We start from the raw sequence: 115343 nt of genomic DNA on the forward strand, positions 1-115343 counted from the left end.
AGCAAGCCAAGGCGGAATAATCGCTCCTTCGAAGCCCGGTGAAAGCCGGGCTTCTCCGTTCGGGGCGGCATCATGGCAGCGGGCGGCACTGATCGCCCGCGGAAGTGCCAGACTAGACAGGCGGGCCGGGAGCGGCCCGTTCCAGAATCTGAAACGAGATGGAGTGAGTTATGGCTGGTCATTCCAAATGGGCCAACATCAAGCACCGCAAGGGTCGTCAGGACGCCAAGCGTGGCAAGATCTTCACCAAGATCATTCGCGAGCTGACCGTGGCCGCCAAGAGCGGTGCGGTGCCGGCCGACAACCCGCGCCTGCGCCTGGCGGTGGACAAGGCGCTGACCAACAACATGTCGCGCGACGTGATCGACCGCGCCATTGCGCGGGGCGCCGGCAACAACGAGGCCGACAACGTTGTCGAGCTCAGCTACGAAGGTTACGCGCCGAGCGGCGTGGCGATCATCGTCGAGGCGATGACCGACAACCGCAACCGTACTGCGGCCGAAGTGCGCCATGCCTTCAGCAAGTGTGGCGGCAACCTGGGCACCGACGGCTCGGTGGCTTACATGTTCGACCGCAAGGGGCAGATCAGCTACGCACCCGGTGTCAACGAGGATGCGCTGATGGAAGCGGCCCTGGAGGCGGGTGCTGATGACGTGGAAATGGGTGATGACGGTTCCGCGCTGGTGTCCACCAGCTTCGCCGATTTCCATGCGGTGAACGAAGCGCTGGCCGCTGCCGGCTTCAAGGCGGATGAGGCGGAAATCGCCATGATCCCGTCGATCAGCGCGCCGATCGCCGATCTGGAAACCGCCCAGAAGGTGATGAAGCTGATCGACATGCTGGAGGACCTGGACGACGTGCAGAACGTCTACCACAACGCCGAGATCCCCGACGAGATCATGGAGCAGCTGGGCTGATTGCCTGGTGTTGGCGACCTAGAAGGCAGCGCTCGGCGCTGCCTTTTTTGTGCTGCAAAGCATCGCGACGCTGAAGCCGTCCCCGCGAAAGGCCGGCATTGAACGGGCCCCGTAGGAGCGACCTCGGTCGCGGGCTGGCGGTGGTCCGCATTCGGCTGGGTGACGCCATCGGCGTCGGCCCGTATACTTCCGTGCTGGATAAATAGACAGTGATGGCGGTGGCATGACGCTGATCCTTGGAATCGACCCGGGCTCGCGGATTACCGGCTTTGGTGTGGTGCGCGATACCGGGCGGGGCTGCGAGTACATCGCCTCCGGCTGCATCCGCACCGGCACCGGGTCGTTGCCGGAACGCCTGCAGACGGTCTATCGCGGCGTGAGCGAGGTAATTCGCCAGTACGGGCCGATCACCATGGGTATCGAGCAGGTATTCATGGCGCGCAACGCCGATTCGGCGCTCAAGCTCGGTCAGGCGCGCGGCGCGGCGATCGTCGCTGGGGCCGAGTCGGGCCTGGAGATTGCCGAGTACACCGCCACCCAGGTCAAACAGGCCATCGCCGGCACCGGCGGTGCCGACAAGCAGCAGGTGCAGATGATGGTCATGCACCTGCTCAAGCTGCTGCAAAAGCCTCAGATTGATGCTTCCGATGCCCTGGCCATTGCGCTCTGCCATGCCCACCATCGGCAAAGCCTGATTCCCCACGGCCTGACCCAGGCCAAGCGACGCAGTGGCCGGCTGCGTCTGTGAGGTGTGTGCGCGACGTTGCTGGCCCCAATTGATGTGAGAGGAATGGACGCGTGATTGGTCGATTGCATGGCACCCTGGCGGACAAGCAGCCGCCTTTTTTGCTGCTGGATGTGAATGGCGTCGGTTACGAGCTGGAAGTGCCGATGACGACCCTTTATCGTTTGCCCCCGGTTGGCGATTCCTTGACGCTTTACACCCATCTGGTGGTCAGAGAGGACGCGCAGCTGCTCTATGGCTTTGCGGAAAAGCGCGAGCGAGAGCTGTTCCGCGAGCTGATCCGGCTGAATGGCGTGGGTCCCAAGCTGGCGCTGGCGCTGATGTCCGGAATGGAGGTGGATGAGTTGGTACGTTGCGTGCAGGCGCAAGACACCTCCACCCTGGTGAAGATTCCCGGCGTGGGCAAGAAAACCGCCGAGCGCCTGCTGGTGGAGCTGAAGGATCGCTTCAAGGCCTGGGAAGCGATTCCAGGCATCGCGCCGCTGACGTTGGAACCTTCCACTCAGGCAGTGGTCTCATCGGCCGAAAATGACGCCGTGAGCGCGTTGATCGCCCTGGGCTTCAAGCCCCAGGAGGCCAGCCGGGCTGTCGCCGCGGTGCAGGAGAACGGTTTGAGTAGTGAAGAATTGATTCGGCGCGCGCTGAAGGGAATGGGTTAAGTGATCGAAGCCGATCGATTGGTGACCGCCTCCGCCCGGGATCGCGACGAGCAACTGGACCGCGCCATGCGTCCGGCCCGTTTGGCCGACTACATCGGCCAGCCGCTGGTGCGCGAGCAGATGCAGCTGTTCATCCAGGCCGCACGCGGTCGCGCCGAAGCCCTGGATCACACGCTGATCTTCGGACCACCCGGGCTGGGCAAGACCACCTTGGCGAACATCATCGCCCAGGAAATGGGGGTCTCCCTGAAAAGCACGTCCGGTCCGGTGCTGGAGCGTCCCGGCGATCTCGCCGCGCTGCTGACCAATCTGGAGCCCGGGGATGTGCTGTTCGTCGATGAGATCCATCGCCTCTCGCCGGTGGTCGAGGAGGTGCTGTATCCGGCCATGGAGGACTTCCAGCTCGACATCATGATCGGCGAGGGCCCGGCCGCGCGTTCCATCAAGCTGGACCTGCCGCCCTTCACCCTGGTGGGTGCGACCACGCGGGCCGGCATGCTCACCAATCCACTGCGCGACCGCTTCGGCATCGTGCAGCGCCTGGAGTTCTATTCAGCCGAGGACCTCACCACCATCGTCAGCCGTTCGGCCGGCATTCTCGGTCTGCCGATCGAGCCGGAAGGGGCCTTCGAAGTGGCCCGCCGCGCGCGCGGTACGCCGCGTATTGCCAATCGCCTGCTGCGTCGCGTGCGCGATTTCGCCGAGGTGCGTGGCAAGGGCGAGATCACCCGCCAGGTGGCCGACCTGGCGCTGAACATGCTGGATGTCGACGAGCGCGGCTTCGATCACCAGGACCGCCGCCTGCTGCTGACCATGATGGAGAAGTTCGATGGCGGTCCGGTGGGCATCGACAGCCTGGCCGCAGCCATCGGCGAGGAGCGTCACACCATCGAGGATGTGCTGGAGCCCTTCCTGATCCAGCAGGGCTACATCATGCGCACGCCGCGCGGGCGCGTGGTCACCCGGCATGCCTACCTGCACTTTGGTCTGCAGTTGCCCGGGCGCCTGAGCAATCCGTCCGGCACCGATGACGCATGAAGCGGAACTTTTTCTGAAATGAGCACTCTTACGCAGCCGTTCGCGCTTCCCTGCCGGGTCTACTACGAAGACACCGACGCCGGTGGAATCGTCTACTACGTCAATTACCTGAAATTCATGGAGCGTGCGCGCACCGAGCGTCTGCGTCGCCTGGGTTTCGCCCAATCGCAACTGGCCGGCGATAACCTGCTGTTCGTGGTCCACTCGTGCGAAGCGCGCTATCACGCGCCGGCGCGGCTGGATGACGAGTTGAGCGTCTCGGCCGAGGTGGTCGAGTTGAACCGTGTCAGCCTGCGTTTTCGTCAACAGGTGCGCCGCGTCAACGATGGACAGCTGCTCTGCGAGGGCAGCGTCCTGGTGGCCTGCGTGCGTGCCGATACCCTGAAACCCCGGTCCATCCCCGAAGCGCTGCGTGACGCCTTCGTGGGGGACCTGGCCAGTACCCGTCCAGGAGAGTAAGCGTGGAACCCAACGCCGTCGATCACATGTCCCTGTGGAGTCTGATCAGCAATGCCAGTCTGCTGGTGCAACTGGTGATGCTGATTCTTGTGGCTGCCTCGGTCATTTCCTGGGTGCTGATCTTCCAGCGCGGCAGCTTGCTGCGCGGCACCAAGCATGCCCTGGAGGAATTCGAGGAACGCTTCTGGTCCGGCATCGACCTGTCGAAGCTGTATCGCCAGTCCGGCAATGCCACCGATTCGCACAGTGGCGTGGAGCAGATCTTCCGCGCCGGTTTCCGCGAGTTTTCGCGACTGCGCCAGCAGCCGGGCGTCGGTCCGGATGCGGTGATGGACGGGGTCAGCCGGGCCATGCGGGTGGCGATCTCCCGCGAGGAAGAGAAGCTGGAGCAGGCGCTGCCGTTCCTGGCTACCGTCGGCTCCACCAGCCCCTACATCGGTTTGTTCGGCACCGTGTGGGGGATCATGAACTCCTTCCGTGGCCTGGCCCAGGTGCAGCAGGCCACACTGGCCACCGTGGCGCCGGGCATCGCGGAGGCGCTGATCGCCACCGCCATCGGCCTGTTCGCGGCGATTCCCGCCGTCATCGCCTACAACCGCTTCTCCGCCCGGGGCGAGCAGCTGATTGCCCGCTACTACACCTTCGCGGACGAGTTCCAGGCGATCCTGCACCGCAAGGTGCACACCTCCGAAGAATGAGGCGCGGCTGATGGCCAGAATTCGTAACAGACGCAAGCCGGTCGCCGAGATGAACGTGGTGCCCTACATCGACGTGATGCTGGTGCTGCTGGTCATCTTCATGGTGACTGCGCCGATGCTCAACCAGGGGGTCAAGGTCGACCTGCCCAAGGTGAGCACCGAGGTGCTGCCGCAGGACAACAATGCCCGCGTGCTGACGGTGTCCATCAAGGCTGACCGCACCTACTACTGGAACATGGGCGAAGAGGTGCAGACCGAGCAGACCCGCAACAGCGAGGCGGCGGTTTCCCTCGACAAGCTGGTGGGCGCCGTGCGCGGCATCCTGGCCGAGAACAGTCGCCAGGGGAAAAAGGTCCAGGTGTATGTGCGCGGCGACAAGGCAGTGGACTACGGCGCGGTGATGGCCGTGATGGGCGGCCTGCAGCAGGCCGGTGTCGGCAACGTCGGTCTGATTACCGAGGCCCCCTGATGCGTCCCGCGGAACAGGCGTCCTCTTCACCGTGGTTCTGGCCGGTCCTCGGCGCCGTGGGTCTGCACGCGGTGCTGTTCGGTCTGCTGTTCGTGAGCTTCGCCAGCACGCCTGACCTGCCACCGGCGCGCCCGGTGGTGCAGGCCACCCTGTATGAAATGAAATCCAAGAGCCAGGCCGAAAGCCAGACTCGCCAGAAGATTGCCGGCGAGGCCAAGAAGACCGCTGCCCGGGAATTCGAGATGGAGCAGCTACAGCAGCGCAAGGCCGAGGAGCAGCGCATCGCCGCCGCCAAGGCTGAGGAACAAAAGCGCGCCGAAGCGGCTCGAAAGGCCGAGGCCGAGAAAAAGGCCGCCGAGCAGAAGCGCCAGGCGGAGGTCGCCCGCAAGAAGGCTGAGGACGAGGCGAAGAAGAAGGCTGCCGAGGCGGAGGCCCGGAAAAAGGCCGAAGAGGAAAAGGCCCGCAAGGCCGCCGAGGCGCTGGCCAAGAAGAAGGCCGCCGAGGAAGAGGCTGCCCGCAAGGCGCAGGAAGAACTCCGCGCCCAGGCACTGGCTGAGCTGCTCAAGGAGGATACCGAACGCCAGGCCGCGCTGGCCGATGAGGTCAGCGAAGAGGCGATGGGCAACATCGACGATCTGCTGCGTCTGCGCGCGGCCCAGGGCTGGAGCCGTCCGCCCTCCGCTCGTCCCAACATGACGGTACGGCTGCGCGTGACCATGCTGCCCGACGGGACCATTACCGGCGTCAACGTAGCGAATTCCAGTGGCGATATCCCCTTCGACAACTCGGCGGTCGCCGCGGTGCGCAACATCGGGCGTGTCAGCGAGGTGCAGAGCCTCAAGCCCAAAGAGTTCGAGCGGTATCGCTCCTTTACCATGACCTTCACGCCAGAGGATCTCGCGCTGTGAATACTGTCTTTCGAATGCTCCTGCTCGGCTTGTGCTGCCTGGCCGGTGCGGCGGTGGCACAGGAAGCCGACATTCGGGTCACCAGCGGCGTCGATCGGGCCATCCCGGTCGCCGTGGTGCCCTTTGGTTGGCAGGGCGCCACCGTGCTGCCCGAGGACCTCGCCTCCATCGTCGGCAACGACCTGCGCAATTCCGGCATTTTTGAACCCATTCCGCGGCAGAACATGATCAGCCTGCCGACCCAGGCGTCGGAGTTGATCTACCGCGACTGGCAGGCCCTGGGCGCCCAGTACGTGCTGCTGGGCAGCATGGAGCTGAACGCCGGGCGCTACCAGGCGCAGTTCGCCCTGTTCAACGTGGCCACCCAGCAGCAGTTGCTGACCGGCACGGTAGGCGGCAGCGCTACCCAACTGCGCGATATGGCCCACCATATCGCCGACCTGGTGTTCGAGAAGATCACCGGCACCAAGGGTGCTTTCTCCACCAAGCTGCTGTACGTGACGGCCGAGCGCCTGGGAACCCGCAATACCCGCTACACCCTGCAGCGCTCGGACTACGACGGCGCGCGGGCGGTGACCCTGCTGCAGTCGCGTGAGCCGATTCTTTCGCCACGCTTCTCGCCGGATGGCAAGCGCATCGCCTATGTGTCCTTCGAGCAGGGGCGCCGGCCACGCATCTTCATCCAGCATGTGGACACCGGGCAGCGTGAGCAGATCACCGCATTCGAAGGTCTGAACGGCGCCCCGGCGTTCTCGCCGGACGGCAGTCGGCTGGCGTTCGTGCTGTCCCGCGACGGCAACCCCGAAATCTATGTGATGGAACTGGCGAGCCGGCGGATGCAGCGGGTGACCAACCATTATGCGATCGATACCGAGCCGTTCTGGGGGCGGGACGGGCAGACCCTGTACTTCACCTCGGACCGCGCAGGCCGCCCGCAGATCTACCGCCAGCGTATTGGCGGCCCGGCGGCGGAGCGCATCACCTTTGTCGGCAACTACAACGCCGCGCCGAAACTGTCGGCGGACGAAAAGACCCTGGTGATGGTGCATCGCCAGGAGGGCTACACCAATTTCAAGGTGGCGGCACAGGACTTGCAGCGTGGGAATCTCCGCTTGTTGTCGGACACCACACTTGATGAGTCGCCCACTGTTTCGCCTAATGGCACGATGCTAATCTACGCCACTCGTCACCAGGGGCGTGAAGTGTTAATGCTCGTCTCCATCAACGGACGAGTCCGGATCGCGTTACCCACCGCACAAGGTGAAGTTCGCGAGCCTTCCTGGTCCCCCTACCTGAACTAGGCAGCGGGGGCGCCACAAGTGTTCCTATCATCCCTGACTGTTGGAGTTGTTATATGGAAATGCTGAAGTTCGGTAAGCTCTCCGCCCTGGCCCTGGCCCTGGCTGTTGCCGCTGGTTGTGCCTCTACCGGCGGCGATACCGCTGGCGAAACCACCTACGAAGCCGACACTGCAGGTACTGCACCGGCTCAGGTAGAGTCCACCGTCGACACCAGCGCAAGCGATGCCGAAGCTGCTCTGCGCGCCATCACCACCTTCTACTTCGAGTACGACAGCGCTGATCTGAAGCCCGAAGCCATGCGCGCCCTGGACGCCCATGCCAAGGTGCTGAAGGCTACTGGTGTTCGCGTGGTCCTGGAAGGTCATGCCGATGAGCGTGGCACCCGCGAATACAACATGGCCCTGGGCGAGCGCCGTGCCGGTTCCGTGCAGCGCTACCTGAGCATGCAGGGTGTTTCCCCGGCTCAGCTGGAGCTGGTTTCCTACGGCGAAGAGCGTCCGGTTGCCATGGGCAGCAGCGAAGAGTCCTGGGCGCAGAACCGTCGCGTAGAACTGCGTCAGAACTGATTGCGATGATCAAGTACCGCCAGATTCTGATCGCCTGGCTGGCCAGCCTGCCGCTGGTCGCCATGGCCCAGGTTCCGGTCAGCGAAGGCGGGGGACGCCTGCGTCCCCTGCCTACGGTGAGTGGTTCCGGCGGTGCCCAGGTTGGGGGCGGGACGATGGTCCCGCCTTCGGCCCAGGGCGAACTCTTCATCCAGCTGCAGCAGATGCAGGAAGAACTGGCCCGCCTGCGTGGCATGGTCGAAGAGCAGCAGTACGAAATCCAGCGCCTGAAACAGGAGTCGCTGGAGCGCTATCAGCAACTGGACAATCGCCTCAACGGGGCAGGGCCTGTGTCACAGGCGCCGGCACCCGCACCCTCGCCGGCACCCGCAGACAGCGAACCCGCGGACCCTGCGAAGGAAAAGCTTTACTACGATGCCGCCTTCGATCTGATCAAGGCCAAGGATTTCGACAAAGCCAGCCAGGCGTTCGGCGCCTTCCTGCGCCGCTATCCCAACAGCCGCTACGCGGCCAATGCCCAGTACTGGCTGGGTGAGGTCAGCCTGGTGAAGGGCGATCTGCAGGCCGCCGGTCAGGCTTTCGCCCGCGTCACCCTGGATTATCCGAACCACAGCAAGGTGCCGGATGCGCTCTACAAGCTGGCGGATGTCGAGCGCCGTCTGGGACGCACCGACAAGGCCCGGGCCGCGCTGCAGCAGGTGATCGACAAGTACCCAGGCAGCTCCGCCGCCAAGCTGGCCGAGCGCGATCTGAAGAACCTGCGCTGACCCCCGAAAATCCCGCCGCCTGGCGGGATTTTTTCAGGCCATGACCCGGCTGCGCTGCAGGCGCTCACTGAAGCGGTCGGCCGGTTCCGGTTTGCCGAACAGGTAGCCTTGCAGGTAGTCACAGGCATGGTTGGCGAGGAACGCCTGCTGAAGGGGAGTTTCCACCCCTTCGGCGACCACCCGCAGCCCTAGGCTGTGGGCCAGGCCGATGACCGCCGAGGCGATCTTGGCATCGTTGGCGCCTTCCTGAATGTCATTCACGAAGCTGCGATCGATTTTCAGCGTGTGCACCTGGAACTGGCGCAGGTAGGCCAGTGACGAGTAGCCGGTGCCGAAGTCGTCGATGGCCAGGCTGACGCCCAGCGCGCAGAGCTCGCCGAGGATGACCAGGGTGCGCTCGATGTCGCGCATCAGGATGGTTTCGGTCAGCTCCAGTTCCAGCAGCTGGGGTGGCAGGCGATATTCCTGCAGGGCGTCGCGTACCAACTGCACGATGTTCTGGTGGGCGAACTGCTGTCCGGACAGGTTGACTGCCACGCGCACCGGCTGACGGCCCGCATTCAGCCAACTGCGGACCTGCCGGCAGGCTTCACGGATCACCCATTCGCCGATTGGCACGATCAGGCCGGATTCCTCCGCGGCCGGCAGGAAGCGATCGGGTGTCAGCAGGCCTTCCTCGGCATGTCGCCAACGCAACAGTGCCTCGCAGCTGCGCAGCGTCCCGTCCCGTGCATCCACCTTGGGCTGATAGAACAGGCACAGTTCCTGGCGTTCCAGGGCGCCCCTTAGCTGGTGTTCAAGCAGCAGCTCGCCCAGGCGGGCGGTGTTCATGTCCGTCGAATAGAACTGGAAGCCGTTGCGGCCTTCGGACTTGGCCCGGTACATGGCGGCATCGGCGTTGCGCAGCAGCAGGGAGTCGGTGGTGCCGTCGCCGGGAAAGACGGCAATGCCGATGCTGCAGGTGACGCTGAGTTCATGGTTGCCCAGCATGCACGGCTGGGTGATCGCCGCCAGCAGCTTGCGCGCCACCAGGCCGGCGTCCTGGGCTTGCTGCAAGCCGGGCAGGATGGCCACGAACTCATCGCCGCCCAGGCGTGCCAGGGTGTCGGACTCGCGCAGCACATCCAGGCAGCGCCGGGTAATGGTGCGCAGCAGGTGGTCGCCGGCGTCGTGGCCCAGGGTATCGTTGATCCACTTGAAGCGGTCCAGGTCCATGAACAGGATGCCCACCTGGCTGCCCTTGCGCCGGGCTTCACGGATCGCCTGCCCCAGCCGGTCCTGGAGCAGCAGCCGGTTGGGCAGGCCGGTCAGGGCATCGTGGTGGGCCAGGTGATGAATGCGCGCCTCGGCCTCCTTGCGTTCGGTGACGTCGGAGAAAATGCCGATGTAGTGGGTCGTCTCGCCTTCGCTGTCGCGCACTGCGGCGATGGAGAGCCACTCGGGATAGATGTCGCCGCTACGGCGGCGGTTCCAGATCTCGCCTTGCCACTGGCCGCGCTCCTTCAGGGCGGACCACATCTTCTGGTAGTAGTGCTCATCCTGCCGTCCGGACGAGAGGACCGCCGGCGTGGCGCCGGCGATCTGCTCCAGCGGATAGCCAGTGATCTCGGTGAAGGCCGGGTTGACCGCGATGATCTGAGCGCTGGCGTCGGTAATGACCATGCCCTCCCGGGCGTTGGTGAACACCGTGGCGTAGCGCTTGAGTTCGGCCTGGGCCTGGTGCAGCGCTTCCAGGCGCTCGTGCAGTTCGCGATTGGCGTCCGCCAGTTGCGCGGCCAGGCGCCGCCGGCGCGCCACGGCCATCACCAGATAGATACCCAGCCCCAGCGCGACCACGAACAGCAGCACCCGATAACGCCGGGCTTTCTGCAACGCCTGGTTATAGGCCTGGGCGTAGCTCTGGCTCAGGGTGTCGCCCAGGGCATGGGTCGGCAGTTCAAGGATGTCGTGGGTGATGGCATCCAGCGTGGGCTTGTGGGTCAGGATCAGAGCGGCATGGCTGAGCAGGATGCGCAGCGTCTCCGCCGTGGCGGGAGGTAGCCGTTGGGCCACCCCGGCCAGACGATCATGTTCCTGGCGCAACCGCTCGCCACGCCCAGGATCGTCACTGAGCAGAAAGGTCATCACCGAGCGGCCGAAGATGCCCACCTCGCGTGACAGCGCCGGCTGCAGCACGCCATCGCGGATCAGGCTGTCGGTGATCAGTGGGAAATAGCTCTGGGAATTGCGCAGGATTGCCGTCTCGCGCTTGAAACGGTCTACCGCGTCCGCCTTGTCGAGGCTCGCCTGGCGCAGTCGAGCGACCTGCTCCTCCAGCGGCTGGCGATCTCGCAGGGGCAGATAATCGGGCAGCTGCGTCAGTGTACGGGTGATGGCCAGGAGGTCCTTCACGCCCTGGCTGCTCCGGTCGAAATTGCGGTAGAGGTCGTAGCGGCTGGCCAGGACCGAAGCATTCAGCTCGGCGTCGAGCTGCTGCAGGCGCAGCAGCTGTCGCGAGTAGTCCTGGTGCTGCTCAATGGAAATGCTGTCGGCGCGTGAGAACAGCCAGGCCAGCGACAGGCCGATCAACAGCACCATGAGCAGGGCGCGGGCAACGCGTTGCCAGTCAGGGAGAGACAGGAAGGACATCTTCATGCAGATAGGCCGTGGTGGGCAGGGAGGGCAGCTCCCCGGTCAGGGTGTCGAGGAAGGCAATAATCACTCGGGTCTCTTCGTGGGAGAGCCGCCGGCCTAGCTGGTAGCGGCCCATGATGCGTACGGCGTCCTCCAGGCGCGCCACCGAGCCATCGTGGAAATAAGGCCCGGTGACGGCGACATTGCGCAGGCTGGGAACCTTGAAGACGTGGCGGTCCTCGACGCGCCCCGTGATGCGCTCCCGACCGGTGTCGGCGGCATTGTCCGGATGGTCGGCGAAGTAGTCGGCGATGATGCCGAAGCGCTGGAACAGGTTGCCGCCCACGCCGACGCCCTGGTGGCAGCTGGCGCAGCCGAGCGATTTGAACAGCGCGTAGCCTTGCCGGGCTTCGGCGTCAATGGCGGCGGGATCGCCCCGCAGGTAGCGGTCGAACGGAGCCGGTGTGGGCAGTGTTTCCAGGTAGCTGACCAGGGCATCGCTGATGCTGTGCCGGTCGACCAGTCCGCCGTAGACGTGACCAAAGGCCTGCGCATAGTCGCCGTCGGCGCGTACCAGGGCCTCGATGCGGGACCAGCTGGAAGCCATTTCCTGCGGATCGAGCAGCGGGCCGATGACCTGCTCGGCCAGCGTGGCGGCGCGGCCATCCCAGTACTGGGCGAAGTTGAGCGAGGCGTTCAGCACGCTGGGCGCGTTGCGCTCGCTGAGTTGGCCGCCCACACCGATCGAACGCGCCCGGCCATCGGTGCCGTAGGGCAGCGGGTGACAACTGGCGCAGCTGACCGAGCCGTCGCTGGACAGGCGGGCGTCGTGGTACAGGCGGGCTCCCAGTGCCACGCGCTCGGAGGCCGGTGCGCCCGCCGGGATGGGCAGCGGGGCGAGGGGCTCCAGGCTGCGCACCGACCGGTGGGTATGCTCGGAAGCGGGCGCGCGGGGTGGTTCGCTCCAGGTCAGCAGGATGAGCAGCGCGGCCAGGGCGATCAGCATGGGAAGCAGTAGCAGCTGGGACAGGCTTGATTTCATCGGCGCATCTTAGAAATTCGCCTGGGTGCGCCTGTTGAGGCCGGTCAAAGGAAACGCAGGTAAGCCATTCACCGTTTTTTTTCGGTCAGCATAAAAAAACCGTTGATTTCCTGAATTAAATCAGTATGATGCACAGCCATCGGGTCGTTAGCTCAGTTGGTAGAGCAGTTGACTCTTAATCAATTGGTCGTAGGTTCGAGCCCTACACGACCCACCAGTTGAAACGAGTAGAAGCCGGAAATCAGTTGAAAGATTGATTTCCGGCTTTTTCGTATGCGCTCGCCATGCCGCAGGCAGCCGCCGGTGGCTGGGTCGGGTGTATACTCGCCTTCCGCTTCAGTCGAGTTTGCAGGTCCTGCCGTCATGTCTCAGATCCCCGAGCGCATCCTGGTCCAAGCCCACCTCGCCGCCAAGCAGCCCAAGCCGCTGACGCCCGAGCAGGAGGCCAGCCTTCGCGCTGAAATCGCCGCCGAGCTGAAGAAGCAGGATGCCGTGCTGGTTGCCCACTACTACTGCGATCCCGTGCTGCAGGCACTGGCCGAGGAAACCGGTGGTTGCGTCGCCGATTCCCTGGAGATGGCCCGCTTCGGCAGTCAGCACCCGGCCAGCACTCTGCTGGTGGCTGGGGTGAAGTTCATGGGTGAGACCGCCAAGATCCTCAACCCGGAAAAGCGCGTGCTGATGCCCACCCTCGAGGCCACCTGTTCCCTCGACCTCGGTTGTCCGGTGGAGGAATTCGCCGCCTTCTGCGACCAGCATCCCGAGCGCACCGTGGTGGTGTATGCCAACACCTCGGCAGCGGTCAAGGCGCGTGCCGACTGGGTGGTGACCTCCAGCTGCGCGCTGGAGATCGTCGAGAGCCTGATGGACAATGGCGAGAAGCTGATCTGGGCACCCGACCAGCACCTGGGTCGCTACATCCAGCGTGAAACCGGCGCGGACATGCTGCTGTGGGATGGCGCCTGCATCGTTCACGAGGAGTTCAAGGCCAAGCAACTGGCCGACATGAAGGTCCTGTACCCCGAAGCGGCTGTGCTGGTGCACCCGGAATCCCCCGAAGCGGTCATCGAGCTGGCCGACGCGGTAGGCTCCACCAGCCAGTTGATCAAGGCGGCGCAGACCCTGCCCAATCCGACCTTCATCGTCGCCACCGACCGCGGCATCTTCTACAAGATGCAGCAGCTCTGCCCGGACAAGGAGTTCATCGAGGCGCCCACCGCCGGCAGCGGTGCCACCTGTCGCAGCTGCGCACACTGCCCGTGGATGGCCATGAACACCCTGGAGCGGACTCTGCATACCCTGCGCGAGGGCAGCAACGAGATCCTCGTGGACTCGGCACTGGTGCCGCGCGCCGTCAAGCCGCTCAAGCGCATGCTGGATTTCACCCAGGCCGCGCGCCTGCGCCTGGCTGGCAACGCCTGACGGAACTTTCCGCCTTTGCCGGCCTCAAAGCCCCGGTTTTTCAATCGGTTACCGGGGCTGTATCGGATGGACATGAATGCACTGCTGGCCGCGCTGGCTTCCTACAACGTCACCCTGGGGCCGCGCCGGCCCGATGGCGGTCGTGTCATCACCCTGCATGACGAAAAGGGAGAGCCACTGATCAGTCGGGTGGTCGGCCGTGCGCTGCTGGGTCACCCCGCCGGCCTGGCCGAAGTGCTGGACAGCGTGCGCCGCGACCTGCTGGTCGCCGGTGGCAGCACCGACGAAACGGTGCTCGCCGCATTGCGCGGCAGCGACCGGGTGCGTACCTACGCCTGATGCCGGCGGGCGCCCGGGTGGCGCTTCAGGTAGAATTGCCGCCTTTTCTCCGGACGAGCCCGCCATGGCCCTGCAAGCCACGCCCTACAAAGTCGAACTCAATCTCACCGATCTGGATCGCGGGATCTACGAGAACCTGCGCTTCACCGTCGCCCGCCACCCCTCGGAAACCGAGGAGCGCCTGGCGGTGCGGCTGATCGCCTATGCCCTGTGGTACGACCCGCAGCTGGCCTTCGGTCGCGGCCTGTCGGATGTCGATGAGCCGGCGCTCTGGGAGAAGAGCCTGGACGACCGGGTGCTGCACTGGATCGAGGTGGGTCAGCCGGATGCCGATCGCATGACCTGGTGCTCGCGCCGCGCCGAGCGCTTCAGTCTGGTGGCCTATGGCAGCCTGCGGGTCTGGCAGACCCGGGTGCTCGACAGCGTGCGCAACCTGAAGAACCTCAGCGTGGTGGCGGTCGACCAGCCCGCGCTGGAGAATCTGGCCCGAGACCTGCCGCGCTCGCTGAGCTGGAGCGTGATGATCAGCGATGGCGAACTGTTCGTCACCGATGAGCGTGGCCAGCACGAGATTCCCCTGGAGTGGCTGGCCGGCGAGCGCTGAAGCCCGCGCCCACCGCTTGGTGGATCAATAAAAGTGCGATCCACCCCACGACTGCCCTGCGATCCGAGTTGTCCATGCGTATCGAACCCCGCCCGTTGCCCGACTCCCTGCCCGATCTGGGCGACCTGCCGCCGCTGCTGACCCGCCTGTATGCCGCCCGTGGCGTGCGTAGCGCCGTCGAGTTGGAGAAGGGGCTGGCGCGGCTGCTCCCCTACCAGCAACTGGCCGGCATCGACGCGGCGGTGGCGCTTTTGGTCGAGGCGCTGGAGCAGCATCGGCGGGTGCTGATCGTCGGTGACTTCGATGCCGACGGTGCCACCGCCAGCTGTGTCGGTGTGCTGGGCCTGCGCATGCTTGGTGTGGCGCATGTCGACTACCTGGTGCCCAACCGTTTCGAGTACGGCTACGGCCTGACGCCGGAAATCGTCGCGGTGGCGCTGCAGCGACGGCCGGAGCTGTTGATCACCGTGGACAACGGCATCTCCAGCGTGGATGGCGTGGCGGCGGCCAAGGCGGCCGGACTCAAGGTACTGGTCACCGATCACCACCTGCCGGGCCCCGAATTGCCCGCAGCCGATGCCATCGTCAACCCCAACCAGCCGGGCTGCGACTTTCCCAGCAAGGCGATGGCCGGGGTCGGCGTGATCTTCTATGTGCTGCTGGCGCTGCGTGCGCGGCTGCGCGAAATCGGCTGGTTCGCCCGCGCCGGCCTGGCTGAGCCAAACCTCGGCGAGCTGCTGGATCTGGTGGCGCTGGGCAGTGTTGCCGACGTGGTGCCGCTGGACGCCAACAACCGCATCCTCGTGCATCAGGGGCTGGCGCGCATCCGCGCCGGCCGGGCGCGGCCCGGCCTCAAGGCGATCCTTGAAGTAGCCGGCAAGCAGGCCGCGCGCATCACCTCCACTGATCTCGGCTTCATCCTCGGCCCGCGCCTGAACGCCGCCGGCCGCCTGGACGACATGAGTCTGGGCATCGAATGCCTGCTCTGCGAGGACGAGGTCCTGGCCCGCGACATGGCAGTGCAGCTCGACCAGCTCAACCAGGATCGCAAGGCCATCGAGCAGGGCATGCAGCGCGAGGCGCTGGCCCAGTTGAAGGACCTGCCGGTCGAGCAACTGCCGTTCGGCCTGTGCCTGTTCGAGCCGGAATGGCACCAGGGTGTGATCGGCATCCTCGCCTCGCGTCTGAAGGAGCGCTACCACCGCCCGACCATCGCCTTCGCCGATGCCGGCGACGGCCTGCTCAAGGGATCGGCGCGCTCGGTGCCGGGCTTCCATATTCGCGATGCGCTGGACGCCGTGGCGGCCCGCCATCCGGGGCTGATCAGCAAGTTCGGCGGGCACGCCATGGCCGCCGGCCTGTCGTTGCCGGTAGCGAACTTCGGCGCCTTCGCCGCCGCCTTCGATGCCGAGGTGCGCCGCCAGCTCAGCGACGAGGATCTCACTGGCCGGCTACTGTCCGACGGCCAGTTGGGCGCCGAGGAGTTCCACCTGGAGCTGGCCCGCGCCCTGCGCCACGCCGGGCCCTGGGGTCAGCATTTTCCCGAGCCGCTGTTCCATGGCATGTTCCAGCTGGTGCAGCAGCGCCTGGTAGGCGAGCGGCACCTGAAGCTGGTGGTGAAGACCGAATGTGGCAGCCGCACGCTGGATGGTATCGCCTTCAACATCGACCGCGAACAATGGCCCAACCCGACGGTGCGCTGGGTCGAGCTGGCCTACAAGCTGGACGTCAACGAGTACCGCGGGCAGGAAAGCGTCCAGCTGCTGGTCAGCCACCTGGCGCCGCGCTGACGGCCCTCGCCCCGCCGTATTGCGGTCAGCGCTTTCCCGGCCGCCACAGGCACGCGGTAGCGCACGTTCACACCTGGAAGCGCCCCACCAGCCGCGCCAGCTGGCCGGACAGCTCCGACAGGCCGCGGCTGGCCTGGGTGCTTTGCTCCGACATCTGCGTCGCCTGGTTGGACAGGGTACGGATCTCGTCGATGTTGCGCGCGATCTCCTCGGTCACGCTGCTCTGCTCCTCGCAGGCGGTGGCGATCTGCGCGGCCATGTCGTTGATGCGCTGGATCGCGCCGCGCGTGCCGTCGAGCACCTGCTCCACATCCGCCACGCGCTGCACGCTGTCGGTGGCCTTGCCGCCGCCGCTTTCCATGGCGCGCACCGCTTGCTGCACGCCGCTCTGCAGACGCTCGATGCGCGCCTGGATGTCCACCGTGGATTCCTGGGTGCGCGCCGCCAGGGCGCGTACCTCGTCGGCTACCACCGCGAAGCCGCGACCCTGGTCGCCGGCGCGGGCCGCCTCGATGGCGGCGTTGAGGGCCAGCAGGTTGGTCTGTTCGGCAATCGTGCGAATCACCTCCAGCACTGCGCCAATGCTGGCGGTTTCCTCCTCCAGGGCCCTGATGGTCTTCGCGGCGTTGCCCACGTCGCTGGCCAGGGCGCGGATCACCGTGATGCTCGCGCCGACCACCTGCGCGCCATGGCGCGACTGCTCATCGGCTTCGCGCGCCGTGTCGGCGGCCTGCTGCGCGCTGCGCGCCACCTCGTGCACGGCAGCGCTCATCTCCGTGGCGGCGGTGCTGACCTGGTCGACTGCGGCGAACTCGTTGCTGATCAGCTCGTCGTTGCGCGCCGCCAGGCCCGCCTGGTCGCGGGCCGAGGTGGACACCGATCCGGCCAGGGAGCCGATCTCGGCGATCATCGGCTGCAGCTTGTCGAGGAACCGGTTGAAGGCGCGCCCGAGCTGACCCAGCTCGTCCCGGGAGCTGGCTTCCACGCGTCCACGCAGGTCGCCGTCACCGTCTGCGATCTGCTCGAGCCGCTCCAGCAGGCGCTGCAGCGGCCGGGTAACCAGCATCGGAAAGGCGAAGGCGAGCAGCGTGCAGATCAGCAGGCCGATCATCACCAGCGTGCCCTGTTGCACCCGGTTGGCGATGCCCTGGTCAATAGCCGACTGGCCCAGTGCCTCGGCGGTGGCGTCTTCCAGCTCGCCGAGCTTATCGATGGCGTCGCGGGCCGCCTCGAACAGCTTCTCGCTTTCGCCGAAGCTCAGCGCGGTCGCGCCGGCCGGGTATTCACGGGTCATCGCCAGCACCCGTTCCGAAGTGGCCTTCCAGCGTTCGAAGCCCCGATTGAACTCTTCCACCAGGCGGCGCGCCTCGGGGGAGGGCTGCAGCGTCGCGTAGCGATTGACCCGTTCGTGGGCCTGGCTCAGATTCTCGCGGTGACTGTCACGCAGCGCCTGGGCATGCTCTTCGGTGAAGTCGCCGAGCAGGCTGCGTTCGGCGATGAACGCCTGGTACAGGTCGCGGTCGGCATTGAGCAGCAGGCTCACCGCCGGCAGCGAACGGTTGGTCAGTTGTGTGGAGGCCTGCACCAGATGTTCGATGCTGCGCATCGCGAGCAGGCCCATGAGCATCAGCAGCACGGCCAGGACAAGGATGGGGAGGGCGATTTTCCAGCGGAACTTGAGATCGGCGAACAGGCGAAGCATGGGGCACCTTCCCTTGCATTTCGTTGTTGTTGTAGTGGGTCGGAGGATCCACCGCCCGCGCACCCGGCGGCCGGGTTTTCCTTGCTGACCATACGGGTTATCGGCCAGCCGGGTGGTCGGCTTTATAGCGGGTCGACTGCTTCAGGCTGTCGCAGGAGGTCTTTACTGGTGGGTGAAAATCGTTCGGGAGATTCGTCATGTCGCTGCTTTTCCAGCCGCTGAACCTGCGTCAGCTGACCTTGCCCAACCGCATCGCGGTGTCGCCCATGTGCCAGTACTCGGCGGGCGAGGACGGTCTGGCCACCGACTGGCACCTGGTGCACCTGGGCAGTCGCGCCGTCGGCGGTGCCGGCCTGGTGATCTTCGAAGCCACCGCCGTGCTGCCCGAGGGCCGGATCAGTGCCCATGACCTGGGCATCTGGAGCGAGGCGCACGTGGAGCCGTTGCGGCGCATCACCGCGTTCATCGAGTCCCAGGGCGCCGTGGCCGGCATCCAGCTGGCGCATGCCGGACGCAAGGCCGGCACCTGGCAGCCCTGGCGTGGCAAACGCGGCAGCGTGCCGTTGAACGAGGGCGGCTGGGTGCCGGTCGGCCCGTCGCCGCTGGCCTTCGATCCCGAGCACGCGGTGCCCGCCGAGCTGGACGCCGAGGGCATCGCCGGGATCGTGCGCGCCTTCGTCGAGGCCGCCGAGCGGGCGCGGATCGCCGGTTTCAAAGTCGCCGAAGTGCATGCTGCACACGGCTACCTGCTGCACCAGTTCCTCTCGCCGCTCTCCAACCGCCGTGGGGATGACTACGGCGGCTCCTTCGAGAATCGCATCCGCCTGCTGCTGCAGGTGACCGAGGCGGTGCGTCAGGTCTGGCCGGCTGACCTGCCGCTGCTGGTGCGCCTTTCCGCCACCGACTGGGTGGAAGATGGCTGGAATCCAGACGAGACGGTGGAGCTGGCCTGCCGGCTCAAGGCACTGGGCGTGGATCTGATCGATGTGTCCTCGGGCGGTACCTCGGCCAACGCGGAAATCCCCATCGGCCCTGGCTATCAGACCCAGTTCGCCGAACGCATCCGCCGCGAGGCGGGGATCGCCACCGGCGCGGTGGGGCTGATCACCGAAGCGGTGCAGGCCGAGCACGTGCTGCGTACCGGCCAGGCCGACCTGATCCTGCTGGCCCGCGAGCTGCTGCGCGATCCCTACTGGCCGCTGCACGCCGCCGGCTACCTGGGCGATGCCTCGGTGCCGTGGCCGGCGCAGTACGTGCGGGCGGCGCATCGGGATACGCCGATCCGCTAGTTCCCTTCAGTGCCTGATCATGACGTGGCGTACCGCCGTGTAGTCCTCCAGGCCATACATGGACAGGTCCTTGCCATAGCCGGAGCGCTTCATGCCGCCGTGCGGCATCTCGCTGACCAGGGTGAAGTGGGTGTTCACCCAGGTGCAGCCGTACTGCAGACGCGCCGCCAGGCGATGGGCGCGGCCGATGTCGCGGGTCCACACGGAGGAGGCCAGGCCGTAGCTGGAGTCGTTGGCAAAGGCCAGCGCCTGGGCCTCGTCTTCGAACGGCGTTACCGACACCACCGGGCCGAACACCTCGTGGCGGACGATTTCGTCCTCCTGGCGAGCGCCGGCCAGCACGGTCGGCAGGAAGAAGAAGCCGGCATCCCCCGGCGCCTTGCCGCCGGTCACCACCTCGACGTGAGGCAGGGCGCTGGCGCGCTCGACGAAGCCGGCGACCCGCTGGCGCTGGACCTCGCTGATCAGCGGCCCCAGTTCGGTGGCCGCATCGTCCTGCAGGCCCTGGCGCAGGCTGGCCACGGCTTCGCCCAGGCGCGCAACGAACCGTTCATAGATGCCTTTCTGCGCATAGATGCGGCAGGCGGCGGTGCAGTCCTGGCCGGCGTTGTAGAAACCGAAGGTGCGGATGCCCTCGACCACGGCCTCCAGGTCGGCGTCGTCGAAGACGATCACCGGCGCCTTGCCGCCCAGTTCCATGTGCAGGCGCTTGACGCTGGCGGCGCTGCCGGCGATGAGGTTCGCGCCGGTGGCGATGGAGCCGGTCAGCGACAGCATGCGCACCTGGTCGTGGCCGGCCAGGGCCGAGCCCACGCTGGCGCCGCGCCCGAACAGGATGTTGGCTACGCCGGCAGGAAAGATCTCGGCGATCAGCTCGCCCAGGCGCAGCGCGGTCAGCGGCGTCTGCTCGGAGGGCTTGAGTACCACGCAGTTGCCGGCGGCCAGCGCTGGCGCCAGCTTCCAGGCCGCCATCATCAGCGGGTAGTTCCAGGGCGCGATGGAGGCGACCACGCCGATGGGATCGCGGCGGATCAGCGAGGTGTGCCCGGGCAGGTATTCGCCGGCGGCCGAGCCCTGCAGGCAGCGGCTGGCGCCGGCGAAGAAGCGGAACACGTCGGAGATCGCCGGCAGCTCGTCGTTCAGGGCGGTGGTATAGGGCTTGCCGCAGTTCTGCGACTCCAGCCGGGCCAGCTCCTCGGCGTGGGTGTCGATGGCGTCGGCCAGGGCCAGCAGGCAGGCGGCGCGGTCCTTGGGCGGGGTCTGTGACCAGCCGTCGAAGGCGGCATCGGCCGAACGCACCGCCGCATCGATCTGCTCCGGACCGGCTTCGGCAATCCGCAGCAGCTCGCTGCCCAGGGACGGATTGAGGACCGGCTGGGCCGGTCCCTGGCCAGCGACCAGCTCGCCGTTGATCAGCAGTTTGGTTTGCATCTTGGGCTCCCTAGATGAACGAGATGGAACGGTTGGGTGGCTCGGTGTCATTTGTCGCCGCCCGCCACCTCGTCACCGCCCCGGGTCAGGTAATAGGCGGCGAGGATCGGCAGCATGGTCACCAGCATCACCAGCAGGGCCACCACGTTGGTGATGGGCACATCGCGCGGGCGGGACAGCTGGTTGAGCAGCCACAGCGGCAGGGTGCGTTCGTGGCCGGCGGTGAATGTGGTGACGATGATCTCGTCGAAGGACAGGGCGAAGGCCAGCATACCGCCGGCCAGCAGCGCCGAACCCAGGTTGGGCAGGACGATGTAGCGGAACGTCTGCCAGCCATCGGCGCCCAGGTCCATGCTGGCCTCGATCAGGCTGTACTGGGTGCGGCGGAAGCGGGCGATGACGTTGTTGTAGACGATCACCACGCAGAAGGTGGCGTGGCCGATGACGATGGTCAGGATGCCCGGCTCGATGCCGAACCGCTTGAAGGCGGACAGCAGCGCCAGGCCGGTGACGATGCCGGGCAGCGCGATGGGCAGGATCAACAGCAGCGACACGCTTTCCTTGCCGAAGAAGTCGCGCCGCCACAGCGCCGCGGCCGCCAGGGTGCCGAGCAGCAGGGCGATCAGCGTGGCCAGGGCCGCCACCTGCAGCGAGAGGCTGATGGCCTGGAGCACATCGTGACGGGCGAAGGCCACGCCGAACCAGTGCAGAGTGAAGCCCTTGGGCGGAAAGCTGAAGCCGGCGGTCTCGGTGTTGAAGGCATACAGGCCGATGATCAGGATCGGAAAATGCAGGAACAGCAGGCCGCCCCAGGCGGCCAGCCGGAGCCCCAGGGACGGCCGGTCAGAGCGCATCGAACGCCCCCAGTCGCTTGACGACGGACAGGTAGAGCGCCACCAGCACGATGGGCACCAGGGTGAAGGCGGCGGCCATGGGCAGGTTGCCGATTGAGCCCTGCTGGGCATACACCATGTTGCCAATGAAGAAGCCCGGCGGGCCGACCAGCAGCGGCACGATGAAATCCCCCAGGGTCAGGCAGAAGGTGAAGATCGATCCGGCGGCGATGCCGGGAATGGCCAGCGGCAGGATGACCAGGCGCAAGGTCTGCGCCGGGCGTGCGCCCAGGTCCGCCGAGGCCTGCAGCAGGGAGCGCGGCAGGCGTTCCAGCGCGGCCTGGATCGGCAGGATCATGAAGGGCAGCCAGATGTAGACGAACACCAGAAAGCGGCCCAGGTGCGAGGTCGACAGGGTGCTGCCGCCCACCCCGGGAATGGCCAGCAGCGACTCCAGCAAGAAGCGCAGTCCGAGCTGGTCGATGAACCACTGGGCCACGCCGCCCTGGGCCAGCAGCAGCGTCCAGGCGTAGGCCTTGACGATATAGCTGGCCCACATCGGCAGCATCACCGCGATGTAGAAGAACGCCTTGGTGCGCCCTGAGGTGTGCAATGCCATGTAGAAGGCGATCGGAAAGGCCAGCAGGGCGCTGGCCACGGAAACCGCCACGGCCATGCTCAGGGTGCGCAGGATGATGTCGAAGTTGGCCGGCTGGAACAGCGCGCGCAGATTGTCCAGGGTCAGCGTGGGCGTGACCGTCATGCTGAAATCGTCGAAGGTGTAGAAGCTCTGCCAGAGCAGGCCCAGCAGCGAGCCCAGGTAGATGACGCCGAACCACAGCAGCGGCGGGATCAGCAGCAGCGACAGATACAGGGTCGGCTTGCGGTACAGCAGGTCGGCGAACCGGCGCACCGGGCCCGCCTGCTCCCGCGGTTGTGCAGTGACCGGGGTGGCCATCAGGGCGCCTCGCGCAGCGGCACCATGGCCGCTCGCGGCCAGCGGGCGCTGACCCGCTGGCCGGGCAGCACCGGCGGGGCGTCGAGGCTCCAGTGCGTGTTCGGCTGGCTGACGGTGAAGTTCTGGCCGTTGTCCAGGCGCAGCTCGAAACGGGTGGCGGCGCCCAGATACTGAATGTCCTGCAACTGGCCACTGATCTGCAGCTCCTCGGCGGACGCCGGCTTGCTATCGGCCAGGCGGGCGTGCTCCGGGCGAATCGAGAAGGGTTGCGGCGAGCCGCATAGCTGCCGCGCCAGCTCGCCGCGGATCACGTTGCTGGTGCCGACGAACTCGGCGACGAAGGGTGTGGCCGGTTGCAGGTACAGATTGCGCGGCGTGTCCAGCTGTTCGAGGCGCCCCTGCCGGAATACCGCCACCCGGTCGGACATGGACAGGGCCTCGCCCTGATCATGGGTGACGAACACGAAGGTGATACCGAGTTGGCGCTGCAGCTTCTTCAGTTCGCCCTGCATCTGCTCGCGCAGCTTGAGGTCCAAGGCGCCCAGGGGCTCGTCGAGCAGCAGCACGCGCGGACGGTTGACCAGCGCCCGGGCCAGGGCCACGCGCTGGCGCTGGCCGCCGGACAGCTGGGACGGCCTGCGTTCCGCGAAACCGTCGAGCGCCACCAGACTCAGCGCCTCCCGGGCCCGCGCCAGGCGTTCGGCCTTGGCCACGCCCTTGACCTTCAGGCCATAGGCCACGTTGTCCAGCACCTTCATGTGCGGGAACAACGCGTAGTCCTGAAACACCGTGTTGACGTCGCGGCGGTAGGGCGGCAGGCCGGCGGCCTCGACGCCCTGGATGCGGATGGAGCCCGAGCTGGGCTGCTCGAAGCCGGCGATCAGGCGCAGGCAGGTGGTCTTGCCCGAGCCCGATGGGCCCAGCAGGGAAAAGAACTCGCCGTCGCGGATATCCAGGGTCAGCTGGTCGACGGCGCGAACCTGCCCATACAGGCGGGACACCTCGGTGAATTGCACGGCAACGCTCATGGTGTGCTCCCCGCGCCGTCACCTGCCGCCCATGATCGAGATGTAGTCCTGGGTCCAGCGGCTGTAGGGCACGTACTTGCCGCCCTCCGCCTGTGGCGTCTTCCAGAAGGCGATCTTCTCGAAGTTGTCGAAGCCGTTGGTCTTGCAGCCCTCGGCGCCCAGCAGTGCGTTGCCCGTGCAGGCCGCCGGCACTGCCGGCACCGAGCCGAACCAGGCGGCCAGGTCGCCCTGGACCTTGGGTTGCAGCGACCAGTCCATCCACTTGTAGGCGCACACCGGATGCCGGGCGTTGGCATGCAGCATGGTGGTGTCGGCCCAGCCGGTGGCGCCTTCCTTCGGCACCACCGAGGCGATCGGCTGGCCCTCGGCCTTGAGGGCGTTGACCTGGTACGGCCAGGCGCTGGACGCCACCACGCCCTCGTTCTTGAAGTCGTTCATCTGCACCGTCACGTCGTGCCAGTAGCGATGGATCAGGCTGTGCTGCTGGCGCAGCAGGGCCAGCGCGGCGGCGTACTGCTTCTGGTCAAGCAAGTAGGGATCGGCGATACCCAGCTCCGGCTTGGCCGACTTCAGGTACAGCGCGGCATCGGCGATGTAGATGGGGCCGTCGTAGGCCTGGACGCGGCCCTTGTTGGGTTTGCCATCGGGCAGGTTCTGCGCTTCGAACACCGTGGCCCAACTGGTCGGGGCGCTCGGGAAGATCTTGGTGTTGTACATCAGCACGTTGGGTCCCCACTGGTAGGGGGTGCCGTAGTGCACGCCGTCGACCGTGTGCCAGGGCGCATTCTTCAGGCGGTCATCGACGCTGTTCCAGCTCGGGATCAGGGTGATGTTGACCGGCTGCACGTGCTTGCCGGCCACCAGGCGCAGCGAGGCGTCACCCGAGGCGGTGACCAGGTCGTAACCGCCCTTGGACATCAGGCTGACCATCTCGTCGGAGGTACCGGCGGTCTTCACGTTGACCTGGCAACCGGTGCTCTTTTCGAACGCGGTCACCCAGTCGTATTGCGGGTCGGTATCGCCGCGCTCGATGTAGCCGGGCCAGGCGATGATATCCAGCCGCCCCTCGGGCTGGCCCAGGGTCTTGAGGGGTTCGGCCGCCTGCGCGGCGGTTGCCGCCAGGGCGGCGCCGAGCAGGCTGATCACTGCGGTGTGCGACGCGGACATGGTATTCCCTCTTGTGGGCTCGGTTGGCGGGGTCGTCGAAATGTCGGGCGAGTCGCGTCAGTCTAGTAGCTGGCGACCCGCTTGATCCGGCGCCGGTGGCCACCGTGGTGCGGACGAATCCCGTCGCCCGGCGTGCTGTCAGCCGCAGTTCGCTGGGGTATACTCGCCGGCTTTTCCGAAGCTTCATCTGCGAGTGCCGCCTGCCATGGAAATCAATCCGATCCTGAACAGCATCAAGGACCTGTCCGAACGGACCCAGACCATTCGGGGGTATCTTTGACTACGATCAGAAAGCTGATCGCCTGGTCGAAGTAAACCGCGAACTCGAAGACCCGAACGTCTGGAGCAATCCTGAATATGCCCAGAATCTGGGCCGCGAGCGCTCCACGCTGGCGCAGATCGTCGAGACCCTGGACGAACTGAGCAGTGGCCTGGCCGACTCCCGCGAACTGCTGGACATGGCCGTCGAGGAAAACGACGAAGGCGCGGTGAATGATGTGGTCGCCGAGCTGGCACGCCTGCGCGAATCCCTGGAAAAGCTGGAATTCCGCCGCATGTTCAGCGGCGAGATGGACGCCAGCAACGCCTTCCTCGATATCGTGGCAGGCTCCGGCGGCACCGAGGCCCAGGACTGGGCCAACATGCTGCTGCGCATGTACCTGCGCTGGGCTGCCAAGCATGGCTTCGATGCGGAAATCGTCGAACTCACCGAGGGCGAAGTCGCCGGCATCAAGAGTGCCACCGTGCACATCCGTGGTGAGTACGCCTTCGGCTGGTTGCGCACTGAGATCGGCGTGCACCGCCTGGTGCGCAAGAGCCCGTTCGACTCCGGCAACCGCCGCCACACCTCGTTCACCGCGGTGTTCGCCTCGCCGGAAATCGACGACAACATCGAGATCGAGATCAACCCGGCGGACCTGCGCATCGACACCTACCGCTCCTCGGGCGCCGGTGGCCAGCACGTGAACACCACCGACTCTGCGGTGCGTATCACCCACCTGCCGACCAACACCGTGGTGAGCTGCCAGAACGAACGCTCACAGCACGCCAACAAGGACCGCGCGTTCAAGATGTTGCGCGCCAAGTTGTACGAGCTGGAAATGCAGAAGCGTCGCGAGGCCTCCCAGGCCCTGGAAGACACCAAGTCGGACATCGGCTGGGGTCACCAGATCCGCTCCTACGTGCTCGACCAGTCGCGCATCAAGGACCTGCGCACCGGCATCGAGGAGAGCAACTGCGACGCGGTGCTCGACGGCGATCTGGACGAGTTCATCGAGGCCAGCCTGAAGCAGGGCCTGTAAGCACATCCCGGGGCATGCGCGTGGCATGCCCCGATTCGAATGCCTGCCTTCGTGCAGACGAAACAACCCGGTGCGCCCCGCGCACCCAGCGATGACGCGGCACCGGCCGCGCCCTGACGGGAAACACAGACACCATGAGCGAACAACCGCTGAACCCGCACGCCCTGCATGAGGAAGAAAACCGCCTGATCGCCCAGCGCAAGGAAAAACTTGCCGCCGAGCGCGCCAAGGGCAATGTCTTCCCCAACGACTTCCGCCGCGACTGCCTGGCTGGCGACATCCTGCAGAACTACGCGGACAAGACCCGGGAAGAGTTGGAAGCGGAGCGCATCCCGGTCAAGGTGGCGGGGCGCATCATGCTCAACCGTGGCGCCTTCATGGTCATCCAGGACACCAGCGCGCGCATCCAGGTGTATGTGGATCGCAAGACCCTGCCGGAAGAGACCCTGGCCGAGATCAAGACCTGGGACCTGGGCGACATCATCGGCGCCGAGGGCACCGTGCAGCGCTCCAACAAGGGCGACCTGTTCGTGCACATGGAGAAGGTACGCCTGCTGACCAAGTCGCTGCGCCCGCTGCCGGACAAGCACCACGGCCTGACCGACACCGAGCAGCGCTATCGTCAGCGCTACGTCGACCTGATCGTCAACGAGGAAACCCGCCAGACCTTCCGCGTGCGTTCCCAGGTCATCGCCCACATCCGCAAGTTCCTCGCCGAGCGCGGCTTCCTCGAAGTGGAAACCCCGATGCTGCAGGTGATCCCGGGCGGCGCGGCGGCCAAGCCGTTCGAGACCCACCACAACGCGCTGGACCTGCCGATGTACCTGCGCATCGCGCCGGAGCTGTACCTCAAGCGCCTGGTGGTCGGGGGCTTCGAGAAGGTCTTCGAAATCAACCGCAACTTCCGCAACGAGGGCGTGTCCACGCGGCACAACCCCGAGTTCACCATGCTCGAGTTCTACCACGCGTACGCGGACTACGAGGACAACATGGACCTCACCGAGGAGCTGTTCCGCGAGCTGGCCCTCGCGGTGCTCGGCAGCACCGACGTGCCCTACGGCGACAAGGTGTTCCATTTCGGCGAGCCGTTCGCACGCCTGTCGGTGTTCGACTCGATCCTCAAGTTCAACCCGGAAATCTCTGCGGACGACCTGCAGGACGTCGAGAAGTGCCGCGCCATCGCCAAGAAGGCGGGCGCCGACGTGAAGGGCTTCGAGGGCCTGGGCAAGCTGCAGACGATGATTTTCGAGGAGCTGGTGGAGCACAAGCTGGAGCAGCCTACCTTCATCACCCGCTACCCGTTCGAAGTCTCGCCGCTGGCGCGTCGCTCCGACGACGATCCCAGCGTCACCGACCGCTTCGAGCTGTTCATCGGCGGCCGCGAGATCGCCAACGCCTACTCGGAGCTCAACGACGCCGAAGACCAGGCCGACCGCTTCATGCAGCAGGTCAAGGACAAGGACGCCGGCGACGACGAGGCCATGCACTTCGATGCCGACTTCGTGCGCGCCCTGGAATACGGCATGCCGCCGACCGCCGGTGAGGGCATCGGCATCGACCGCCTGGTGATGCTGCTGACCAACTCGCCGTCGATCCGCGATGTGATCCTGTTCCCGCACATGCGCCCGCAGAACTGATCGCTCCTACGAGAAACCGCCTTCGGGCGGTTTTTTGTGGGCGTTTGACGGCTGAGCCCGGTGGGCGGAAGATCGCTGCCGCAAGACCACCGACTACGCTTGGTTCACGTCGTTTCGACAAGGAGAGAAGAGCATGCGCATCTGGCGCGCGCTGGTGATGGCGTCGCTGCTGCTGTTGGGCGGCTGCCTGGTGACCTTCCGTGAACCGCTGCCGGCCAGCGAGGCGGCGCCCATTCCGCTGCTTGGCGTCTGGCAGGGCGAGGATGAATGGGGTGATGAGCTGTTCCTGCGCATCAGCCGGGTGGGTAACCACCAGTACCGGGCGGTGCGCACCGAGGGTGATCCGGACAACCTCGACAGCGCCGAAGAATATGGCTTCACCGTTGCCCGCCACGGTCGGCGCTGGTACCTGTCGGCCGGCCTGCCGCGCAAACTGGGCGGAAATTTCGCCATCCTCGGCTTCGAACTGACCCGCAGCGGTGAGCTGGTGCTGTTCAACCTGGACGTGGCGCGCCTGTTGCGGGAAGTCGAGGCCGGGCGGCTGGCCGGCGAAGCGGTGGAAACTGCCGAGGGCGAGGGCGTGCTGATCCGCTCGGCGCTAGCCGAGGTCTTCGGTTACCTGGACGATCCGGCCAACGCCGACGTTTTCGTTGAAGTGGCGCGCCTGCAACGCGTCGAGCAGTGAGGAAGTATGCCGCTGGACCCTTATCAGCAGACGGTGCGTGACCTCTCCGATCGCCTGGTCGAGGCGCAGGCGCCGATCCGTATCCTGGATGCGGTGAAGTGGGACGATTCGGTCCGCCGGGCGTTCCTCGCCTCGGGAGGCCAGCGGCTACCCGAGGTGGACCGCAGCTACTACCACACCCGGCCGCTGGCCTTCGATGCCGAGGCCAAGAAGCGCGAGTTCCAGGAAATCGAGCGGGACATCACCCGTCAGCTCGGCCAGTTCAGCCCGGTCGGGCAGATCATGCGGCGCATGTGCCGCGAGTACCGCATGGTCATTCGCATGTTGGAGGCGCGCGGCACCAGCGATTTCGGGCTGATCTCCCAGGAGCTGTACGGCGCGGCCTCGGACGCCTTCCACGCCGGTGATCCGACGCTGGCCGACCTGGGGCTGATGCTCTCCGACTACCTGAACAACATCGCCAGCCGGGGCGACCTGGCCGATGAGCCCAAGACCCTCAACGCCGCCCAGGCAGTGGAAATCCTCCAGTGGCGCCTGGACCGGGTGTTCGGCGAAGGCGAGGGGGAGGGCGTGGTGCGGGTCTTCGAGTCCGACGGCATCGTCGCTGACGCGGCGGCCGGCGCCGACTACATCAAGATCCGCAGCGACGCGATGTTCAACGAGCGCGACCTGCAGGCTCTGGAAGTGCATGAGGGCCTGGTGCACGTGGGCACCACGCTGAACGGTCTCAATCAGCCGATCTGCACCTTCCTGGCCAAGGGCCCGCCAACCTCCACAGTGACCCAGGAGGGCCTGGCGATTCTTATGGAAGTGATCGCCTTCGCCTCGTACCCGTCGCGCCTGCGCAAGCTGACCAACCGCACCCGGGCCATTCACATGGCCGAGGAGGGCGCCGATTTCATCGACGTCTACCGCTTCTTCCTGGCCCAGGGTTACGGCGAGGACGACAGCTACGGCAACGCCAGCCGCGTGTTCCGCGGCTCGGCGCCGGACGGCCTGCCGTTCACCAAGGACCTGTCCTACCTGAAGGGTTTCATCCTCATCTACAACTACATCCAGCTGGCGGTGCGCCAGGGCAAGCTGGAGCAGATCCCGCTGCTGTTCTGCGGCAAGGCCACCCTGGAAGACATGCGCACCCTGCGCCAGCTGGTGGAGGAGGGGTTGGTGGCGCCGCCCAAGTACCTGCCGGCGCAGTTCCGGGATCTGAACGCGTTGTCGGCCTGGATGTGCTTCTCCAACTTCCTCAACCACCTGAGCCTGGACCGGGTCGAGGCGGATTACGCGAATATCCTCTAGGGTGGGCGCGCCGGAAAAGCTCGCGGACAAGTCCGCTCCCACAGAAACACTGCGGACCTGTGGGCGGATGTGTCCGCGGGCTTCCAGGTGTGGCCTCGCGAGCCTCGCCATCAGGCTTCCCGCTCCGCCCCCGTGCCTATAAGCTTGCCTCCCTTTTCGCTGAATCCGGATACGAGCATGGCCGAGCGCAATCTCATCCCCTACATCCTCACTGCCGTGGGTTCCGTGGTGGGTACCGTCGCGGTACTCAGCTACTACGGCTACGTGCATTTCGCCAAGCCGCAGGACGCGCTGCTGCTGGCGGAGTTCACCATGCTCAAGACCGTGCCCGGGGAGGATTACCGGCTGTCCCTGAAGCCGGCGGACCAGGTTGCCCAGTGCATTGATGGCGTGCTGGTGCTGTTCGACACCAAGCAGAAAGGCCTCACTGGCGTGCTGGTCGATGACCGCAAGCAGGCGGTGCGCTGCATGGGTCAGGAAACCCCGCAGGTCATCACCGAGTAAGCGGGATCAGTGGGGCTTCTGCCCCTCGCTGAGGCGCTGCAGGTACTGCCGGGACAGCGCCAGGAAGCGTGGGGTGGGACCGATGTCCTCGTAGAGCGGATCGCCCTGTTCGTCCACCGCCACCACCTTGCTGCCCTTGACGTAGGGCAGACTGGCTTCCAGTTCCTCCAGGGCGGCTGACACCAGCTCGCCCAGCAGCACCTCCACGTTGCGCTTGGGGTACATCTCGGCCAGCGCGTTGAGGCGCGCGGCCGACTCCAGGTCCAGGTGCAGGCAATAGGTTTCCTGGGTCAACTGGCCCCTGGCGTTCTGTTCCCAGTGCCCGATCAGTTCGCGAATCTTCATGGCGTGTCCCCCACGCATCCGTTGTCTATTGCAAGGCTAGTTCAGCCCGTGGTCGGCGCGGCGGCTTGTAATTGTCTGTCGCACTGTTCAGGCTGGATGCATCGCGCCTGGAGGAGCAGCCATGACGGAGATCGACGCACGCCTGCGAGAAGAGGTTCACCTGCTGGGTGAACTGCTTGGCGAGACCATTCGTGCCCAGCTGGGCGACGCCTTCCTGGACAAGATCGAACGCATTCGCACCGGTGCCAAGGGCGGGCGGCGCGGTTCCCAGGCCGCCGCCGATCAGTTGGGCGAGACCCTGGACGGCCTGCGCGAGGATGAGTTGCTGCCGGTGGCGCGGGCCTTCAACCAGTTCCTCAACCTGGCCAATATGGCCGAACAGCACCACCAGGTGCGCCGCCAGGCACCGGGCGAGCCGGAGCCGTTCGAAAACCGTGTGCTGGACGAGCTGCTGCCGCGCCTGCTGGCCGGCGGCGCCGATCCCGCGGAGCTGGCGAGCCGGCTGGCAGGTCTGGATATCGAGCTGGTGCTCACCGCGCATCCCACCGAAGTGGCGCGCCGCAGCCTGATTCAGAAATACGATGCCATCGCCGCCGAGCTGGCTGCGAGCGATCACGACGACCTCACCGAGCGCGAGCGGGCCGCCAGCCGGCTGCGCCTGCGCCGCCTGATCGCCGAGGCCTGGCACACCGAGGAAATCCGCCGCCAGCGGCCCACGCCGCTGGACGAGGCCAAGTGGGGCTTCGCGGTTATCGAGCATTCCCTGTGGCGCGCGGTGCCGGACATGCTGCGCGATCTCGACGACGCGCTCCTGACCCACTGCGGCCAGCGCCTGCCGTTGGAGGCGGTGCCGGTGCGCTTCGCTTCCTGGATGGGTGGCGACCGCGACGGCAATCCGAACGTCACCGCCGAGGTCAGCCGCCAGGTGCTGCTGCTGGCGCGCTGGATGGCGGCCGACCTGCACCTGCGCGACATCGACCGGCTGCAGGTCGAATTGTCCATGCAGGATGCCAGCGCCGAGTTGCGAGACGCCGTAGGTGACCACGCAGAGCCCTACCGGGTACTGCTCAAGCCGTTGCGCGAGCGCCTGCGTATTACCCGTGACTGGGCCGAGGCCTGCCTGCGCCGACCGGTGCCGGAGCCCGAGGGCGTTTTGCGCGACCAGCACGAGCTGTATGCGCCGCTGGCGCTCTGTTACCGCTCGCTGTGCGCGTGCGGCATGGCGGTGATCGCCGATGGCCGCCTGCTCGACTGCCTGCGCCGGGCGGCGGTGTTCGGTCTGCACCTGGTGCGCCTGGACATCCGCCAGGAAGCCGGCCGTCACGCGGCCGCGCTGGACGAGATCACCCGCTTCCTCGGCCTGGGCCATTACTCGGAGTGGGACGAGGCGCAGCGTCTCGACTTCCTGGTGCGCGAGCTGGACAACCCGCGTCCGCTGCTGCCGGTCGACCAGCCGCTGGCACCGGAGAACGCCGAGGTGCTCGCTACCTGCCGGCTGATCGCCGCGACGCCGGCAGCGGCCCTCGGCTCCTACGTCATCTCCATGGCCGGCGCAGCCTCGGATGTGCTGGCCGTGCAGCTGCTGCTCAAGGAGGCCGGCCTGCGTCGGCCGATGCGCGTGGTGCCGCTGTTCGAAACCCTTGCCGACCTGCGCGGCGCGCGGGAGGTCATGGCGCGCCTGCTGGCCCTGCCGAGCTATCGCGCCCGGCTGGCCGGCCCGCAGGAGGTGATGGTCGGCTACTCGGATTCGGCCAAGGACGCCGGCACCCTGGCCGCCGCCTGGGCGCAGTACCGGGCCCAGGAAGAACTGGTGACGCTGTGCCGGGAGCAGGGCGTCGAGCTGCTGCTGTTCCACGGGCGCGGCGGCACGGTGGGGCGCGGCGGCGGACCGGCCCACGCCGCCATTCTGTCCCAGCCCCCGGGCTCAGTGGCCGGGCGGTTCCGCACCACCGAACAGGGCGAGATGATCCGCTTCAAGTTCGGGTTGCCGCAGATCGCCGTGCAGAACCTCAAGCTGTACCTGGCCGCCGTGCTGGAAGCGACCGTGGCGCCGCCGCCCGAGCCGGAGCCGGAATGGCGCGAGGAGATGGAGCGCCTGTCCGCCGATGCGCTGGCCGCATACCGGGGCGTGGTGCGCGAACATCCCGGCTTCCTGGAGTATTTTCGCCAGGCCACGCCCGAACAGGAGCTGGCGCGCCTGCCGCTGGGCAGCCGGCCCGCACGGCGGCGCGAGGGCGGCATCGAGAGTTTGCGGGCCATTCCCTGGATCTTCGCCTGGACCCAGACCCGGCTGATGCTGCCGGCCTGGCTGGGTTGGGAGACGGCGCTGCGCAACGCGTTGCAGCGCGGGGAAGGTGCCCTGTTGCAGGACATGCGCGCGCACTGGCCGTTCTTCCGTGCCCGGCTGGACATGCTGGAGATGGTGCTGGCCAAGGCCGATGACGAGATCGCGCGCCTTTACGACGAGCGTCTGGTGCGCGATGAGCTGCGACCCCTGGGCCAGGAATTGCGCGACCTATTGTCGCAGGCTGAGCAGGTAGTACTCGATCTGACTGGTCAGTCACGGGTGTTCGAGCACAACCCGCAGACCCTCGAGTTCATCAGTGTGCGCAACACCTATCTGGATCCGCTGCATCTGCTGCAGGCCGAGCTTCTGGCCCGTTCCCGCCAGTCCGGCACGGAGGTTCACCCGCCGGTCGAGCAGGCGCTGCTGGTCAGTGTGGCGGGTATCGCCGCCGGACTGCGCAACACGGGATAGGGAAGAGGCCACGCCGGGTAGGCGCTTGTACGCGAGATAGGCGCTGTGTATCTTGAACGGCCTTTTTCGGTCGCGCCACTGCCCAGCCCCTTATAACGGGTTGGCCCTCTGACGGGCTATTAGACTTCCTGATTACCTAAAGGAGCATAACAACGATGCGTGTGATTCTGCTGGGTGCGCCCGGTGCTGGTAAAGGCACCCAGGCCCGCTTCATCACCGAAAAGTTCGGTATCCCGCAAATCTCCACCGGCGACATGCTGCGTGCCGCCGTCAAGGCCGGTACCCCGCTGGGCCTGAAGGTCAAGGACGTGATGGCCAGCGGCGGCCTGGTTTCCGATGACATCATCATCGACCTGATCAAGGAGCGCATCACCCAGCCGGATTGCGCCAATGGCTTCCTGTTCGACGGTTTCCCGCGCACCATTCCGCAGGCCGAGGCCCTCAAGGCTGCCGGCGTAACCATCGACCACGTGCTGGAAATCGCCGTGGAAGACGAGGAAATCGTCAAGCGCATGGCGGGCCGCCGTTTCCACCAGGCCTCCGGCCGCACCTATCACGTTGAGTACAACCCGCCGAAGGTGGCTGGCAAGGACGACGTGACTGGTGAAGAACTGATCCAGCGCGAAGACGACAAGGAAGAGACCGTGCGTCATCGCCTGTCTGTCTACCATTCGCAGACCAAGCCGCTGGTGGACTTCTACCAGAAGCTGTCCGCTGCCGAAGGCACGCCCAAGTACAGCCTGGTTCCCGGTGTCGGCTCGGTGGATGAGATCACCGCCAAGGTGTTCGCCGCCCTGAGCTGATCGGCTCTCCGGCATTTCGACAACGGCCCGCTTGCGGGCCGTTGTCGTTTCCGGCGTTCGGCGATTCCGGCACACGATCGCCAGCGGACGGGCTTATAATGCCGGCCCTTTATTTCCCACCGGACGATGTGATGACCACCCTGCTGGCCCTGGATACCGCCACCGAAGCCTGCTCCGTTGCCCTGCTGCACGAGGGCCGCCTGCTCAGTCGCTACGACGTGATCCCGCGCCTGCATGCCCAGCGTCTGCTGCCGATGGTGCAGGAGCTGCTCGGCGAGGCTGGCATCGCGCTGTCCGCGGTGGACGCCATCGCCTTCGGGCGCGGCCCGGGCGCGTTCACTGGGGTGCGCATCGCCATCGGCGTGGTGCAGGGCCTGGCCTTCGCGCTGCAGCGTCCGGTGCTGCCGGTCTCCAACCTGGCGGTGCTGGCCCAGCGCGCCCATCGCGAACGTGGCGTCGAACAGGTGGCAGCGGCCATCGACGCGCGCATGGGCGAGGTGTACTGGGGTTGCTACTGCCTGGAGGCGGGCGAGATGCGCCTGGCCGGTGTCGAGGCCGTGCTACCGCCCGAACAGGTGGCCCTGCCGCGTGGCGCCGCCGGCGAGTGGTTCGGCGCCGGCACCGGCTGGGCCTTTGCCGATCGCCTGGCCGTGCGGCCGTCGTTGGGTATGGATGCCAGCCTGCTGCCGCATGCCGAGGATCTACTACGCCTGGCCGAGTTCGCCTGGGCGCGCGGCGAGGCCGTGGCGGCCGACGCGGCGCAGCCCGTCTACCTGCGTGACCAGGTCGCCACGCCAAAAGCCTAGGAATGCACGAATCGGTGAACCTGCACCGGCGACGCCGGTCTCAGCCGTCAGGATGCGCGGCGGGTCACGGGCTGCGCGTTGCATCGAGGTGGGGCGCTGCATAGAGTGGCGACACCTGTGAGGTTCAGCCATGCGCATCGACGGATTTCGACCCCTCTCCCAACACTCGCGTGCCCGGCGCCCCGGCCGTACGCATGCCGCCGACGCAGACGACATGGATCGCCTGCCCGCGCTGATCGAGGCGACGGCGCTGGTGCCCAGCGAAGCCGAGTTCGAGCGCATGGCCCGCACGCCGAACGCCCTGCGTACCCTGTCGCCGCTCGCTGCGCCCGGCGCCCAGGTGCTGGAGGCGTTGTCCAGCTACAGCCGCATTGCCGCTCTGCTCGACGAGCCGCCCGCACGGCACTACATCGATCTTTACGCCTGACCCGCCGCGTCGCCTACAATCGGCCCCGAATCCGTCCGGGGACTCCCCATGCTGCCCTACTACCTAGGCTGCCCGTCGTGGAACGAGGCGGGCTGGCGCGGCTCGCTGTATGCGCCGTCGACGCGGCCGGCCGAGTTTCTTGGCGACTACTGCCGTGTGTTCAACGCCGTCGAAGGCAACACCACCTTCTATGCCTGGCCATCCGCCGACACCGTGCGCCGCTGGAGCGAGCGCATGCCGGCGGGCTTCCGCTTCTGTGCCAAGCTGCCGCGCGACATCAGCCACGAGGGCGACCTGCGGGAGCGCCTGGGCGCCACCCGCGAGTTCCTGAACCTGTTGGAGCCGCTCGGCGAGCGGCTCAGTCCGTTGTGGCTGCAACTGTCCGCCGCCTTCGGCCCGCAGCGTTTGCCGGAGCTGGGCGACTGGCTGGACGCCCTGCAGGGGCGTCCGCTGGCGGTGGAGGTGCGGCATCGCGCCTTCTTTGCCAAGGGGGAGGAGGAGCGCCAGCTCAATAGGCTGCTGCACGAACGTGGCGTGGAGCGCATCTGCCTGGATTCCCGGGCGCTGTTCGCCTGCGCCTCGTCCGATCCCGCCGTACTGCATGCCCAGGCCAAGAAACCGCGCGTGCCGGTACGTCCGGCGGCGTTCACCACCCATCCGCAGGTCCGCTTCATTGGCGGTCCGGACCTGGATGCCAACCAGCCCTATCTGGAGCCCTGGCTCGACAAGGTAGCGGGCTGGATCGAGGAGGGTCGCCAGCCCTATGTCTTCCTGCATACCCCGGACAACCTGCTGGCCCCGCAGCAGGCGCGGCGTTTCCATGCCGGGTTGTGCCAGCGGCTGCCCGGCCTGCCGGAATTGCCGACGATTGCCGACGAACCGGCGGAGGAGCAGCTGGGTCTGTTCTAGTGCTCACTAGACCGGGGGAAAGCCATGGCGATGACGCAAGCGCAACGGGCAGAGCTGTTTCGCGACCTGCACTTCGGCACGCACCTGCTGGTGCTACCCAATCCCTGGGATGCCGGTTCGGCGCGCCTGCTGGCGGGTCTGGGCTTCGAGGCGCTGGCTACCACCAGTGCCGGGTTGGCGTTTTCCCTGGGGCATCGGGACGGTGTGGGCGAGGTCAGCCGCGAGCAGGCCCTGGCGAATGCCGCTGCCATCGTCCAGGCCAGCGGCCTGCCGGTAACCGCCGACCTGGAAAGCGGCTACGGCCCGACCCCCGAGGATTGCCGGCGCTCCATCGAGGAGGCCGCGCGGGTCGGGTTGGTGGGCGCGTCCATCGAGGATGCCAGCGGTGATCCGCTGGCACCGATCCTGCCGCTGGAACAGTCGGTCGAGCGCGTGCGCGCCGCCGCCGAGGCGGCCCGCGGCCTGGGCTTTCCCTTCATGCTCTGCGCCCGTACGGAAAACTTCATGCATGGTCGCGCCGACCTGGACGACACCCTGCGGCGCCTGAAAGCCTACGCCGAGGCCGGCGCTGACGTGCTGTACGCACCGGGCGTGACCCAGCGCGACCAGATCCTGGCTCTGGTGCGTGCCGTGGCGCCCAAGCCGGTCAACGTGCTGGTGGGTATTCCCGGCATCCAGATGTCGCTGGAAGGCCTGTTCGAGCTGGGCGTGCGGCGGGTCAGCCTCGGTTCCAGCCTGGCGCGGGTAGCCTATGGCGCCTTCTACCAGGCGGCCAGTGAACTGGCCCGCCGTGGCAGTGTGCAGGCGGTGCGCCAGGCCATGTCCTTCGAGCGTCTGAACGACCTGTTCCGGAGCTGAGGGTGCGCTGGCTGCTGCTGGCGGTGTTGGTCGCGGTGCTGGGGCTGGCGCTGGGCGTGCAGCGAGGCTGGCTGGAGTTGCCGCCGCGCTGGGATCCCCGCACCCCGCTGGAGGTGCGCGCGCCGCCCGACTGGCTGAGCGGCTGGCGGCTCTGGCGGTTGCGCCGTGATCCGGCGCTGTGCGCGCAGGTGCTGGCCAGCTCGCAGCTGGACTACGTCAGTCAGCCGGACAGCCGGCTGGACAGCGACTGCCCGCTGCGCAACGTCGTGCGGGTGCGCGCCGGCCATGCCGCTTTCAGCGCCAGCTTCCTGGCCACCTGTCCGTTGGCGGTGTCCTATGCGCTGTTCGAACACCACGACCTGCAGCCGCTGGCCCGGGAGATCCTTGGCCAGTCGGTGGTGCGCGTCGAGCACTTTGGCAGCTTCGCCTGCCGCAGGATCGGCGGGAGCCAGCGGTGGAGCCGGCACGCCAGCGCCGATGCGCTTGACGTCGGGGCCTTCCGCCTGGCGGATGGCCGCAGCGTCAATGTGGCGGGGCACTGGCGGAGCGAGGGGACCGAGGCGCGCTTCCTGCGCGCGGTGCGGGATGCGGCCTGCCAGCATTTCCAGGCGGTGCTGGGACCGGAGTACGACACCGCGCACCAGGATCATTTCCATCTGGAGGTTGGCGGGTTCGGCGTGTGCCGCTGAGCCCCCGAGCTCTGGCACAATGCCCGGCCCTTTTTCCTGCTTCGCCAATGCCATGTCCGAATCCCTGTTGTGTGTCCAGGCTCTTGAACCCCGCTTCGACCAGGCGGCCCGCCAGTGGGCGGCGCGGCTGAACCTGCCGATGAACCAGGAGGCCTTGTTCGCCCTGCAGTTGGGCGAGGCGGGACTGCAGCTGGCCGAACTCGGCCCCGGCGCGCCGGGGCCGGTGCGCGTGGATTTCGTCGAAGGCGCGGCGGCGCACCGGCGGCTGTACGGCGGCGGTAGCGGGCAGATGATCGCCAAGGCGGTCGGCGTGCAGGCCGGCATCCGCCCGCGCATCCTGGACGCCACCGCCGGACTGGGGCGCGACGCGTTCGTGCTGGCCACGCTGGGTTGCGAGGTGCAACTGATCGAGCGTCAGCCGGTGATCGCCGCGCTGCTGGAGGACGGCCTGGCGCGCGCCGCGCGGGCGCCGGATGTTGCCGACATCACCGCGCGCATGCGCCTGCTGACCGGCAACGCCATCGAGCTGATGCGCCAGTGGGCGGGCGAGCGGCCCCAGGTCATCTACCTGGACCCGATGTTTCCCCACCGCGACAAGAGCGCGCTGGTGAAGAAGGAGATGCGCCTGTTCCGCCCGCTGGTCGGCGACGATCTGGACGCGCCGGCGCTGCTGGAAGCCGCCCTGGCGCTGGCTAGCCATCGCGTGGTGGTCAAGCGCCCGCGCAAGGCGCCGATCATCGACGGGCCGAAGCCGGGCTACAGCCTGGAAGGCAAGTCCAGCCGCTACGACATCTATGCGCTGAAGAAGCTGGGGTAGGGGGCGGCGGACCTTGGGTAGGGCGGTCTACGTTGTATTTGGCCGCCGGGCGCGCGCACGGTGGACAAGGAAAAACGTTGTCCACCCTACGATTCTGGCCACCGAGGTTGGGGAGCCAGCCGCCCAACAGAATGGTCGGGGCTTAGCGTGCCGTGTACCCGCCGTCCACCACGAACTCGGCGCCGGTGATGAAAGAGGCTTCGTCCGAGGCCAGGAACACCATCACCCCGGTCAGTTCCTCCGGCGCGGCGATGCGGCCCATGGGCGTGGCCTCGGCGAGCATCTGCCGGTCGGTCTCGCCGAGGATCGGGGTGTCGACGAAGCCCGGATGCACCGAATTGACCCGCACGCCTTCCTTGGCCCAGGCCAGCGCGGTGCTCTTGGTGAGCAGACGCACCGCACCCTTGGCGGCGTGGTAGGCCGGCGAGGAGCCGAAGCCGCCGACAATGCCGAACATGGAGCTGACGTTGATCACGGCGCCGTTGCCGCTGGTCTTGAGCGCCGCGGAGGCGGCCTTGTGGCCAAGGAACACCGAGGTCTGGGTAATGGCGATGACGCGTTCGTAGGTGGCCAGGTCGGTGTCCTCGATCAGCCCTGAATCGCCGATGCCGGCGTTGTTGACCAGCACATCCAGCCGGCCGAATTCGGCCACCGTTTCGGCCACCACCCGTTGCCAGTCGTCTTCGCTGGAGACGTCCAGGTGCTTGTAGACCGCCACGCCACCCTTGGCGGTGATCGCATCGGCGGCCTGCCGGCCCAGCTCTTCCTGTACATCGGCAATCACCACCCGCGCGCCCTCGACGGCGAAACGCTCAGCCGTGGCGCGGCCGATGCCGCTCGCTGCGCCGGTGATCAGGGCGACCTTGTTGTCCAGACGTGCCATGGGAAGACTCCAGGGCTGATAGTTGGAGCAGGCTAGCCGCTCCCCGGTGACGCGACATCGATCCAGCTCAATGGAACGCGTGATAAAACCGCCTGCCGGCTAGAGCCGATGGGCACGCACGAACAGTCCGACCACTTCCTGCACATGCCGCTCGGCCTCCTCGGCAGACTGCGCCTGGGCCAGGCCGATCAGCAAGCGGAAGTTGTGCCCGCCCTTGAGCAGGGCGCAGAAGTGCTCGGCGGCGGCGCGCGGCTGGGCAATGCGCAGTTGGCCGCGGTGGTCGGCTTGGCGCAGGAACCGCTCCAGCTCGCCTAGGATTCGTCCAGGCCCGGCGTCATAGAACAGCTGCACCAGGGGCGGATTGGCATGTGCCAGGCCGAACATCAGGCGGTGCATGGCCAGGGATTCCGGGCTGTTGATCAGCGCCAGGAACGCACGTGCGATGTTCAGCAGCTGATCGTCGATGGGGCCTTGTGCGTCCCGGTGGTTGAACAGCTGCGGCAGCTGCTCTTCGCACTTGGCCTTCACCGCTTCGAGGAACAGGGTGTCCTTGTCACTGAAGTGGCTGTACACGGTGAGCTTGGAGACTCCGGCTTCGCGGGCGATGGCCTCCATGCTGCTGCCTTCGTAACCGTGACTGAGGAACTGCGCCTTGGCGGCCTCGAGAATAGCCTGGCGCTTGGCGGGGTCTTTGGGGCGCCCTGGCCCGGGGGTCGTTGAGGTCATGCGGAAGTTACTGGACTGGGAAGTTCAGTATTTCTACTATGCGCGGCACAACAAATCCAACGCCATGCGTGAAAGGATCCACCATGCTCCGTCATGTCCTGTCCCTCGCCCTGCCTTTTTCCCTGATAGCGCTGCTCGGTGCCTGCGGCAACGGCCAGGAGGTCGAAACGCCGCCGCGTCCGGCCATGGTGGTACAGCCGCAGCCGGCCGCCGCGCTGCTGGAAACCTTTCCCGGCGAGGTGCGCGCGCGCTTCGAGCCCGAGCTGGCCTTCCGCATCGGCGGCAAGGTGGCCAAGCGTCTGGTGGAAGTCGGCGAGCGCGTGAAGAAGGACCAGCCGTTGGCCGAGCTCGATCCCCAGGACGTGCGCCTGCAACTGGAAGCGGTGCGCGCGCAAATGGCCGCCGCCGAGGCCAACCTGAACCTGGCGCGCGCCGAGCGCGACCGCTACCAGACCCTGCTGGAGCGCCAACTGGTCAGCCGTTCGCACTTCGACAGCGCGGACAACACCTATCGTTCCGCCGAAGCCCAGTTCCAGCAGGTCCGCGCCCAGTACGACGTGGCGCGCAACCAGGCCACCTACGCCGTGCTGCGTGCCCCGCAGGATGGCGTGATCGCCAGCCGCCGCATCGAAGTGGGGCAGGTGGTGGCCGCCGGGCAGACGGTGTTCACCCTGGCCGCCGATGGCGAACGCGAGGTGGCCATCAGCTTGCCGGAACAGGCGCTGGAGCGTTTCCGCATCGGCCAGGAGGTCGCGGTGGAGCTCTGGTCGCAACCGGGTCGCCGCTTCACCGGCCAGATTCGCGAACTGGCCCCGGCCGCCGATCCCCAGTCGCGCACCTTCGCCGCGCGGGTGGCTTTCCAGGAGAACGGCGTGCCGGCCGAGCTCGGGCAGAGCGCCCGCGTGCTGATCAGCCATGCCGATAGCGTGCCCCTGGCGGTGCCGCTCTCGGCGCTGTCCGCCGAAGGTGGCGAGCCCTTCGTGTGGGTGGTCGACCCGGCCACACAGACCTTGCAGCGCCGACTGGTCCGCGTCGGGCCCTACGGCGAATCCCAGGTGCCGGTGCTCGAAGGGCTCAGTGCCGACGAATGGGTGGTGGCTGCCGGCGTGCAGGTGCTGCGTGAAGGCCAGAAGGTGCGCCCGGTCAATCGCGACAACCGACCGGTCCAGCTGACGCGCGCGGAGTAGGTCGCCATGAATTTCAACCTCTCCGCCTGGGCATTGCAGAACCGCTCGATCGTCCTGTACCTGATGATCCTGCTCGGCATCGTTGGTGCCGTGTCCTACACCAAGCTCGGTCAGAGCGAGGACCCGCCGTTCACCTTCAAGGCCATGGTCATCCAGACCCAGTGGCCGGGCGCCAGCGCCGAGGAAGTCTCGCGTCAGGTCACCGAACGCATCGAGAAGAAGCTGATGGAGACCGGCGCCTACGAGCGCATCGTCTCCTTCTCGCGGCCGGGCGAGTCGCAGGTGACGTTCATCGCCCGCGACTCCCTGCGCTCCAGCGAAATCCCCGATCTCTGGTACCAGGTGCGCAAGAAGATCGGCGACATCCGCCACACCCTGCCCCAGGGCGTCATCGGGCCGTTCTTCAACGACGAGTTCGGCACCACCTTCGGCAACATCTACGCGCTGACCGGCGACGGCTTCGACTATGCGGTGCTCAAGGACTATGCCGACCGCATCCAGCTGCAGCTGCAGCGGATCAAGGACGTCGGCAAGGTCGAGCTGATCGGCCTGCAGGACGAGAAGATCTGGATCGAGCTGTCCAACACCAAGCTGGCCACCCTCGGCCTGCCGCTGACGGCCGTGCAGCAGGCGCTGGAGGCGCAGAACGCGGTGGCCGCCGCCGGGTTCTTCGAGACCGCCAGCGACCGCATCCAGCTGCGGGTCAGTGGTCGCTTCGAACGCGTCGATCAGATCCGCGACTTCCCGATCCGTGTCGGCGACCGCACCTTCCATCTCGGCGACGTGGCCGAGGTGCATCGCGGTTTCAGCGATCCGCCGGCGCCGCGCATGCGTTTCATGGGCGAGGACGCCATCGGCCTGGCTGTGTCCATGCGCGATGGCGGCAACATCCTGCTGCTCGGCGAGGCGCTGGAAGGCGAGTTCGCGCGGCTGCAGGCCAACCTTCCGGCCGGCATGCAGCTGAGGAAGGTGTCCGACCAGCCGGCCGCCGTGCGCACCGGGGTCGGCGAGTTCGTCCGGGTGCTGGCCGAGGCGGTGATCATCGTGCTGCTGGTGAGTTTCTTCTCGCTGGGCCTGCGCACCGGCCTGGTGGTGGCGCTGTCCATCCCGCTGGTGCTGGCGATGACCTTCGCCTGCATGTACTACCTGGGCATCGGCCTGCACAAGATCTCCCTGGGCGCCCTGGTGCTGGCGCTGGGCCTGCTGGTGGACGACGCGATCATCGCGGTGGAGATGATGGCCATCAAGATGGAGCAGGGCTACGACCGGCTCAAGGCGGCCAGCTACGCCTGGACCAGCACGGCCTTCCCGATGCTCACCGGCACGCTGATCACCGCCGCCGGTTTCCTGCCGATCGCCACCGCGCAGTCGAGTACCGGCGAGTACACGCGCTCGATCTTCGAGGTGGTGGCCATCGCCCTGCTGGTGTCCTGGATCGCCGCCGTGATGTTCGTGCCCTGGCTGGGCCATCGCCTGCTGCCGGACCTGGCCAGGCTGCATGCCGCCAAGCATGGCAACCAGGCCCATGACCCCTATGCCACGCCGTTCTATTCGCGGGTGCGCCGGGTGGTCGGCTGGTGCGTGCGTCGCCGCAAGACGGTCATGCTGCTCACCCTGCTGGCCTTCGTTGCCTCGGTGATGCTGTTCCGTCTGGTGCCCCAGCAGTTCTTCCCGCCGTCGGCGCGCCTGGAACTGATGGTTGACATCAAGCTGGCCGAGGGCGCCTCGTTGCGCGCCACCGAGGACGAGGTGGCGCGGCTGGAGACACTGCTCGCCGAGCAGCCGGGCATCGACAACTACACCGCCTACGTAGGCAGCGGTTCGCCGCGCTTCTACCTGCCGCTGGATCAACAGCTACCGGCCACCAGCTTCGCCCAGTTCGTGGTGCTGACCGACAGCATTGAGTCACGCGAGTCGGTGCGTGCCTGGCTGATCCAGACCCTGGCCCAGCAGTTCCCGAGCCTGCGCAGCCGCGTGTCGCGCCTGGAGAACGGCCCGCCGGTGGGCTACCCGATCCAGTACCGCGTCAGCGGCGAGCACATCGACGAGGTGCGCCGCCTGGCCCGCGAAGTCGCCGCCCGGGTGCGCGCCAACCCCCACGTGGCCAACGTGCACCTGGATTGGGAGGAGCCGAGCAAGGTCATCCACCTTGACCTTGACCAGGAGCGCGCCCGCGCGCTGGGCGTGAACACCGCCGAGCTGTCGCGCTTCCTGCAGGCCTCGCTGTCGGGCACGCGGGTCAGCCAGTACCGCGAGGGCAACGAGCTGATCGAGATCCTGGTTCGCGGTGGCGAGGAAGACCGCCGCAGCCTGAGCCTGCTGCCCAGCCTGGCGGTGCCCACCGACAGCGGCCAGAGCGTGCCACTGTCCCAGGTGGCGACCCTGGAGTACGGCTTCGAGGAAGGGGTGATCTGGCACCGCAATCGCCTGCCCACGGTGACCGTGCGCGCCGACATCTACGGCGAGGAGCAGCCGGCCACGCTGATCGGCCAGATCCGTCCGGCGCTGGACGAGGTGCGCGCCAGCCTGCCCGACGGCTACCTGCTGGAAGTCGGCGGCACCGTGGAGGATTCCGCGCGCGGCCAGAAATCGGTGAACGCCGGCCTGCCGCTGTTCGTGGTGGTGGTGCTGAGCCTGCTGATGCTGCAGCTGCGCAGCTTCTCGCGCTCGCTGATGGTATTCCTCACCGCGCCGCTGGGATTGATCGGCGTCACCCTGTTCCTGCTGGTGTTCCAGCAACCGTTTGGCTTCGTCGCCATGCTTGGGACCATCGCCCTGTCCGGGATGATCATGCGCAACTCGGTGATCCTCATCGACCAGATCGAGCAGGACATCGCCGCAGGGCATGAGCGCTGGAATGCGATCATCGAGGCCACCGTGCGCCGCTTCCGGCCCATCGTGCTGACCGCCCTGGCGGCGGTGCTGGCGATGATCCCTCTGTCGCGCAGCGTGTTCTTCGGGCCGATGGCCGTGGCCATCATGGGCGGGCTGATCGTCGCCACCGTGCTGACCCTGCTGTTCCTGCCGGCGCTGTATGCGGCCTGGTTCCGGGTGCGCAAGGATGAGGGCGCGAGGGCGGGCTGAGGCTTTTCTGTGGGAGCGGGCGGGTCCGCGAGCTGGGCGGGGGTTTTCCGAAAAGCTCGCGAATGCATTCGCTTCCACAGCGGTACCATGGCTGTCCGACGAAAGGAGTCTCCCATGCCCGCGCCCCGTATCCTGCTGCTCACCCTGCTGGCCATGCTCGGCTTCGCCGGCAACTCCCTGCTCTGTCGGGTGGCGCTGAAGAGCGGCGCGCTGGATGCCGCCACCTTCACCAGTGTGCGCTTGCTCTCCGGCGCGATGATGCTCTGGCTGCTGGTCAGCGTTGGGCGGCGGCGCCCCGAGGGCAGCTGGCCTTCGGCCCTGGCGTTGTTCGTCTATGCCGCCGCCTTCTCCTTCGCCTATGTGCAACTGGATACCGCCAGCGGCGCGCTGCTGCTGTTCGGCGCCGTGCAGCTCGGCATGCTGGCGGCCGCCTGGCGGCGCGGCGAGCGTCTCGGCCGCTGGCAGGCGGCGGGGCTGGTGCTGGTGATCGGTGGTCTGTTGGTGCTGTTGTTGCCGGGCGCCAGTGCCCCCGATCCGCTCGCCGCGCTGCTGATGCTGGGTTCTGGTCTGGCCTGGGCGCTGTATTCGCTGCGCGGGCAGGGTACCAGCGATCCGCTGGCGGCCACCGCTGGCAACTTCCTGCGCGCCACGCCGCTGGCGCTGGTCTTGAGCATCGTGCTGCTGGCCGATGCGCGTTGGGATGCCATGGGACTGTTTTACGCGGTGCTGTCCGGCGCCCTGGCCTCGGGTGTCTGCTATGCCATCTGGTACAGCGCGCTGCGCGGGCTGACCGCCGTGCAGGCCGGCACCGTGCAGCTCAGCGTGCCGATCCTCGCCGCGTTGGGCGGCAGCCTGTTGCTGGCCGAACCTTTCACGCCGCGCCTGGCGCTGGTCTCCGTAGCGGTGCTGGGCGGCGTGGCGCTGGTGCTGCGTGCCCGGGCCGCCAAGCGCTGAGGCTCAACTTCGTGGCGGATGGCGGGTCGTAGGGTGGTCAACGTCACGTTGGCCACCAACCCGCCGGCACGGCGGACCAGAGCGAGAGCCCCGTAGGGTGGGGAAACTCGCGCAGCGATTTCCCGCCGAGCAGCCAATGGGAGGAGAGAGTCATGCCACCCCGATTCAAAGTCGGCGACCACGTCAGCTGGAACTCCGAGGCCGGCCGGGTAAGCGGGCGGATCACTCGCGTGCACACTCGCGACACCACGTACAAGGGCCACCCCCGCCATGCCAGCGCGGAGCACCCGCAATACGAGATCCAGAGCGACAAGACCGAGCACGTCGCCATGCACAAGGAAGACGCGCTGACCCGGCTCGACGACTGATGCCGGGCCGCGTCTGGACCATCGGCCATTCCAACCTGCCGGCGGAGCGCTTCCTGGCCCTTCTGGAACGGCACGGCATCGAGGCGTTGGCCGATGTGCGGCGCTTTCCCGGCTCGCGGCGCTGGCCGCAGTTCGGCGCCGAGGCGCTGGCGCAACGGCTGGCCGAGCGGGGCATCGAATATCAGTGGTTCGAAGAACTGGGCGGGCGGCGCCGGCCGTCGCCGGACTCGCCCAACGACGCCTGGCGCAACAGCGCGTTTCGCGGCTATGCGGATCACCTGGCCAGCGATGAATTCGCCACGGGTCTGGCACGGCTGCTGGCGCTGCTCGCGCGCAAGCGCACCGTGCTGATGTGCGCCGAGGTGCTCTGGTGGCGCTGTCACCGTTCGCTGGTGGCGGATGTGTTGCAGGTGCGGGGATTCCAGGTGCTGCACATCCTTGGCGAGCAGCCGGCCACCGAGCACCCCTACACCGCACCGGCGCGGCTGTTCGAAGGCCGCCTGAGCTACCGCGAAGGGCAGGGGCGTCTGCTCAACGAGGCTGCGCGGCAGCGCGGCGAGCAGGGGAAATTGCCGCTGTGAAGGCGGCTGAGCGCGGTTCCTGTCCCCCTCTCCCATGAAGGGAGAGGGGAGGCAGGGTTACGGCTCGACGCTGTCCGGCTGCGGACTGCGCTGGCGATCCAGGGTGACCTGGCGGATCGACAGGCGCACCTCGGCGGGCAGCACGCGCTTGGCGACGCTTTCCACCAGCTCGCCCAGCTTGGGATGGTGGCTGAGCTTGCCCTCGGCGTCGGTGCGCAGCACACCCTGCTCCAGCAGCGTGGCGATGAAGTGGCGGAACAGCGTCTTGTCGAAGAACTCCGGGGCGTTCAGCCCATGCAGGATCGACAGGCGCTGGGCCATGACCGAGCACAGGCTTTCCAGCTCCTCGGCCGTCAGCGACTGCTGCGGGTGGTCGAGGATCAGCGCGATGGTCATGTAGAAGCGCTGCAGGGTCTGCACGATCGAGCGCGACAGCAGGGTGAGCAGCACGAATTGTCCGGAACTGGGCGCCGGGCGAATGAACACATCATCCTCGCGGCGCAGCAGCTGCATGTCGACAAAGGCGTCCAGCCACCGGTCGACCGCCGCCTCCAGCTCCTCGGCCTCGAAACGGATGAACAGCTCCGCCTGCAGGTACGGGTACTGCGCGCGGGTGTAGCGCAGGATCTGCTCGCGGCTGATGCGTCCGCTGTTCTGGAAGAAGCTGGCCAGCAGGGCGGGCAGGGCGAAGATGTGCAGCACGTTGTTGCGGTAGTAGGTCATCAGCACCGCGTGCTGTTCGTTCAGGTAGATGATCTCGCCGAGCGCATCGCGCTGGCTGTCGATCAATGCCATGTCCAGCACATGCTGGATCAGCGCCTCGCCATTGCCCTGCGGCACGGTGGTGTGCGGCGAGTAGGGCACCTGGCGCAGCAGCGTCTGGTAGGCCTCCAGTATGCTGGCCAGGCCGGGACGGTCGATGGCCAGCTTGCTGGTGGAGAGCATGACCATGGCCACCAGGTTGACCGGGTTGATCGCCGCCGCCTCGTTGATGTGGCGCGCCACCTCGGTGCCCAGCTGGTTGGTCACGCCGTTCAGCCATTCGGGACGGTAGTCCGGCCCGCCGCTGTTCTGGCGCCAGTCCGGCTGCCGGCGGTCGAGGAACTCGGCCAGACGGATCGGCTCGCCGAAGTTCACCGACACCTGGCCGAAACGCTGGCGCAGCGCGCCGAGTACGCGGAACAGGTCGCCGATGGACTCCTTCTTCTTCGCCGCGCCGCGCAGCTCGCCCAGGTAGGTGCGGCCCTCCAGTACGCGCTCGTAGCCGATGTACACCGGCACGAAGGCGATCGGCAGGCGGCTGGAGCGCAGGAAGCTGCGCAGGGTGATGGCCAGCATGCCGGTCTTCGGCTGCAGGGTGCGCCCGGTGCGCGAGCGGCCGCCCTCGACGAAGTACTCCACCGGGAAGCCCCGGCTGAACAGGGTGTGCAGGTACTCGTTGAACACCGCCGTGTACAGCGGGTTGCCCTTGAAGGTGCGGCGCATGAAGAAGGCGCCGCCGCGGCGCAGCAGTCCGCCGATCACCGGCATGTTGAGGTTGATGCCGGCGGCGATGTGCGGGGTGCTCAGGCCGTTGCGGAACAGCAGGTAGGAGAGCAGCAGGTAGTCGATGTGGCTGCGGTGGCAGGGCACATAGATGATCTCGTGGCCGTGGGCGATGTGCTTCACGCCGTCCACGTTGTTGACCTGTACGCCGTCGTAGATCTTGTTCCAGAACCAGGTCAGCACCAGCTCCAGGAAGCGGATGGCGGTGTAGGCGTAGTCGGAAGCGATCTCGTTGCCATAGCGCAGGGCGCGGGCCTCGGCCTTTTCCAGGCTGATGCCGTCGCGTTCGGCTTCGGCGGCGATGGCCTCGCGTACCAGCGGCGCATGCACCAGGCCCTTGACCAGGTTGCGCCGGTGCGAGATGTCCGGGCCGATCACGGCGGCCTTCTGGTTGCGGAAATGCACGCGCAGGATGCGGTGGGCCATGCGCTGGGTGCGTTCGGCACCCTTGCCCTGGCTGACCAGTTCGCGCAACTGGATCGGCGCGGAGAACTGCACGCGGGTCTTGCGGCCGAGGAACAGGATGGTCAGCAGCTTGCGCAAGCGCCCGGTGACCGCCCAGCTGTCGGCGAACAGCAGTTTCCACGGGCTGGTTTCGCGTGACGGCGACTGACCCCAGTACACGCTGACCGGCACGATCTGCGCCTCGGCCAGCGCGTTCTGGCTGACCAGGGTGACCAGGCGGGTCAGGGTGGGTGCAATCACCGGCTTGCTGCGCCGGCCGAGCCAGCGCGACGGCGCGTCGAGGAAGAAGCAGGCTTCCGGCTCCTGGTGGCCCTCCATGGATACCTGGGCCAGCGGACGGGGCAGGGCATTCTTCCGGCATTCCTGCTCGACCACCATCAGGTCGCTCAGGGACGGACTCTGCAGCACGTAGAACACCGGCTTGCTGCGATCGAGGTCCAGTGTCAGGGCGGATTTGCCAATGGTCTCGGAGCGAACCCAGAGATACAGCAGGCGACGCAGGGTGCCGACAACCAGACGGCTAAAGGGAAGGCGGGGCATACGGGATTCAGGTCAAACGAGCAATTGCTCGGGAGGCGCTAGTGTGCCCCATGGCGGGGCGGTGGAAAAGCGTAAAACGCTGAAACGCAATGACCTTTGGCAGGCGCGCGGCCTGGTCGCTGGCGTCTTGCCAGTGCCGCCGGGCTGCTTCTATAGTCCGCCGTCATTTGCAGGCACGGGTGACGGGCCGCGCAGGCGCCTGGCACCCGCGACAACGGAGGGTTAATCAAGCCATGATCGAACTGCGCCAATTGACCAAGCGCTTCGCTCGGCACACGGCGGTCGACGCCCTGTCCCTGACCGTGCGCCCCGGCGAGGTACTGGGCTTTCTCGGACCCAACGGGGCCGGCAAGTCCACCACCATGAAGATGCTCACCGGCTTCCTGGCGCCCACCTCGGGCACCGCCCTGATTCAGGGCTTCGATATCCAGACCCAGACCCGCCAGGCCCAGCGGCTGATCGGCTACCTGCCGGAAGGCGCGCCCTGCTACGAAGACATGCGCGTCGGCGCCTTCCTCGGCTTCATTGCCGAGGTGCGCGGCTACCGGGGCGAGGAGCAGCGTCGGCGGGTCGCCCGCGTGGTCGAGCAACTTGAGCTCGATCGTGTCCTGGGTCAGACCATCGACACGCTGTCCAAGGGCTTCAAGCGCCGCGTCGGGCTGGCCCAGGCAATCCTCCATGATCCGCAGGTGCTGATCCTCGACGAACCCACCGACGGGCTGGACCCCAACCAGAAACACCAGGTGCGCGAGCTGATCCGCGGACTGGCGGCGGACAAGATTGTCATCATCTCCACCCACATCCTCGAAGAAGTCGGCGCCCTGTGCTCCCGCGCGGTGGTGATTGCCAACGGCCGGCTGGTGGCCGACGACACGCCGCTGGCCCTGGAACGTCGCTCCCGCTATCACCAGGCGGTGACCCTGGTCAGCGATGAGGCGCTGGACAGCGAGGCGCTGCGCGCGCTGCCCGGCGTGGCGGGCATCGAGCGCAACGCCCGCGAGCACAGCCTGACGCTGCTGGCCGCGCCGGGGCAGGTGATCTACCCGCAGGTCAGCGAGCTGATCCGCCAGCGCGGCTGGGCGGTGCGCGAGCTGGACGTCGAGCGCGGCCGGCTGGATGAAGTGTTCCGCAACCTGACCCGGGGAGAGGCGGCATGAGGCAGTTGTCGGTGATCTTCAAGCGTGAGCTGGCCAGCTATTTCGCCACGCCGCTGGCCTATGTGTTCCTGATGATCTTCCTGGTGCTGTCCGGGGTGTTCACCTTCTACCTGGGCGGTTTCTATGAGCGCAACCAGGCCGATCTCACCGTGTTCTTCGGTTTCCATCCCTGGCTGTACCTGTTCCTGGTCCCGGCCATCGCCATGCGCCTGTGGGCCGAGGAGCGCAAGTCCGGCACCATCGAACTGCTGATGACCCTGCCGATCAGTCGTGCCGAGGCAGTGGCCGGCAAGTTCCTCGCCGCCTGGGTGTTCTCCGGGTTGGCGCTGCTGCTGACCTTCCCCATGGTGCTGACCGTCAACTACCTGGGCGAGCCGGACAACGGCGCCATCCTCACCGGCTACCTGGGCAGCTGGCTGCTGGCCGGCAGCTACCTGGCGGTGGGCGGCTGCATGTCGGCCCTGGCGCGCAACCAGGTGATCGCCTTCATCCTCGCGGTCAGCGTGTGCTTCCTGTTCATCGTCAGCGGCTTCCCGATGGTGCTCGACCTGTTCAGCGCCTGGGCGCCGCAGGGGCTGGTCGACGCGGTGGCCTCGCTGAGCTTCCTGGTGCGTTTCGACGCCATCAGCAAGGGCGTGATCGACCTGCGCGACCTGTTGTATTTCCTCAGCTTCATTGCGGCCTGGCTGGCTGCGACAGCGGTGGTGATCGATCTGAAGAAGGCGGACTGACCCATGAAACGCATCCTGTATTCCGGACTCGGGCTGCTGCTCATCGCCGTGGCCTTCCTGCTCTTCAACGGCCTGTCCGGCGCGCTGCTGAGCGGCGCGCGACTGGATCTCACCGAGCAGAAGCTCTACACCCTGTCGCCGGGTACCCGGCAGATCCTCGCGTCGCTCGACGAGCCGCTGACCCTGCGCCTGTTCTATTCCGACCAGGCCACCGGCGAGCTGCCGGCGCTGCGCAACCAGGCGCGGCGTGTCGAGGAACTGCTACGCACATACGTGCGTGCCGCCGATGGCAAGCTGAGCCTGCAGGTGATCGATCCGCAGCCGTTCTCCGAGCAGGAGGACGAAGCGGCCCAGGCGGGCCTGCAGGCGGTGCCGCTGAATACCTCCGGCGACCAGGTCTATTTCGGTCTGGTGGCCAGCAATGCGCGCGGCGACCGGCAGGTCATTCCGTTCTTCGCGCTGGATCAGGAGGCGTTCCTCGAATACGAGATCAGCCGGCTGATCCATGGTCTTGTGCGACGTGAGCTGCCGGTGGTGGGTGTGCTGTCCGGGCTGCAGCTCAATGGCGGCTTCGACATGCTGGCCCGCCAGCCCACCGCGCCCTGGATGATCATGGAGGAGATCCGCCAGCTGTTCCGCATCGAAAGCCTGGACGCCGATCTCGACGAGATCCCCGAGCATGTCTCGGTGCTCATGCTGGTACACCCCAAGCAACTGTCGCAGCCGACGCTGTATGCCATCGACCAGTTCGTGCTGCGCGGCGGCAAGCTGCTGGCGTTCGTCGACCCCTACAGCGAGGCGGATACCGGCACTGGCTTCCCGGGCGAGGAGATCGAGCGCGCCTCCAGTCTCGACCCGCTGCTGGCCGCCTGGGGTGTGCGCCTGGCACCCGATCAGGTCCTTGCCGACGGCGGCTACGGCATGACCGTAGGGATGGGCGCGGGCCGTGCGGTGCGCCATCCGGCCTGGGTCAGCCTGCCGTCCGAGGCAGTGGATCCGGAGGATGTGGTCACCGCCGGCCTGGAGGCGGTCAACCTGGCCAGCGCCGGTCTGCTCGAACCCCTGGCGGGCGCCAGCACCCGTTTCACGCCACTGCTGCGCAGCTCGCCGCTGAGCATGCCGGTGGACGCCAAACGCCTGGGCGTGCTGGGCAATCCCGAGGAGCTGCTGCGCGACCTGCGACCGGACGGCCAGCGCAAGGTGCTGGCCGCCCGCATCGAAGGGCCGGCGCGCAGTGCCTATCTCGAAGGCATCGAAGGTCGCAAGGACGGCCTGCAGGAGGCCGGGCGCATCGACCTGATCCTGGTGGCGGATACCGACCTGCTCAGCGATCACCTGTGGGTGCAGGTGCAGCAGTTCTTCGGTCAGCGGGTGCCGCAGCCGTTTGCCGACAATGCCGGCTTCGTCGTCAACGCGCTGGACAACCTGGCCGGCTCCCCGGCCCTGATCAGCGTGCGTTCGCGCGGCCGTTACCAGCGCCCGTTCGAGGTGGTGCAGACGTTGCAGCGCCAGGCGGAGACGCGCTTCCTGGAACAGGAACAGCGCCTGCAGCAGCGCCTGGCGGAGACTGAGCGCCAACTGGCGGAGCTGCAGCGCCCGGCGGATGATGGACAGCTGCTGGAACTGAACGCTGAACAGGAAACGGCGGTCCGCCGCTTCCTCGACGAGAAGCTGCGTATCCGCAAGGAACTGCGCGAGGTGAATTACCAGCTCAACGCCGATATCGAAGCCCTGGGGCGGACGCTGAAGTTTCTCAATATCGCCCTGGTGCCGCTGCTGCTGACGCTCGGTGCGCTGGCAGTGTGGTTCTGGCGTCGGCGGCGGGCCTGATGAAGCCCTGGCTGGCGCTCGCGCTCTTGCTACCGTTTGGCGCGCTTGCCGCGCCGGCGTCGTCCTGGACGGCGCGGCTGGCGGAGCTGGATGGGCTGGAAGTGCACCGCGCAGGGTTGCCACCCGTCCGCCTGGCGCGCGAGAACGAACGCTGGGTACTGGTCGACAAGGCCGGGTACCCGGCCGACCCGACACTGGTGCGGACCTTTCTGGCCGCCCTGGCCAGCGCGCAACCCCTCGAGCACGTGGCAGCCGAGGCAGTGCCTCGCGACATCCGCATCACCTTGCGCCATGGCGAGGCCGTGGAGTCGCTCCACCTGGCGAGCGAAGCCGGCCAGGAAGGACGCCTGCTGTATCGAGGAGACGAGCTCCGGCCGTGGCGGGTGGACGGCGTGCTGCCGTTGCCACTGCAGGAGTTGCACTGGCTGGATCGCCGACTGATCACCGTTCCGCCCGCCGAGATACGTGAACTGCAGTTGCACAAGGCCAACGGATCGCAGCTGGTGTTCTTCCGGCACGGCGATGCGCCGATGCGCCTGGAGCAGTTGCCTGGCCTGCAGGTACCGGATGCGCGGGCGCTCGACGAGCTGCTGGCGGTCTTCGCCGATCTGCGTTTCAGCGAGGTGGTGCCTCAGGACCAGTTGGCCTTCAGCAAGCGCCCCCGGCTGCGCTTCACCCTGCGTACCCAGGCGGGCGCAAGAGTCGACGGTGCGGTTTATCGTCACAGAAGCTTCCACTGGCTGACCCTTTCTCCGGGCAGCAGCCTGCCGGAGGCGCAGTGGGGGGGACGGGCCGGTTGGCTGTATCGACTTGAATCCTGGCAAGTTTCCTTGCTGGAACGCGAACTGGCTGCCTACAGCGGGCAACGGCAGTCAAGGCATTGAGCCAGCAAGTTGGCCAAAAGGGGTCTTTTCAGAGCAGGCGGTTTCTTTATACTGCCCGGGCGGTCCGCTCTGCGAGCAAGCCTTTCAGTGGGGAGCTGAGTCTCGCCGGCATCATGGAACGCACTGGCCCCTCGATGGATTCCAGGGGGCCCCTACTAATAAAAATTGCTTAGTTGGAGATGTGGTAAAGATGGCTAATCGTGAATTGGGCACCGTCAAGTGGTTCAACGACGCCAAGGGCTACGGATTCATCCAGCGTGAGGGCGGCGCTGATGTGTTCGTCCACTACCGTGCCATTCGTGGCGAAGGTCACCGCACCCTGACCGAGGGACAGCAGGTGGAGTTCGCCGTCATTCAGGGCCAGAAGGGCCTGCAGGCCGAAGACGTTGCCGCACTCTGACTAAGCAAAAAGCCCGCCCTCCGGCGGGCTTTTTGCTGTAAGCGTGTCGAGCAGTGCTTCCATCAGGGTCGGGCCGTCGGATGGCGGCCGATCCTTTCGTCAGCCCGTGCGCCAGGCAATCTCTGTCACGCCCTCGTCGCTGACCCGCAGCCAGCGGTCGGCGTCTTCCTCCCCCAGCTTCTCATCCCAGCTCCCCGGCGAGCAGCGTACTTCCACGCCCAGCGCGGCATGGGCCGCCTGCGCGCAGGCGAGGTCGTCCGCCCAGGGCGTGGCGTCGCTTTCCAGGTACAGGCTGTGCCACTTGCCCACCGCCTGCGGCAGCCAGGTCACCTCGATATCGCCGCTGAGGCACTTGAAGGTCTGCCCCTTGCGTTGCCAGGGCGTGCAGGGGCCGATGGCCTGTTCCAGCCAGGCGGTCACGGCCTGCTGATCGGCGTCCTTGAGATAGATCTCGATGTCCGGTTGGCGCATGAAGGGCGATCCTGAAGAAGGGCGGAAAGTGGGCGGAGTTTATCCTGTTGCGGCGATGTCTGTACCGGGCTGTCCGCTCCCACAAACAAGCAGCGGCCTGCACGGAACCCCGAGGGAGCGAATTCATTCGCGAGCTTTGGGGCGGCCGGCTAGGTGCGGCCGGCTAGGTGCGACCGGCCAGGCGCAGCCTGCACCAAGAGCTCGCCGCCAAGTCCGCCCCCACTAAAACCAAAAACAGCCTAACCGCGCGTGATCCAGTCATAGCGAATCGACACCGTCACCTCCAGCGGCGCGTCCACCACGGCGGCGCGGCGCTCGGCGGTGGCGCGCCAGCCGTGGGGCGTCATGGCGAGCAGATCGGCGCGGGCCTGGGCGTCGCCCAGGCGTAGGCGGTATTCGAGGGTCTCGCTGTGGGCCAGCGCCATGCCGTCCGGAATCTGCGTCAGGTGCTTGGCGTCGTCGTAGGGGCGCACCTCGTCATACAGGCGCGCGCGCAGCTCCAGCAGGTGCTCCTGGGTCGGCCCCATGCGCAGCAGGCCGCCGCCTGGCGCCAGCAGGCGGCGGGCTTCCAGCCAGTCCAGCGGGCTGAACACGCTGGCCAGCAGGTCGCAGCTGGCGTCGGCGAGCGGCACGCGGGCCATGCTGGCGACCATCCAGGTCGATTGCGGCGCACGCCGGCAGGCACGCTTGACCGCCTCGCGGGAAATGTCCAGCGCGTAGCCGTCGGCCTCGGGCAGTTTTTCCGCGATCTGCCCGGTGTAGTAGCCCTCGCCGCAGCCGATATCCAGCCAGCGGCGCGGCGTGTAGCCGGCCGCCAGTTCCGCCAGGCGCCGGGCCAGCGGCGCGTAGTGGCCGCCGTCCAGGAAGCGCCGGCGTGCTTCCACCATGGCCTGGTTGTCGCCGGGGTCGCGGCTGTTCTTGTGCTGTACCGGCAGCAGGTTCAGGTAGCCCTGGCGGGCGCGATCGAAGCGGTGGCCGGCCGGGCAGGCCACGCCGTTGTCGACGTTGTGCAGCGCGCCCTGGCAGAGGGGACAGATCAGCATGGTCAGGCCGCCAGCAGTTTCACCAGGGTCTGGTAGTAGACCTCGGTGAGCAGATCCAGGTCGCTGGCCAGCACGCGCTCGTCGATCTGGTGAATGGTGGCGTTGACCGGCCCCAGCTCGACCACCTGGGTGCCCAGGGTGGCGATGAAGCGCCCGTCCGAGGTGCCGCCGCTGGTGGACGGGGTGGTGTCATGGCCGGTGATCTCGCGAATGCTCGCCGCCACGGCATCCAGCAGTTCGCCCGGCTGGGTGAGGAACGGCAGGCCGGACAGCGACCAGTCGATGCTCCAGTCCAGGCCGTGCCGGTCGAGGATCGCTGCCACGCGCTGCTTGAGGCCGTCCTCGGTGGATTCGGTGCTGAAGCGGAAGTTGAACACCACCTGCAGCTCGCCGGGGATCACGTTGGTGGCGCCGGTGCCGCCGTTGATGTTGGAGATCTGGAAGCTGGTCGGCGGGAAGAAGGCGTTGCCGTCGTCCCAGTGCTCGGCGGCCAGCTCGGCCAGCGCCGGGGCGGCCAGATGGATCGGATTGCGCGCCAGGTGCGGGTAGGCCACATGGCCCTGCTTGCCGCGCACGGTGAGTACGGCGCCCAGCGAGCCGCGCCGGCCATTCTTCACCACGTCGCCGAGGCGCTCGGTGCTCGAGGGCTCACCGACGATGCACCAGTCCAGGCGCTCGCCACGCGCGCGCAGGCGCTCCACCACCGCCTTGGTGCCATGCTCGGCCGGGCCTTCCTCGTCGCTGGTGATCAGGAAGGCGATGGCGCCCTTATGGTTCGGATGGTTGGCCACGAAGCGCTCGACGGCGATGATCATCGACGCCAGGCTGCCCTTCATGTCCGCCGCGCCACGGCCGCGGAGCATGCCGTCGGCGTCGATCTGCGCCTCGAACGGACTGAGCTGCCACTTGGCCTCCGGGCCGGTGGGCACCACGTCGGTATGGCCGGCGAAGCAAAGCACCGGGCCTTCGCCGCCGCGCCGCGCCCAGAAGTTGTCCACCTCGGCGATGCGCATCGGCTCGACGGCGAAGCCACAGGCTTCCAGGCGACGCATCATCAGCTCCTGACAGCCCTCGTCCAGCGGCGTGACCGAGGGACGGCGAATCAGCTCGCAGGCGAGTTCCAGGGTGGGGGACAGGGTGCTCATGAGGGCTCCACGGTGGGTTGGCGAATCGGGCGCGTATCTTAAAGGAAAGCCGCGCGTCGCCGTCAGCCCTCGGTGGCCAGTGTTTCCACCCGCTCGCGGGCCGGTAGCGAGGACAGCAATGCCATGATCAGCGCCGCCAGGTAGGGCAGCGACTGCACCAGCAGCACCAGCACCCAGAAGTACAGGTCGCCGCCCGGGTTGTCCTCGGTGAGCAGCAGGCCCGCCGCTGCGCACCACAGCAGCAGCATGACGAACACCTCCTCGCGCGCTTCCGCCAGCGCCTTGAACAGCCCCGAGCGGCTGGCCAGCTTGGGGGTGCGGAAGAAGGGAATGCTGCGGGTGACGAAGCCGAACAGCACCGCCTTGGCGATGGTGTAGGACAGCGCCAGCCCGGCCACCGCCGCGTACAGCGCATCGGTCAGGCTCACGCCCACGGCGCGGCGGTACAGGTAGAGCATCTTGCCGACCTTGAAGACGAACAGCGCCAGCGGCGGCAGGGCGAAGATCAGCAGCGGCGGATCGACGCGCTGCGGCACGATGATCATCGCCGCCGACCACAGCAGCGCGCCGAGGGTGAAGAAGATGTTCAGCCCGTCGGCGATCCACGGCAGCCAGCCGGCGATGAAGTGGTAGCGCTGACCGGACGTCAGCTGGCAGTCCTTGCCGAGCAGCAGGCAACGGGCGTGGTGCTTCATGATCTGGATGGCGCCGTAGGCCCAGCGAAAGCGCTGTTTCTTGTAGTCGCTGAAGGTGTCGGGCATCAGGCCACGACCGTAGCTGCGCTCCGAGTAGCCCGCCGATAAACCCTGTTCGAACACCCGCAGGCCCAGCTCGGCATCCTCGGTGATGCACCAGTCGGCCCAGCCCAGCGCGTCCAGCACGCTGCGGCGCGTCATGGTCATGGTGCCGTGCTGGATGATGGCGTCGCGTTCGTTGCGGGTGACCATGCCGATGTGGAAGAAGCCCTTGTACTCCGCGTAGCACAGGCGCTTGAAGGTGCTTGCCTCGCCGTCGCGAAAATCCTGCGGTGACTGCACCACGGCGATCTTCGGGTCGGCGAAGTGCGGCACCATGTGCCGCAGCCAGTCGGGTTCCACGCAGTAGTCGGCGTCGATCACCGCGATCACTTCGGCATCCGGCGCGGTGTGCGGCAGCACCCAGTTCAAGGCGCCGCCCTTGAAGCCTTCCAGCGGTGCGACGTGGAAGAAACGAAAGCGCGGACCAAGCCGTTCGCAGTGGGCCTGCACCGGCTGCCACACGGCCGGGTCTTTGGTGTTGTTGTCGATCACCAGCACCTCGAAATCCGGATAGTCGAGGCGGGACAGCGCATCCAGGGTGCGCTTGAGCATGTCAGGCGGCTCGTTGTAGCAGGGCACGTGCACGGACACCTTCGGCCGGTAGGCATCGTCGCGGGTCACCGGCGGAAAGGGGCGCCGGCGCCGGCTCAGCCAGACGGTTTCGGCCAGCTCGTGGGCCTCGGTGAGCAGCACGATGAACACGCCCAGGGCGCCAACGCCGAGCAGCGCGCCCACCGTCAGGGTGAACCAGGTGGCGTATTGCAGGCTGTAGTCGTAGGCCATCCACACCAGCAGTGAGCCGAAGGCGAAGGCCACCAGGGCCAGGAAAGCGCGGCCGTGGGTGCGCAGGTTGCTACCGTCGATCAGCAGCAGGGTCAGCGCCAGCACGGCCAGCACCGCCGAACCGATGGCCAGCAGGCGCCACTGCGGGATGGCGATCACCGGGCCGCTGAAGGCGAACTTGGGCTGTCGCTCCAGGTTCCAGACGCCCCAGTAGGCACCCACCGAACCTTCGTCATCCATTTTCCACGGCTGGTCGAAGGCCTCGATGATGAAGTAGTTGTAGCCGCGCAGGTTCAGCGCATTCACCAGGGTGCGCAGGTAAATGGCCTGGTCCGCCGGGCTGGCCTCGGCCGGGCCGCGCGCCCGGCCGTTGCTGGGCCAGCCCACTTCGGAAAGCAGCAGTGGCTTGCCGGGGAACTGTTTCTTCAGGTCCTGCACGCGTTCCAGCACGAAGGCAGTGGCGTGCTGGCGGGGAATGAATTCCCAGTAGGGCAGGATGTGCGCGGCAATCAGGTCCACTTCGCGGGCCAGCTGCGGGTGCTCCTGCCAGATGTGCCACTGCTCGGAGGTGGAAACCGGCACCTTGACCGCCTCGCGCACGCGGCGGATGTAGGCGATCAGCGCCTCGGGCTCGATTTCGCCCCGGTACAAAGCTTCGTTGCCGACCAGCACGCGCACCACGCTGCGCGACTGGTTGGCCAGCTCGATGGCCCGGGTGATCTCCCGTTCGTTGCGCTCGAGATCGGTGCTGATCCACACCCCCAGGGTCACGCGCAGGCCGAACTCCTCGGCCAGGCGGGGAATGTCGGCCTGGCTGCCTTCCACCGAGTAGGTACGGATGTTGTTGGTCTGGCCGCTGACCAGCTGCAGGTCGCCGCGGATGTCCTCGTCGCTGGGGTAGCGGTTGTCGCGCGGGTCCTGGCCGGGCCGGAACGGCGAGAAGGAATAGCCCGCCACTTGCTCAGGCCAATTCGGCGCGGGCATCGGGCGGTTGACCAGCGCCCAGGCGCCGATGAACAGCGCGGCGATGGCCACCACGATGACCAGGGTCAGCAGTGGTCGGGTGGGGTGGTTCATGAACGCGGCCTCCTTGGCCTCACCGCAATGAGCATTGGTCAGCAAGCGGGTGGCGGAAGTTCTCTGCCCGACAAAGCATCGCCACTGAAGCCGCTACGCGCCCGCAGGTGCACTTCATTACTCCGTTGAACGCGCGGATAATGCCGACCCGTTCGTGAGGTACGGCAATGAATAGCGAAGATCAGCGTTTCGGCGGCATCGCCCGCCTGTATGGCCGCGAGGGCCTGGACCGCCTGCAGGCGGCGCATGTGGCGGTGGTGGGGATCGGCGGGGTCGGTTCCTGGGCGGCCGAGGCCCTGGCGCGCAGCGGGGTGGGCGAGATTTCCCTGTTCGACCTGGACGATGTCTGCATCACCAACACCAACCGCCAGTTACACGCCATCGAAGGCAACGTCGGCCGCGCCAAGGTGGAGGTGATGGCCGAGCGGATTCGCGCCATCAACCCGGCCTGCCGGGTGCATGCTGTGGCGGACTTCGTGACCCGCGAGACCATGGCCGAGTACATCACCCCGCAGCTCGACTACGTGATCGACTGCATCGACAGCGTGCAGGCCAAGGCGGCGCTGATCGCCTGGTGCAAGCGCCGCAAGATCGGCATTGTCACCACCGGCGGCGCGGGCGGGCAGATCGATCCGACGCAGATCCAGATCGCCGACCTGAACAAGACCTTCAACGACCCGTTGGCCGCCAAGGTGCGTTCGCTGCTGCGCCGCGACTACGGCTTCTCGCGAACCCCGGGCCGCACCTACAGCGTGCCCTGCGTGTTCTCCAGCGAGCAGCTGCGCTATCCCAAGCCGGACGGCGGGGTGTGCCAGAGCAAGAGCTTCGTCGGCGAGGGCGTGAAGCTGGACTGCGCCGGCGGCTTCGGTGCGGTGATGATGGTCACTGCCAGCTTCGGCATGGCCGCCGCCGCCAAGGCGGTGGAGAAGCTGGTAGCCGGCGCGCGCCGGCCGGCGGAGCGGGGCGTTTCTTAGGGCGGCAGTGTAGGTGCGGCTGCCCGATGCTCTGTCCGGTGGCCAACGCGTTGCGTTGACCACCCTGCGCGGCATTCTGGCTGGGCGTTCCCGGGCCTGAAAACGTAGGGCAGTCGGCGTATTTCCCGGCCGCCGATGCGGCAGGCACCAACGCCGCGTCGCAGGACAACGTTTTCTTGTCCGCCATCGCGCCGTCCCGGCGCGCCGTGGCGGCCGGAACAACGCCGACCGCCCTACGAGCGGGTCAGCTCCCGCATGCGCTGCAAGACGGCATTCATGCCGTTGCTGCGCGACGGCGAGAGTTGGCGGGACAGGCCCAACTGGTCGAACCACTCCGCCACATCGAGCTGGGCCAGCTCTTCACCACCGAGACCATCGACCCGCGCCAGCAGCGCGGCCAGCAGGCCGCGCAGCAGGCGGGCATCGCTGTAGGCGCGAAAGTGCCAGCAGCCCTCGCGCCGTTCGGCCAGCAGCCACACGCTGCTTTCGCAGCCCTGCACCTGGTTGGCCGGCACGCGCTCCGCCTCGCCGAGCGGTTCAAGACGTTCGCCCCACTGCATCAGCAGGCGCGCGCGCTGCTCCCAGCCGGGACAGCCGGCGAAGGCGTCCAGCGCCGCCCGTGCGGCAGGTGGCAGGCTCATCGCAGGATCTCCAGCGCCTGGTCCAGGGCGGCGAAGAAACGGGTGAGGTCCTCGCCGTCGTTGTACAGCCCCAGCGACACGCGAATGGCGCCCGGCACGCCGAGGCGCTGCATCAGCGGCATGGCGCAGTGGTTGCCGCCGCGCACGGCGACACCCTGTTCGCCCAGCAGCTGGGCCAGGTCGGCGTGGTGCACGTCGTCCACCACGAAGCTGGCCAGCGCCGCCTGGGGCTCGCCGAGCAGGCGAACGCCCTCGCGTACCGACAGGCCGGCCACCAGATGCTCCAGCAGTGCCTGCTCGTGCCGGCGCACGGCCTGGGCATCCAGGCTGCACAGGTAGTCCAGGGCCGCGCTCAGGCCAATCACCCCGGCGATCGGCGGCGTGCCGGCTTCCAGGCCCATGGGCGCGACATGGAAGTCCGCGCTGTGGAAGCCCGCCCGGCGCACCATCTCGCCGCCGAACTGCCAGTGCTTGAGGCGATCCAGGCAATCGGCGCGCCCGTAGAGCACGCCGACGCCGTCCGGCCCGTAGAGCTTGTGGGCGGAGAAGGCATAAAAGTCGCAGCCCAGCGCCTGCAGATCGTGGCGGCCGTGCACGCTGGCCTGGGCGCCGTCGACCACGGTGATCGCGCCCTGCGCCCGGGCCAGTTGCAACAGTGCCTCCACGGGCTGCCAGCGGCCGAGCACGTTGGACAGCTGGCTGACCGCCAGGATGCGCGTGCGCGGGCCGATCAGGCGGGCCGCGGCGTCCAGTTCGATCTCGCCCCGGGCGTCCAGCGGCAGGATCACCAGCCGGGCCTGGGTGCGCAACGCCAGTTGCTGCCAGGGCAGCAGGTTGGCGTGGTGCTCCAGGGCGCTGATGACGATCTCATCGCCCGCCGCCAAGCGATGCTCCAGGCCGTAGGCCAGCAGGTTGAGCGCTTCCGTGGTGCCGCGGGTGAAGACGATCTGGCTCGAACTGGCGGCGTTCAGCCAGCTCGCTACCCGCTGCCGGGCGGCCTCGTACAGGCGGGTGACCCGCTCGGCCGGCGAATGCTGGGCGCGATGCACGTTGGCCACGCCGCTGGTGTAGTAGCCGGTCAGCGCGTCGATCAGCGCCTGCGGCTTCTGGGCGGTGGCGGCGCTGTCCAGATAGGTCTGGCCCTGGGCTTCGAACAGCGACAGGGCCGGAAAGTCAGCGCGCCAGGGGGAATGCAGAACCATGCGTACCACCTCAGGCGGCGGCCGCGAGTCGCGGTCGCGGCCTGTCGTGACAGGTCAGTTGTGGGCGTGCAGCGCTTCGTTGAGCTCGATGGCGCTCTTGTTGGTCTTGCATTCGACCGCGCCGGTCTGGGAATTGCGGCGGAACAGCAGGTCCGGCTGGCCGGCCAGTTCGCGGGCCTTGACTACCTTGACCAGCGCGTTCTGGTCGTCGAGGACCGCCACCTTGGTACCGGCGGTGATGTACAGGCCCGACTCCACGGTGTTGCGGTCGCCCAGCGGGATGCCGATGCCGGCATTGGCGCCGATCAGGCAGCCTTCGCCGACGCTGATGACGATGTTGCCGCCGCCCGACAGGGTGCCCATGGTGGAGCAGCCGCCGCCCAGGTCCGAGCCCTTGCCGACGAACACGCCGGCGGAAATGCGCCCTTCGACCATGCCCGGGCCGGCGGTGCCGGCGTTGAAGTTGACGAAGCCTTCGTGCATCACCGTGGTGCCTTCACCAATGTAGGCACCCAGGCGGATACGCGCGCTGTCGGCGATGCGCACGCCGCTCGGCACCACGTAGTCGGTCATCTTCGGGAACTTGTCCACCGAGAACACTTCCAGCAGGCGGCCCTTGAGGCGCGCTTCGAGCTGGCATTCGGCCAGTTCGGCAAGATCGATGGCGCCTTCGCTGGTCCAGGCCACGTTGGGTAGCAGCGGGAAGATGCCGGTCAGGTTCAGGCCGTGGGGCTTGACCAGGCGATGCGACAGCAGGTGCAGCTTCAGGTACGCCTCCGGGGTGGAGGTCAGCGCGGCGTCTTCCGCCAGCAGGGTGGCTACCAGCGGCTTCTGGCTTTCGGCCAGGCGCACCAGCAGCGCGGACTGGACCGCGTCGATGCCTTTCAGGGCGGCGGCCAGGTCGGCAGCCTTGTCCTTGTTGATGGCGATGGCCTGGTTGCCGCCGGTGTAGTCCAACAGCGGCAGCACGGCGGCTACCAGCTCGGCAGACGGCTTGAGCAGCGGCTGGGCGTAGAAGATTTCCAGCCAGGCGCCCTGACGATTCTGGGTTCCGACCCCGAAGGCCAGGCTGAAGAGAGAGGTGGTCATGGTCGGTATTCCTTCTGGGTCGTCAGGTGTAAAGGGGAATCAGCCGATGGCTTCGCGATACAGATCGGGCTTGAAGCCGACCAGCGTGCGCGCGCCCAGGTCGAGCACCGGGCGCTTGATCATCGAGGGCTGGGCCAGCATCAACTCGATGGCCCGGGCTTCGTCCAGGCCGGCCTTCTGGCTGTCGTCGAGCTTACGGAAGGTGGTGCCGGCGCGGTTCAGCACGGTCTGCCAGCCATGTTCGGCACACCAGCGCTGCAGGTGCCCGCGCGTGATGCCGGCGCTCTTGTAGTCGTGGAAGGCGTACTCGGTGCCGTGCTCGTCGAGCCAGGCGCGGGCCTTCTTCATCGTGTCGCAGGCCTTGATGCCGTAGAGGGTGTAAGCCATTGGTTTCGATTCTCTTGCGGTCGCCGGCGGGCGGTGCCGGACGGGCGGCGAATTATGCCACGCGCCGCCGTTGTGTTGTTTGCGCGTGAGGCGCGTATCCGCATGGGACGTAGGGGGGCAACGCTGCGCGTTGGCCACCAGGGCGGCCAAGGCTGCGCCTTGACCGCCCTACAGGGTTGGATGGCCCGCCGCCCTAGGCGGCCAGGAAGCGGCGGATGCGCTCGGCTGCCTCGACGCATTCCTCCAGCGACGCTACCAGCGCCATGCGCACGCGGCCCGCGCCGGGGTTGAAGCCATCCACCTCGCGGGACAGGAACGAGCCGGGCAGCACGGTGACGTGTTCGGCGGCGAACAGTTCGCGGGCGAAGGTGGCATCGTCCCCCGGGGTTTTTGCCCACAGGTAGAAGCCGCCGTCCGGGCGCTGCACGTCGAGTACCGGCGCGAGGATGTCCAGCACCGCATCGAACTTCTGCCGGTACAGGGCGCGGTTGGCGCGCACATGTGCCTCGTCCTTCCAGGCCGCTTCGCTGGCCAGCTGGACATGGCCGGGCAGGGCGCAGCCATGGTAGGTGCGGTAGAGCAGATAGCCCTTGAGGATCTCGGCGTCGCCGGCCACGAAACCGGAGCGCAGGCCCGGCAGGTTGGAGCGCTTGGACAGGCTGTGGAACACCACGCAGCGCTTGAAGTCGCTGCGCCCCAGCGCGACGCAGGCACTGAGCAGGCCGGGCGGCGGGCTGTTCTCGTCGAAGTAGAGTTCGCTGTAGCACTCGTCCGCGGCGATCACGAAGTCGTGTTCATCGGCCAGGGCAATCAGCTTCTTCAGGGTTTCCAGCGGCAGCAGGGCGCCGGTGGGGTTGCCTGGCGAGCAGATGAACAGGATCTGCGTGCGCTGCCAGATCTCGGCCGGCACGGCATCGAAATCCGGTGCGAAGCCGTTGTCGGCCAGGCATGGCAGGTAGTGCGGGGTGGCGCCGGCCAGCAGGGCCGCGCCTTCGTAGATCTGATAGAAGGGGTTGGGGCTGACCACCAGCCCGCCCTGCTCGCGGTTGAACACCGCCTGCACGAAGGAGAACAGCGCCTCGCGGGTGCCGCTGACCGGCAGCGCGTGGCGCCCGGCGTCCATCCAGCCGTCCGGTACGCCGAAGCGCTGCTGGCACCAGGCGAAGATGGCTTCGCGCAGGGCGGGCGAACCCAGGGTGGCCGGATAGACCGACAGCTGGTCCATGTGCGCGGCCAGCGTCTGGGCGACAAAAGCCGGCGCGGCATGCTTGGGCTCGCCGATGGACAGGGCGATGTGCGACCGGTCGGCCGGCGGCTGCGCACCGGCCATCAGGGCGCGCAGCTTCTCGAAGGGGTAGGGGTGGAGCAGGGACAGGGCTGAATTCATGGGAGTGTCAGATGCTGAGGTGGTTCAGGTTGATGGCGGGACTGCCTTCCACAGCAAGCTGTTCAACAATGGCCTTTTGCAGGCGTGCGCACAGCTCGGGATCGGAGAGGGGCTGGTTGTGGGCGTCGGTGATGAAGAACACGTCTTCGACGCGCTCGCCCAGGGTAGTGATCTTGGCGTTCTGCAGAGAAAGATCGAAGTCCAGGAAGATCTTGCCGATACGCGCCAGCAGGCCGGGGCGGTCCGGGGCGATCAGCTCCAGCACGGTGACCGCGCGCTGCGCATCGTTGTGGATGGTCACCTGGGGCGCGAAGGCGAAGTGCTTGAGCTGGCGCGTCACCCGACGCTGGATGATCGCCGGATAGTCGGGACTCTTCAGGGCATCGATCAGGCCGCGGCGAATCTCCTCGACGCGCTCGGGCGTGTCGATCACCCGGCCGTCCTCGGCGTCCAGCACGATGTAGGTGTCCAGGGTGAACTGGCTGGTCGAGGTGATGATCCGCGCGTCATGGATATCCAGGTTGAGCTGGTCCATGGCGGCCACGGTCACCGCGAAGAAGTCGTGCTGGTCGGGGGCGTAGATGAAGATCTGGCTGGCGCCTTCCACCTCGCGCTGGGCGGTCTGGCGGATCAGCACCAGCGGTTCGCCGCCGGGCGGATGGTCGAGGATGGCCTGGGTGTGCCAGGCGATGTCGTCGGCGCTGTGGCGCAGGAAATAGTCGTCGCCCAGTTGGCTCCACAGCTGTTCCGCCGCATCCGGGTCGATGCCGGCGGCGGCCAGCAGGTCGAGCGCGGCGCTCTGCGTCTGGCAGATCTGCTCCTCGCGATCCAGCGGGTTGGCCAGACCCCGGTTCAGGGCGCGCTTGGTCTCGTCGTAGAGCTGGCGCAGCAGGCTGGCCCGCCAGGAGTTCCACAGGGTCGGGTTGGTGGCGTTGATGTCCGCCACGGTCAGTACGTAGAGGTAATCCAGCCGCGTGCCGTCGCCGACCATCTGTGCGAAGTCGTTGATCACCTGCGGGTCTGAGAGGTCCTTGCGCTGCGCGGTGGTGGACATCGCCAGGTGGTTGTTGACCAGCCAGACGATCAGCCGGCTGTCCCACGGCGGCAACTGGTGGCGGGCGCAGAAGGCTTCGGCGAACTGCGCGCCGATCTCCGAGTGGTCGCCCCCGCGGCCCTTGCCGATGTCGTGGTAGAGGCCGGCCAGGTAGATCAGTTCCGGCTTGGGCAACTGGTCGATCAGACGGCTGGCCAGCGGGAACTTCTCCGCCAGCTCCGGCCACTTGAACTTGCGCAGGTGCTTGATCAGGTTGAGGGTGTGCGCGTCCACCGTGTAGATGTGGAACAGGTCGTGCTGCATCTGTCCGACGATCTGGCCGAACTCCGGCAGGTAGCGGCCGAGGATGCCGTAGCGGTTCATGCGCCGCAGGTTGCGGTGAATGCCCTGGCTGCTGCGGAACAGCTCGATGAACAGGCTGGTGTTGCGGATGTCGGCGCGGAACTCGTCGTCGATCAGGTAGCGGTGGTCGCGCAGCTGGCGAATGGTGTCGGCGCGCACACCCTTGATGCCCGGCTGCTGGGCCAGCAGCACGAAGATTTCCAGGATGGCGAAGGGCGTGCGCTCGAAGACCTGATCGTGGGTCACTTCCAGGTAGCCGTTGCGGATCTGGAAGCGGTTGTTCAGCGGTACCGGCGGCTCGTCGCCGTCGTGGGCGAGGATGACTTCCTCGAAGTGCTGCTTGATCAGGTCGTTGAGTTCCGCCACGCCCATGACCACGCGGTAGTACTTCTGCATGAAGCGCTCGACGGCAGTCTTGGCGTCGTTATTGCTGTAGCCGAGCAGGCCAGCGATGCGCCGCTGGTGGTCGAACAGCAGACGATCCTCGGCGCGGCCGGCCAGCATGTGCAGCGCGTAGCGCACCTTCCAGAGAAATTCCTGGGCGCTGGTGAGGATGGCGTACTCGCTTTCCAGCAGGAAACCCTGCGCCACCATGGCCTGCATGTTCAGGGTGCCGAAGTGGCGGCGGGCCATCCAGAGGATGGTCTGGATGTCACGCAGTCCACCCGGCGAACCCTTCACGTTGGGCTCCAGGTTGTATTCGGTGTCGTTGTACTTGGCGTGGCGGGCGCGCAGTTCCTTGCGCTTGGCCAGGAAGAACTCCTCGCTCGGCCACATCTGCTGCGGGCTGGTTACCGCCTGCATGCGTTCGCGCAGGTGCTCGGGGCCGGCGATGGTGCGGCTTTCCATCAGGTTGGTGATCACCGTCAGATCGGCGCGCGCCTCTTCGGCGCATTCGTCCACCGAGCGCACGCTCTGGCCGACATCCAGGCCGATGTCCCAGAGCAGGGTGAGGAAGCCCTCGATGGGCTCGCGGAACAGCTCGTGATCCTCGCCGTCCAGCAGAATCAGCAGATCGATGTCCGAATAGGGATGCAACTCGCCACGCCCGTAACCGCCCACGGCCAACAGGGCGATGGCCGCATCGTTGCTCCAGTCGAACCGTTGCCAGGCCAGTTGCAGGATCTGGTCGACGAACCAGGCGCGATCCCGGACCAGCTGGCGGATGTCGTGGCCCGCCAGGAAGCGGCGATCCAGCACCTCGCGGGCGCGGGCAATAGCCTTCTTGAAGGCCGCGATGGGGCTGGCCTTGAGGGACAGTTCCGCCTGGAACTGGCTGGGGTCGAACAATTCGGTATCGGTCTGGAGCATGACGGCGGCCTTACTGCGGGATGGGCGGCTGAGGCAAGTTTCAGGCCGATCGGTGAGCGATGGTGTCGTCCTTGCGCAGGGTCAGGATTTCGTAGCCGGTGGCGGTGACCAGCAGGGTGTGTTCCCACTGGGCGGACAGCTTGCGGTCCTTGGTGATGGCGGTCCAGCCATCGCCCAGGGTGCGGGTTTCCGGGCGACCCTGGTTGAGCATCGGCTCGATGGTGAAGGTCATGCCTTCCTTGAGTTCCAGGCCGGTGCCTGCCTTGCCGTAGTGCAGCACCTGGGGTTCCTCGTGGAAAACCGCACCAATACCGTGCCCGCAGTACTCGCGCACGATGGAGAAGCCGTGGCTCTCGGCATGCTTCTGGATCACTTCGCCGATATCGCCCAGACGGGTGCCTGGACGCACCAGTTCGATGCCCTTGTAGAGGCACTCCTGGGTGATGCGGCACAGGCGTTCGGCCCATTCCGGCACGTTGCCGACCATGAACATCTTGCTGGTATCGCCGTGGTAACCGTCCTTGATGACGGTGATGTCGATGTTGATGATGTCGCCGTTCTTCAGCGGCTTGTCATTGGGGATGCCATGGCACACCACGTGGTTGATCGACGTGCAGATCGACTTGGGAAAGCCGTGGTAGTTGAGCGGGGCGGGGATGGCCTGCTGAACGTTGACGATATAGTCGTGGCAGATGCGATCCAGCTCCTCGGTGGTGACCCCGGCCTTGACGTGGGGCTCGATCATTTCCAGCACCTCGGCGGCCAGGCGGCCGGCGACGCGCATCTTCTCGATTTCTTCCGGGGTCTTGATGGACACGGTCATGGGGGATCTCTTTCCGGCGCTCGGCGGCGCGCTCTGCAATACAAGGAAGCGGAATGATAAACCAAAGCGATTGCCGTCGGGCGGCTGGCGCGGCCGGCCGGGTCGGCAAAAAAGCCGCGCGCCAGCGCCTGCCCTTCTAGCTTCCGATTGCCCGTTATGCTATAAAACGCGCCGCTCGACGGGGTGGTCCCGTCAGGCGATCAAATCCGCACACGCGTCGACACGGTTTCCTGGGTGCCCGAAAGGGTTGGAGATCGGGATGCGTGGAGGCCTAACCCGACTTATAGAGGAACGATCATGTCCCAAGTCACCATGCGCGATATGCTGAAGGCCGGTGTGCACTTCGGCCACCAGACCCGTTACTGGAACCCGAAGATGGGCAAGTACATCTTCGGTGCGCGCAACAAGATTCACATCGTCAACCTGGAAAAGACCCTGCCGATGTTCAACGAGGCTCTGGCCTTCGTTGAGAAGCTGGCTGCCGGCAAGAACAAGATCCTGTTCGTGGGCACCAAGCGTTCCGCTGGCAAGATCGTTGCCGAAGAAGCCACCCGTTGCGGCATGCCCTATGTCGACCACCGCTGGCTGGGCGGCATGCTCACCAACTACAAGACCATCCGCGCCTCCATCAAGCGTCTGCGCGAGCTCGAAGGCCAGTCCCAGGACGGCACCTTCGACAAGCTGACCAAGAAGGAAGCCCTGATGCGCACCCGCGACCTCGAGAAGCTCGAGCGCAGCCTGGGTGGTATCAAGGACATGGGCGGTCTGCCGGACGCGCTGTTCGTGATCGACGTCGACCACGAGCGTATTGCCATCAGCGAAGCCAACAAGCTGGGCATCCCGGTCATCGGCGTTGTCGATACCAACAGCAGCCCGGAAGGCGTGGACTACATCATCCCCGGTAACGACGACGCCATCCGCGCTGTCCAGCTGTACCTGGGCGCGATGGCCGACGCTGTTCTGCGTGGCAAGCAGAACGGTGGCGCTGGCGACGAGTTCGTCGAAGAAGCTGCTTCCGAAGCCGCCGCTGGCTGATAGCTCGACACCGTTGAGCGAAGCGTCAAGCGAAAAAGGGGGCTAGGCCCCCTTTTTCGCCACTCCCGAATCGACTGGCCCGCCTGGCGGGCAAGCAAACGAATCAATCCCTTTCCTGAGGATCGCGAACATGGCAGAGATTACTGCAGCCCTCGTCAAAGAACTGCGTGAGCGCACCGGCCAAGGCATGATGGAGTGCAAGAAGGCCCTGGTTGCCGCCAATGGCGACATCGAGAAGGCCATCGACGACATGCGCGCTTCCGGCGCCATCAAGGCCGCCAAGAAGGCTGGCAACATTGCCGCCGAAGGCTCCATCGCCGCCAAGGTTTCCGATGACAACAAGACCGCTGTCATCATGGAAGTCAACTCCCAGACCGACTTCCTGGCCCTGCAGGCCGATTTCAAGACCTTCGTCGCCGAGAGCCTGGACAAGGCGTTCGCTGCGGGCTACACCGACGCCGCTCCGCTGGTCGCTGATCGCGAAGAAGCGCGCCAGGCCCTGGTTGCCAAGTGCGGTGAAAACGTCAACATCCGCCGTCTGACCCGCGTGGAAGGCGACGTGGTGGGTGCCTACCTGCACGGTCATCGTATCGGTGTCCTGGTCTGCCTGAAGGGCGGTAACCCGGAGCTGGCTCGCGACATCGCCATGCACGTGGCTGCCGCCAACCCGGCCGTTCTGAACCCCTCCGACGTTTCCGACGAGCTGATCGCCAAGGAAAAGGAAATCTTCCTGCAGCTGAACGCTGAGAAGATTGCCGGCAAGCCGGAAAACATCGTCGAGAACATGGTCAAGGGCCGTATCAGCAAGTTCCTGGCCGAAGCCAGCCTGGTCGAGCAGGCCTTCGTCAAGGATCCGGAAGTCAAGGTCGGCGAGCTGGCCAAGAAGGCCGGCGCTGAAATCGTCTCCTTCGTGCGTTACGAAGTAGGTGAAGGCATCGAGAAGGTCGAAGTAGACTTCGCTGCCGAAGTAGCTGCCCAGATGGCTTCTTCCAAGTAACAAGTCTGACGGTTTTCGAACTGTCGCCCCGAAGAGGCTGCCCGCTCACGCGTGCGGCCTTTTCGTCAAAGAGGGGGCGCAAAACCGTTTCAGCCGGACGTGTCCGGTATTTGGGTGGTCTCACGGGCACCCATTCGCAGGCCAGGCCTGCAAGAACAGCAAAACGCCGCAGGAGAGATACGCAATGGCACAGCAGGTGAGTGGTCAACCTCGCTATAAACGCATCCTACTCAAACTCAGCGGCGAAGCCCTGATGGGGTCTGAGGATTTCGGGATTGACCCCAAGGTGCTGGATCGTATGGCGCTGGAGGTCGGGCAACTGGTCGGTATCGGCGTCCAGGTCGGTCTGGTGATCGGCGGCGGCAACCTGTTCCGCGGTGCCGCGCTGTCGGCGGCGGGCATGGACCGCGTCACCGGTGACCATATGGGCATGCTGGCCACCGTGATGAACGCGCTGGCCATGCGTGACGCCCTGGAACGCTCCAACATCCCTGCGTTGGTCATGTCGGCCATTTCCATGGTCGGCGTCACCGACCACTACGACCGCCGCAAGGCCATGCGCCACCTCAAGAGCGGCGAAGTGGTGATCTTCTCCGCCGGCACCGGCAACCCGTTCTTCACCACCGACTCGGCAGCCTGCCTGCGCGCCATCGAGATCGATGCGGATGTGGTGCTCAAGGCCACCAAGGTGGACGGTGTCTACACGGCTGATCCGTTCAAGGATCCGAATGCCGAGAAGTTCGAGCGCCTGACCTATGATGGCGTACTGGACCGCAAGCTGGAGGTCATGGACCTGACGGCCATCTGCCTGGTCCGCGACCACAAGATGCCGCTGCGCGTCTTCAACATGAACAAGCCTGGCGCCCTGCTGAACATCGTTCTGGGCGGCGCCGAAGGAACCCTGATCGAGGAGTCGAACGTATGATCAACGAGATCAAGCAGGATGCGCAGAGCCGCATGGAAAAGAGCGTCGAGTCGCTCAAGACCGCTTTCGCGAAGATCCGTACCGGTCGCGCCCACCCCAGCATCCTGGATGGCGTGATGGTCTCCTACTACGGTAGCGACACCCCGCTGCGCCAGATCGCCAACGTCACCGTCGAGGACTCCCGCACCCTGGCGCTGACCGTGTTCGACAAGGGCATGATCCAGGCCGTGGAGAAGGCGATCATGACCTCTGACCTGGGTCTGAACCCGGCTACCGCTGGCACCACCATTCGCGTGCCGATGCCGCCGCTGACCGAGGAAACCCGCAAGGGCTACACCAAGCAGGCGCGTGGCGAGGCCGAGAACACCCGTGTGGCCATCCGCAACATCCGGCGCGACGCGCTGGCTCAGCTCAAGGATCTGGTCAAGGAAAAGGAAATCAGCGAAGACGACGAGCGCCGCGCCGCCGACGAGGTGCAGAAGCTCACCGACAAGTTCGTCGCCGAGGTTGAGAAGGCTCTGGAAGCCAAGGAAACCGACCTGATGGCCGTTTGAGGTCTGCAGGAACCAGCATGAGCAAGCACAACCAGGAAACCCAGCCGGCAGTACCGCGGCATGTGGCGATCATCATGGATGGGAACAATCGCTGGGCCAAGAAGCGCTTGCTGCCCGGTGTCGCCGGCCACAAGGCCGGCGTCGACGCGGTGCGGGCCGTCATCGAGGTATGCGTCGAGTCGGGCGTGGAGGTGCTGACGCTGTTCGCGTTCTCCAGCGAGAACTGGCAGCGTCCCGCTGACGAAGTCAGCGCGCTGATGGAACTGTTCCTCACGGCCCTGCGCCGCGAGGCGCGCAAGCTGAGTCAGAACGGCATTCGCCTGCGCATCATCGGCGACCGCTCGCGCTTCCACCCCGAGCTGCAGGCCGCCATGGCCGAGGCCGAGGCGCTGGCCAGTGAAGGCCGCTTCCTCCTGCAGGTGGCTGCCAACTATGGCGGCCAGTGGGATATCACCCAGGCCGCACGGCAACTGGCCGAACGGGTGCAGGCGGGCGAGTTGCGCGCCGAGCAGATCGATGCAGCGATGCTGGAGGGCTGCCTGGCCACCGCCGGTCAGCCGTTGCCCGACCTGTGCATCCGCACCGGCGGCGAGCACCGCATCAGCAACTTCCTGCTCTGGCAACTGGCCTACAGCGAGCTGTATTTCTCCGACCTCTACTGGCCGGATTTCAAACACGAGGCCATGCGCAAGGCGCTGGCCAATTTCGCCACCCGGCAGCGACGTTTCGGCAAGACCGGAGACCAGGTGGCTGGGGACTCTCGCGGATGTTGAAACAACGCATTATCACCGCCCTGATCCTGCTGCCGGTTGCGCTGGCGGGTTTCTTCCTGCTGGAAGGCCAGTGGTTCGCTCTGTTCATCGGCGCCGTCATCACCCTTGGTGCCTGGGAGTGGGCGCGGCTGGCTGGCCTGCAGGCCCAGAAGCTGCGTATCGCCTACGCGCTGGTCGTGGTGATCCTGGCGAGCTGGCTGTTCCGCTTTCCGCAGCTGGCGGTGCCGGTGCTGGTGCTGGGGATGCTCTGGTGGTTGGCCGCGATCTGGGCGGTGCTGCGCTACCCGGCCAGCGCCGAAGCCTGGCGCGCCCAGCCGGTGCAGCTGCTGATCGGCCTGCTGATCCTGCTGCCGGCGTTCCAGGGCCTGCTGCTGCTCAAGCAGTGGCCGCTGGGCAACTGGCTGATCGTGGCGGTGATGGTGCTGGTGTGGGTTGCCGATATCGGTGCCTATTTTTCCGGTCGCGCGTTCGGCAAGCGCAAGCTGGCGCCGAAAGTCAGCCCGGGCAAGAGCTGGGAAGGGGTGTTCGGTGGACTGCTGGCCAGTCTGCTGGTGACGCTGGGCGTCGGCCTCTATCGCGACTGGCTGCCCAGCGAGCTGCTGCTGGCCATGCTGGGCGCCGCTGTGGTGGTGCTGATCTCGGTGGTCGGTGATCTGACTGAAAGCATGTTCAAGCGCCAGGCCGGGGTGAAGGACAGCAGCAACCTGCTGCCCGGGCACGGCGGCGTGCTGGATCGCATCGACAGCCTGACCGCGGCCGTTCCGGTGTTCGCGGTCCTGCTCTGGGCTGCTGGTTGGGGAACCCTGTGAAACCTCAATGGATTACCGTGCTGGGTGCTACCGGCTCCATCGGCCTGAGCACCCTGGACGTCGTGGCGCGGCACCCCGAACGCTACCGCGTCTTTGCGCTGACCGGGCATTCGCGTCTCGTCGAACTGGAAACCCTGTGTCTGAAGCACAAGCCGCGCTTTGCCGTGGTGGCCGACCAGGCCGCCGCGCGGCACCTGCAGGAGCGCCTGCAGGCCGCGGGCCTGGAAACCCGGGTGCTGGCAGGCGAGGAAGGGTTGTGCGAGGTCGCCGGTCACCCTGAGGTGGATGCGGTGATGGCTGCGATCGTCGGCGCCGCCGGCCTGCGTCCGACCCTGGCGGCCGTGCAGGCCGGCAAGCGTGTGCTGCTGGCCAACAAGGAAGCGCTGGTGATGTCCGGCGCGCTCTTCATGCAGGCGGTGCGCGAGCATGGTGCGGTGCTGTTGCCCATCGACAGCGAGCACAACGCTATCTTCCAGGGCTTGCCCGGCGATTACGCCCGCGGGCTGTCCGCAGTGGGCGTGCGCCGCATCCTGCTGACCGCGTCCGGCGGCCCGTTCCGCGAAATGCCGGCCGCAACGCTGAGCGATGTCACGCCCGAGCAGGCCTGCGCCCATCCCAACTGGTCGATGGGGCGCAAGATTTCCGTGGACTCGGCGAGCATGATGAACAAGGGCCTCGAGCTGATCGAAGCCTGCTGGTTGTTCGATGCGCGTCCCGAGCAGGTGGAAGTGGTGGTTCATCCGCAAAGCGTGATCCATTCGCTGGTCGACTATGTAGACGGTTCTGTGCTGGCCCAACTGGGCAATCCGGACATGCGTACGCCGATCGGTCATGCCCTGGCCTGGCCGGAGCGCATCGACACCGGTGTGGCGCCGCTGGACCTGTTCAAGGTCGCACGTCTGGACTTCCAGGCGCCGGATGAAACGCGGTTCCCCTGTCTGCGCCTGGCCCGCGAAGCCGCCCAGATCGGCGGCAGCGCCCCGGCGATGCTGAACGCGGCCAATGAGGTGGCGGTTGCCGCCTTTCTCGAGCGGCGTATCCGCTTTACCGACATTGCACAAATCATTGAAAGCGTACTGAACGCCGAGTCCGTGGTGGCTGTCGAAGACCTTCGGGCAGTTCTGCATGCCGACCATCTGGCCCGTGTGCGGGCACAGGAATGGCTGCAGCGGCATGCTTGCTAGCCGTCCGGCAGTACCGGAAGTCGTTGAGGCAGGGACTCGCCGCGGAGGATTACGATGAGCGCTGTATACATGATCGTGGGCACCCTGATTGCGCTGGGTGTGCTGGTGACCTTCCACGAGTTCGGCCACTTCTGGGTTGCCCGCCGGTGTGGCGTTAAGGTGTTGCGATTCTCGGTGGGCTTCGGCACGCCGTTGCTGCGCTGGCACGATCGCCACGGCACCGAGTTCGTGGTGGCCGCCATTCCGCTGGGTGGCTATGTGAAGATGCTGGACGAGCGGGAAGGCGAGGTGCCGACAGAGCTGCTCGGCCAGACCTTCAACCGCAAATCCGTCCGTCAGCGCTTCGCCATCGTTTCCGCCGGACCGATTGCCAACTTCCTGCTGGCCCTGCTGTTCTTCTGGCTGATCGCCATGCTCGGCACCCAGCAGGTGCGCCCGGTGATCGGGCAGGTGCTGCCGGGAACGCCGGCCGCGGAGGCTGGACTGCAGGCCGGACAGGAAATCCTTGCGGTGGACGGCAAGGCCGTCGATGGCTGGGGTGCGGTCAATCTGCAGTTGGTTCGCCGGCTGGGCGAAACCGGCATGCTGCAGGTGCGGGTCAGCGAGCCGGACAGCTCCGTCGAGCGTGACTACCAGATCAGCCTGAATGCCTGGCAACGCGGTGTCGAAGAGCCGGACCCGATCGGCTCGCTCGGCCTGCAACCCTGGCGTCCCGCCGTTCCGGCCGTTCTCGCGCATATCGATCCGAGCGGGCCGGCGCAGGCTGCCGGCCTGCGCACGGGAGACCGTCTGCTCAGCCTGGATGGCGTCGCCCTGCGCGACTGGCAGGATCTGGTGGAGCGGGTGCGGGCGCGTGCCGATCAGCAGGTGGTGCTGCAAGTCGAGCGCGCAGGCCAGCCACTGGCAGTCCAGGTGCAGCTGGCTGGCCGTGGTGAAGGCGAGGCTCGCCAGGGCTATCTGGGCGCCGGGGTGAGCGGTGTGGACTGGCCAGCGGAAATGCTTCGCGAGATTCGTTATGGTCCGCTCGATGCGGTCTGGCAGAGCGTGCAGCGCACCTGGTCGATGAGCCAGCTGACCCTGGATTCACTGGGCAAGATGCTGTTCGGGGAGCTCTCGGTAAAAAACTTGAGCGGTCCGATCACCATTGCTAAAGTGGCCGGCACTTCGGCCCAGTCCGGGCTGGCGGATTTCCTGAATTTCCTTGCCTATTTGAGCATCAGCCTGGGCATTCTCAACCTGTTGCCGATTCCCGTGCTTGATGGCGGACACCTGCTCTTCTATCTCTACGAATGGGCAAGAGGAAAACCGCTGCCGGAAAAGGTCCAGGCCTGGGGGATGCAGATCGGCATCGCGCTGGTCATAGGGGTCATGTTGCTGGCCTTGTTCAATGATCTGGGGCGGCTGTGAGCCGCAGTTCTGACGTTCAGCAGTCACATAATCAGTTTTAAAAAAGGACTTCATGAAACGCCTGCTACCTGCGGCGATTGCCGCCCTCCTGATCGCCGAGGCCCACGCGGAGTCCTTCGTAGTCAACGACATTCGTGTCAACGGCCTGCAGCGGGTCTCTGCCGGCAGCGTCTTTGCGGCGTTGCCGTTGAACGTCGGCGAAAAGGTCGACGAGCGCCGCCTGGTGGATGCTTCGCGCGCGCTGTTCCGCACCGGCTTCTTCCAGGACATCCGCCTGGGTCGCGACGGCAATGCGCTGGTCATCGATTTGGTCGAACGTCCGTCGATTTCCAGCATTGAGATCGAAGGCAACAAAGCGATCCAGACCGAAGACCTGCTGCGCGGCCTGCAGCAGTCCGGGTTGGCCGAGGGCGAGATCTTCCAGCCGGCCACCCTCGAAGGCGTGCGCAACGAGCTGCAACGCCAGTATGTCGCCCAGGGCCGCTATTCCGCCGAGATCGTCGCCAAGGTCGAGCCGCAGCCGCGCAACCGTGTGGCGCTGAAGATCGAAGTCAACGAGGGCAGCGTCGCCAGCATTCAGCACATCAATGTGGTGGGCAACAGCGTCTTTTCCGATGAGGAAGTCACCGACCTGTTCGAGCTGAAGGCCAGCCACTGGGCCTCGTTCTTCAAGAACGACGACAAGTACGCCCGCGAAAAGCTCTCCGGCGACCTGGAACGCCTGCGCTCGTTCTACCTGGACCGCGGCTATATCAACATGGATATCGTCTCGACCCAGGTGTCCATCACGCCGGACAAGAAGAACGTCTATATCACCGTCAATATCGACGAGGGCGAGAAGTTCACCGTGCGTGACGTGCGCCTCTCGGGCGACCTCAAGGTGCCCGAGGAGGAAATTCGAGCGCTGCTGCTGGTCAAGCCTGGCCAAGTGTTCTCGCGCCGGGTGATGACCACCACCTCCGAGCTGCTGACCCGTCGGCTGGGCAACGAGGGCTATACCTTCGCCAACGTCAACGGCGTGCCCGAGACCCATGCGGATGACAATTCGGTCACCGTCACCTTCGTGGTTGATCCGGGCAAGCGCGCCTACGTCAACCGCATCAACTTCCGCGGCAACACTAAGACCGAGGACGAGGTGCTGCGCCGCGAGATGCGCCAGATGGAAGGCGGCTGGGCCTCCACCTACCTGATCGACCAGTCCAAGGCACGCCTCGAGCGCCTGGGCTTCTTCAAGGAAGTCAACGTCGAGACCCCGGCGGTTCCAGGTACCGACGACCAGATCGACGTGAACTACACGGTCGAGGAGCAGCCGTCCGGCTCGATCATGGCGAGCATCGGCTTCGCCCAGAACTCCGGCCTGATCCTCGGCGGCTCAATCAGCCAGAACAACTTCCTCGGCACCGGCAACCGCGTCAGCCTCGGCCTGACCCGCAGCGAATACCAGGAACGCTACAACTTCAGCTTCCTGGACCCGTACTGGACACCCGACGGCGTCAGCCTCGGCTACAACGCCTTCTACCGCAGCACCGACTATGACGAGCTGGACTACAGCATCTCCAGCTACTCGGTGAACAGCCTGGGCGTGGGCCTGACCTTTGGTTACCCGATCAGCGAGTACTCGCGCCTCAGCTACGGGCTCTCGGCGCAGCAGGACGAGATTCAGACCGGTCTGTATACGGTCGACGAAATCGTCCAGTTCATCGAAGGCGAGGGCGACAGCTACACCAACTTCAAGGCCAACATCGGCTGGTCGCAATCGGCGCTCAACCGGGGCGTGCTGGCCACCCGCGGCCATTCGCAGAGCCTCTACGTCGAAGCCACGCTGCCGGGCAGCGACCTGTCCTTCTACAAGATCGACTACCGCGGGCAGATCTTCGCGCCGCTGGGTGACAAGTATGCGCTGCGTTTCCATACCCAGCTGGGTTATGGCGACGGCTTCGGTGACAGCGAAGGCTTGCCGTTCTACGAGCATTACTACGCGGGCGGTTTCAACTCTGTGCGTGGCTTCGAGGACAGCAGCCTGGGCCCCCGCAGTACGCCGAGCGTGGTCCGCGATGCCAACGGGGATATCGTTTACAGCGTTCGCGACCAGTACGGCCGTGTCACCGATCCCGATCAGGACCCGCTGCCCTTCGGCGGCAACGTGCTGATCCAGGGTGGCGTCGAGCTGCTGTTCCCGCTGCCCTTCGTCAAGGACCAGCGCTCGTTGCGCACGACCCTGTTCGTCGATGTGGGCAACGTATTCGACACCAACTGCAGTGCGTCCCAGAAGAACCGTAACGATCCGAGCTGCGACATCGACATCGGCAACATGGCCAGCTCCGTCGGCGTCGGCCTGACCTGGATCACCGCGCTGGGCCCGCTGAGCTTCAGCCTGGCCAAGCCGATCAATGAGCCGGAAGACTCCGACACCCAGGTCTTCCAGTTCTCCCTTGGTCAAACCTTCTGATCCACCCAACCCTGGAGTACACCGTGCGTAAACTCACCCAGCTGGTTCTCCTGGCCTCCGCCCTGGTGGCTGCCCCGGCTTTTGCCGAAATGAAGATCGCCGTACTGAACTACCAGATGGCGCTGCTCGAGTCCGATGCCGCCAAGCGCTACGCCGTGGACGCCGAGAAGAAATACGGTCCGGATCTCAACAAGCTGAAGACCCTGGAAAGCGACGCCAAGCGTCTGCAGGATCGCCTGACCAAGGAAGGCGACAAGCTGTCCACCGCCGAGCGTGAGCGCCTGGAGCTGGAGTTCCGCCAGAAGGCTCGTGACTTCCAGGCTCAGTCCCGCGAGTTGAACGAAGCCAAGGCGCGTGGTGACCAGGAAACCCTGCAGCAGCTCAAGCCCAAGCTCGACCAGGCCGTTGCCGATGTGCTCAAGAAGGGCAACTACGACCTGGTTCTGGACCGCGCCGCCGTCATCGACGTCAAACCGCAACTCGACATCACCCGCCAGGTGATCGAACGGATGAACCAACTGCGCTGAAGTATGAAGTCTCTAGCATTCACTCTCGGCGAGCTGGCCGAGCGACTGGGCGCCACCCTGCGTGGCGCCGCCGACAAGCAGATCTCCGGACTGGCTACCCTGCAGGATGCCGGCCCCGGGCAACTGACCTTCCTGGCCAATCCCCAGTACCGCAAGTACCTGGACCAGACCCGGGCCGGCGCCGTGCTGCTCAAGGCTGCAGACGCCGAGGGGTATGCAGGCGACGCGCTGGTGGTACCGGATCCCTATCTGGCCTACGCGGGGCTCTCGCACCTGTTCGATCGCAAGCCGGTCGCCGGCGCGGGCATTCATCCCTCCGCCGTGGTGGCCGATGACGCCGAAATCGATCCTAGCGCCAGTATCGGGCCCTGTGCCGTCATCGAAAGCGGCGCCAGGATCGGCGCCCATGTGACCATCGGTGCGCACTGCGTGATCGGCGCCCGCTCCGTGGTGGGCGAGGGTGGCTGGCTGGCACCGCGGGTCACCCTTTACCACGACGTCACCATCGGCAAGCGCGTGGTGATTCAGTCTGGCGCGGTGATTGGCGGCGAGGGCTTCGGCTTCGCCAACCAGAAGGGTGTCTGGCAGAAGATCGCCCAGATCGGCGGCGTGACCATCGGCGACGATGTGGAAATCGGCGCGAATACCACTGTAGATCGCGGAGCGCTGGCCGATACCCTGATCGGTAACGGCGTCAAACTCGACAACCAGATCATGATCGCGCACAACGTGCAGATCGGCGACCACACCGCCATGGCGGGCTGCGTGGGCATTTCCGGCAGCACCAAGATCGGCCGTCATTGCATGATCGCCGGCGGCGTCGGCATGGTCGGGCACATCGAAGTCTGCGACAACGTGTTCGTCACCGGTATGACCATGGTGACCCGTTCGATCACTGAACCGGGCTCCTATTCCTCCGGTACGGCCATGCAACCGGCGGCCGAGTGGCGCAAGAGTGCGGCGCGCATCCGTCAGCTCGACGAGATGGCCCGCCGTCTGCAACAACTTGAAAAACGTCTGGCGGCCGTGACCCCGGACGGGGATGCCTCATCTGAAGCCTGAAGGTTTCAACCGCATTCTTCCTGAGTATCAAGGCTTCCTGAACATGATGGACATCAACGAAATACGTGAACTGCTGCCGCACCGCTACCCGTTCCTGCTGGTGGACCGGGTCGAGGCCATTGATCTGGAAGGCAAGACCATTCGCGCCTACAAGAACGTCACGATCAACGAGCCGTTCTTCAACGGGCATTTCCCGCAGCACCCGATCATGCCGGGCGTGCTGATCATCGAAGCCATGGCCCAGGCCGCCGGCCTCCTGGGTTTCCGCATGCTGGATGCCACGCCGGCGGACGGCACCCTCTACTACTTCGTCGGTTCCGACAACCTGCGCTTCCGTCAGCCGGTCGTGCCCGGCGACAAGCTGACCCTGCAGGCGCGCTTCCTTAGCGCCAAGCGTGGCATCTGGAAGTTCGCCTGCGAGGCGAGCGTGGACGACAAGCCGGTCTGCTCGGCGGAAATCATTTGTGCGGAACGCAAACTATGAGTTCGATTGACCCGCGCGCGATCATCGACCCGAGTGCCCGTCTGGCCGAAAACGTCAGCGTCGGCCCCTGGTCGATCATCGGCCCGGATGTGGAGATCGGTGAAGGTACCGTCATCGGCCCGCATGTGATCGTCAAGGGTCCCACCCGCATCGGTCGCAACAACCAGATCTTCCAGTTCTCTTCCATCGGCGAAGACACTCCCGACCTCAAGTACAAGGGTGAAGCCACTCGCCTGGTGATCGGTGACCACAATGTCATCCGTGAAGGCGTGACCCTGCACCGGGGCACCGTGCAGGACCGTTCGGAAACCACCATTGGCAGCCACAACCTGATCATGGCTTACGCCCATGTGGGGCATGACTGCGTGATCGGCAACCACTGCATCCTGGTGAACAACACCGCGCTGGCGGGTCACGTGGTGATGGACGACTGGGCGATCCTCTCCGGCTACACCCTGGTGCACCAGCACGTGCGTATCGGTGCCCACAGCTTCTCCGGCATGGGCACGGCCATCGGCAAGGACGTGCCGGCCTTCGTCACCGTATTCGGCAACCCGGCCGAGGCGCGCAGCATGAACTTCGAGGGCATGCGCCGGCGCGGTTTCTCCGCCGAGGCGATCCAGGCCCTGCGCCGCGCCTACAAGATCGTCTACCGCCAGGGTCTGACCATCGAGCAGGCCTTGGCCGAGCTCGAAGGCACGGCCAGCCAGTTCCCCGAAGTGGCTCTGTTCCGTGACTCCATCCGCGCCTCCACGCGCGGCATCACCCGCTGACGCCATGGCGGCTTCCTTGCGCGTCGCACTGGTTGCCGGCGAAGCGTCCGGCGACATCCTCGGCTCGGGCTTGATGCGTGCCCTCAAGGCACGCCATCCGGAGGTGGAGTTCATCGGCGTCGGCGGTCCGCGCATGGAGGCCGAGGGCCTGGTCTCCATGTTCCCCATGGAGCGCCTGGCGGTCATGGGCCTGGTCGAGGTGCTCGGCCGACTGCCCGAGCTGCTGCGCCGCCGCAAGCAGCTGATCGCCGACCTGACCGCCGCCAAGCCCGACGTGTTCATCGGTATCGACGCCCCGGATTTCAACCTCGGTGTCGAGCTCAAGTTGCGTCAGGCCGGCATCAAGACCGTTCACTATGTCAGCCCCTCGGTGTGGGCCTGGCGGCAGAAGCGCGTGTTCAAGATCCGCGATGCCTGCGATCTGATGCTGACCCTGTTCCCGTTCGAGGCACAGTTCTACACCGAGCACCAGGTGCCGGTGTGCTTCGTCGGCCACCCGCTGGCCGACGATATCCCGCTGCAGGCCGACCGCGCCCAGGCGCGCCGCGAGCTGGGTCTGGCAGAGGAGGGCGCCGTGGTGGCCCTGCTGCCAGGTAGTCGGGGCGGCGAAGTGGCCAAGCTGGGTAGTCTGTTCCTGGATGCCGCCGAGCGCCTGCGCGCCCTGCGTCCGGAGCTGCACTTCGTATTACCCTGCGCCAACGCCGAACGCCGCGCCCAGCTCGAACAGATGCTGGCCGGCCGCAACCTGGCGCTGACCCTGCTCGACGGCCAGTCGCACCAAGCGCTCGCCGCCTGTGATGCGGTGCTGATCGCCTCGGGCACCGCCACCCTGGAAGCGCTGCTGTACAAGCGGCCCATGGTGGTCGCCTACAAGGTAGCGCCACTCACCTACCGCATTCTCAAGCGGTTGGTGAAAAGCCCCTACGTATCGCTGCCCAACCTGCTGGCCCAGCGCCTGCTGGTGCCCGAGCTGATCCAGGATGCCGCCACCCCGGACGCCTTGGCGCAGACGCTGGCGCCGCTGATCGTCGATGGTCACGCGCAGACCGACGGCTTCGACCAGATCCACCGCACGCTGCGCCGCGATGCGTCGGCGCGTGCGGCCGACGCGGTGCTGGCACTGGTGGGCCGCTAAGATGCAGCTGGGCCTGGATTTCGAACTGGTCGAGGAACTGGTCGCCGGTGTCGACGAAGTTGGCCGCGGTCCGCTCTGCGGCCCGGTTGTCACCGCCGCGGTGATCCTCGATCCGGCCCGCCCGATCCGGGGCCTCAACGACTCCAAGAAACTCACCGAAGCGCGCCGCGAGGCGCTGTTCGACGAGATTCAGGAAAAAGCCCTGGCCTGGTGCATTGCCCGCGCCGAGGTGGACGAAATCGACCGCCTCAACATCCTCCACGCCACCATGCTGGCCATGCAGCGCGCTGTGGAGGGGTTGAGCGTCACCCCGAAACTCGCCCTGATCGACGGCAACCGCTGTCCCAAACTCTCTGTGCCCAGCGCCCCGGTGATCGGCGGCGACGCCGAGGTGCCCGCCATCGCCGCCGCCTCCATCCTCGCCAAGGTCAGCCGCGATCGGGAAATGCAGGCGCTGGACCTGATCTACCCCGGCTACGGCCTGGCCGGCCACAAGGGCTATCCCACGCCGGCACACCTTGAAGCGCTGCAGCGGTTGGGGGCGACGCCGATTCATCGGCGGAGTTTTGCGCCGGTGCGAATGGCACTTGAGGCGAGCGAAGTCAGTCTGGATTGCGGTACAGCGTAGCCTCGAGCGGATAACCGGCACTCTGTCCAGTCCTTGGGTCTGAAAATTCGATCCGCATCACGGATTGATGTCTTTGTGACATCATCGAGTTCTCGGCTTCGGTATATTGCGCGTCGCTCAAAGCTGTATGGGCTCGCTTGCCGAGATCTAGCGCGCGCTCGCATCGCAAGGATGCCGCATGATTTTCTCTCCCACCATGTATGCCGTTCCGGGGTTTGCCTTGCTGCTCAGCAGCGTTGCGCAAGCCGCCTCCCCGGATCTCGCCCAGCAACAGCTCCTGCTCCAGCAGGAGCGCGAGCGTGTGCAGCGCGAGCAGCTCGAATCACGCCCGGACGTCAGGCTAGAGGCGCCTGTAGCCGACGACTCGCTGCGCCTGCCTGTATCCGAAACGCCCTGTTTCCGCATCGATGAAATCCAGCTGGTGGGCGAGCACGCCGATGATTTCCAATGGACGCTGCGGGCAGCCAATCCCTCCCGTGATCCCGCGCTGGGGCGCTGTCTGGGCGCACGGGGTATCAACCTCAGCATCAAGCGCATTCAGGATGCGATCGTCGCCCGAGGCTTCATTACCACTCGTGTCCTGGCTGAATCCCAGGATCTGAACAGCGGCCGGCTCGTCCTGACTCTCATTCCCGGTGTTATTGATGCGATACGGGTCGCTCCGGGCAGCAGCCCGCTGGCCAACGTTGGGAGTGCTGTGCCGGCACAGCCCGGTGATCTGCTCAACCTGCGCGACATCGAGCAGGGACTGGAAAATCTCAAGCGCGCGCCAACAGCGGAAGCGGATATCCAGATCGAGCCCGCGCGCAGGGAAAGCGCCGGGCCCGGCGCCAGTGATCTGGTCATTCATTGGCGGCAGCGTTTCCCCGCGCGGCTCAGCCTGTCGCTCGACGACTCCGGCAGCGAATCGACGGGCAAGTATCAGGGCAGCGTCGCGGTGTCGCTGGACCATCTCTGGCATGCCAACGACCTGTTCCATGCCAGCTACGCCCATGACCTGGGGGGCGGTAATAAGGGAAGCAAGGGCACCGAGGGCCACTCGCTGCATTACTCGGTGCCGTTCGGTTACTGGAGTCTGGCCGCCACGCTCAACTCATACGACTACTACCAGTCGGTTGCGGGCGCCAACCAGACCTACCGCTACAGCGGCACCAGCGAAAACAGCCAGGTGAAGCTCACCTGGCTGGCGTACCGCGATGCCATGCGCAAGAGCCATGTCTCGTTGGCCGGCTGGGAACGCGCGTCCAGCAATTTCATCGACGACACCGAGGTGCTGGTGCAGCGCCGACGGATGGCCGGTTGGGAGGTTTCCCTGGGTCATCGCGAACACCTCGGTGCCGGCAGCCTTGACGCCGGCTTGACCTACAAGCGCGGTACGGGCGCGCGTGACTCGCTGCCGGCGCCGGAAGAGGCGTTCGGCGAAGGCACCTCCCAACCCCAATTGATTACCGCCCACGCCCAGTTGAGCCTGCCTTTTGCGCTGGGTGATTGGCGCCTGCGCTACCAGCCGAGCTGGCGCGCACAATGGAACCGAACACGCCTGATTCCCCAGGACCGTTTTTCCATCGGCGGGCGCTACACGGTGCGTGGTTTCGACGGTGAAAACATCCTCTCCGCCGAACGCGGCTGGTTGGTGCGTCAGGAACTGGCCCTGGCCCTGGGGCAAACCGGCCAGGAAGCGTTTATGGCGATCGATCACGGTCAGGTCGGCGGTCCCAGCGCCGAGAACCTGATCGGCACGCACCTCACCGGCGGTGCGCTCGGCATACGTGGCGGTTACCGGGGTTTTACGTACGAAGGCTTTATTGCGGCGCCGCTCGACAAGCCCGCGCAATTCAGCACTGCCGATGTTACTGGCGGTTTCAATTTGAACTGGTCGATCTAGGCGGCCAGGAATCCGATTGCAATGACAGGAAGTTGCCATGAATAAGCATCTGTACCGGGTGATTTTCAACAAGGCGCGCGGCCTGCTGATGGTAGTGGCCGAGAACGTGAGCTCGGACGGCAAGGCCGGAGGCTGCGTAGCCGGCTCGCCGGCGGGTCTCGGAAGTGGAGCGGTCAGCGTGACGCTCGACCCGCTGCGCTTTGCCTTCCTGCTGGTGCTCGGCCTGATCCTGCCCGGTGCCGCCACGGCCGCCATCGTGGCCGATGCCTCGGCTCCGGCCGGCCAGCAGCCGACGGTGATCACCACCGCCAACGGCGTGCTGCAGGTCGACATCCAGACGCCCAGCGCCGCCGGCGTGTCGCGCAACACCTACAGCCAGTTCGACGTGGACAACCGGGGTGCGATCCTCAACAACTCCCGGGTTGATGTGCAGAGCCAGCTGGGTGGCTGGATTACCGGCAACCAACGTCTGAACGATGGCACGGCGCGCATCATCCTCAACGAAGTGAATTCCAGCGCCGCCAGTCACTTGAACGGCTATATCGAGGTGGCCGGCGACCGCGCTCAGGTGGTCATCGCCAACCCGGCCGGTATCAGCTGTGCGGGCTGCGGCTTCATCAACGCCGACCGTGCGACCCTGACCACCGGCGCACCGATCCTGAACGAGGGGCGCCTGGACGGTTACGCCGTCAGCCGGGGCGAGGTCAGCATCCAGGGCGCGGGCCTGGACGGCCGCAGCACCGCCTACACCGACATCATCGCCCGCTCGGTGCGCATCAACGCCGGCATCTGGGCCAACGACCTGAAGGTCACCACCGGCAGTAACCAGGTCAGCGCCGATCACAGCCAAGTAGTGCCCTTCGCCAGCCTGGGCGCCAAGCCCGAGTACGCCATCGACGTCGCCCACCTGGGCGGCATGTATGCCGGCAAAATCCGTCTGGTCGGCACCGAGCACGGGGTTGGGGTACGCAACGCCGGCACCCTGGCCGCTGAAAGCGGCGATTTGGTGGTGACCCTGGACGGCCGGCTAGAAAACACCGGTCTGCTGCAGGGCAAGCAGAACATTCAACTGACCACCACAGGCGGTGTCCGCAACAGCGGCACGCTCAGCGCGCAGCGGGAGCTGCTGCTCAGCACCACGGCGGACCTGGACAACAGCGCCGGGCGCATCAACGCCGCGCGGCTCGACATCGGCGCCCAGTCACTGAAGAACCGCGACGGCGACCTGGAGCAAACCGGCACGCAGGTGCTGGCAATCGTCGCCGAGAGCCTGACCAACCGCGAGGCGGGGCGTATTGGCGTAGCGGAGACGCCGAGCAGCGGCACGGGGAGTGAGTCCGGCTCGGGCAGTATGCCAACCGTCCCGGAAACCGGCGCGACGCCGCCGAGCTCAGGTGAAAACAATGGCAGCGCACCGGAACCCGAACACATCGAACGACTGGCCGACGGCCAACTGCTGATTGGCGAGCTACTGGACAATGACGCCGGACGCATCCTGGCCGGGGGCAAGGTCACCCTCGCCACCGAGAACCTGAACAACGATCAGGGCCGGCTCGGCGTTCATCAGCTCAGCGTGAACGGTGGCGAGTTCAGCAACCGGGCGGGTGAGCTGACGGTGACTACCGACGCGGATATCACCACGACGCGCCTGCGCAACGACCAAGGCAAGTTCAGCGTCGGCGGCGCGCTGGACTTGCGGGCCGGCGAGCTTTCCAACCGCGGCGGCGAGCTGGTCCACAGCGACTCCTCGGCCACCGAGATGAGCGTCACGGGGCGCCTCGACAACAGCGCCGGCCTGCTGGCCACCAACGCGGCCAGCCTTACGCTGGACGCCGGGGTTTTGGTCAACGAGGACGGCCGACTGGAGCATGCCGGCGAACAGGGATTGACCCTGCGCCTGGGCGACCTGCACGGCGCTGGAGGGCGCATCACCACCGGCGGTGCGCTGGACTTGGACGCCGGCGACATCGACCACCGTGGCGCGACCCTGACCGCCACCCAGGTGAACCTGCGCGCGGACAATCTCGACAACCGTGCCGGCTCGTTGATCAGCTCAGGCACCGAAAACAACCGCCTCGACGTTGCCGGCCGCCTGGACAACAGCCAGGGCGGCTCCATCGCCAGTAACGGCGACCTCAGTCTGAGCGCCGCGCACCTGTCGAACGCCCGGGGCAGCATCCAGCATGCCGGTGATGGCCAACTGGCGATCCAGGCGGGCACCCTGGACGGAGTCGCTGGCACGCTGGTCAGCAACGGCACGCTGACGCTCGGTGGTGGCCAGCTCGACTTAGGCGAGGGCAGCACCAGTGCCCAGCGCATCCAGGTGGAAGCAAACAGTCTCCGCACCGCCGGTGGCCGCCTGGTTGCCACCGGCACCGAGGCGCTGGAGCTGAGAATCAAGGGTTTGCTGGACAACGCCGGCGGCACCATCGCCGGCAACGGCGCGCTGGAACTGAGCGCCGGCGAATTGGACAACCGTGCGGGCACCCTGCAGTCCTCCAGCGAACAGGCCAGTCAGATCTGGGTGGCCGGCAGCCTCGACAACAGTGCCGGCATCCTGGCGACTACCGGAGAGCTGAGTCTGACGGCTGGTGAACTGCATAATGCCGGCGGCCAGGTGCAGACCGCCGGCGACAGCGCGCTGCGCCTGACGGTCGATGGCCTGCTGGACAACAGTGCCGACGGGCGTATCGCCACTGCCGGTGAGCTGGCGATTCAGGCACAGACCCTCGATAACCGCACCGGGCGCATCGAGCACGCTGGCGAGGCCGGCCTGTCCATCGCGGTAGAAACCCTGTCGGGTGCCGGCGGCACCCTGGCCAGCAACAGCGGCCTGACGCTGAGCGGCGAACACATCGACCTGCGCGAAGGCGAAACCAGTGCAGAGCGCATCCAGGTAAAGGCAGACGCGCTGATCACCGCCGGCGGGCGGCTGGTGGCCACCGGCGAAGAAGCGCTGGAGCTGCGGGTCAGCGGCCTGCTGGACAACGCCGGCGGTACGATTGCCGGCAACGGCGCGCTGGAACTGAGCGCCAACGAATTGGACAACGGTGCGGGCATCCTGCAGTCCTCCAGCGAGCAGGCCAGCCAGATCCACGTAACCGGAAGCCTCGACAACAGCGCCGGTACCCTGGCGACCACCGGTGCGCTGAGCCTTGCGGCTGGCGAGCTGCACAACGTCGGCGGCCGTGTGCAGACGGCGGACGACAGCGCGCTACGTCTGGCGATCGACGGCCTGCTGGACAACAGCGCCGATGGACACATCGCCACCGCCGGCAAGCTGGCGATTCAGGCACAGACCCTGGACAACCGTGCCGGACGCATCGAACACGCCGGCGAGGCCGGCCTGTCCATCGCGGTAGAAACCCTGAAAGGCGCAGGCGGCACCCTGGCCAGCAACAGCGACCTGACGCTAAGCGGTGAGCACATTGACCTGAGCGAGGGCAACACCAGCGCCCAGCGTATCCAGGTGGATGCCGGTGACCTGATCAATGCTGGCGGACGGGTGATCGCTAGTGGCCTCGACGCCCTGCAATTGCGGATCCGCAACCTGCTGGACAACACCGCCGGCCTGCTGGCCGGCAACGGCGACATGACGCTAACGGCGCAGAGACTGGTCAACGAGAGCGGTGCCATTGAGCACGCCGGCGAGGGACTGTTGTCCATCGCTGTGCAGCGCCTGGACGGCGCCGGTGGCAGCCTGGTCGGCAACGGTGCCCTTGAGATCAGTGGCGAGCACATCGACCTGACGAATGCCACGACCCATGCCGAGCGCATCCAGGTTCAGGCGGGCGAGCTGATCACCGCCGGCGGGCGGCTGATCGCCACCGGCATCGAGACCCTGCACCTGCAGGTGAGCAACCTGCTGAACAACGCCGGCGGCACGCTGGCCGGCAACGGCGCGCTGGATCTGAGCGCCGGGGCGCTGGATAACCGCGGCGGTACCCTGCAGGCCGCCGGCGAGCAAGCCAGCCGGATCCAGGTGGCGGGCAGCCTCGACAACCAGGCTGGCGTACTGGCTACGCGCGGAGACACCGCGCTGCAGGCTGGCGAACTGCTCAACACGGCGGGGGCGTTGCAAACCGAAGCCTCCCTGACATTGGCCGTCGAGGGTTTGCTGAGCAATGACGCGGGTGGTGTGATCAGTGTCGGCGGTGCGGCCGATGTGCGGGCCCGGTCTCTGGACAACCGCGCCGGCACCGTCAGCGCGGGGGACGAACTGACCATCGTCACCGCCGAAGGCATCGCCAACCGTGCGGGTGTGCTGGTCGGCGGCGATGGTGTGCGGGTCTCGACCGCCGCGTTGGACAACCGCGAGGCTGGCACCGTCGCCTCGCTGCGCTCCGATCTCGATCTGATCAGTGCCGGCCGGGTGGACAACGCCGGTGGCACGTTGCAGGCCGCCGGTGCGCTGACGGTGGAGTCCTCGGGCCTCGGCAACGCGCAGGGCACCCTGCTGGGTGCCAGTCTGTCGGTTGATACGCGTCAGCAGGCACTGGACAACCGGGGTGGCACCCTGGCCACGACCGAAGCGGGGATGATCCTGCGCACCGGCGCCCTCGACAATACCGGCGGCCTGCTGCAGGCCGCCGGTGATCTCGCCGTGGACACCCATGGTGCGGCGCTGCTCAACAGCGGCACCGGCGAGTCGGGCGGCATTCTCGCCGGGGGCGACCTTGCCGTCGTCAGCGGTGACCTGGACAACCGGGGCGGCCTGATCCATGCCCAGGACGACCTGGCGGTCCATGCCGGCCGCTTCGACAACCGCAACGCTGGTTTGACCGGCAGTGGAGGGCACAGCCTGCTGCGCGTCGATACGCTGGACAACAGCGGCGGCACACTGCACGCCGGCCTCGGCCTGGACGCCTGGGTAAAAGGCATCCTCACCAACAACGGCGGCCTGATCTCCGCCGGCGAGCTACTGAAACTGTCGGCCGCCGCAGTGCTCAACCGCGACACCGGTGCCGCCAACCCGGCCACGCCGCTGGGCTTGCAGGGTGGTCAAGTGGAGATCACCACCGGCCAACTGGACAATAGCGCGGGCCTGATCGCCGCTGACGAACGCATCGCACTGACCGGCACCGCCGCCAACAGCAGCCTGAACAACAGCCAGGGCACGGTCTCCTCGGCCGGCAGCCTGCTGATCGAGACGGGCGCCATCACCAATACCGGCGGCACCCTGCTGGCGGCCACCGACAACCGCATCACGGCCAATTCGTTGACCGGCGACGGGCGCGTCCTCTCGCAGGGCGACCTCGGCCTGACCCTCAAGAGCGACTTCAACAACAGTGGCGAAGTGACTGCCAACGGCCAGGCGCGCATCGAGACCAGTGGCCAGCTGACCAACAGCGGCAGCCTGCGCGCCGGCGATCTGGATGTGCATGCCAGTGCCATCACCAACACCGCCACAGGCGAGATTTCCGGCGGCCGGACGCGCCTGACCACCCCGGGCACGCTGACCAACCGGGGACTGATCGATGGCCAGCAGACCTGGATCAACGCGGGCACCCTGAACAACATCGGCACCGGGCGCATCTATGGCGACCACATCGCCATTGCCGCAGGCAACCTCACCAACCGTGAGGAAACCGTCGGGGGTGTGATCAGCACCGCCACCATCGCAGCCCGTGAGCGCCTGGACCTGGGAGTGTCTGGAACCCTACTCAACCGGGAAGAGGCGCTGATCTTCAGCGCCGGCAGTGGCTCGCGTGCACTCAACATCGGCGGCGCACTGGACGCCAACGGCTGGGCCATAGGCCGAGCCGGCAATGTGGAAAACCGCAGCGCCACCATCGAGTCGCTGGGTGGCCTGAGCCTGTCGGCGACCACGCTGCTCAATGTCAATGACCATCTGCAGACTGCCGAGGTGCGGACCCTCGGGCCTACCGCCGTCACCTACATCCAGCCAGAGGGTGATAACAACAAATACGACATCAGCAATTTCCGCTGGAAGAGCTGGAGCCGTGCTGGTTATTACCGCTGGAAGGACGATCCCGATATCGGCGAATCCGGCGTGCTGGGCAAGTCGCCGATCGTTGGCGTACGCGAAGTCGAGTGTCTGGCTGAGGATGACGACAGCTGCACCTTCCTGCCGGGCGCGGAGTACCCGGCGGATGATCCGGCCTGGGCGTATTTCAAGGTGGCAGCACCTGATCCGGAGCCGCAGCCGCCGCGCCGGGAGGATTACCAGGTGCCCGAGCCGCAACCCGAGGTGCAACCGGGTTCCGAAGGTGCCGAGCCCGTAGCGGAAGGCGAAGTCGAGTCGCAACCGGAACCCGCGCCCTGGCCGGACCCGGTGCTGGTGGCGGAACTGGAGGCGGCCTACCAGGCGGCACTGGAGGAGTGGCAGCTCGCTCATGCCGCCTGGGAGCTGGAGACCGAGGCCCGCTATGACGCGCTTGACGCCAAGGTTCAGGCCTACAACAGCCAGTTCGATGGCCGCAAGATCAAGCGCTGGACCCAGTACGAAGTCACGCGCACGGAATACACCACCCAGGTCACCAAAACAGCGCCGGCGAAGATCATTTCCGGCGGTGCCATGTATCTGGAAGGCTTGAGTCTGACCAACCGCAACAGCGAGATCATCGCCGGCGGTGCCCTGACCGTGGTGGGCGGGGAGCTCAAGAACGAGGACGAAAAAGGCAAGCACCGCGTTCATGAAGAGGGCACTCACCGATATACGCACGAGTATTGGCGAGGTGGCTTCAAGCGATATCACAAGCGTGATTGGCACGACAAGGTCTCATACAAGCCCGCAGACCAGGTGACAACGATCAACCTGAACGTCGCACAGGTCGTCACCCACGCCAACGGCGAGGGCAGCGACTACCGGGTCGGTGCGCGTGACGCTGTTACAGTCCAGGCCAACGCCTCGGGGGCCTCGACCGGGTCGCTGCAACAGGATGCACGCACGGTAGCCGGCGGCGGGGTGCGCCTGGAGAGTGGCCAGGCACTGGGCGCCATCGGCGGGCAGAAGGCTGACCAGGTCACCGTAAGCCTGGGCAAGGCCGTTGCGGCAAGCGCGGCCGCCAGCGCTGCCAAGGCCCAGGGCAATGGTGTGGTCGGCATGGCCAGCGGCGGCTCGGCCGGCAACGTTGAGCAGACCACTCCCGACAACGTCGGCCCGGTCGGCAGCGTCTGGGACCTGCCCACCAGCAGCCTGTTCAAGGTCAGCCCCGGCAGCGGCAGTTTCCTGGTGGAAACCGACCCGCGCTTCACCAACCAGCGCACCTGGCTGAACTCCGACTACCTCCTGGGCCAGCTGTCGCTGGACGCCGCCGGCATGCAGCAGCGCATCGGCGACGGCTTCTATGAACAGTGGCTGATCCGCGAACAGGTGGCGCAACTCACCGGGCGACGCTATCTGGAAAACTACGCCGACGACGAGGCGCAGTACCGCGCGCTGATGGAAGCCGGCGCGACCCTGGCCCAGGACTGGAACCTGCGCCCGGGCGTGGCGCTCTCCGCCGAGCAACTGGCGCGGCTGACCAGCGACATCGTCTGGCTGGTGGAGGAGACCGTGCGCCTGCCGGACGGCACGCTGACCACGGCGGTGGTGCCCAAGGTCTACCTGGTGCCGCGCGAGGGCGACCTGGACGGCAACGGCACGCTGATCTCCGCCGAATCCATCGACCTGCGCCTGGAAGGCGATCTGGTCAACAGCGGCACCATCGCCGGGCGCAGCGTGGTGCAGCTGAGCGGCGACAACCTGCGCAACCTGGGCGGACGCATCAGCGGCGAAGACGTGCTCATGCAGGCGCGCACCGACCTGGAAAACCTGGGCGGGCGCATCGACGCGCAGGACAGCCTGCTGCTCAGCGCCGGGCGCGACCTGACGGTGGCCAGCACCACGCACAGCGAGCAGAACAGCGGGGAGAACTGGTCGGCCAGCCGCACCCACCTGGATCGCGTGGCCGGGCTGTACGTCAGCAACCCCGGCGGCACGCTGGTCATGGCGGCGGGCCGGGACATCACCCTGGCGGGCGCCGAGGTGGTCAACGCGGGTGCGGGCAGCCAGACGCTGATCGCCGCCGGGCGCGACCTGACCCTGGCGGCGGTGCACACCGAAAGCCAGCACACCAGCTCTGCGCGCGTGGAAACGCCCGAGCCCAAGGGTTTCGAAGGGTTGTTCCGGCGTCGCCCGGCCGACACCCACAGCGAATCTCAAACCAAGGACATCGGCACCACCCTGCGCGCCGGCGGCGACCTGACCCTGCAGGCCGGCGGCGATCTGTTCGCCCAGGCGGCGCAGGTGCGCAGCGGCGGGAATCTGCACGCCAGCGCCGGCGGCGACCTGCTGATCGTCTCGGGCAGCCAGAGCGCGAGTTACAGCCTGGCTGGCGAGGGCGTGACCGTCGAGGTGCAGGACAGCGCCCAGCGCTCCAGCAGCTTCGACGTCACGGGCGATATGCATCTCTCAGCCGGCAACGACCTGCTGCTGATGGCCAGCCAACTGAAGGCCGGTGGCGACGCCAGCCTGACGGCGGGCAACGACATCGCCCTGCTGGCCGGGCAGAACTACAGCTACTCGCTCACCGAGTATCAGCACAAGGGCAGCTTTGGGCGCCAGACCCACCAACGCGACGAGGTCACGGATCTTTCCCATGTCGGCAGCAGCGTCGCCAGCGGCGGCAACCTGACCCTGCAAAGCGGCGGCGACCAGCGCTACCAGGCGGCCAACCTGCAAAGCGACGGCGATCTGACCCTGGACAGCGGCGGGGCCATCGCCTTCGAAGGTGTCAAGGACATGCACCAGGAAAACCACGCCAGCAGCAGCAACGACTGGTCGTGGATGAAGAGTTCGGGTGAAGGCTGGACCGACGAAACCCTGCGCCAGAGCCAGCTGGTGGCCCAGGGCAACCTGGTGATCAAGGCGGTGGAAGGCATCTCGCTGGACATCAAGGAGATCGACGAGCACAGCGTCAGCCAGACCATCGACGCGATGGTGGAAGCCGACCCGCAACTGGCGTGGCTCAAGGAGATGGAACAGCGCGGCGACATCGACTGGCGGCGCGTGAAGGAAGTGCACGACTCCTACGAGTACGACCAGCAGGGCATGGGCCCGGCGACGGCGTTGGCGGTGGCGATTGCGGTGTCGGCGGTGGTAGGGCCGGCGGCGGGTGCTGTCGGCAACATGGCTACCGTGGGTACGGGGGCTCTGGCGGCGGGTACGAGTGCAGCCGCCGCGGCAGGCGTTACGGCGATTTCGGTGCAGGCGGCGACGAGCCTCATCAACAATGGCGGCGATCTGGGCGCGGTGGGCAAGGATGTCTTCTCCGAGGACAGCCTAAAGGGCTATGCCACGTCCATGCTGGCGGCGGGGTTGGTCTCGGGAGTCGTCGATTCGAATATCAAGGGTGGCCAGTCAAGCGACGTGGCCAATACCTCGAAGGATGCCGCCACGGCGGGCTCGAAGGCGGCCAACACAACCAAAGGTTTCGATCTCAGTACCTGGAGTGGCAAGGGCGGCTATGCCCTGAATGGTTTGGGCCAGGCCGGCGCGCAGGCCACTGCGCAAACAATCGTCAACGGCGGCAGTTTCCAGGACAACCTGGAAGGCGCGTTGGTGAGCCAGGCATACAGCACCATGCAGGCGTTGGCGTTCCATGCGGTGGGAGATTTCGCGAAAGAAAAGCAATGGGATGACGGCTCGCCGGAAAAGATCGCATTGCACGCGACGGTCGGTGGATTGCTTAGCAAGGCGATGGGTGGCGATTTCGCCACTGGCGCGGCTGCGGCCGGGGCCAATGAGGCGCTGACCAAGCATCTGTCCGATGGCCTGGGGCTGGATACCAATACGAAGCGGGGGAAAGAACTGGAGCAGGCTGTCTCTCAATTGATAGGTCTGGTCGGGGCAGGGGTGGTTGAGGGGAACTTACAACAAGGGTCGGACATTGCGAAGAATGCGACGGCGTTCAATAGGCAATTGCACCCGGATGAAATTGAATTTGCTTCCGATGAGGAACGCGTTAAGCGCTATGCAGCGGAAAATGGCTTATCCGAAATTGATGCTCGAAAAGAGCTTCTTCGCACCGCAGCGGCAATGGTGGATAAGGGTTGGAGTGCGGCTCTTAGTGAGCAAGATGGTAAAACGCAAAAAGCAGCGGATTTTCTGCGAGCAGAATTGACTGGAAATCAGGCAGGGCTTTTCCAGGTTACCTTGGCGGATTACAACAACGAACGCTTGGGCCTGAAAGAGCTTTTAACAGACAGAGGTAGCTTAGATACTATTCTGAAGAATGTGGCGCTGGTTGATCCGCTGGCATATAAAACAGACCCTAAGTATTTCAATGAGGTCATGAATGCTAAAGGGGTTGGTAGTCAGGAAGGATTTGGAGCTGCTATTAAGGGGGTCGTCTCCGCGCCGTCTCAAGCTGCTCTTTGGCTAATGAAGTCAGCGAACTGCCCTTCTTGCGCGCTGAATGATATTCAGGCTGCTTGGAGTGGCTTCACTTCCATTCCTGAAGAGTTAAGCTATAAAGGTTATCTTGATAATTTGCATATAATGCAAGGGTTGGGGACTGATGTTGTTAGGCAAAATTCAGCATCTTCTTCTCAGTTGGGTGTTGAAATTGGATTGGGTGCGGCAGGCGCCAAGAATCTTTCAGGACAGACTGATGGAGCAAAAACATTTGGGCTGGCCCCAATGCCTTCGAAATTGGAAGGCCCAAATGCAGGCGCGCTGGCTGGTGCCGTAGATAATGAATTTGGTGCGGCTTCTACTCAACGGCTGGCCGATTTTAAAACTTTTGGAATGGAAGTGGATCCCAAGAGTATCCCGGAGGGCGTGGCTATAATCGAAGAATACAAGCTTGCGGGGCTGAGCTCTGATAAGGCTGAAATTTATGCAAAGAGCTTAATCGAGTCTGGATCCACGGTTCCTGTTCAAAAGACCATTAATGATCCAATTTATAAGGTTGTGTCTGTAGGTGGAGAGCCTTCTCCTCTAACTCCCTATTGGGTTTCCGGTGAGGAGCTGGCTAATCTTAAGGTTGATCCGGTCAACGCTCTTGGTAAATTGGGGATTCCTCTTCAGAGTCATGGGGTTAAGTTCGATGTTTTTGAAATTAAGCCTAAGGGCGATGCTGTGGTATTTGAAAGTACAGTTGCGCCGACCCAGCAGGGCGCGTATAGGCAGTCGGGTGGGGCAGTTCAAACTCTTGTTCCCAATCGGAATCAGTTTACTGATGCACTTAAGATAGAAACGATAAGCCTTGATACGGCGGGGAGATAAGCGTGCATATTGATTTGGATGTCTTAAATGGTTCAGCTTCAATTCCCTCTGGTGTTTCGGAGATAACTATTCCTGCAGATTTGTCAAGAGAAATTTATCTGGCGAATATTTTCTTATTTCTGAAGGAAAACAAAGCCATCAAAAAGATATTTATTTGTGATGACTACCTGGATCCTCTGGATGTGAAGACGAGGTATTTTTGTAAGAAGTTGGCCGAAGATCTGCCCGGAGTCGAATTGGTTTGGATTCAAGAGCTTAAGCTAGATGGGCGGCATGGCAGATAGTGCCGAAAAAGCGTAAAAAGGGGACAGATTTATTTTCCCGTCTAGGCTGCCTTCTCCACGGATGGAGAAGAGTCATGCCCAGGATGGGACGTATCGTGTTGCCGAACTACCCGCACCATGTGGTCCAGCGCGGCCACAACAAGCGAAAAAAGGGGACGGATTTATTTTTTCCCTCGACACGCCGAACAGGAAAAATAAATCTGTCCCCTTTTTCTCTTTCTTTTTCTCGTTTTCTAAAATTCATTTTTGAGTGGAGAGTCTTGCTCCACGCAGGAGCAAAAAGACGAATTGGTAGCCAATGCTAAAGCACTAAGTGAGTTCAGGGATAAACAGTTTAACAGGTCGTGCGCTAACGACCCTGGTAGTGCCAGTTGTAGGGGTTCAATGAATTCCGCTATGGAATATGCTGCCATGCCAGATGCATGGGATTATATAAAGGATTATGTGCATAGATCCTCTGATAATGCTTTTGACAATCTTAATAATTATGAGGGTGCTGCCGATAGGTTTACTTTCTACCTTGATGGCATTGATCAGCGTGCAAATTTCTTTGGTGCAAGCCATCTATATCAGCAGAATGTTGGGGCGGGAGTTCAGTGGTTTGGTGGTGCTGAGTATGTGTCGCGTGCTCACTTGACCGGTTTGGGTGCGGATGGCTCAGCATCACAATATACCTTTGCTTTGGGTTCGTTACTTGGCGGGGTATGGCCAGTTTACGATTGGCGAGCAGCGGCGGGAGATGCGCTAATGAACGGAGGGTTTGCCACTTTTAGAAATTTATATAACTCCGGAACAAATAACCCTGTGGCCTGGGATGTAGCGCAGCTTAGGAATGAACAAAAGTTATTGCAGCCTATCCATGAAGAATATTTGAGTGGGTTTTGGTTGGGATTGTTCCGGGGCGCATCAAACATTGCAACTAATTCTGATTATCTTGGGCTTACGTCGCTAGCTGGACTTGAGCAAAAGCAAACCATGCCAGGAGGAGTCGAAATTCTAGATTATGAATCCAGAATTAATTATGGTTGTAAGTTGCTCGGGCTCCACGGTCAGAGTGCATGCTCTCCATGAACAAAATATATCCGCGCCGCAGAGTAGTGATTTTCTTTTCCTTGAGCCCATGCTTGGTTAGTCTTTCTCTTGGGCTTGCTTTGGGGCTTAAGGCTATTGCTCTGGGAGTGTCTGATCCTAAAGCTTGGCTTTTTGTTTTTATTGTGGCTTTTTTAGGTTCCATGCTTGCGCTTTTCTTATACGGTGTGCCAGCATTTATCCTAGGCTGTCTGTGTTGCTTGCTGAGATTGCATAGAACATTACCTTCTTTGATTTTAATTTCTTTTCTAGGCGGTTTCGCAGCTTACGCAGGAGAGTGGGTGGCGGTTAATTTTTACGGAGACAGAACCCCGTTGTCAGTTTTCTTAGAGCCTTGGATTATTTGGCTTCTTGGAGGGGGGGCGTCATTAATGGCAGGTTCTTTTGCTCTTCCAGGGAGAAAAAGAGGGTTGTCCGAAAAAGGGGGCTGAAAGAAAAAAAGACAGAAAAAGGGGACAGATTTGAATGGCACTTACTTAGCCCTCTTTGGAAAAAGGGACAGATTTATTTTCCCGTCTAGGCTGCCTTCTCCACGGATGGAGAAGAGTCATGCCCAGGATGGGACGTATCGTGTTGGCCAACTACCCGCATCATGTGGTTCAGCGCGGCCACAACCGGCAGGTTGTCTTCGCGGCCGACGCGGACTATCAGCGCTACCTGACGGATCTTCGCGAGCTCAAGGATGCCTTCGGGGTCAAGGTCTACGCCTACTGCCTGATGACCAACCATGTGCATCTGCTGCTGGCGCCCGGTGAATCCACGACCGGTTTGAGCCAACTGATGAAAACGCTGGCGGCTCGCGCCACGCGCTATCGCAACCGGCTGGAAGGGCGCTCCGGTACGCTTTGGGAAAGCCGCTACAAATCCAGCGTGGTGCAGACGGATACCTACCTGCTGGCTTGTTCTCGCTATATCGAACTGAACCCGGTGCGCGCCCGCATGTGTGCGGAGCCGGGCGACTACCCGTGGTCAAGCTATCGCGGGCGCATCAGCGAAGATGCCCCGGCGGACTGGCTGGATACCGATCCCTACTTCCTGGCGCTGGGTGCTGATCCAGGCGCGCGGCGAGAGCGGTACGCTGCATTCGTGAAGCAGGCGATTCCGGAAGAGGAGACGCGGCTGATCCGCGATGCGTTGCAGCGCGGGCAACTGACGGGTAGCGATCGTTTCGTCGAGGAGATCGAGCGCATCGCGGGCCTGAGAATCGAGCGGCGTGGGCAGGGGAGGCCAAGGAAGTGCAGTGAGAAATAAATTTGCTCCCTGTGGTCAGACGGCCAGCGACCTCGGCCTTGCGCTTGGGTGCTGCAATCTGTAGAAAGCTCTTCCCGGCGATGATATCAAAATGACTGCATGGTCACATTGCCATTCAAAAGGAAGAGAGAGCTTAGGATGAAGTACCTATTCAAACTGCTGCCCGTCATGCTGCTTGGCCTCGTTGTAACCGGCTGTGCCGGTATCAAGACCACCGAGTTCACCACGCAGGATTCCGTACGATTGGAAGGCAAGACCCTGGCCGTGTCCCGCTACAACGAACTGCCCAGTTTTGCGGCCCAGACGGCCGTAAACGTGCAGTTCGGCATGCTGGGCCTGGCGTCTGCCCAGTCGAGCGGCAATCAGATGATCAGGAACAATGGCATCGAAGATCCGGCCATGTCGATCGCCCGTGAGATTTCTCGGGGCCTGGCCAGCAACTACCGAGTCAAGGTTGTCGAAGCGGAACAATCCGTTCCGTTGAACAGCAAGGTAGATGCATTGGCAAAGACCTACTCGGATTATGACTTCATCCTTGACGTGAAGACGCTGGGCTGGGGTTCTATCTATTTCCCCTCCGACTGGAACAATTACCGCGTCATGTATTCGGCCCACGCAAGGCTGATCGATGTGGCAAACAAGAGTGTCCTCGCCGAAGGTCTGTGCTCCCACGTGCCCGACTATGACAATACGGACGACGCGCCCACCTACGAGCAACTCGAAAGCGGCGAAGGCCTGCGGGACTCGCTGGCAAACTCAGTTGCATTCTGTGTCGAGACCATCCAGACCGCTACGAAACTGCAGCAACCGACCGACACTGCTCTGGCCAGCGCCAAGTAAGCCGGTACTGCTTGGCAGTCGATTTAGAGGGGCCGTCTATCGGCCCCTTTTTTATGTGGTGCGCTTCGAAAAAGCGAAAAAGGGGACAGATTTATTTTCCCACTGGCCGGCCGCAACCTGGCCCTGACCCTGCTCGACGGCCAGTCGCACCAAGCGCTCGCCGCCTGTGATGCGGTGCTGATCGCCTCGGGCACCGCCACCCTGGAAGCGCTGCTGTACAAGCGGCCCATGGTGGTCGCCTACAAGGTAGCGCCACTCACCTACCGCATTCTCAAGCGGTTGGTGAAAAGCCCCTACGTGTCGCTGCCCAATCTGCTGGCCCAGCGCCTGCTGGTGCCCGAGCTGATCCAGGATGCCGCCACCCCGGACGCCCTGGCGCAGACGCTGGCGCCGCTGATCGTCGATGGTCACGCGCAGACCGACGGCTTCGACCAGATCCACCGCACGCTGCGCCGCGATGCGTCGGCGCGTGCGGCCGACGCGGTGCTGGCACTGGTGGGCCGCTGAGATGCAGCTGGGCCTGGATTTCGAACTGGTCGAGGAACTGGTCGCCGGTGTCGACGAAGTTGGCCGCGGTCCGCTCTGCGGCCCGGTGGTCACCGCCGCGGTGATCCTCGATCCGGCCCGCCCGATCCGGGGCCTCAACGACTCCAAGAAACTCACCGAAGCGCGCCGCGAGGCGCTGTTCGACGAGATTCAGGAAAAAGCGCTGGCCTGGTGCATTGCCCGCGCCGAGGTGGACGAAATCGACCGCCTCAACATCCTCCACGCCACCATGCTGGCCATGCAGCGCGCTGTGGACGGCTTGAGCGTTACACCGAAGCTGGCGCTGATCGACGGCAACCGCTGTCCCAAACTCTCTGTGCCCAGCGCCCCGGTGATCGGCGGCGACGCCGAGGTGCCCGCCATCGCCGCCGCCTCCATCCTCGCCAAGGTCAGCCGCGACCGGGAAATGCAGGCGCTGGACCTGATCTACCCCGGCTACGGCCTGGCCGGCCACAAGGGCTACCCCACGCCCGTCCACCTCGAAGCGCTGCAGCGCCTTGGCGCCACGCCTATCCACCGACGCAGCTTTGCGCCGGTGCGCAAAGCACTGGAAATGATCTTGCCCAGCAGTAGTGGACACGGATTTAGGCACTCATCCGAGCTTCAAAGGCTTCCGGGCTGATGTGCCCCAGCGTGCGCATTGTCGTAGCAGTTGCCTTTCGCGCTCATGCTGCAGCGCAACTGATGGGCTCGGATCAGCGTCTGGTAGGCCATCGAGCAGTACTGGCTGCCGCGGTCGCTGTGCACGATCACACCGGTGGGCTGCTTGCGTCGCCACAGCGCCATGCGCAGGGCATCGCAGACCAGGTCGGCCGTCATGCGTTCGCTCATGGCCCAGCCGATCACCCTCCGGGAATACAGATCAATGATCACCGCCAGATACAGCCAGCCTTCTTCCGTGTGCAGGTAGGTGATATCGCCCACCCATTTCTGATTCGGAGCCGATGCCGTGAAGTCCTGCTGGAGCAGGTTGTCCGCAACGGGGAGCGAGTGCCGGGAGTTGGTCGTGGCCTTGAACTTCCTGGCCGCTTTGGCGCGCAATCCTTGCCGTCGCATCGAGGCAGCAACCGTCTTGCGATTGCAGGGCAACCCCGCGTCCCGCAGGTCATGGCAAAGCCGTGGAGCTCCGCTGCGGCCTTTGCTTGCGCTGTAGGCCTGCGCGACCCGCTGATCCCGTTCGGCCCGTTGCTGATGGCGTGTAGAGGGGCGGCGTGAGCACCAGGCGTAGAAGCCGCTACGAGCGACGCCCAGCACACGGCACATGGCTTTCACCGAAAACTGCGAGGTGTGGGTTCTCATGAAGGCGTACTTCACTTGAGGCTCTTGGCAAAGTACGCGGCGGCCTTTTTTACGATGGCCAGCTCTTCGGCTTGCTCGGCCAGAAGCCGCTTGAGTCGGGCGTTTTCGTCGGCCAGAGATTGCTCACGCTCACTGTTGGTCTGTGATTGCTGCTGCTTGCTCCGCCAGCCATAAAGCTGGGACGCATGAAGGCCAAGCTGCTCGGCGGCTCTGCTGACGCCGACTCGCTCAGCGAGCGCCAAGGCTTCATCCTTGTAGGCTTGGGAGTGGCGGGTACGGGTTTGCTTCATCGTGCTTGCGGGTCTTGCCATGGTTCACCTCGTGCAGTGTATCGCTTAACGGGGTGTCCACTGGAGCTGGGCAAGATCAAAATTCTCTAGAGCTTTCCAGCCGATCTGCTGGTGGCTTCGATCCCGGTCAAACGCTTGCGTCATCCTTCTTGGTAACGAAAACGGGGCCTACTCTTTCGAGTGGCCCCGTCTGCCCGGCTAATGCTGCGTAATAGGTGGCGGGTTTAGTTACGCTTCCGGTTCCGCATACGCATTGGCATTGTTTCTATTGTGTTGAATGACCACACCGATGAGGCAGGCCACGGCGATCAGGATGCCAATCGGTTTGGCATAGTGGATTGGCAGGTTAAAACCAATCCCGGCCGTTGCGATATACGAAATGGTCACGGCGGTGCCGATCACGGCGGGGATGCTGACAATCCAGTGGAAGCTGCCCCGATCCAACAGATACTTGGTTGCCAGCCACAGCACGCTGGTGGAGAGCAGCATGTTGGAGAAGGCGAAGTATCGCCAGATCAGCGAGAAGTCCAGGAACGTCATCAGATACGCCACGCCCAGCAGCGGCGCCGACAAAGCCAGGCGGCGCATGGCGGACTGGGGAATGTTGAAGGCGTCGGTGATGGTCAGGCGCAGCGAGCGGAAAGCGGTGTCGCCGGAGGTGATCGGGAAGATGGCCACTGCCAGGATCGCCATCACTCCGCCAAAGATGCCCAGGTAGCTGGTAGCGATATGGTTGACCACAAAGCCCGGCCCGCCCTGGTCGAGCATAGCCTTGAGTTCGACATAGCCGCCGGGGAAGGTGGCGATGCCTGCCGTAGCCCACACGCAGGCGACTATGCCTTCGCACATCATCGCGCCGTAGAACACCGGGCGAGCATATTTTTCATTGGTGAGGCAGCGGGCGATCATCGGCGACTGGGTAGAGTGGAAACCACTGATGGCCCCGCAGGTTATGGTCAGGAACAGCAACGGCCAAATGGGCAGTCCGCTGGGGTTGGGCGTCAGGAAGTCATGCTCATGGTGGCCGTCGAAGTAGGCGAACAGATCGGTGACCTGAGGCAGATGGGGCGCTTCACGCAGCAGCGCCAGAGCAACCAGGCTGGTCATCACGATCATCAGCAAGCCAAACAGCGGATACAGTTTGGCGATGATTTTGTCGATGGGTAGCAAGGTCGCGAAGAAATAATAGGCGAGAATTAACAATACCCAAAATGTATTTCCGGCCAGGAACGTGCCTTCGAAATAGGACAGGTTGCTCAGCAGGCCTGCCGGGCTCATGATGAAAACCACGCCAACGAAGAAAAGCAGCATGCAAGTGAAGACCAGCATGAAGCCTTTGAAGATCACGTTGTAATAGTTGCCGGCAATCTCCGGCAGGCTTTTACCATCTTCCTTGAGGCTCATCACGCCGGAGAAATAGTCATGCACCGCACCGCCAATAACGTTGCCGATGACAATCCAGACCAGCGCGATCGGGCCATACAGGGCGCCCAGGATGGGGCCGAAAATAGGGCCGATACCGGCAATGTTCAAAAACTGAATCAGAAATGCCCGCATGGGGCTGATGGGGACGTAGTCGACGCCGTCATGCAGGCGCTGTTGGGGGGTTATGGCTGTAGGGTCTATGCCCGTTTGTTTTTCAACAAATGGGCTGTAGAACTTGTAGCCGAGTAAAAGTATTGCAAGGCTGGCAAAGAAAATGAGCATTTATGGACCTCGTTTTGTAGGAGTAAGCTCCGCTGGCTGCTCTGCTCTAATGGGAGCTTTTTTGAGGGTAAGCCAATGAGCGCTCTCGCTTATTGAGCATCAGCCTAAAGTCGTAGATATAGAGCGAAAGGGGGCAGATTATTTTTTCGTCTAGGCTGACTCGTGCAGGAATGAGGGAAAAGACACGGCATTTATTTATCGCCCCATTCTTTAAAGCAGAAGATCGCGGGTGACGGCTCGGTTAGCCCCCTCCGGGACCTGATTTTGCCCAGATGGACACCCCCTTGACCCGTCACGCAACACTGGAAACGTCCGCCATGCCCGCCACTCGCCTCTGGATCAAGAACCCCCTCGCCCTGTTCACCGCCAACGAGCAGCGCGCGCCGGGCGGGCTGGTGATTGAAGGCGGGGTGATCGTCGAGCTGCTGGGCGCCGGTCAGGCGCCGGCGCGGCCGGTGGACAGCACCTTCGATGCCCGCGAGCACGTGGTGTTGCCGGGGCTGGTCAATGCCCATCATCACTTCTATCAGACCCTGACCCGCGCCTGGGGGCCGGTGGCCAGTGTGTCGCTGCTCGACTGGCTGATGACGCTCTACCCGGTGTGGGCCGGGCTGACGGCCGAGCAACTGGCACTGGCCAGCCGGGTCGCGCTGGCCGAGCTGTTGCTGTCGGGTTGCACCACCACGGTGGATCAGCATTACCTGTTCCCGGACGGCCTGGAGCAAGCCATCGATATAGAGGTGGAAGCGGTGCGCGAGCTGGGTATGCGCGCCACCCTGTGCCGGGGCTCGATGAACCTGGCCAAGCCCGACGGCGGGCGGCCCTACCGGCGCCTGGAGCAGGACGCCGAGGTGATCCTCGCCGACAGCGCGCGGCTGATCGACCGCTACCACCAGCGCGGCGACGGCGCGCAGATCCAGATCGCCCTGGCGCCCTGTTCGCCGTTCTCGGTCACCCGTGAGCTGATGCGCGACACCGCCGTGCTGGCCGAGGCGCGCGATGTGCGGCTGCACACGCACCTGGGCGAGACGCCGGACGATGCGGCGTACTGCCTGCGGCGCCACAACATGCATGCCGTGGACTACCTGAAGAGCGTCGGCTGGCTGGGGCCGCGCACCTGGCTGGCCCATGGCATCCACTTCAGCCAGGTGGAGATCGACCGCCTCGGCGCCGCCGGCGTCGGTATCTGCCATTGCCCGAGCGCCAACATGCGCCTGGGCAGCGGTATCTGCCGGACCCTGCAGCTGGAGGTCGAAGGGGCGATCATTGGCCTCGGCGTCGATGGCTCGGCCGCCAACGATACCTCCAACCTGATGCTCGAGGCGCGCCAAGCGCTGTACCTGCAGCGTCTGCGCTACGGCGCGGCGGCGATCACGCCGGAGAAGGTGCTCGGCTGGGCGACCCGGGGTTCGGCGCGCCTGCTGGGCCGCACGGATATCGGCGAACTGGCTGTGGGCAAGCAGGCCGACCTGGCGCTGTTCAAGCTCGACGAGCTGCGCTTTTCCGGCAGTCACGACCCGCTGGCGGCGCTGCTGCTGTGCGGCGCCGAGCGGGCCGACCGGGTCATGGTCGGCGGCCGCTGGCGGGTGGTCGATGGGCGGATCGAAGGGCTGGACGTTGCCGCGCTGATCGCCGCGCACAACCAGGCGGCGCGGCAGCTGATTGCCGGTTAGCAGTTGTGGCGCTGCCCACCGCCCCGCCTGCGCGCTTTCCGTTACAATCCCGCCCCTTACCGTCAGCCGTGCCCAGGTCAGCCATGCCCGTTTCGTTCGTCCATCTGCGTCTGCATACCGAGTTCTCGCTGGTCGATGGCCTGGTGCGCGTCAAGCCGCTGGTCAAGGCCGTGGCGGCGGCGGGCATGCCGGCGGTGGCGGTGACCGAAATCAGCAACATGCATTCGCTGGTGCAGTTCTACAAGGCGGCCAATGGCGCGGGCATCAAGCCCATCTGCGGCGCGGACATCTGGCTGGCGAGTCTCGAGGAAGACGGCCCGCTGAGCCGCATGACCCTGCTGGTGATGGATGCCAAGGGCTATCTGAACCTCACCGAGCTGGTCTCCCGCGGCTGGACCGAAGGCCAGCGCAACGGCATGGTGGTGATCGAGCGCGACTGGGTCAAGGAAGCGTCCGAAGGGCTGATCGCCCTGTCTGGCGCCAAGGAAGGGGAGGTTGGCCAAGCGCTGCTGAATGGCGACGAGGCGCTGGCCGAGCGTCTGCTGCGTGAATGGATGGATGCCTTCCCGGAGCGTTTCTACGTCGAGCTGCAGCGCACCAACCGGGTCAACGACGAGGAATACCTGCACGCCGCCGTGCCGCTGGCCGATCGCTGCGGCGCGCCGATCGTGGCCACCAACGATGTGCGCTTCCTCAAGCAGGACGATTTCGCCGCCCACGAAACCCGCGTGTGCATCGGCGAAGGCCGCTCCCTGGACGACCCGCGCCGCCCGCGCCTGTACAGCGACCAGCAGTACCTGAAATCGCCCGAGGAAATGGCCGAGCTGTTCAGCGACCTGCCGGACGCTATCGAGAACACGGTGGAAATCGCCCGGCGCTGCAACATCGAAGTGAAGCTGGGCAAGCACTTCCTGCCGGATTTCCCCACCCCCAACGGCATGAACATCGACGACTACCTGCGCCATGCCTCCTACGAGGGGCTGGAAGAGCGTCTGGCGGTGCTTTGGCCGAAGGACACCACGCCCAACTATGAGGAAGTGCGCCAGCGCTACGTGGATCGCCTGGAGTTCGAGCTCAACACCATCATCCAGATGGGCTTCCCCGGCTACTTCCTGATCGTGATGGACTTCATCCAGTGGGCCAAGAACAACGGCGTGCCGGTGGGGCCGGGGCGGGGCTCGGGTGCGGGCTCGCTGGTCGCCTATGTGCTGAAGATCACTGACCTCGATCCGCTGGCCTACGACCTGCTGTTCGAACGCTTCCTGAACCCCGAGCGGGTGTCCATGCCCGACTTCGACGTCGACTTCTGCATGGACGGCCGCGACCGGGTGATCGAGTACGTGGCCGACAAGTACGGCCGCAACGCGGTGAGCCAGATCGTCACCTTTGGCACCATGGCCGCCAAGGCGGTGGTGCGCGACGTGGCGCGCGCCCAGGGCAAGTCCTACGGCCTGGCCGACAAGCTGTCGAAGATGATCCCCTTCGAAGTGGGCATGACCCTGGAGAAGGCCTTCGAGATGGAGGAGCCGCTGCGCGAGTTCCTCAAGAACGACGAGGAAGCCCAGGAAATCTGGGACATGTCCCTCAAGCTGGAAGGCATCACCCGCGGCACCGGCAAGCACGCCGGCGGCGTGGTAATCGCACCGACCAAGCTCACCGATTTCTCCGCCGTACTGTGCGACGAGGACGGCAACGGTCTGGTGACCCAGTTCGACAAGGACGACGTGGAGCAGGCCGGCCTGGTGAAGTTCGACTTCCTCGGCCTGCGCACGCTGACCATCATCAAGTGGGCGCTGGAGACCATCCACCGCGAGCAGCGCCGTCGCGGCGAGACCGAGCTGGTCGACATCGACCGCATTCCGCTGGATGACAAGAAAACCTACGACATGCTGCAGAAGGCCGAGACCACGGCCGTGTTCCAGTTGGAATCGCGCGGCATGAAGGAGCTGATCAAGAAGCTCAAGCCCGACTGCCTGGAAGACATGATCGCCCTGGTGGCGCTGTTCCGCCCCGGCCCGCTGCAGTCGGGCATGGTGGACGACTTCATCAACCGCAAGCACGGCCGCGCGCCGCTCTCCTACCCGCACCCCGACTACCAGTACGCGGGTCTCGAGCCGGTGCTCAAGCCCACCTACGGCATCATCCTGTACCAGGAACAGGTGATGCAGATCGCCCAGGTGATGGCCGGCTACACCCTCGGCGGCGCCGACATGCTGCGCCGCGCCATGGGCAAGAAGAAGCCCGAGGAAATGGCCAAGCAGCGCGGCGGCTTCATCGAGGGCTGCGCGAACAACGGCATCGATGCGGAGCTGGCGGGCAACATCTTCGACCTGGTGGAAAAATTCGCCGGCTACGGTTTCAACAAGTCCCACTCGGCCGCCTATGGTCTGGTTTCCTACCAGACCGCCTGGCTGAAGGCGCATTACCCGGCGCCGTTCATGGCGGCGGTGCTCTCGGCGGACATGCACAACACCGACAAGGTGGTGATCCTCATCGAAGAGTGCCGCAGCATGAAGCTGCGCCTCGATGCGCCAGACGTGAACACCTCGGAGTTCAAGTTCACCGTCAACGAGGATGGCCGCATCGTCTACGGCCTGGGCGCCATCAAGGGCGTTGGCGAGGGGCCGGTGGAGGCCATCGTCGAATGCCGCGCCGAGGGAGGGCCGTTTAAGGACCTGTTCGACTTCTGCAGCCGCGTCGACCTCAAGCGCATCAACAAGCGCACCCTGGAGGCGCTGATCCGCTCCGGCGCGCTGGATCGCCTCGGTCCCTACTATCAAGACGAGCCGAAGGCCTACCAGGCCAGCGTGGACCTCAATCGCGCGGTGCTGCTGGCCGCCATGGAGGAAGCCGTGCAGGCTGCCGAGCAGACCGCGCGCAGCGAGCAGAGCGGCCACATGGACCTGTTCGGCGGCCTGTTCGCCGAGCCGGAGGCGGACGTGTACGCCAACCACCGCAAGGTGCGCGAGCTGTCGATCAAGGAACGCCTGCGCGGCGAGAAAGAAACCCTCGGCCTGTATCTGACCGGCCACCCCATCGACGAGTACGAGAAGGAAGTGCGGCGTTTCGCCCGCCAGCGCATCGTCGATCTCAAGCCGTCGCGCGAGCTGCAGACCATCGCCGGGCTGATCGTCAACCTGCGGGTGATGAAGAACAAGAAGGGCGACAAGATGGGCTTCATCACCCTGGATGACCGCTCTGGGCGCATCGAGGCTTCGTTGTTCGCCGACGCCTTCGCCAGCAACCAGGCGCTGCTGCAGAATGACGCGCTGGTGGTGGTGGAAGGCGAGGTCAGCCACGACGATTTCTCCGGCGGCCTGCGCCTGCGCGCCAAGCGCGTGCTGAGCCTGGAAAGCGCGCGCACCGCGCTGGCCGAGAGCCTGCGCCTGAAGGTCGATCATCAGATGCTGCAGGGCGAGCGCCTGCGCTGGATGGCTGATCTGTTCAAGCGCCATCGGGGCGCCTGTCCGCTGACCCTGGACTATACCGGTAGCGAGGCACGCGCCCAGTTGCAGTTCGGGGAGGCCTGGCAGGTGGACCCGACCGACAACCTGATTCAGGCGTTGCGTGACCAGTTCGGACGCGACAACGTCTTCCTGCACTACCGCTAGCGGGAATGACCGCCAGCTCGACCACGGGAGCCCCGAATCTTCGAGGTGGGCTCCTCCCGGAACAGCCGCCCGGCCCCTGGCCGCGAAACAAGACGGATGACTATGAACCCGAACTTTCTGGATTTCGAACAGCCGATTGCCGACCTGCAGGCCAAGATCGAGGAGCTGCGCCTGGTGGGCAACGACAATTCGCTGAACATCGGCGAAGAGATCGGTCGTCTGCAGGAGAAGAGCCTGTCGCTGACCGCCAGCATCTTCAGCAACCTGACCAGCTGGCAGATCGCCCAACTGGCCCGTCATCCCAAGCGTCCCTACACCCTGGATTACATCAGCCACATCTTCAGCGAGTTTGAAGAGCTGCATGGTGACCGGCACTTTTCCGATGACGCCGCCATCGTCGGTGGTGTGGCGCGCCTGGGCGAGCGCCCGGTGATGATCATCGGCCACCAGAAGGGCCGCGACGTGCGCGAGAAGGTGCGCCGCAACTTCGGCATGCCGCGTCCGGAAGGCTACCGCAAGGCCTGCCGTCTGATGGAAATGGCCGAGCGCTTCAAGATGCCGATCCTCACCTTCATCGATACCCCCGGCGCCTATCCGGGCATCGATGCCGAGGAGCGCAACCAGAGCGAGGCCATCGCCTGGAACCTGCGCGTGATGGCGCGCCTGAAGACGCCGATCATCGCCACCGTCATCGGCGAGGGTGGTTCGGGTGGCGCGCTGGCCATCGGCGTGTGCGACCAGCTGAACATGCTGCAGTACTCCACCTACTCGGTCATCTCGCCCGAAGGCTGCGCCTCGATCCTGTGGCGCACCGCCGAGAAGGCGCCGGAAGCCGCCGAGGCCATGGGCATCACCGCCGAGCGCCTGCGCGAGCTGGGCATCGTCGACGAGATCATCAAGGAGCCGCTGGGCGGCGCCCACCGCGATCCGGGCAGCATGGCCGCCAGCCTGCGCGACAAGCTGAATGCTCAGCTGGATATGCTGCAAGGCCTGGAAACCGACGCCCTGCTGGCGCGTCGCTACGAGCGCCTGATGAGCTACGGCGTGGCCTGATCGGTCCGTCCGCGCTGCTGCACCTCGGAGCCGACGTCAGTCGGCTCCTTGCTTTTCGGGGTCTGGCCCCGCTAGCCTCCCGCCATGACCCTCCCTGATCGACTTCTCCATGCCCTCTCGCCCTGGTGCGACGCGGCTGCCTGGCGCGTGGCCTTTTCCGGTGGGCTGGATTCAACGGTACTCCTGCATCTGCTCGCCGAGCTGCGCGAGCGCGAAACCCTTCCGCCGCTTTCCGCCATCCATGTCGCCCATGGCCTGCAGGCCGCCGCCGAACCCTGGCCGGCGCATTGCCGCGCGGTGTGTGAGCGGCTGGGCATCGCACTGCAGGTTGTCCGGGTCGAGGTGGATCGCAATGCCGCCAGCCTGGAACAGGCGGCGCGCGAGGCGCGCTATGCCGCGTTCGCCGCGGCGCTGCGGCCCGGCGATGTGCTGCTCACCGCCCAGCATCGCGACGACCAGGCCGAGACGCTGCTGTTTCGCCTGTTGCGCGGCGCCGGCGTGCGTGGCTTGGGCGGCATGCCGGTGAGTCGTCCGCTGGGGGCGGGGAGCCTGGTCCGGCCGCTGTTGGCGGTGTCGCGCGCCGAGCTTGAAGGTTGGGCGAGACACCACGGTCTGCAGTGGGTGGAAGACCCTTCGAACACCGATACCCGCTTCGCCCGCAATTTTCTGCGCCAGCAGGTCATGCCGCTGCTGGCGGGCTACTGGCCTCAGGTGGCGGGCAATCTGGCGCGCACGGCCGCGCACCTGCGCGAGGCGGATGCCCTGCTGGGCGAGCTGGCCGACCAGGACCTGGTCGCGGCGAGCGAACCGTCGCCCTGGCCCTGGCTGAGCCTGCCTTCATTGCGCCTGGGACCGCTGCAGATGCTGTCCGAAGCACGTCAGCGCAACGCGCTGCGTCACTGGCTGGCGCCGCTGACGCGGCTGCCGGACAGCGAGCATTGGGCGGGCTGGGCCTGCCTGCGCGACGCCGTCGACGATCGTGCGCCGGTCTGGCGTCTGCAGGGCGGCGAGCTGCGTCGCGCCGCCGGCCGGCTCTGGTGGCTGTCGGGCCCCTGGCTGAACAGCGTTCATCTGAAGGCCGGCTTTGCGGGAGGGCAGATCGATCTGCCGGGCAATGGCCTGGCGCGCTGGCAGGGCCGCCTGCCTTCGGGGGAGCTGCGGCTGGCCTACCGGCAAGGCGGCGAGCGGATGACGCTGGCGGCGCGCGGCACGCGTGACCTGAAACGGCTGCTCAACGAGAGCGGGCTGCCGCCGTTCGTGCGCGACCGTTTGCCACTGCTGCTGCGCGGCGACGAGCTGTTGGCGGTGGCCAACCTGCCCGCGCTATGCACCTCGGAAGTGCGAGGTCGCCTGCATTGGGAATGCCCGAAGGCCAACCTCGGGTTTGAGCTGACCGGTTGATTCCGGTAGACTGCGCTCCCGTCTTATTACAGCTTCTGCGGCTTCCTCCGGAACCCGTGGTAGCTGGCTATTGTCGCATTGCGCAATCGCTCCTTCGCTTACCCCGCGGCGCCGGCCGCTTACTAACGCAGACTTCTAGGGTTTTTCATGACGCGCTACATCTTCGTCACGGGTGGTGTTGTTTCTTCATTGGGGAAAGGCATCGCCTCGGCTTCATTGGCGGCCATCCTGGAGGCGCGGGGCCTGAAGGTCACCATGCTGAAGCTGGACCCCTACATCAACGTGGACCCGGGCACCATGAGCCCGTTCCAGCACGGTGAGGTCTTCGTCACCCACGACGGCGCCGAAACCGACCTGGACCTGGGCCACTACGAGCGCTTCATCCGCACCCGGATGACCCAGAACAACAACTTCACCACCGGCCGCGTCTACGCCGACGTGCTGCGCAAGGAGCGCCGGGGTGACTATCTGGGCGCCACCATCCAGGTGATTCCGCACATCACCGACGAGATCAAGCGCCGGGTGATCAAGGGCGCCGGCGACGCCGACGTGGCCCTGGTGGAAATCGGCGGCACAGTGGGTGACATCGAATCCCAGCCGTTCCTGGAAGCGATCCGCCAGTTGCGCGTGGAAGTGGGCGCCAAGCGCGCCATGCTGATGCACCTGACCCTGGTGCCGTACATCGCCACCGCCGGCGAGACCAAGACCAAGCCGACCCAGCATTCCGTCAAGGAGCTGCGCTCCATTGGCCTGCAGCCGGACGTGCTTGTCTGCCGCTCCGAACAGCCCATCGACGTCTCCTCGCGCCGCAAGATCGCCCTGTTCACCAACGTGGAAGAGCGCGCGGTGATCAGCCTGCCGGACGCCGACACCATCTATCGCATCCCCGGCATCCTGCATGCCCAGGGCCTGGACGACTACGTGCTCGAGCGCTTCGGTCTGGAGTGCGACAGCGCCGACCTGTCCGAATGGGAGCGCGTGGTCGACGCCAAGCTGCATCCGGAGAAGGACGTCACCATCGCCATGGTCGGCAAGTACATGGAGCTGCTGGACGCCTACAAGTCGCTGATCGAGGCGCTGAACCACGCCGGCATCCAGAGCCGCACCAAGGTCAATCTGCGCTACATCGATTCCGAAGACATCGAGAACCAAGGCACCGGCCTGCTGGAAGGCGTCGACGCCATCCTGGTTCCTGGTGGCTTCGGTCTGCGCGGCGTGGAAGGCAAGATCAAGACCGTGCAGTACGCCCGCGAAAACAAGATCCCCTACCTGGGTATCTGCCTGGGCATGCAGGTGGCGGTCATCGAATACGCCCGCAACGTGCTGGGCTGGAGCGACGCCAACTCCACCGAATTCGACAAGTCCAGCCAGCACCCGGTGGTCGGCCTGATCACCGAATGGCAGGACGCGACCGGCGCCGTGGAAACCCGTACCGACGCCTCCGATCTGGGCGGCACCATGCGCCTGGGCGCGCAGGAATGCCGTCTGGAAGCCGGCTCGAAGGTGGCCCAGGCCTATGGCGCCGAGGTGATCGAAGAGCGTCACCGCCACCGCTACGAAGTGAACAACAACCTGCTGCCGCAGCTGACCCAGGCCGGCCTTAAGGTCTCCGGCCGCTCGATGGACGGCGCGCTGGTCGAAGTGGTGGAAGCACCGAACCATCCGTGGTTCGTGGCCTGCCAGTTCCACCCGGAATTCACCTCCACCCCGCGTGACGGCCACCCGCTGTTCAGTGGCTTCGTCAACGCCGCGCTGGAATACAAGGCGAACAAGGCATGACCCAGAAGATCATCCGCGTCGGTAACATCGAGATCGCCAACGACAAGCCGTTCGTGCTGTTCGGCGGCATCAACGTGCTGGAGTCCCGCGACCTGGCGATGCAGGCCTGCGAGGAGTACGTGCGGGTGACCGAGAAGCTCGGCATTCCCTACGTGTTCAAGGCCAGCTTCGACAAGGCCAACCGCTCCTCGATCACCTCCTTCCGCGGCCCGGGCCTGGAAGAGGGCATGAAGATCTTCGAGGAAGTGAAGAAGACCTTCGGCGTGCCGGTACTCACCGATGTGCACGAACCCTACCAAGCCGCCCCGGTGGCCGAGGTGTGCGACATCATCCAGCTGCCGGCCTTCCTGTCGCGCCAGACCGACCTGGTGGTGGCCATGGCCAAGACCGGCGCGGTGATCAATATCAAGAAGGCCCAGTTCCTCGCCCCGCAGGAGATGAAGCACATCCTGCGCAAGTGCGAGGAGGCCGGTAACGATCAGCTGATCCTCTGCGAGCGCGGCTCCAGCTTCGGCTATAACAACCTGGTCGTGGACATGCTCGGCTTCGGCATCATGAAGCAGTTCGAGTACCCGGTGTTCTTCGACGTGACCCACGCGCTGCAAATGCCGGGTGGTCGTGCCGACTCCGCCGGCGGCCGCCGCGCCCAGGTCACCGACCTGGCCAAGGCCGGTCTGTCGCAAGGCCTGGCCGGCCTGTTCCTGGAAGCCCATCCGGACCCGGACAACGCCAAGTGCGACGGTCCCTGTGCTCTGCGCCTGAACAAGCTGGAAGCCTTCCTCACCCAGCTCAAGCAGCTGGACGACCTGATCAAGCAATTCCCCGCTATCGAGACCGCTTGAGGCGCTCGCCCAAGCCCCTTTCACTGGAGTGTTAGCAAGCATGGCAAAAATCGTCGACATCAAGGGCCGCGAAGTCCTGGACTCCCGCGGTAACCCGACCGTGGAAGCCGACGTGATTCTCGACAATGGTATCGTGGGCAGCGCGTGCGCCCCGTCCGGCGCCTCCACCGGTTCGCGCGAAGCGCTCGAGCTGCGCGATGGCGACAAGAGCCGTTACTTGGGCAAGGGCGTGCTGAAGGCCGTGGCCAACGTCAATGGGCCGATCCGTGACCTGCTGCTGGGCAAGGACCCGGCCGACCAGAAGGCCCTGGACCGCGCAATGATCGAGCTGGACGGTACCGAGAACAAGGCCAAGCTGGGCGCCAACGCCATCCTGGCGGTCTCCCTGGCCGCCGCCAAGGCCGCTGCCAAGGCCAAGGGCATTCCGCTGTACGCGCATATCGCCGACCTGAACGGCACCCCCGGCGTCTATTCCATGCCGGTGCCGATGATGAACATCATCAACGGCGGCGAGCATGCCGACAACAACGTCGACATCCAGGAATTCATGGTCCAGCCGGTAGGCGCCAAGACCTTCGCCGACGCGCTGCGCATGGGCGCCGAGATCTTCCATCACCTGAAAGCCGTGCTGAAGGCCCGTGGCCTGAACACCGCCGTCGGCGACGAAGGTGGCTTTGCGCCGAACCTGGCCTCCAACGAAGATGCCCTGGCCGCCATCGCCGAAGCCGTGGCCAACGCCGGCTACAAGCTGGGCACCGACATCACCCTGGCCCTGGACTGCGCGTCGTCCGAGTTCTACAAGGATGGCCAGTACGACCTGGCCGGTGAAGGCAAGGTGTTCAGCGCCGAAGGCTTCGCCGACTACCTGGCCGGCCTGACCCAGCGCTACCCGATCATCTCCATCGAAGACGGCATGGACGAATCCGACTGGGCCGGCTGGAAGGTGCTGACCGACAAGATCGGCGCCAAGGTGCAACTGGTCGGCGACGACCTGTTCGTCACCAACACCAAGATCCTCAAGCGCGGCATCGAAGAGAAGATCGGCAACTCGATCCTGATCAAGTTCAACCAGATCGGCTCGCTGACCGAGACCCTGGAAGCCATCCAGATGGCCAAGGCCGCCGGCTTCACCGCGGTGATCTCGCACCGTTCCGGTGAGACCGAGGACAGCACCATCGCCGACCTGGCCGTGGGCACTGCCGCCGGTCAGATCAAGACCGGTTCCCTGTGCCGTTCCGACCGTGTGTCCAAGTACAACCAGCTGCTGCGTATCGAAGAGCAGTTGGGCGGCAAGGCTCCGTACAAGGGCCGCGCCGAGTTCCGTGGCTGATCGCCGACGGTGAAAAAGGGCAGCGCAGGCTGCCCTTTTTGTATGTG

Annotated in this window: 95 protein-coding genes, 1 tRNA gene and 4 pseudogenes (1 of these 100 running past the window's edge); 74 read left to right on the forward strand and 26 right to left on the reverse strand. The window is 65.5% G+C overall.

The window, feature by feature from the left end; translation table 11 throughout:
• The 12 genes from aspS to ybgF all read left to right on the forward strand — a co-directional run.
• A protein-coding gene (gene aspS / locus PT85_RS06155; protein WP_039606191.1) for an aspartate--tRNA ligase crosses the window boundary here: on the forward strand, positions 1-20 show its 3' portion. The gene continues 1756 nt to the left of window position 1, outside the view; the window shows 20 of its 1776 coding nt (coding positions 1757-1776); its start codon lies off the left edge, out of view; its stop codon occupies positions 18-20.
• A gap of 150 nt (positions 21-170) precedes the next feature.
• A complete protein-coding gene (locus PT85_RS06160; protein ID WP_027589273.1) occupies positions 171-917 on the forward strand; it encodes a YebC/PmpR family DNA-binding transcriptional regulator in 747 nt (248 codons plus the stop codon).
• Positions 918-1140: 223 nt separating this feature from the next.
• Positions 1141-1665 carry a crossover junction endodeoxyribonuclease RuvC gene (ruvC, locus tag PT85_RS06165; protein ID WP_039606192.1) on the forward strand — a complete coding sequence of 175 codons (525 nt, stop codon included), beginning with the start codon at positions 1141-1143 and terminating at the stop codon, positions 1663-1665.
• Between the two features lie 50 nt (positions 1666-1715).
• A complete protein-coding gene (ruvA, locus tag PT85_RS06170) occupies positions 1716-2321 on the forward strand; it encodes a Holliday junction branch migration protein RuvA (RefSeq protein WP_027589275.1) in 606 nt (201 codons plus the stop codon).
• Entirely contained in the window at positions 2322-3359 is a 1038-nt protein-coding gene (ruvB, locus tag PT85_RS06175) for a Holliday junction branch migration DNA helicase RuvB (RefSeq protein WP_027589276.1), read from the forward strand.
• Between the two features lie 18 nt (positions 3360-3377).
• A complete protein-coding gene (gene ybgC, locus PT85_RS06180; protein WP_039560646.1) occupies positions 3378-3818 on the forward strand; it encodes a tol-pal system-associated acyl-CoA thioesterase in 441 nt (146 codons plus the stop codon).
• Positions 3819-3820: 2 nt separating this feature from the next.
• Complete coding sequence (gene tolQ / locus PT85_RS06185; protein WP_027589278.1) at positions 3821-4516, forward strand: protein TolQ; 696 nt, start codon at positions 3821-3823, stop codon at positions 4514-4516.
• Between the two features lie 10 nt (positions 4517-4526).
• Positions 4527-4985, forward strand: a complete 459-nt coding sequence (gene tolR / locus PT85_RS06190) for a protein TolR (protein WP_027589279.1) — start codon at positions 4527-4529, stop codon at positions 4983-4985.
• A complete protein-coding gene (gene tolA / locus PT85_RS06195; protein ID WP_027589280.1) occupies positions 4985-5893 on the forward strand; it encodes a cell envelope integrity protein TolA in 909 nt (302 codons plus the stop codon). The genes tolR and tolA overlap by 1 nt, the downstream gene beginning before the upstream one ends.
• 14 nt (positions 5894-5907) lie before the next feature.
• Entirely contained in the window at positions 5908-7194 is a 1287-nt protein-coding gene (gene tolB / locus PT85_RS06200; RefSeq protein WP_039606193.1) for a Tol-Pal system beta propeller repeat protein TolB, read from the forward strand.
• 53 nt (positions 7195-7247) lie between these two features.
• A complete protein-coding gene (gene pal, locus PT85_RS06205) occupies positions 7248-7760 on the forward strand; it encodes a peptidoglycan-associated lipoprotein Pal (protein WP_027589282.1) in 513 nt (170 codons plus the stop codon).
• Positions 7761-7765: 5 nt separating this feature from the next.
• Complete coding sequence (gene ybgF / locus PT85_RS06210) at positions 7766-8527, forward strand: tol-pal system protein YbgF (protein ID WP_039560632.1); 762 nt, start codon at positions 7766-7768, stop codon at positions 8525-8527.
• A gap of 33 nt (positions 8528-8560) precedes the next feature.
• Here the strand turns inward: ybgF and PT85_RS06215 are convergent, their stop codons facing one another.
• Together PT85_RS06215 and PT85_RS06220 are read right to left on the reverse strand one after the other, a co-directional pair.
• Positions 8561-11161, reverse strand: coding sequence for an EAL domain-containing protein (locus PT85_RS06215; RefSeq protein ID WP_052237622.1), 2601 nt, complete (start codon positions 11159-11161; stop codon positions 8561-8563).
• Positions 11133-12182 (reverse strand): cytochrome-c peroxidase, encoded by a 1050-nt coding sequence (locus tag PT85_RS06220; RefSeq protein WP_052237623.1) that lies wholly within the window; start codon positions 12180-12182, stop codon positions 11133-11135. The genes PT85_RS06215 and PT85_RS06220 overlap by 29 nt, the downstream gene beginning before the upstream one ends.
• 141 nt (positions 12183-12323) lie before the next feature.
• On the opposite strand from PT85_RS06220, the gene PT85_RS06225 reads away from it, so the two are divergent.
• The 5 genes from PT85_RS06225 to recJ all read left to right on the forward strand — a co-directional run bounded on the left by PT85_RS06225 (position 12324) and on the right by recJ (position 16337).
• A tRNA-Lys gene (locus tag PT85_RS06225) sits at positions 12324-12399 on the forward strand.
• Positions 12400-12545: 146 nt separating this feature from the next.
• Positions 12546-13604: a quinolinate synthase NadA gene (nadA, locus tag PT85_RS06230; RefSeq protein ID WP_027589284.1), complete on the forward strand. Its 1059-nt coding sequence runs from the start codon at positions 12546-12548 to the stop codon at positions 13602-13604.
• A gap of 72 nt (positions 13605-13676) precedes the next feature.
• Positions 13677-13943 (forward strand): DUF3509 domain-containing protein, encoded by a 267-nt coding sequence (locus tag PT85_RS06235; RefSeq protein ID WP_051587324.1) that lies wholly within the window; start codon positions 13677-13679, stop codon positions 13941-13943.
• A 64-nt stretch (positions 13944-14007) separates the two neighbouring features.
• A complete protein-coding gene (locus PT85_RS06240) occupies positions 14008-14547 on the forward strand; it encodes a YaeQ family protein (protein ID WP_039606195.1) in 540 nt (179 codons plus the stop codon).
• Between the two features lie 74 nt (positions 14548-14621).
• Positions 14622-16337: a single-stranded-DNA-specific exonuclease RecJ gene (gene recJ, locus PT85_RS06245; RefSeq protein ID WP_039606196.1), complete on the forward strand. Its 1716-nt coding sequence runs from the start codon at positions 14622-14624 to the stop codon at positions 16335-16337.
• A 67-nt stretch (positions 16338-16404) separates the two neighbouring features.
• Here the strand turns inward: recJ and PT85_RS18510 are convergent, their stop codons facing one another.
• On the reverse strand, positions 16405-17247 hold the full coding sequence (locus tag PT85_RS18510; protein WP_407681080.1) for a methyl-accepting chemotaxis protein: 843 nt from the start codon (positions 17245-17247) through the stop codon (positions 16405-16407).
• A gap of 15 nt (positions 17248-17262) precedes the next feature.
• Positions 17263-18039: pseudogene (locus PT85_RS18515) on the reverse strand (MCP four helix bundle domain-containing protein); the annotation flags it as partial.
• 197 nt (positions 18040-18236) lie between these two features.
• Between PT85_RS18515 and PT85_RS06255 the strand changes: the two are divergent.
• Positions 18237-19328 carry an NADH:flavin oxidoreductase/NADH oxidase gene (locus PT85_RS06255; protein WP_027589289.1) on the forward strand — a complete coding sequence of 364 codons (1092 nt, stop codon included), beginning with the start codon at positions 18237-18239 and terminating at the stop codon, positions 19326-19328.
• Between the two features lie 6 nt (positions 19329-19334).
• Here PT85_RS06255 and PT85_RS06260 read toward each other — a convergent pair whose 3' ends face one another.
• Genes PT85_RS06260 through ydcS form a run of 5 tightly spaced genes read right to left on the reverse strand, consistent with a single transcriptional unit; the run spans position 19335 to position 24745 of the window.
• The gene (locus PT85_RS06260) at positions 19335-20759 is read right to left on the reverse strand and encodes a gamma-aminobutyraldehyde dehydrogenase (RefSeq protein WP_039606198.1); all 1425 of its coding nucleotides are present in this window, start codon (positions 20757-20759) and stop codon (positions 19335-19337) included.
• Between the two features lie 47 nt (positions 20760-20806).
• On the reverse strand, positions 20807-21613 hold the full coding sequence (locus PT85_RS06265; protein ID WP_039606199.1) for an ABC transporter permease: 807 nt from the start codon (positions 21611-21613) through the stop codon (positions 20807-20809).
• The gene (locus PT85_RS06270; RefSeq protein WP_039560605.1) at positions 21603-22550 is read right to left on the reverse strand and encodes an ABC transporter permease; all 948 of its coding nucleotides are present in this window, start codon (positions 22548-22550) and stop codon (positions 21603-21605) included. Before PT85_RS06270 ends, PT85_RS06265 begins: the two co-directional genes overlap by 11 nt.
• Positions 22550-23578 carry an ABC transporter ATP-binding protein gene (locus tag PT85_RS06275; RefSeq protein ID WP_039606200.1) on the reverse strand — a complete coding sequence of 343 codons (1029 nt, stop codon included), beginning with the start codon at positions 23576-23578 and terminating at the stop codon, positions 22550-22552. The genes PT85_RS06270 and PT85_RS06275 overlap by 1 nt, the downstream gene beginning before the upstream one ends.
• 18 nt (positions 23579-23596) lie before the next feature.
• The gene (gene ydcS / locus PT85_RS06280) at positions 23597-24745 is read right to left on the reverse strand and encodes a putative ABC transporter substrate-binding protein YdcS (RefSeq protein WP_039606201.1); all 1149 of its coding nucleotides are present in this window, start codon (positions 24743-24745) and stop codon (positions 23597-23599) included.
• 205 nt (positions 24746-24950) lie between these two features.
• Between ydcS and prfB the strand changes: the two genes are divergently transcribed.
• The 5 genes from prfB to PT85_RS06305 all read left to right on the forward strand — a co-directional run bounded on the left by prfB (position 24951) and on the right by PT85_RS06305 (position 30168).
• A protein-coding gene (prfB, locus tag PT85_RS17995) for a peptide chain release factor 2 (RefSeq protein WP_139181985.1) occupies positions 24951-26046 on the forward strand; the annotation gives its coding sequence in 2 pieces (ribosomal slippage) (positions 24951-25022 and positions 25024-26046; 1095 coding nt in all).
• 134 nt (positions 26047-26180) lie between these two features.
• Positions 26181-27683, forward strand: a complete 1503-nt coding sequence (lysS, locus tag PT85_RS06290) for a lysine--tRNA ligase (protein ID WP_027591365.1) — start codon at positions 26181-26183, stop codon at positions 27681-27683.
• Between the two features lie 133 nt (positions 27684-27816).
• A complete protein-coding gene (locus PT85_RS06295; RefSeq protein ID WP_039606203.1) occupies positions 27817-28368 on the forward strand; it encodes a hypothetical protein in 552 nt (183 codons plus the stop codon).
• Between the two features lie 6 nt (positions 28369-28374).
• Positions 28375-29664 (forward strand): flavohemoglobin expression-modulating QEGLA motif protein, encoded by a 1290-nt coding sequence (locus PT85_RS06300; RefSeq protein WP_027591367.1) that lies wholly within the window; start codon positions 28375-28377, stop codon positions 29662-29664.
• Between the two features lie 177 nt (positions 29665-29841).
• Positions 29842-30168: a hypothetical protein gene (locus PT85_RS06305; protein WP_039560598.1), complete on the forward strand. Its 327-nt coding sequence runs from the start codon at positions 29842-29844 to the stop codon at positions 30166-30168.
• Between the two features lie 6 nt (positions 30169-30174).
• On the opposite strand, the gene PT85_RS06310 is transcribed toward PT85_RS06305, so the two are convergent.
• Complete coding sequence (locus PT85_RS06310) at positions 30175-30513, reverse strand: hypothetical protein (protein ID WP_027591369.1); 339 nt, start codon at positions 30511-30513, stop codon at positions 30175-30177.
• A 121-nt stretch (positions 30514-30634) separates the two neighbouring features.
• Here PT85_RS06310 and ppc point away from each other — a divergent pair, with 121 nt between their 5' ends.
• The 8 genes from ppc (at position 30635) to PT85_RS06350 (ending at position 38580) form a co-directional block, all read left to right on the forward strand.
• Positions 30635-33271 (forward strand): phosphoenolpyruvate carboxylase, encoded by a 2637-nt coding sequence (gene ppc / locus PT85_RS06315; protein WP_039606204.1) that lies wholly within the window; start codon positions 30635-30637, stop codon positions 33269-33271.
• Positions 33272-33426: 155 nt separating this feature from the next.
• Positions 33427-34074 carry an adenylate kinase gene (gene adk / locus PT85_RS06320; protein WP_027589805.1) on the forward strand — a complete coding sequence of 216 codons (648 nt, stop codon included), beginning with the start codon at positions 33427-33429 and terminating at the stop codon, positions 34072-34074.
• A gap of 131 nt (positions 34075-34205) precedes the next feature.
• Positions 34206-34880, forward strand: a complete 675-nt coding sequence (tsaB, locus tag PT85_RS06325) for a tRNA (adenosine(37)-N6)-threonylcarbamoyltransferase complex dimerization subunit type 1 TsaB (protein ID WP_039606205.1) — start codon at positions 34206-34208, stop codon at positions 34878-34880.
• Positions 34881-35094: 214 nt separating this feature from the next.
• A complete protein-coding gene (locus PT85_RS06330; protein ID WP_027589807.1) occupies positions 35095-35307 on the forward strand; it encodes a hypothetical protein in 213 nt (70 codons plus the stop codon).
• Positions 35308-35355: 48 nt separating this feature from the next.
• Positions 35356-36216: a DUF72 domain-containing protein gene (locus PT85_RS06335; protein WP_039560594.1), complete on the forward strand. Its 861-nt coding sequence runs from the start codon at positions 35356-35358 to the stop codon at positions 36214-36216.
• Positions 36217-36240: 24 nt separating this feature from the next.
• Positions 36241-37074 (forward strand): isocitrate lyase/PEP mutase family protein, encoded by an 834-nt coding sequence (locus tag PT85_RS06340; protein WP_027589809.1) that lies wholly within the window; start codon positions 36241-36243, stop codon positions 37072-37074.
• Between the two features lie 2 nt (positions 37075-37076).
• Positions 37077-37763 (forward strand): extensin-like domain-containing protein, encoded by a 687-nt coding sequence (locus PT85_RS06345; RefSeq protein ID WP_039606206.1) that lies wholly within the window; start codon positions 37077-37079, stop codon positions 37761-37763.
• Between the two features lie 52 nt (positions 37764-37815).
• Positions 37816-38580, forward strand: a complete 765-nt coding sequence (locus PT85_RS06350) for a class I SAM-dependent methyltransferase (protein ID WP_039606380.1) — start codon at positions 37816-37818, stop codon at positions 38578-38580.
• Positions 38581-38722: 142 nt separating this feature from the next.
• On the opposite strand, the gene PT85_RS06355 is transcribed toward PT85_RS06350, so the two are convergent.
• Positions 38723-39463: an SDR family NAD(P)-dependent oxidoreductase gene (locus tag PT85_RS06355; protein ID WP_039560588.1), complete on the reverse strand. Its 741-nt coding sequence runs from the start codon at positions 39461-39463 to the stop codon at positions 38723-38725.
• A gap of 99 nt (positions 39464-39562) precedes the next feature.
• Positions 39563-40189, reverse strand: a complete 627-nt coding sequence (locus PT85_RS06360; RefSeq protein WP_039560587.1) for a TetR/AcrR family transcriptional regulator — start codon at positions 40187-40189, stop codon at positions 39563-39565.
• An 83-nt stretch (positions 40190-40272) separates the two neighbouring features.
• Between PT85_RS06360 and PT85_RS06365 the strand changes: the two genes are divergently transcribed.
• The 5 genes from PT85_RS06365 (at position 40273) to PT85_RS06385 (ending at position 46363) form a co-directional block, all read left to right on the forward strand.
• On the forward strand, positions 40273-41376 hold the full coding sequence (locus tag PT85_RS06365; RefSeq protein ID WP_027589814.1) for an efflux RND transporter periplasmic adaptor subunit: 1104 nt from the start codon (positions 40273-40275) through the stop codon (positions 41374-41376).
• A gap of 6 nt (positions 41377-41382) precedes the next feature.
• The gene (locus tag PT85_RS06370; RefSeq protein ID WP_027589815.1) at positions 41383-44460 is read left to right on the forward strand and encodes an efflux RND transporter permease subunit; all 3078 of its coding nucleotides are present in this window, start codon (positions 41383-41385) and stop codon (positions 44458-44460) included.
• A gap of 114 nt (positions 44461-44574) precedes the next feature.
• Positions 44575-45414 (forward strand): DMT family transporter, encoded by an 840-nt coding sequence (locus tag PT85_RS06375; RefSeq protein ID WP_039560583.1) that lies wholly within the window; start codon positions 44575-44577, stop codon positions 45412-45414.
• Positions 45415-45566: 152 nt separating this feature from the next.
• Positions 45567-45782, forward strand: coding sequence for a hypervirulence associated TUDOR domain-containing protein (locus PT85_RS06380; RefSeq protein ID WP_027589243.1), 216 nt, complete (start codon positions 45567-45569; stop codon positions 45780-45782).
• Complete coding sequence (locus PT85_RS06385) at positions 45782-46363, forward strand: DUF488 domain-containing protein (RefSeq protein WP_039606207.1); 582 nt, start codon at positions 45782-45784, stop codon at positions 46361-46363. Before PT85_RS06380 ends, PT85_RS06385 begins: the two co-directional genes overlap by 1 nt.
• Before the next feature lie 57 nt (positions 46364-46420).
• Here the strand turns inward: PT85_RS06385 and plsB are convergent, their stop codons facing one another.
• Positions 46421-48913 (reverse strand): glycerol-3-phosphate 1-O-acyltransferase PlsB, encoded by a 2493-nt coding sequence (plsB, locus tag PT85_RS06390; protein WP_039606208.1) that lies wholly within the window; start codon positions 48911-48913, stop codon positions 46421-46423.
• 233 nt (positions 48914-49146) lie between these two features.
• On the opposite strand from plsB, the gene PT85_RS06395 reads away from it, so the two are divergent.
• The 5 genes from PT85_RS06395 to PT85_RS06415 all read left to right on the forward strand — a co-directional run bounded on the left by PT85_RS06395 (position 49147) and on the right by PT85_RS06415 (position 53915).
• Positions 49147-50070 (forward strand): ABC transporter ATP-binding protein, encoded by a 924-nt coding sequence (locus PT85_RS06395; protein ID WP_039560580.1) that lies wholly within the window; start codon positions 49147-49149, stop codon positions 50068-50070.
• Complete coding sequence (locus PT85_RS06400; protein ID WP_039606209.1) at positions 50067-50801, forward strand: ABC transporter permease subunit; 735 nt, start codon at positions 50067-50069, stop codon at positions 50799-50801. Before PT85_RS06395 ends, PT85_RS06400 begins: the two co-directional genes overlap by 4 nt.
• A gap of 3 nt (positions 50802-50804) precedes the next feature.
• Positions 50805-52631 carry a GldG family protein gene (locus PT85_RS06405; RefSeq protein ID WP_039606210.1) on the forward strand — a complete coding sequence of 609 codons (1827 nt, stop codon included), beginning with the start codon at positions 50805-50807 and terminating at the stop codon, positions 52629-52631.
• Entirely contained in the window at positions 52631-53515 is an 885-nt protein-coding gene (locus tag PT85_RS06410) for a DUF4340 domain-containing protein (RefSeq protein WP_139181984.1), read from the forward strand. Before PT85_RS06405 ends, PT85_RS06410 begins: the two co-directional genes overlap by 1 nt.
• Positions 53516-53705: 190 nt before the next feature.
• Positions 53706-53915, forward strand: a complete 210-nt coding sequence (locus tag PT85_RS06415) for a cold-shock protein (RefSeq protein WP_027589236.1) — start codon at positions 53706-53708, stop codon at positions 53913-53915.
• Between the two features lie 99 nt (positions 53916-54014).
• On the opposite strand, the gene PT85_RS06420 is transcribed toward PT85_RS06415, so the two are convergent.
• The 4 genes from PT85_RS06420 to PT85_RS06435 all read right to left on the reverse strand — a co-directional run bounded on the left by PT85_RS06420 (position 54015) and on the right by PT85_RS06435 (position 59231).
• Positions 54015-54386 (reverse strand): hypothetical protein, encoded by a 372-nt coding sequence (locus PT85_RS06420; RefSeq protein ID WP_039560571.1) that lies wholly within the window; start codon positions 54384-54386, stop codon positions 54015-54017.
• 239 nt (positions 54387-54625) lie between these two features.
• A complete protein-coding gene (locus tag PT85_RS06425; RefSeq protein WP_039560570.1) occupies positions 54626-55429 on the reverse strand; it encodes a putative RNA methyltransferase in 804 nt (267 codons plus the stop codon).
• Positions 55430-55431: 2 nt separating this feature from the next.
• On the reverse strand, positions 55432-56574 hold the full coding sequence (gene dapE, locus PT85_RS06430; protein WP_027589233.1) for a succinyl-diaminopimelate desuccinylase: 1143 nt from the start codon (positions 56572-56574) through the stop codon (positions 55432-55434).
• A 62-nt stretch (positions 56575-56636) separates the two neighbouring features.
• Positions 56637-59231 (reverse strand): glycosyltransferase, encoded by a 2595-nt coding sequence (locus PT85_RS06435; protein WP_039606212.1) that lies wholly within the window; start codon positions 59229-59231, stop codon positions 56637-56639.
• A 167-nt stretch (positions 59232-59398) separates the two neighbouring features.
• On the opposite strand from PT85_RS06435, the gene tcdA reads away from it, so the two are divergent.
• On the forward strand, positions 59399-60205 hold the full coding sequence (gene tcdA, locus PT85_RS06440; RefSeq protein WP_039606213.1) for a tRNA cyclic N6-threonylcarbamoyladenosine(37) synthase TcdA: 807 nt from the start codon (positions 59399-59401) through the stop codon (positions 60203-60205).
• 233 nt (positions 60206-60438) lie between these two features.
• Here tcdA and PT85_RS06445 read toward each other — a convergent pair whose 3' ends face one another.
• The 7 genes from PT85_RS06445 to map form a co-directional block, all read right to left on the reverse strand.
• Positions 60439-60846, reverse strand: coding sequence for a SufE family protein (locus PT85_RS06445; protein ID WP_039606214.1), 408 nt, complete (start codon positions 60844-60846; stop codon positions 60439-60441).
• Positions 60843-62048 carry an aminotransferase class V-fold PLP-dependent enzyme gene (locus PT85_RS06450; protein ID WP_039606215.1) on the reverse strand — a complete coding sequence of 402 codons (1206 nt, stop codon included), beginning with the start codon at positions 62046-62048 and terminating at the stop codon, positions 60843-60845. Before PT85_RS06450 ends, PT85_RS06445 begins: the two co-directional genes overlap by 4 nt.
• 54 nt (positions 62049-62102) lie before the next feature.
• Positions 62103-63137, reverse strand: a complete 1035-nt coding sequence (gene dapD / locus PT85_RS06455; protein ID WP_039606216.1) for a 2,3,4,5-tetrahydropyridine-2,6-dicarboxylate N-succinyltransferase — start codon at positions 63135-63137, stop codon at positions 62103-62105.
• A gap of 39 nt (positions 63138-63176) precedes the next feature.
• Positions 63177-63524: an ArsC family reductase gene (locus tag PT85_RS06460; RefSeq protein ID WP_039606217.1), complete on the reverse strand. Its 348-nt coding sequence runs from the start codon at positions 63522-63524 to the stop codon at positions 63177-63179.
• Between the two features lie 193 nt (positions 63525-63717).
• Positions 63718-64911 carry a succinyldiaminopimelate transaminase gene (gene dapC, locus PT85_RS06465; RefSeq protein ID WP_039606218.1) on the reverse strand — a complete coding sequence of 398 codons (1194 nt, stop codon included), beginning with the start codon at positions 64909-64911 and terminating at the stop codon, positions 63718-63720.
• Positions 64912-64918: 7 nt separating this feature from the next.
• The gene (locus PT85_RS06470) at positions 64919-67618 is read right to left on the reverse strand and encodes a [protein-PII] uridylyltransferase (RefSeq protein ID WP_039560553.1); all 2700 of its coding nucleotides are present in this window, start codon (positions 67616-67618) and stop codon (positions 64919-64921) included.
• 40 nt (positions 67619-67658) lie between these two features.
• On the reverse strand, positions 67659-68441 hold the full coding sequence (map, locus tag PT85_RS06475; protein ID WP_039560550.1) for a type I methionyl aminopeptidase: 783 nt from the start codon (positions 68439-68441) through the stop codon (positions 67659-67661).
• A gap of 297 nt (positions 68442-68738) precedes the next feature.
• On the opposite strand from map, the gene rpsB reads away from it, so the two are divergent.
• The 25 genes and pseudogenes from rpsB to rnhB (PT85_RS06585) all read left to right on the forward strand — a co-directional run bounded on the left by rpsB (position 68739) and on the right by rnhB (PT85_RS06585) (position 100933).
• On the forward strand, positions 68739-69476 hold the full coding sequence (rpsB, locus tag PT85_RS06480; protein ID WP_039560549.1) for a 30S ribosomal protein S2: 738 nt from the start codon (positions 68739-68741) through the stop codon (positions 69474-69476).
• Positions 69477-69606: 130 nt separating this feature from the next.
• Positions 69607-70473 carry a translation elongation factor Ts gene (tsf, locus tag PT85_RS06485; protein WP_027589222.1) on the forward strand — a complete coding sequence of 289 codons (867 nt, stop codon included), beginning with the start codon at positions 69607-69609 and terminating at the stop codon, positions 70471-70473.
• Positions 70474-70657: 184 nt separating this feature from the next.
• Complete coding sequence (pyrH, locus tag PT85_RS06490) at positions 70658-71398, forward strand: UMP kinase (protein ID WP_027589221.1); 741 nt, start codon at positions 70658-70660, stop codon at positions 71396-71398.
• A complete protein-coding gene (gene frr, locus PT85_RS06495) occupies positions 71395-71952 on the forward strand; it encodes a ribosome recycling factor (protein WP_027589220.1) in 558 nt (185 codons plus the stop codon). The genes pyrH and frr overlap by 4 nt, the downstream gene beginning before the upstream one ends.
• Before the next feature lie 17 nt (positions 71953-71969).
• Complete coding sequence (uppS, locus tag PT85_RS06500; protein WP_027589219.1) at positions 71970-72725, forward strand: polyprenyl diphosphate synthase; 756 nt, start codon at positions 71970-71972, stop codon at positions 72723-72725.
• Positions 72719-73534, forward strand: a complete 816-nt coding sequence (locus PT85_RS06505) for a phosphatidate cytidylyltransferase (RefSeq protein WP_039560545.1) — start codon at positions 72719-72721, stop codon at positions 73532-73534. Before uppS ends, PT85_RS06505 begins: the two co-directional genes overlap by 7 nt.
• Positions 73531-74718: a 1-deoxy-D-xylulose-5-phosphate reductoisomerase gene (gene ispC / locus PT85_RS06510; protein WP_039606219.1), complete on the forward strand. Its 1188-nt coding sequence runs from the start codon at positions 73531-73533 to the stop codon at positions 74716-74718. Before PT85_RS06505 ends, ispC begins: the two co-directional genes overlap by 4 nt.
• A gap of 54 nt (positions 74719-74772) precedes the next feature.
• Complete coding sequence (gene rseP / locus PT85_RS06515; RefSeq protein WP_039606220.1) at positions 74773-76125, forward strand: sigma E protease regulator RseP; 1353 nt, start codon at positions 74773-74775, stop codon at positions 76123-76125.
• 52 nt (positions 76126-76177) lie between these two features.
• Complete coding sequence (bamA, locus tag PT85_RS06520) at positions 76178-78574, forward strand: outer membrane protein assembly factor BamA (protein WP_027589215.1); 2397 nt, start codon at positions 76178-76180, stop codon at positions 78572-78574.
• 23 nt (positions 78575-78597) lie between these two features.
• Positions 78598-79101, forward strand: a complete 504-nt coding sequence (locus tag PT85_RS06525; protein ID WP_027589214.1) for an OmpH family outer membrane protein — start codon at positions 78598-78600, stop codon at positions 79099-79101.
• A gap of 3 nt (positions 79102-79104) precedes the next feature.
• Positions 79105-80163 (forward strand): UDP-3-O-(3-hydroxymyristoyl)glucosamine N-acyltransferase, encoded by a 1059-nt coding sequence (gene lpxD / locus PT85_RS06530; protein ID WP_027589213.1) that lies wholly within the window; start codon positions 79105-79107, stop codon positions 80161-80163.
• A gap of 43 nt (positions 80164-80206) precedes the next feature.
• The gene (fabZ, locus tag PT85_RS06535; RefSeq protein ID WP_027589212.1) at positions 80207-80647 is read left to right on the forward strand and encodes a 3-hydroxyacyl-ACP dehydratase FabZ; all 441 of its coding nucleotides are present in this window, start codon (positions 80207-80209) and stop codon (positions 80645-80647) included.
• Complete coding sequence (lpxA, locus tag PT85_RS06540) at positions 80644-81420, forward strand: acyl-ACP--UDP-N-acetylglucosamine O-acyltransferase (protein WP_027589211.1); 777 nt, start codon at positions 80644-80646, stop codon at positions 81418-81420. Before fabZ ends, lpxA begins: the two co-directional genes overlap by 4 nt.
• 4 nt (positions 81421-81424) lie before the next feature.
• Positions 81425-82555: a lipid-A-disaccharide synthase gene (gene lpxB / locus PT85_RS06545; RefSeq protein WP_039606221.1), complete on the forward strand. Its 1131-nt coding sequence runs from the start codon at positions 81425-81427 to the stop codon at positions 82553-82555.
• Between the two features lies 1 nt (position 82556).
• Positions 82557-83183 (forward strand): ribonuclease HII, encoded by a 627-nt coding sequence (gene rnhB / locus PT85_RS06550; RefSeq protein ID WP_039606222.1) that lies wholly within the window; start codon positions 82557-82559, stop codon positions 83181-83183.
• 178 nt (positions 83184-83361) lie between these two features.
• Positions 83362-85068, forward strand: coding sequence for a ShlB/FhaC/HecB family hemolysin secretion/activation protein (locus tag PT85_RS06555; RefSeq protein WP_234702672.1), 1707 nt, complete (start codon positions 83362-83364; stop codon positions 85066-85068).
• A gap of 37 nt (positions 85069-85105) precedes the next feature.
• On the forward strand, positions 85106-96301 hold the full coding sequence (locus PT85_RS06560; protein WP_039606223.1) for a two-partner secretion domain-containing protein: 11196 nt from the start codon (positions 85106-85108) through the stop codon (positions 96299-96301).
• A gap of 2 nt (positions 96302-96303) precedes the next feature.
• Positions 96304-96585: a hypothetical protein gene (locus PT85_RS18000; protein WP_139181983.1), complete on the forward strand. Its 282-nt coding sequence runs from the start codon at positions 96304-96306 to the stop codon at positions 96583-96585.
• Positions 96586-96659: 74 nt separating this feature from the next.
• A pseudogene (locus tag PT85_RS18270) lies at positions 96660-96731 on the forward strand (transposase); the annotation flags it as partial.
• A 250-nt stretch (positions 96732-96981) separates the two neighbouring features.
• Positions 96982-97656, forward strand: a complete 675-nt coding sequence (locus PT85_RS17715) for a hypothetical protein (protein ID WP_197058164.1) — start codon at positions 96982-96984, stop codon at positions 97654-97656.
• Positions 97653-98105, forward strand: coding sequence for a hypothetical protein (locus PT85_RS18005; protein WP_139181982.1), 453 nt, complete (start codon positions 97653-97655; stop codon positions 98103-98105). The genes PT85_RS17715 and PT85_RS18005 overlap by 4 nt, the downstream gene beginning before the upstream one ends.
• A gap of 118 nt (positions 98106-98223) precedes the next feature.
• Positions 98224-98925 carry a transposase gene (locus PT85_RS06570; protein WP_039606225.1) on the forward strand — a complete coding sequence of 234 codons (702 nt, stop codon included), beginning with the start codon at positions 98224-98226 and terminating at the stop codon, positions 98923-98925.
• Positions 98926-99063: 138 nt separating this feature from the next.
• Positions 99064-99765, forward strand: a complete 702-nt coding sequence (locus PT85_RS06575; RefSeq protein ID WP_052199868.1) for a hypothetical protein — start codon at positions 99064-99066, stop codon at positions 99763-99765.
• 30 nt (positions 99766-99795) lie between these two features.
• A pseudogene (locus tag PT85_RS06580) lies at positions 99796-100272 on the forward strand (lipid-A-disaccharide synthase); the annotation flags it as partial.
• Between the two features lies 1 nt (position 100273).
• The gene (gene rnhB / locus PT85_RS06585) at positions 100274-100933 is read left to right on the forward strand and encodes a ribonuclease HII (protein ID WP_052199716.1); all 660 of its coding nucleotides are present in this window, start codon (positions 100274-100276) and stop codon (positions 100931-100933) included.
• Here the strand turns inward: rnhB (PT85_RS06585) and PT85_RS06590 are convergent.
• Positions 100896-101921: pseudogene (locus PT85_RS06590) on the reverse strand (IS3 family transposase). The gene rnhB (PT85_RS06585) and the pseudogene PT85_RS06590 overlap by 38 nt on opposite strands.
• 207 nt (positions 101922-102128) lie before the next feature.
• Positions 102129-103607, reverse strand: a complete 1479-nt coding sequence (locus PT85_RS06600) for a carbon starvation CstA family protein (RefSeq protein ID WP_039606227.1) — start codon at positions 103605-103607, stop codon at positions 102129-102131.
• Between the two features lie 317 nt (positions 103608-103924).
• Between PT85_RS06600 and PT85_RS06605 the strand changes: the two genes are divergently transcribed.
• The 7 genes from PT85_RS06605 to eno all read left to right on the forward strand — a co-directional run bounded on the left by PT85_RS06605 (position 103925) and on the right by eno (position 115296).
• Positions 103925-105280: an 8-oxoguanine deaminase gene (locus tag PT85_RS06605; RefSeq protein ID WP_039606228.1), complete on the forward strand. Its 1356-nt coding sequence runs from the start codon at positions 103925-103927 to the stop codon at positions 105278-105280.
• Between the two features lie 83 nt (positions 105281-105363).
• The gene (dnaE, locus tag PT85_RS06610; protein WP_039606229.1) at positions 105364-108891 is read left to right on the forward strand and encodes a DNA polymerase III subunit alpha; all 3528 of its coding nucleotides are present in this window, start codon (positions 105364-105366) and stop codon (positions 108889-108891) included.
• Positions 108892-108993: 102 nt separating this feature from the next.
• Positions 108994-109944, forward strand: a complete 951-nt coding sequence (locus tag PT85_RS06615; protein WP_027589205.1) for an acetyl-CoA carboxylase carboxyltransferase subunit alpha — start codon at positions 108994-108996, stop codon at positions 109942-109944.
• An 84-nt stretch (positions 109945-110028) separates the two neighbouring features.
• Entirely contained in the window at positions 110029-111345 is a 1317-nt protein-coding gene (gene tilS, locus PT85_RS06620; protein ID WP_039606230.1) for a tRNA lysidine(34) synthetase TilS, read from the forward strand.
• 147 nt (positions 111346-111492) lie between these two features.
• Positions 111493-113124 (forward strand): CTP synthase, encoded by a 1632-nt coding sequence (locus PT85_RS06625; protein WP_027589203.1) that lies wholly within the window; start codon positions 111493-111495, stop codon positions 113122-113124.
• On the forward strand, positions 113121-113966 hold the full coding sequence (gene kdsA, locus PT85_RS06630) for a 3-deoxy-8-phosphooctulonate synthase (RefSeq protein ID WP_027589202.1): 846 nt from the start codon (positions 113121-113123) through the stop codon (positions 113964-113966). Before PT85_RS06625 ends, kdsA begins: the two co-directional genes overlap by 4 nt.
• 40 nt (positions 113967-114006) lie before the next feature.
• On the forward strand, positions 114007-115296 hold the full coding sequence (gene eno, locus PT85_RS06635; protein WP_027589201.1) for a phosphopyruvate hydratase: 1290 nt from the start codon (positions 114007-114009) through the stop codon (positions 115294-115296).
• Positions 115297-115343 lie beyond the last annotated feature (47 nt).

The sequence above is a fragment of the Pseudomonas flexibilis genome (assembly GCF_000806415.1).
Lineage (GTDB): Bacteria > Pseudomonadota > Gammaproteobacteria > Pseudomonadales > Pseudomonadaceae > Serpens > Serpens flexibilis.

Bases quoted from the DNA above. Each gene is read 5' to 3' on its own strand.
- PT85_RS06160 (WP_027589273.1), top strand. From the start codon at position 171: ATGGCTGGTCATTCCAAATGGGCCAACATCAAGCACCGCAAGGGTCGT.
- ruvC (WP_039606192.1), top strand. From the start codon at position 1,141: ATGACGCTGATCCTTGGAATCGACCCGGGCTCGCGGATTACCGGCTTT.
- ybgC (WP_039560646.1), top strand. From the start codon at position 3,378: ATGAGCACTCTTACGCAGCCGTTCGCGCTTCCCTGCCGGGTCTACTAC.
- tolR (WP_027589279.1), top strand. From the start codon at position 4,527: ATGGCCAGAATTCGTAACAGACGCAAGCCGGTCGCCGAGATGAACGTG.
- tolA (WP_027589280.1), top strand. From the start codon at position 4,985: ATGCGTCCCGCGGAACAGGCGTCCTCTTCACCGTGGTTCTGGCCGGTC.
- tolB (WP_039606193.1), top strand. From the start codon at position 5,908: ATGCTCCTGCTCGGCTTGTGCTGCCTGGCCGGTGCGGCGGTGGCACAG.
- pal (WP_027589282.1), top strand. From the start codon at position 7,248: ATGGAAATGCTGAAGTTCGGTAAGCTCTCCGCCCTGGCCCTGGCCCTG.
- ybgF (WP_039560632.1), top strand. From the start codon at position 7,766: ATGATCAAGTACCGCCAGATTCTGATCGCCTGGCTGGCCAGCCTGCCG.
- PT85_RS06215 (WP_052237622.1), bottom strand. From the start codon at position 11,161: ATGAAGATGTCCTTCCTGTCTCTCCCTGACTGGCAACGCGTTGCCCGC.
- PT85_RS06220 (WP_052237623.1), bottom strand. From the start codon at position 12,182: ATGAAATCAAGCCTGTCCCAGCTGCTACTGCTTCCCATGCTGATCGCC.
- nadA (WP_027589284.1), top strand. From the start codon at position 12,546: ATGTCTCAGATCCCCGAGCGCATCCTGGTCCAAGCCCACCTCGCCGCC.
- PT85_RS06235 (WP_051587324.1), top strand. From the start codon at position 13,677: ATGAATGCACTGCTGGCCGCGCTGGCTTCCTACAACGTCACCCTGGGG.
- PT85_RS06240 (WP_039606195.1), top strand. From the start codon at position 14,008: ATGGCCCTGCAAGCCACGCCCTACAAAGTCGAACTCAATCTCACCGAT.
- recJ (WP_039606196.1), top strand. From the start codon at position 14,622: ATGCGTATCGAACCCCGCCCGTTGCCCGACTCCCTGCCCGATCTGGGC.
- PT85_RS18510 (WP_407681080.1), bottom strand. From the start codon at position 17,247: ATGATCGCCGAGATCGGCTCCCTGGCCGGATCGGTGTCCACCTCGGCC.
- PT85_RS06255 (WP_027589289.1), top strand. From the start codon at position 18,237: ATGTCGCTGCTTTTCCAGCCGCTGAACCTGCGTCAGCTGACCTTGCCC.
- PT85_RS06260 (WP_039606198.1), bottom strand. From the start codon at position 20,759: ATGCAAACCAAACTGCTGATCAACGGCGAGCTGGTCGCTGGCCAGGGA.
- PT85_RS06265 (WP_039606199.1), bottom strand. From the start codon at position 21,613: ATGCGCTCTGACCGGCCGTCCCTGGGGCTCCGGCTGGCCGCCTGGGGC.
- PT85_RS06270 (WP_039560605.1), bottom strand. From the start codon at position 22,550: ATGGCCACCCCGGTCACTGCACAACCGCGGGAGCAGGCGGGCCCGGTG.
- PT85_RS06275 (WP_039606200.1), bottom strand. From the start codon at position 23,578: ATGAGCGTTGCCGTGCAATTCACCGAGGTGTCCCGCCTGTATGGGCAG.
- ydcS (WP_039606201.1), bottom strand. From the start codon at position 24,745: ATGTCCGCGTCGCACACCGCAGTGATCAGCCTGCTCGGCGCCGCCCTG.
- lysS (WP_027591365.1), top strand. From the start codon at position 26,181: ATGAGCGAACAACCGCTGAACCCGCACGCCCTGCATGAGGAAGAAAAC.
- PT85_RS06295 (WP_039606203.1), top strand. From the start codon at position 27,817: ATGCGCATCTGGCGCGCGCTGGTGATGGCGTCGCTGCTGCTGTTGGGC.
- PT85_RS06300 (WP_027591367.1), top strand. From the start codon at position 28,375: ATGCCGCTGGACCCTTATCAGCAGACGGTGCGTGACCTCTCCGATCGC.
- PT85_RS06305 (WP_039560598.1), top strand. From the start codon at position 29,842: ATGGCCGAGCGCAATCTCATCCCCTACATCCTCACTGCCGTGGGTTCC.
- PT85_RS06310 (WP_027591369.1), bottom strand. From the start codon at position 30,513: ATGAAGATTCGCGAACTGATCGGGCACTGGGAACAGAACGCCAGGGGC.
- ppc (WP_039606204.1), top strand. From the start codon at position 30,635: ATGACGGAGATCGACGCACGCCTGCGAGAAGAGGTTCACCTGCTGGGT.
- adk (WP_027589805.1), top strand. From the start codon at position 33,427: ATGCGTGTGATTCTGCTGGGTGCGCCCGGTGCTGGTAAAGGCACCCAG.
- tsaB (WP_039606205.1), top strand. From the start codon at position 34,206: ATGACCACCCTGCTGGCCCTGGATACCGCCACCGAAGCCTGCTCCGTT.
- PT85_RS06330 (WP_027589807.1), top strand. From the start codon at position 35,095: ATGGATCGCCTGCCCGCGCTGATCGAGGCGACGGCGCTGGTGCCCAGC.
- PT85_RS06335 (WP_039560594.1), top strand. From the start codon at position 35,356: ATGCTGCCCTACTACCTAGGCTGCCCGTCGTGGAACGAGGCGGGCTGG.
- PT85_RS06340 (WP_027589809.1), top strand. From the start codon at position 36,241: ATGGCGATGACGCAAGCGCAACGGGCAGAGCTGTTTCGCGACCTGCAC.
- PT85_RS06350 (WP_039606380.1), top strand. From the start codon at position 37,816: ATGTCCGAATCCCTGTTGTGTGTCCAGGCTCTTGAACCCCGCTTCGAC.
- PT85_RS06355 (WP_039560588.1), bottom strand. From the start codon at position 39,463: ATGGCACGTCTGGACAACAAGGTCGCCCTGATCACCGGCGCAGCGAGC.
- PT85_RS06360 (WP_039560587.1), bottom strand. From the start codon at position 40,189: ATGACCTCAACGACCCCCGGGCCAGGGCGCCCCAAAGACCCCGCCAAG.
- PT85_RS06365 (WP_027589814.1), top strand. From the start codon at position 40,273: ATGCTCCGTCATGTCCTGTCCCTCGCCCTGCCTTTTTCCCTGATAGCG.
- PT85_RS06370 (WP_027589815.1), top strand. From the start codon at position 41,383: ATGAATTTCAACCTCTCCGCCTGGGCATTGCAGAACCGCTCGATCGTC.
- PT85_RS06375 (WP_039560583.1), top strand. From the start codon at position 44,575: ATGCCCGCGCCCCGTATCCTGCTGCTCACCCTGCTGGCCATGCTCGGC.
- PT85_RS06380 (WP_027589243.1), top strand. From the start codon at position 45,567: ATGCCACCCCGATTCAAAGTCGGCGACCACGTCAGCTGGAACTCCGAG.
- PT85_RS06385 (WP_039606207.1), top strand. From the start codon at position 45,782: ATGCCGGGCCGCGTCTGGACCATCGGCCATTCCAACCTGCCGGCGGAG.
- plsB (WP_039606208.1), bottom strand. From the start codon at position 48,913: ATGCCCCGCCTTCCCTTTAGCCGTCTGGTTGTCGGCACCCTGCGTCGC.
- PT85_RS06395 (WP_039560580.1), top strand. From the start codon at position 49,147: ATGATCGAACTGCGCCAATTGACCAAGCGCTTCGCTCGGCACACGGCG.
- PT85_RS06400 (WP_039606209.1), top strand. From the start codon at position 50,067: ATGAGGCAGTTGTCGGTGATCTTCAAGCGTGAGCTGGCCAGCTATTTC.
- PT85_RS06405 (WP_039606210.1), top strand. From the start codon at position 50,805: ATGAAACGCATCCTGTATTCCGGACTCGGGCTGCTGCTCATCGCCGTG.
- PT85_RS06410 (WP_139181984.1), top strand. From the start codon at position 52,631: ATGAAGCCCTGGCTGGCGCTCGCGCTCTTGCTACCGTTTGGCGCGCTT.
- PT85_RS06415 (WP_027589236.1), top strand. From the start codon at position 53,706: ATGGCTAATCGTGAATTGGGCACCGTCAAGTGGTTCAACGACGCCAAG.
- PT85_RS06420 (WP_039560571.1), bottom strand. From the start codon at position 54,386: ATGCGCCAACCGGACATCGAGATCTATCTCAAGGACGCCGATCAGCAG.
- PT85_RS06425 (WP_039560570.1), bottom strand. From the start codon at position 55,429: ATGCTGATCTGTCCCCTCTGCCAGGGCGCGCTGCACAACGTCGACAAC.
- dapE (WP_027589233.1), bottom strand. From the start codon at position 56,574: ATGAGCACCCTGTCCCCCACCCTGGAACTCGCCTGCGAGCTGATTCGC.
- PT85_RS06435 (WP_039606212.1), bottom strand. From the start codon at position 59,231: ATGAACCACCCCACCCGACCACTGCTGACCCTGGTCATCGTGGTGGCC.
- tcdA (WP_039606213.1), top strand. From the start codon at position 59,399: ATGAATAGCGAAGATCAGCGTTTCGGCGGCATCGCCCGCCTGTATGGC.
- PT85_RS06445 (WP_039606214.1), bottom strand. From the start codon at position 60,846: ATGAGCCTGCCACCTGCCGCACGGGCGGCGCTGGACGCCTTCGCCGGC.
- PT85_RS06450 (WP_039606215.1), bottom strand. From the start codon at position 62,048: ATGGTTCTGCATTCCCCCTGGCGCGCTGACTTTCCGGCCCTGTCGCTG.
- dapD (WP_039606216.1), bottom strand. From the start codon at position 63,137: ATGACCACCTCTCTCTTCAGCCTGGCCTTCGGGGTCGGAACCCAGAAT.
- PT85_RS06460 (WP_039606217.1), bottom strand. From the start codon at position 63,524: ATGGCTTACACCCTCTACGGCATCAAGGCCTGCGACACGATGAAGAAG.
- dapC (WP_039606218.1), bottom strand. From the start codon at position 64,911: ATGAATTCAGCCCTGTCCCTGCTCCACCCCTACCCCTTCGAGAAGCTG.
- PT85_RS06470 (WP_039560553.1), bottom strand. From the start codon at position 67,618: ATGCTCCAGACCGATACCGAATTGTTCGACCCCAGCCAGTTCCAGGCG.
- map (WP_039560550.1), bottom strand. From the start codon at position 68,441: ATGACCGTGTCCATCAAGACCCCGGAAGAAATCGAGAAGATGCGCGTC.
- rpsB (WP_039560549.1), top strand. From the start codon at position 68,739: ATGTCCCAAGTCACCATGCGCGATATGCTGAAGGCCGGTGTGCACTTC.
- tsf (WP_027589222.1), top strand. From the start codon at position 69,607: ATGGCAGAGATTACTGCAGCCCTCGTCAAAGAACTGCGTGAGCGCACC.
- pyrH (WP_027589221.1), top strand. From the start codon at position 70,658: ATGGCACAGCAGGTGAGTGGTCAACCTCGCTATAAACGCATCCTACTC.
- frr (WP_027589220.1), top strand. From the start codon at position 71,395: ATGATCAACGAGATCAAGCAGGATGCGCAGAGCCGCATGGAAAAGAGC.
- uppS (WP_027589219.1), top strand. From the start codon at position 71,970: ATGAGCAAGCACAACCAGGAAACCCAGCCGGCAGTACCGCGGCATGTG.
- PT85_RS06505 (WP_039560545.1), top strand. From the start codon at position 72,719: ATGTTGAAACAACGCATTATCACCGCCCTGATCCTGCTGCCGGTTGCG.
- rseP (WP_039606220.1), top strand. From the start codon at position 74,773: ATGAGCGCTGTATACATGATCGTGGGCACCCTGATTGCGCTGGGTGTG.
- bamA (WP_027589215.1), top strand. From the start codon at position 76,178: ATGAAACGCCTGCTACCTGCGGCGATTGCCGCCCTCCTGATCGCCGAG.
- lpxD (WP_027589213.1), top strand. From the start codon at position 79,105: ATGAAGTCTCTAGCATTCACTCTCGGCGAGCTGGCCGAGCGACTGGGC.
- fabZ (WP_027589212.1), top strand. From the start codon at position 80,207: ATGATGGACATCAACGAAATACGTGAACTGCTGCCGCACCGCTACCCG.
- lpxA (WP_027589211.1), top strand. From the start codon at position 80,644: ATGAGTTCGATTGACCCGCGCGCGATCATCGACCCGAGTGCCCGTCTG.
- lpxB (WP_039606221.1), top strand. From the start codon at position 81,425: ATGGCGGCTTCCTTGCGCGTCGCACTGGTTGCCGGCGAAGCGTCCGGC.
- rnhB (WP_039606222.1), top strand. From the start codon at position 82,557: ATGCAGCTGGGCCTGGATTTCGAACTGGTCGAGGAACTGGTCGCCGGT.
- PT85_RS06555 (WP_234702672.1), top strand. From the start codon at position 83,362: ATGATTTTCTCTCCCACCATGTATGCCGTTCCGGGGTTTGCCTTGCTG.
- PT85_RS06560 (WP_039606223.1), top strand. From the start codon at position 85,106: ATGAATAAGCATCTGTACCGGGTGATTTTCAACAAGGCGCGCGGCCTG.
- PT85_RS17715 (WP_197058164.1), top strand. From the start codon at position 96,982: ATGGAATATGCTGCCATGCCAGATGCATGGGATTATATAAAGGATTAT.
- PT85_RS18005 (WP_139181982.1), top strand. From the start codon at position 97,653: ATGAACAAAATATATCCGCGCCGCAGAGTAGTGATTTTCTTTTCCTTG.
- PT85_RS06570 (WP_039606225.1), top strand. From the start codon at position 98,224: ATGCCCAGGATGGGACGTATCGTGTTGGCCAACTACCCGCATCATGTG.
- PT85_RS06575 (WP_052199868.1), top strand. From the start codon at position 99,064: ATGAAGTACCTATTCAAACTGCTGCCCGTCATGCTGCTTGGCCTCGTT.
- rnhB (WP_052199716.1), top strand. From the start codon at position 100,274: ATGCAGCTGGGCCTGGATTTCGAACTGGTCGAGGAACTGGTCGCCGGT.
- PT85_RS06600 (WP_039606227.1), bottom strand. From the start codon at position 103,607: ATGCTCATTTTCTTTGCCAGCCTTGCAATACTTTTACTCGGCTACAAG.
- PT85_RS06605 (WP_039606228.1), top strand. From the start codon at position 103,925: ATGCCCGCCACTCGCCTCTGGATCAAGAACCCCCTCGCCCTGTTCACC.
- dnaE (WP_039606229.1), top strand. From the start codon at position 105,364: ATGCCCGTTTCGTTCGTCCATCTGCGTCTGCATACCGAGTTCTCGCTG.
- PT85_RS06615 (WP_027589205.1), top strand. From the start codon at position 108,994: ATGAACCCGAACTTTCTGGATTTCGAACAGCCGATTGCCGACCTGCAG.
- tilS (WP_039606230.1), top strand. From the start codon at position 110,029: ATGACCCTCCCTGATCGACTTCTCCATGCCCTCTCGCCCTGGTGCGAC.
- PT85_RS06625 (WP_027589203.1), top strand. From the start codon at position 111,493: ATGACGCGCTACATCTTCGTCACGGGTGGTGTTGTTTCTTCATTGGGG.
- kdsA (WP_027589202.1), top strand. From the start codon at position 113,121: ATGACCCAGAAGATCATCCGCGTCGGTAACATCGAGATCGCCAACGAC.
- eno (WP_027589201.1), top strand. From the start codon at position 114,007: ATGGCAAAAATCGTCGACATCAAGGGCCGCGAAGTCCTGGACTCCCGC.